This window comes from Pseudomonas sp. SJZ103 (assembly GCF_007828335.1).
Classification (GTDB): domain Bacteria; phylum Pseudomonadota; class Gammaproteobacteria; order Pseudomonadales; family Pseudomonadaceae; genus Aquipseudomonas.
Genome location: NZ_VIUN01000005.1, coordinates 1 through 112,145, shown reverse-complemented (window position 1 = coordinate 112,145; position 112,145 = coordinate 1). Strand labels below are relative to the sequence as shown.

General features: G+C 58.7%; 118 protein-coding genes, 4 tRNA genes and 1 pseudogene (1 of these 123 running past the window's edge). 39 read left to right on the top strand and 84 right to left on the bottom strand.

Annotated features, from left to right (window positions below; all coding sequences use genetic code 11):
- The 3 genes in view from FBY10_RS13680 to FBY10_RS13670 are tightly spaced (at most 21 nt apart) and all read right to left on the bottom strand, a layout consistent with a single transcriptional unit that may run on beyond the window.
- Window positions 1-69, bottom strand: partial view of an LON peptidase substrate-binding domain-containing protein gene (locus FBY10_RS13680; RefSeq protein WP_145336742.1) — the start only. The gene continues 522 nt to the left of window position 1, outside the view; 69 of the gene's 591 nt are visible here — the first part of the coding sequence; it begins with the start codon at window positions 67-69; its stop codon lies off the left edge, out of view.
- Between the two features lie 21 nt (window positions 70-90).
- Window positions 91-807 carry an LrgB family protein gene (locus tag FBY10_RS13675; RefSeq protein WP_131700089.1) on the bottom strand — a complete coding sequence of 239 codons (717 nt, stop codon included), beginning with the start codon at window positions 805-807 and terminating at the stop codon, window positions 91-93.
- A complete protein-coding gene (locus tag FBY10_RS13670) occupies window positions 804-1,157 on the bottom strand; it encodes a CidA/LrgA family protein (RefSeq protein ID WP_131700088.1) in 354 nt (117 codons plus the stop codon). Before FBY10_RS13670 ends, FBY10_RS13675 begins: the two co-directional genes overlap by 4 nt.
- Window positions 1,158-1,321: 164 nt before the next feature.
- Between FBY10_RS13670 and FBY10_RS13665 the strand changes: the two genes are divergently transcribed.
- The 3 genes from FBY10_RS13665 (at window position 1,322) to FBY10_RS13655 (ending at window position 4,272) form a co-directional block, all read left to right on the top strand.
- Complete coding sequence (locus FBY10_RS13665; protein WP_145336743.1) at window positions 1,322-1,777, top strand: MaoC family dehydratase; 456 nt, start codon at window positions 1,322-1,324, stop codon at window positions 1,775-1,777.
- A gap of 105 nt (window positions 1,778-1,882) precedes the next feature.
- Window positions 1,883-3,601: a C13 family peptidase gene (locus FBY10_RS13660; protein WP_131700087.1), complete on the top strand. Its 1,719-nt coding sequence runs from the start codon at window positions 1,883-1,885 to the stop codon at window positions 3,599-3,601.
- A gap of 29 nt (window positions 3,602-3,630) precedes the next feature.
- Complete coding sequence (locus tag FBY10_RS13655; protein WP_145336745.1) at window positions 3,631-4,272, top strand: oxidoreductase; 642 nt, start codon at window positions 3,631-3,633, stop codon at window positions 4,270-4,272.
- A gap of 76 nt (window positions 4,273-4,348) precedes the next feature.
- Here the strand turns inward: FBY10_RS13655 and FBY10_RS13650 are convergent, their stop codons facing one another.
- The 4 genes from FBY10_RS13650 to FBY10_RS13635 form a co-directional block, all read right to left on the bottom strand.
- Complete coding sequence (locus tag FBY10_RS13650; RefSeq protein WP_027605223.1) at window positions 4,349-4,633, bottom strand: YceK/YidQ family lipoprotein; 285 nt, start codon at window positions 4,631-4,633, stop codon at window positions 4,349-4,351.
- Window positions 4,626-5,255 carry a flavin prenyltransferase UbiX gene (gene ubiX / locus FBY10_RS13645; protein WP_131700085.1) on the bottom strand — a complete coding sequence of 210 codons (630 nt, stop codon included), beginning with the start codon at window positions 5,253-5,255 and terminating at the stop codon, window positions 4,626-4,628. Before ubiX ends, FBY10_RS13650 begins: the two co-directional genes overlap by 8 nt.
- A complete protein-coding gene (gene mpl / locus FBY10_RS13640; RefSeq protein WP_131700084.1) occupies window positions 5,252-6,601 on the bottom strand; it encodes a UDP-N-acetylmuramate:L-alanyl-gamma-D-glutamyl-meso-diaminopimelate ligase in 1,350 nt (449 codons plus the stop codon). Before mpl ends, ubiX begins: the two co-directional genes overlap by 4 nt.
- Before the next feature lie 73 nt (window positions 6,602-6,674).
- The gene (locus FBY10_RS13635; protein WP_145336747.1) at window positions 6,675-8,570 is read right to left on the bottom strand and encodes a sigma-54-dependent Fis family transcriptional regulator; all 1,896 of its coding nucleotides are present in this window, start codon (window positions 8,568-8,570) and stop codon (window positions 6,675-6,677) included.
- Between the two features lie 272 nt (window positions 8,571-8,842).
- On the opposite strand from FBY10_RS13635, the gene FBY10_RS13630 reads away from it, so the two are divergent.
- The 9 genes from FBY10_RS13630 (at window position 8,843) to FBY10_RS13590 (ending at window position 18,179) form a co-directional block, all read left to right on the top strand.
- Complete coding sequence (locus FBY10_RS13630; RefSeq protein ID WP_131700082.1) at window positions 8,843-10,363, top strand: aldehyde dehydrogenase family protein; 1,521 nt, start codon at window positions 8,843-8,845, stop codon at window positions 10,361-10,363.
- Window positions 10,364-10,510: 147 nt separating this feature from the next.
- On the top strand, window positions 10,511-11,944 hold the full coding sequence (eat, locus tag FBY10_RS13625; RefSeq protein WP_053138146.1) for an ethanolamine permease: 1,434 nt from the start codon (window positions 10,511-10,513) through the stop codon (window positions 11,942-11,944).
- A gap of 57 nt (window positions 11,945-12,001) precedes the next feature.
- Window positions 12,002-13,396 carry an ethanolamine ammonia-lyase subunit EutB gene (locus FBY10_RS13620; protein ID WP_131700081.1) on the top strand — a complete coding sequence of 465 codons (1,395 nt, stop codon included), beginning with the start codon at window positions 12,002-12,004 and terminating at the stop codon, window positions 13,394-13,396.
- Entirely contained in the window at window positions 13,393-14,226 is an 834-nt protein-coding gene (eutC, locus tag FBY10_RS13615; protein ID WP_145336749.1) for an ethanolamine ammonia-lyase subunit EutC, read from the top strand. Before FBY10_RS13620 ends, eutC begins: the two co-directional genes overlap by 4 nt.
- 92 nt (window positions 14,227-14,318) lie before the next feature.
- The gene (locus FBY10_RS13610) at window positions 14,319-14,777 is read left to right on the top strand and encodes an N-acetyltransferase (RefSeq protein ID WP_131700080.1); all 459 of its coding nucleotides are present in this window, start codon (window positions 14,319-14,321) and stop codon (window positions 14,775-14,777) included.
- Between the two features lie 299 nt (window positions 14,778-15,076).
- Window positions 15,077-15,733 (top strand): DedA family protein, encoded by a 657-nt coding sequence (locus FBY10_RS13605; RefSeq protein ID WP_131700079.1) that lies wholly within the window; start codon window positions 15,077-15,079, stop codon window positions 15,731-15,733.
- Window positions 15,734-15,739: 6 nt separating this feature from the next.
- A complete protein-coding gene (locus tag FBY10_RS13600) occupies window positions 15,740-16,555 on the top strand; it encodes a zinc-dependent peptidase (RefSeq protein WP_145336751.1) in 816 nt (271 codons plus the stop codon).
- Window positions 16,556-16,663: 108 nt separating this feature from the next.
- On the top strand, window positions 16,664-17,191 hold the full coding sequence (ppa, locus tag FBY10_RS13595; RefSeq protein WP_003176323.1) for an inorganic diphosphatase: 528 nt from the start codon (window positions 16,664-16,666) through the stop codon (window positions 17,189-17,191).
- Window positions 17,192-17,405: 214 nt separating this feature from the next.
- A complete protein-coding gene (locus FBY10_RS13590; protein WP_145336753.1) occupies window positions 17,406-18,179 on the top strand; it encodes a helix-turn-helix transcriptional regulator in 774 nt (257 codons plus the stop codon).
- 300 nt (window positions 18,180-18,479) lie between these two features.
- Here FBY10_RS13590 and FBY10_RS13580 read toward each other — a convergent pair whose 3' ends face one another.
- Window positions 18,480-18,716: a hypothetical protein gene (locus tag FBY10_RS13580; protein ID WP_145336757.1), complete on the bottom strand. Its 237-nt coding sequence runs from the start codon at window positions 18,714-18,716 to the stop codon at window positions 18,480-18,482.
- A 497-nt stretch (window positions 18,717-19,213) separates the two neighbouring features.
- On the opposite strand from FBY10_RS13580, the gene FBY10_RS13575 reads away from it, so the two are divergent.
- From FBY10_RS13575 to FBY10_RS13565, 3 genes are read left to right on the top strand one after another with little or no spacing between them, the layout of a single operon-like run.
- Window positions 19,214-19,786 carry a DarT ssDNA thymidine ADP-ribosyltransferase family protein gene (locus tag FBY10_RS13575; protein ID WP_145336759.1) on the top strand — a complete coding sequence of 191 codons (573 nt, stop codon included), beginning with the start codon at window positions 19,214-19,216 and terminating at the stop codon, window positions 19,784-19,786.
- Complete coding sequence (locus tag FBY10_RS13570; protein WP_145336761.1) at window positions 19,783-20,427, top strand: DUF4433 domain-containing protein; 645 nt, start codon at window positions 19,783-19,785, stop codon at window positions 20,425-20,427. Before FBY10_RS13575 ends, FBY10_RS13570 begins: the two co-directional genes overlap by 4 nt.
- Window positions 20,424-21,512 (top strand): macro domain-containing protein, encoded by a 1,089-nt coding sequence (locus FBY10_RS13565; protein WP_145336763.1) that lies wholly within the window; start codon window positions 20,424-20,426, stop codon window positions 21,510-21,512. Before FBY10_RS13570 ends, FBY10_RS13565 begins: the two co-directional genes overlap by 4 nt.
- Before the next feature lie 90 nt (window positions 21,513-21,602).
- On the opposite strand, the gene FBY10_RS13560 is transcribed toward FBY10_RS13565, so the two are convergent.
- The 8 genes from FBY10_RS13560 to FBY10_RS13525 form a co-directional block, all read right to left on the bottom strand.
- Complete coding sequence (locus FBY10_RS13560; protein ID WP_145336765.1) at window positions 21,603-22,760, bottom strand: glutathionylspermidine synthase family protein; 1,158 nt, start codon at window positions 22,758-22,760, stop codon at window positions 21,603-21,605.
- Window positions 22,761-22,772: 12 nt separating this feature from the next.
- Window positions 22,773-23,483, bottom strand: a complete 711-nt coding sequence (locus tag FBY10_RS13555) for a DUF1190 domain-containing protein (RefSeq protein WP_131700302.1) — start codon at window positions 23,481-23,483, stop codon at window positions 22,773-22,775.
- A gap of 18 nt (window positions 23,484-23,501) precedes the next feature.
- Window positions 23,502-23,930 (bottom strand): DUF350 domain-containing protein, encoded by a 429-nt coding sequence (locus FBY10_RS13550; RefSeq protein WP_024077626.1) that lies wholly within the window; start codon window positions 23,928-23,930, stop codon window positions 23,502-23,504.
- A gap of 15 nt (window positions 23,931-23,945) precedes the next feature.
- Entirely contained in the window at window positions 23,946-24,620 is a 675-nt protein-coding gene (locus tag FBY10_RS13545) for a DUF2491 family protein (protein ID WP_131700303.1), read from the bottom strand.
- Window positions 24,607-25,641 carry an ion channel gene (locus FBY10_RS13540; protein WP_145336767.1) on the bottom strand — a complete coding sequence of 345 codons (1,035 nt, stop codon included), beginning with the start codon at window positions 25,639-25,641 and terminating at the stop codon, window positions 24,607-24,609. Before FBY10_RS13540 ends, FBY10_RS13545 begins: the two co-directional genes overlap by 14 nt.
- Before the next feature lie 72 nt (window positions 25,642-25,713).
- Window positions 25,714-26,274, bottom strand: a complete 561-nt coding sequence (locus tag FBY10_RS13535) for a rhomboid family intramembrane serine protease (RefSeq protein WP_145336769.1) — start codon at window positions 26,272-26,274, stop codon at window positions 25,714-25,716.
- Window positions 26,275-26,331: 57 nt separating this feature from the next.
- Window positions 26,332-27,030, bottom strand: a complete 699-nt coding sequence (locus FBY10_RS13530; protein WP_131700306.1) for a PspA/IM30 family protein — start codon at window positions 27,028-27,030, stop codon at window positions 26,332-26,334.
- Window positions 27,031-27,047: 17 nt separating this feature from the next.
- Window positions 27,048-27,629 carry a YjfI family protein gene (locus tag FBY10_RS13525; protein ID WP_131700307.1) on the bottom strand — a complete coding sequence of 194 codons (582 nt, stop codon included), beginning with the start codon at window positions 27,627-27,629 and terminating at the stop codon, window positions 27,048-27,050.
- 369 nt (window positions 27,630-27,998) lie between these two features.
- Between FBY10_RS13525 and ycaC the strand changes: the two genes are divergently transcribed.
- From ycaC to FBY10_RS13480, 9 genes and pseudogenes are all read left to right on the top strand, one after another.
- Window positions 27,999-28,631, top strand: coding sequence for an isochorismate family cysteine hydrolase YcaC (gene ycaC, locus FBY10_RS13520; protein ID WP_027605204.1), 633 nt, complete (start codon window positions 27,999-28,001; stop codon window positions 28,629-28,631).
- A gap of 251 nt (window positions 28,632-28,882) precedes the next feature.
- Window positions 28,883-33,493 (top strand): RHS repeat-associated core domain-containing protein, encoded by a 4,611-nt coding sequence (locus FBY10_RS13515; RefSeq protein WP_145336771.1) that lies wholly within the window; start codon window positions 28,883-28,885, stop codon window positions 33,491-33,493.
- A gap of 1 nt (window position 33,494) precedes the next feature.
- Window positions 33,495-33,809, top strand: coding sequence for a hypothetical protein (locus tag FBY10_RS13510; RefSeq protein ID WP_131700309.1), 315 nt, complete (start codon window positions 33,495-33,497; stop codon window positions 33,807-33,809).
- Window positions 33,810-34,057: 248 nt separating this feature from the next.
- On the top strand, window positions 34,058-34,333 hold the full coding sequence (locus FBY10_RS13505) for a hypothetical protein (RefSeq protein WP_256663474.1): 276 nt from the start codon (window positions 34,058-34,060) through the stop codon (window positions 34,331-34,333).
- A gap of 474 nt (window positions 34,334-34,807) precedes the next feature.
- Window positions 34,808-35,928, top strand: a pseudogene (locus FBY10_RS13500) (Fic family protein).
- A 74-nt stretch (window positions 35,929-36,002) separates the two neighbouring features.
- Window positions 36,003-36,245 (top strand): exodeoxyribonuclease VII small subunit, encoded by a 243-nt coding sequence (locus FBY10_RS13495; protein ID WP_003176346.1) that lies wholly within the window; start codon window positions 36,003-36,005, stop codon window positions 36,243-36,245.
- Window positions 36,242-37,129, top strand: coding sequence for a (2E,6E)-farnesyl diphosphate synthase (ispA, locus tag FBY10_RS13490; protein ID WP_131700311.1), 888 nt, complete (start codon window positions 36,242-36,244; stop codon window positions 37,127-37,129). Before FBY10_RS13495 ends, ispA begins: the two co-directional genes overlap by 4 nt.
- A gap of 110 nt (window positions 37,130-37,239) precedes the next feature.
- Window positions 37,240-39,138 carry a 1-deoxy-D-xylulose-5-phosphate synthase gene (dxs, locus tag FBY10_RS13485; protein ID WP_145336773.1) on the top strand — a complete coding sequence of 633 codons (1,899 nt, stop codon included), beginning with the start codon at window positions 37,240-37,242 and terminating at the stop codon, window positions 39,136-39,138.
- 88 nt (window positions 39,139-39,226) lie between these two features.
- Window positions 39,227-41,116 (top strand): TonB-dependent receptor domain-containing protein, encoded by a 1,890-nt coding sequence (locus FBY10_RS13480; RefSeq protein WP_145336775.1) that lies wholly within the window; start codon window positions 39,227-39,229, stop codon window positions 41,114-41,116.
- Between the two features lie 18 nt (window positions 41,117-41,134).
- On the opposite strand, the gene FBY10_RS13475 is transcribed toward FBY10_RS13480, so the two are convergent.
- The 10 genes from FBY10_RS13475 to nrdR all read right to left on the bottom strand — a co-directional run bounded on the left by FBY10_RS13475 (window position 41,135) and on the right by nrdR (window position 48,564).
- The gene (locus FBY10_RS13475; protein WP_145336777.1) at window positions 41,135-41,923 is read right to left on the bottom strand and encodes a cobalamin-binding protein; all 789 of its coding nucleotides are present in this window, start codon (window positions 41,921-41,923) and stop codon (window positions 41,135-41,137) included.
- Window positions 41,920-42,339 (bottom strand): nuclear fragile X mental retardation-interacting protein 1, encoded by a 420-nt coding sequence (locus FBY10_RS13470; RefSeq protein WP_131700315.1) that lies wholly within the window; start codon window positions 42,337-42,339, stop codon window positions 41,920-41,922. Before FBY10_RS13470 ends, FBY10_RS13475 begins: the two co-directional genes overlap by 4 nt.
- Window positions 42,336-42,953 carry a GTP cyclohydrolase II gene (ribA, locus tag FBY10_RS13465; protein ID WP_065924905.1) on the bottom strand — a complete coding sequence of 206 codons (618 nt, stop codon included), beginning with the start codon at window positions 42,951-42,953 and terminating at the stop codon, window positions 42,336-42,338. The genes FBY10_RS13470 and ribA overlap by 4 nt, the downstream gene beginning before the upstream one ends.
- 144 nt (window positions 42,954-43,097) lie before the next feature.
- Window positions 43,098-44,063: a thiamine-phosphate kinase gene (gene thiL, locus FBY10_RS13460; protein WP_145336779.1), complete on the bottom strand. Its 966-nt coding sequence runs from the start codon at window positions 44,061-44,063 to the stop codon at window positions 43,098-43,100.
- An 18-nt stretch (window positions 44,064-44,081) separates the two neighbouring features.
- Window positions 44,082-44,582 (bottom strand): transcription antitermination factor NusB, encoded by a 501-nt coding sequence (gene nusB / locus FBY10_RS13455; RefSeq protein WP_053138236.1) that lies wholly within the window; start codon window positions 44,580-44,582, stop codon window positions 44,082-44,084.
- Window positions 44,579-45,055 carry a 6,7-dimethyl-8-ribityllumazine synthase gene (ribE, locus tag FBY10_RS13450; protein WP_003176356.1) on the bottom strand — a complete coding sequence of 159 codons (477 nt, stop codon included), beginning with the start codon at window positions 45,053-45,055 and terminating at the stop codon, window positions 44,579-44,581. Before ribE ends, nusB begins: the two co-directional genes overlap by 4 nt.
- A gap of 88 nt (window positions 45,056-45,143) precedes the next feature.
- On the bottom strand, window positions 45,144-46,235 hold the full coding sequence (ribBA, locus tag FBY10_RS13445; RefSeq protein ID WP_131700317.1) for a bifunctional 3,4-dihydroxy-2-butanone-4-phosphate synthase/GTP cyclohydrolase II: 1,092 nt from the start codon (window positions 46,233-46,235) through the stop codon (window positions 45,144-45,146).
- A 15-nt stretch (window positions 46,236-46,250) separates the two neighbouring features.
- Entirely contained in the window at window positions 46,251-46,913 is a 663-nt protein-coding gene (locus tag FBY10_RS13440) for a riboflavin synthase (RefSeq protein ID WP_029299435.1), read from the bottom strand.
- 47 nt (window positions 46,914-46,960) lie between these two features.
- The gene (gene ribD / locus FBY10_RS13435; RefSeq protein WP_145336781.1) at window positions 46,961-48,097 is read right to left on the bottom strand and encodes a bifunctional diaminohydroxyphosphoribosylaminopyrimidine deaminase/5-amino-6-(5-phosphoribosylamino)uracil reductase RibD; all 1,137 of its coding nucleotides are present in this window, start codon (window positions 48,095-48,097) and stop codon (window positions 46,961-46,963) included.
- The gene (gene nrdR / locus FBY10_RS13430; protein WP_167656713.1) at window positions 48,094-48,564 is read right to left on the bottom strand and encodes a transcriptional regulator NrdR; all 471 of its coding nucleotides are present in this window, start codon (window positions 48,562-48,564) and stop codon (window positions 48,094-48,096) included. Before nrdR ends, ribD begins: the two co-directional genes overlap by 4 nt.
- A 140-nt stretch (window positions 48,565-48,704) precedes the next feature.
- Between nrdR and FBY10_RS13425 the strand changes: the two genes are divergently transcribed.
- Genes FBY10_RS13425 through trxA form a run of 3 tightly spaced genes read left to right on the top strand, consistent with a single transcriptional unit; the run spans window position 48,705 to window position 50,724 of the window.
- Window positions 48,705-49,160, top strand: a complete 456-nt coding sequence (locus tag FBY10_RS13425; RefSeq protein WP_027605189.1) for a YbaY family lipoprotein — start codon at window positions 48,705-48,707, stop codon at window positions 49,158-49,160.
- The gene (locus FBY10_RS13420; protein WP_145336783.1) at window positions 49,157-49,819 is read left to right on the top strand and encodes a methyltransferase; all 663 of its coding nucleotides are present in this window, start codon (window positions 49,157-49,159) and stop codon (window positions 49,817-49,819) included. Before FBY10_RS13425 ends, FBY10_RS13420 begins: the two co-directional genes overlap by 4 nt.
- 32 nt (window positions 49,820-49,851) lie before the next feature.
- Complete coding sequence (gene trxA / locus FBY10_RS13415) at window positions 49,852-50,724, top strand: thioredoxin (protein WP_131700320.1); 873 nt, start codon at window positions 49,852-49,854, stop codon at window positions 50,722-50,724.
- Here trxA and FBY10_RS13410 read toward each other — a convergent pair.
- Window positions 50,721-51,068: a hypothetical protein gene (locus FBY10_RS13410; RefSeq protein ID WP_145336785.1), complete on the bottom strand. Its 348-nt coding sequence runs from the start codon at window positions 51,066-51,068 to the stop codon at window positions 50,721-50,723. The two genes, trxA and FBY10_RS13410, sit on opposite strands and share 4 nt — an antisense overlap.
- Before the next feature lie 131 nt (window positions 51,069-51,199).
- Between FBY10_RS13410 and FBY10_RS13405 the strand changes: the two genes are divergently transcribed.
- The 5 genes from FBY10_RS13405 to FBY10_RS13385 all read left to right on the top strand — a co-directional run bounded on the left by FBY10_RS13405 (window position 51,200) and on the right by FBY10_RS13385 (window position 55,114).
- Window positions 51,200-51,802 (top strand): DUF2796 domain-containing protein, encoded by a 603-nt coding sequence (locus FBY10_RS13405; protein ID WP_145336787.1) that lies wholly within the window; start codon window positions 51,200-51,202, stop codon window positions 51,800-51,802.
- A 6-nt stretch (window positions 51,803-51,808) separates the two neighbouring features.
- Window positions 51,809-52,519, top strand: a complete 711-nt coding sequence (locus FBY10_RS13400) for an ABC transporter ATP-binding protein (protein WP_053138261.1) — start codon at window positions 51,809-51,811, stop codon at window positions 52,517-52,519.
- Between the two features lies 1 nt (window position 52,520).
- Window positions 52,521-53,786, top strand: a complete 1,266-nt coding sequence (locus FBY10_RS13395; protein ID WP_145336789.1) for an ABC transporter permease — start codon at window positions 52,521-52,523, stop codon at window positions 53,784-53,786.
- A gap of 11 nt (window positions 53,787-53,797) precedes the next feature.
- Window positions 53,798-54,319, top strand: a complete 522-nt coding sequence (locus FBY10_RS13390) for a DUF3299 domain-containing protein (protein WP_145336791.1) — start codon at window positions 53,798-53,800, stop codon at window positions 54,317-54,319.
- Between the two features lie 96 nt (window positions 54,320-54,415).
- Window positions 54,416-55,114, top strand: coding sequence for an OmpW family protein (locus FBY10_RS13385; protein WP_131700324.1), 699 nt, complete (start codon window positions 54,416-54,418; stop codon window positions 55,112-55,114).
- A gap of 123 nt (window positions 55,115-55,237) precedes the next feature.
- Here FBY10_RS13385 and FBY10_RS13380 read toward each other — a convergent pair whose 3' ends face one another.
- A complete protein-coding gene (locus FBY10_RS13380; protein WP_131700325.1) occupies window positions 55,238-56,122 on the bottom strand; it encodes a sugar nucleotide-binding protein in 885 nt (294 codons plus the stop codon).
- 166 nt (window positions 56,123-56,288) lie between these two features.
- On the opposite strand from FBY10_RS13380, the gene FBY10_RS13375 reads away from it, so the two are divergent.
- Complete coding sequence (locus FBY10_RS13375; protein WP_145336793.1) at window positions 56,289-60,536, top strand: DEAD/DEAH box helicase; 4,248 nt, start codon at window positions 56,289-56,291, stop codon at window positions 60,534-60,536.
- Between the two features lie 14 nt (window positions 60,537-60,550).
- On the opposite strand, the gene FBY10_RS13370 is transcribed toward FBY10_RS13375, so the two are convergent.
- Window positions 60,551-62,653, bottom strand: coding sequence for a mechanosensitive ion channel family protein (locus FBY10_RS13370; protein ID WP_145336795.1), 2,103 nt, complete (start codon window positions 62,651-62,653; stop codon window positions 60,551-60,553).
- Window positions 62,654-62,841: 188 nt separating this feature from the next.
- Here FBY10_RS13370 and FBY10_RS13365 point away from each other — a divergent pair, with 188 nt between their 5' ends.
- The 3 genes from FBY10_RS13365 to FBY10_RS13355 are packed head-to-tail and all read left to right on the top strand — an operon-like array spanning window position 62,842 to window position 65,826.
- Window positions 62,842-63,621, top strand: coding sequence for an endonuclease/exonuclease/phosphatase family protein (locus FBY10_RS13365; RefSeq protein ID WP_145336797.1), 780 nt, complete (start codon window positions 62,842-62,844; stop codon window positions 63,619-63,621).
- Window positions 63,618-64,880 carry a cardiolipin synthase ClsB gene (clsB, locus tag FBY10_RS13360; RefSeq protein WP_145336799.1) on the top strand — a complete coding sequence of 421 codons (1,263 nt, stop codon included), beginning with the start codon at window positions 63,618-63,620 and terminating at the stop codon, window positions 64,878-64,880. Before FBY10_RS13365 ends, clsB begins: the two co-directional genes overlap by 4 nt.
- Entirely contained in the window at window positions 64,870-65,826 is a 957-nt protein-coding gene (locus FBY10_RS13355) for a lysylphosphatidylglycerol synthase domain-containing protein (protein ID WP_131700333.1), read from the top strand. Before clsB ends, FBY10_RS13355 begins: the two co-directional genes overlap by 11 nt.
- Before the next feature lie 5 nt (window positions 65,827-65,831).
- Here FBY10_RS13355 and FBY10_RS13350 read toward each other — a convergent pair whose 3' ends face one another.
- The 3 genes from FBY10_RS13350 to FBY10_RS13340 all read right to left on the bottom strand — a co-directional run bounded on the left by FBY10_RS13350 (window position 65,832) and on the right by FBY10_RS13340 (window position 68,817).
- Window positions 65,832-66,587 (bottom strand): S9 family peptidase, encoded by a 756-nt coding sequence (locus FBY10_RS13350; RefSeq protein WP_131700334.1) that lies wholly within the window; start codon window positions 66,585-66,587, stop codon window positions 65,832-65,834.
- A complete protein-coding gene (locus FBY10_RS13345) occupies window positions 66,577-67,686 on the bottom strand; it encodes a DUF3182 family protein (RefSeq protein ID WP_145336800.1) in 1,110 nt (369 codons plus the stop codon). Before FBY10_RS13345 ends, FBY10_RS13350 begins: the two co-directional genes overlap by 11 nt.
- Window positions 67,687-67,857: 171 nt before the next feature.
- On the bottom strand, window positions 67,858-68,817 hold the full coding sequence (locus FBY10_RS13340; RefSeq protein ID WP_145336802.1) for a GlxA family transcriptional regulator: 960 nt from the start codon (window positions 68,815-68,817) through the stop codon (window positions 67,858-67,860).
- A gap of 96 nt (window positions 68,818-68,913) precedes the next feature.
- Here FBY10_RS13340 and FBY10_RS13335 point away from each other — a divergent pair, with 96 nt between their 5' ends.
- The gene (locus FBY10_RS13335) at window positions 68,914-69,477 is read left to right on the top strand and encodes a cysteine hydrolase family protein (RefSeq protein ID WP_131700337.1); all 564 of its coding nucleotides are present in this window, start codon (window positions 68,914-68,916) and stop codon (window positions 69,475-69,477) included.
- Between the two features lie 21 nt (window positions 69,478-69,498).
- Here the strand turns inward: FBY10_RS13335 and tam are convergent, their stop codons facing one another.
- A complete protein-coding gene (tam, locus tag FBY10_RS13330) occupies window positions 69,499-70,260 on the bottom strand; it encodes a trans-aconitate 2-methyltransferase (protein WP_145336804.1) in 762 nt (253 codons plus the stop codon).
- A gap of 343 nt (window positions 70,261-70,603) precedes the next feature.
- On the opposite strand from tam, the gene FBY10_RS13325 reads away from it, so the two are divergent.
- The gene (locus tag FBY10_RS13325) at window positions 70,604-71,428 is read left to right on the top strand and encodes an alpha/beta fold hydrolase (protein ID WP_145336806.1); all 825 of its coding nucleotides are present in this window, start codon (window positions 70,604-70,606) and stop codon (window positions 71,426-71,428) included.
- 82 nt (window positions 71,429-71,510) lie between these two features.
- Here the strand turns inward: FBY10_RS13325 and FBY10_RS13320 are convergent, their stop codons facing one another.
- The gene (locus tag FBY10_RS13320; RefSeq protein WP_003232445.1) at window positions 71,511-72,026 is read right to left on the bottom strand and encodes a single-stranded DNA-binding protein; all 516 of its coding nucleotides are present in this window, start codon (window positions 72,024-72,026) and stop codon (window positions 71,511-71,513) included.
- Window positions 72,027-72,035: 9 nt separating this feature from the next.
- A complete protein-coding gene (locus FBY10_RS13315) occupies window positions 72,036-73,430 on the bottom strand; it encodes an MFS transporter (RefSeq protein ID WP_145336807.1) in 1,395 nt (464 codons plus the stop codon).
- A gap of 178 nt (window positions 73,431-73,608) precedes the next feature.
- Here FBY10_RS13315 and uvrA point away from each other — a divergent pair, with 178 nt between their 5' ends.
- Window positions 73,609-76,443: an excinuclease ABC subunit UvrA gene (gene uvrA / locus FBY10_RS13310; RefSeq protein WP_065925355.1), complete on the top strand. Its 2,835-nt coding sequence runs from the start codon at window positions 73,609-73,611 to the stop codon at window positions 76,441-76,443.
- Between the two features lie 65 nt (window positions 76,444-76,508).
- Here the strand turns inward: uvrA and bfr are convergent, their stop codons facing one another.
- From bfr to birA, 49 genes are all read right to left on the bottom strand, one after another.
- Entirely contained in the window at window positions 76,509-76,973 is a 465-nt protein-coding gene (gene bfr, locus FBY10_RS13305; protein WP_032884537.1) for a bacterioferritin, read from the bottom strand.
- Window positions 76,974-77,128: 155 nt separating this feature from the next.
- Window positions 77,129-78,577, bottom strand: coding sequence for a catalase (locus tag FBY10_RS13300; RefSeq protein ID WP_145336808.1), 1,449 nt, complete (start codon window positions 78,575-78,577; stop codon window positions 77,129-77,131).
- A 243-nt stretch (window positions 78,578-78,820) separates the two neighbouring features.
- Window positions 78,821-79,207 (bottom strand): 50S ribosomal protein L17, encoded by a 387-nt coding sequence (gene rplQ, locus FBY10_RS13295; protein ID WP_003176402.1) that lies wholly within the window; start codon window positions 79,205-79,207, stop codon window positions 78,821-78,823.
- Window positions 79,208-79,248: 41 nt separating this feature from the next.
- Window positions 79,249-80,250, bottom strand: coding sequence for a DNA-directed RNA polymerase subunit alpha (rpoA, locus tag FBY10_RS13290; protein ID WP_003176403.1), 1,002 nt, complete (start codon window positions 80,248-80,250; stop codon window positions 79,249-79,251).
- 22 nt (window positions 80,251-80,272) lie between these two features.
- Window positions 80,273-80,893 (bottom strand): 30S ribosomal protein S4, encoded by a 621-nt coding sequence (rpsD, locus tag FBY10_RS13285; protein ID WP_003176404.1) that lies wholly within the window; start codon window positions 80,891-80,893, stop codon window positions 80,273-80,275.
- Between the two features lie 18 nt (window positions 80,894-80,911).
- Window positions 80,912-81,301, bottom strand: a complete 390-nt coding sequence (rpsK, locus tag FBY10_RS13280; RefSeq protein WP_002555466.1) for a 30S ribosomal protein S11 — start codon at window positions 81,299-81,301, stop codon at window positions 80,912-80,914.
- Between the two features lie 30 nt (window positions 81,302-81,331).
- Window positions 81,332-81,688, bottom strand: coding sequence for a 30S ribosomal protein S13 (gene rpsM / locus FBY10_RS13275; RefSeq protein WP_024077676.1), 357 nt, complete (start codon window positions 81,686-81,688; stop codon window positions 81,332-81,334).
- A 129-nt stretch (window positions 81,689-81,817) separates the two neighbouring features.
- Complete coding sequence (gene rpmJ / locus FBY10_RS13270) at window positions 81,818-81,934, bottom strand: 50S ribosomal protein L36 (RefSeq protein WP_002555468.1); 117 nt, start codon at window positions 81,932-81,934, stop codon at window positions 81,818-81,820.
- Window positions 81,935-81,961: 27 nt separating this feature from the next.
- On the bottom strand, window positions 81,962-83,290 hold the full coding sequence (gene secY, locus FBY10_RS13265) for a preprotein translocase subunit SecY (protein ID WP_003176406.1): 1,329 nt from the start codon (window positions 83,288-83,290) through the stop codon (window positions 81,962-81,964).
- Window positions 83,291-83,728, bottom strand: coding sequence for a 50S ribosomal protein L15 (rplO, locus tag FBY10_RS13260; RefSeq protein WP_003176407.1), 438 nt, complete (start codon window positions 83,726-83,728; stop codon window positions 83,291-83,293).
- A gap of 3 nt (window positions 83,729-83,731) precedes the next feature.
- Window positions 83,732-83,908: a 50S ribosomal protein L30 gene (rpmD, locus tag FBY10_RS13255; RefSeq protein WP_003176408.1), complete on the bottom strand. Its 177-nt coding sequence runs from the start codon at window positions 83,906-83,908 to the stop codon at window positions 83,732-83,734.
- A gap of 2 nt (window positions 83,909-83,910) precedes the next feature.
- The gene (gene rpsE / locus FBY10_RS13250; RefSeq protein WP_003186035.1) at window positions 83,911-84,411 is read right to left on the bottom strand and encodes a 30S ribosomal protein S5; all 501 of its coding nucleotides are present in this window, start codon (window positions 84,409-84,411) and stop codon (window positions 83,911-83,913) included.
- Between the two features lie 3 nt (window positions 84,412-84,414).
- On the bottom strand, window positions 84,415-84,765 hold the full coding sequence (gene rplR, locus FBY10_RS13245; RefSeq protein WP_003186037.1) for a 50S ribosomal protein L18: 351 nt from the start codon (window positions 84,763-84,765) through the stop codon (window positions 84,415-84,417).
- A gap of 10 nt (window positions 84,766-84,775) precedes the next feature.
- On the bottom strand, window positions 84,776-85,309 hold the full coding sequence (gene rplF / locus FBY10_RS13240) for a 50S ribosomal protein L6 (RefSeq protein ID WP_003176412.1): 534 nt from the start codon (window positions 85,307-85,309) through the stop codon (window positions 84,776-84,778).
- Window positions 85,310-85,321: 12 nt separating this feature from the next.
- Entirely contained in the window at window positions 85,322-85,714 is a 393-nt protein-coding gene (gene rpsH / locus FBY10_RS13235; protein WP_003176413.1) for a 30S ribosomal protein S8, read from the bottom strand.
- 206 nt (window positions 85,715-85,920) lie between these two features.
- The gene (rpsN, locus tag FBY10_RS13230; RefSeq protein ID WP_003176414.1) at window positions 85,921-86,226 is read right to left on the bottom strand and encodes a 30S ribosomal protein S14; all 306 of its coding nucleotides are present in this window, start codon (window positions 86,224-86,226) and stop codon (window positions 85,921-85,923) included.
- Between the two features lie 13 nt (window positions 86,227-86,239).
- Entirely contained in the window at window positions 86,240-86,779 is a 540-nt protein-coding gene (gene rplE, locus FBY10_RS13225) for a 50S ribosomal protein L5 (protein ID WP_003194642.1), read from the bottom strand.
- A gap of 22 nt (window positions 86,780-86,801) precedes the next feature.
- Window positions 86,802-87,116 carry a 50S ribosomal protein L24 gene (gene rplX, locus FBY10_RS13220; protein ID WP_007896770.1) on the bottom strand — a complete coding sequence of 105 codons (315 nt, stop codon included), beginning with the start codon at window positions 87,114-87,116 and terminating at the stop codon, window positions 86,802-86,804.
- 11 nt (window positions 87,117-87,127) lie between these two features.
- Window positions 87,128-87,496 carry a 50S ribosomal protein L14 gene (gene rplN / locus FBY10_RS13215; protein ID WP_002555479.1) on the bottom strand — a complete coding sequence of 123 codons (369 nt, stop codon included), beginning with the start codon at window positions 87,494-87,496 and terminating at the stop codon, window positions 87,128-87,130.
- 23 nt (window positions 87,497-87,519) lie between these two features.
- Entirely contained in the window at window positions 87,520-87,786 is a 267-nt protein-coding gene (rpsQ, locus tag FBY10_RS13210) for a 30S ribosomal protein S17 (RefSeq protein ID WP_003176419.1), read from the bottom strand.
- Between the two features lie 2 nt (window positions 87,787-87,788).
- Window positions 87,789-87,980 carry a 50S ribosomal protein L29 gene (gene rpmC / locus FBY10_RS13205; protein ID WP_002555481.1) on the bottom strand — a complete coding sequence of 64 codons (192 nt, stop codon included), beginning with the start codon at window positions 87,978-87,980 and terminating at the stop codon, window positions 87,789-87,791.
- Window positions 87,980-88,393, bottom strand: coding sequence for a 50S ribosomal protein L16 (gene rplP, locus FBY10_RS13200; RefSeq protein WP_003232424.1), 414 nt, complete (start codon window positions 88,391-88,393; stop codon window positions 87,980-87,982). The genes rpmC and rplP overlap by 1 nt, the downstream gene beginning before the upstream one ends.
- A 12-nt stretch (window positions 88,394-88,405) precedes the next feature.
- Window positions 88,406-89,092, bottom strand: a complete 687-nt coding sequence (gene rpsC, locus FBY10_RS13195) for a 30S ribosomal protein S3 (protein ID WP_003176422.1) — start codon at window positions 89,090-89,092, stop codon at window positions 88,406-88,408.
- Between the two features lie 13 nt (window positions 89,093-89,105).
- On the bottom strand, window positions 89,106-89,438 hold the full coding sequence (gene rplV / locus FBY10_RS13190; RefSeq protein ID WP_003103908.1) for a 50S ribosomal protein L22: 333 nt from the start codon (window positions 89,436-89,438) through the stop codon (window positions 89,106-89,108).
- 11 nt (window positions 89,439-89,449) lie between these two features.
- Entirely contained in the window at window positions 89,450-89,725 is a 276-nt protein-coding gene (gene rpsS, locus FBY10_RS13185) for a 30S ribosomal protein S19 (protein WP_003232420.1), read from the bottom strand.
- A 16-nt stretch (window positions 89,726-89,741) separates the two neighbouring features.
- The gene (gene rplB, locus FBY10_RS13180) at window positions 89,742-90,566 is read right to left on the bottom strand and encodes a 50S ribosomal protein L2 (RefSeq protein WP_003210080.1); all 825 of its coding nucleotides are present in this window, start codon (window positions 90,564-90,566) and stop codon (window positions 89,742-89,744) included.
- A 14-nt stretch (window positions 90,567-90,580) separates the two neighbouring features.
- Window positions 90,581-90,880, bottom strand: coding sequence for a 50S ribosomal protein L23 (gene rplW, locus FBY10_RS13175; RefSeq protein WP_002555488.1), 300 nt, complete (start codon window positions 90,878-90,880; stop codon window positions 90,581-90,583).
- On the bottom strand, window positions 90,877-91,479 hold the full coding sequence (gene rplD / locus FBY10_RS13170) for a 50S ribosomal protein L4 (protein ID WP_003176424.1): 603 nt from the start codon (window positions 91,477-91,479) through the stop codon (window positions 90,877-90,879). Before rplD ends, rplW begins: the two co-directional genes overlap by 4 nt.
- Window positions 91,480-91,491: 12 nt before the next feature.
- Window positions 91,492-92,127 (bottom strand): 50S ribosomal protein L3, encoded by a 636-nt coding sequence (gene rplC, locus FBY10_RS13165; RefSeq protein ID WP_007253310.1) that lies wholly within the window; start codon window positions 92,125-92,127, stop codon window positions 91,492-91,494.
- A gap of 81 nt (window positions 92,128-92,208) precedes the next feature.
- Entirely contained in the window at window positions 92,209-92,520 is a 312-nt protein-coding gene (gene rpsJ / locus FBY10_RS13160; protein WP_003186070.1) for a 30S ribosomal protein S10, read from the bottom strand.
- Window positions 92,521-92,677: 157 nt separating this feature from the next.
- Window positions 92,678-93,871 carry an elongation factor Tu gene (gene tuf / locus FBY10_RS13155; protein ID WP_027605166.1) on the bottom strand — a complete coding sequence of 398 codons (1,194 nt, stop codon included), beginning with the start codon at window positions 93,869-93,871 and terminating at the stop codon, window positions 92,678-92,680.
- Between the two features lie 30 nt (window positions 93,872-93,901).
- The gene (gene fusA, locus FBY10_RS13150; protein ID WP_145336809.1) at window positions 93,902-96,007 is read right to left on the bottom strand and encodes an elongation factor G; all 2,106 of its coding nucleotides are present in this window, start codon (window positions 96,005-96,007) and stop codon (window positions 93,902-93,904) included.
- Window positions 96,008-96,037: 30 nt separating this feature from the next.
- The gene (rpsG, locus tag FBY10_RS13145) at window positions 96,038-96,508 is read right to left on the bottom strand and encodes a 30S ribosomal protein S7 (protein ID WP_002555493.1); all 471 of its coding nucleotides are present in this window, start codon (window positions 96,506-96,508) and stop codon (window positions 96,038-96,040) included.
- Window positions 96,509-96,626: 118 nt separating this feature from the next.
- Window positions 96,627-96,998 carry a 30S ribosomal protein S12 gene (gene rpsL, locus FBY10_RS13140; RefSeq protein ID WP_002555494.1) on the bottom strand — a complete coding sequence of 124 codons (372 nt, stop codon included), beginning with the start codon at window positions 96,996-96,998 and terminating at the stop codon, window positions 96,627-96,629.
- A gap of 216 nt (window positions 96,999-97,214) precedes the next feature.
- Window positions 97,215-101,414 carry a DNA-directed RNA polymerase subunit beta' gene (gene rpoC / locus FBY10_RS13135; RefSeq protein WP_053138307.1) on the bottom strand — a complete coding sequence of 1,400 codons (4,200 nt, stop codon included), beginning with the start codon at window positions 101,412-101,414 and terminating at the stop codon, window positions 97,215-97,217.
- 64 nt (window positions 101,415-101,478) lie between these two features.
- Entirely contained in the window at window positions 101,479-105,552 is a 4,074-nt protein-coding gene (gene rpoB / locus FBY10_RS13130) for a DNA-directed RNA polymerase subunit beta (RefSeq protein ID WP_024077680.1), read from the bottom strand.
- A 219-nt stretch (window positions 105,553-105,771) separates the two neighbouring features.
- Window positions 105,772-106,137, bottom strand: coding sequence for a 50S ribosomal protein L7/L12 (gene rplL, locus FBY10_RS13125; protein WP_053138313.1), 366 nt, complete (start codon window positions 106,135-106,137; stop codon window positions 105,772-105,774).
- A 78-nt stretch (window positions 106,138-106,215) separates the two neighbouring features.
- On the bottom strand, window positions 106,216-106,716 hold the full coding sequence (gene rplJ, locus FBY10_RS13120; protein ID WP_003176433.1) for a 50S ribosomal protein L10: 501 nt from the start codon (window positions 106,714-106,716) through the stop codon (window positions 106,216-106,218).
- A gap of 199 nt (window positions 106,717-106,915) precedes the next feature.
- Window positions 106,916-107,611: a 50S ribosomal protein L1 gene (gene rplA, locus FBY10_RS13115; RefSeq protein ID WP_028618134.1), complete on the bottom strand. Its 696-nt coding sequence runs from the start codon at window positions 107,609-107,611 to the stop codon at window positions 106,916-106,918.
- The gene (rplK, locus tag FBY10_RS13110) at window positions 107,611-108,042 is read right to left on the bottom strand and encodes a 50S ribosomal protein L11 (protein WP_003176435.1); all 432 of its coding nucleotides are present in this window, start codon (window positions 108,040-108,042) and stop codon (window positions 107,611-107,613) included. Before rplK ends, rplA begins: the two co-directional genes overlap by 1 nt.
- 117 nt (window positions 108,043-108,159) lie before the next feature.
- Window positions 108,160-108,693 carry a transcription termination/antitermination protein NusG gene (gene nusG, locus FBY10_RS13105; protein ID WP_003176436.1) on the bottom strand — a complete coding sequence of 178 codons (534 nt, stop codon included), beginning with the start codon at window positions 108,691-108,693 and terminating at the stop codon, window positions 108,160-108,162.
- A gap of 9 nt (window positions 108,694-108,702) precedes the next feature.
- The gene (gene secE / locus FBY10_RS13100; RefSeq protein ID WP_145336810.1) at window positions 108,703-109,071 is read right to left on the bottom strand and encodes a preprotein translocase subunit SecE; all 369 of its coding nucleotides are present in this window, start codon (window positions 109,069-109,071) and stop codon (window positions 108,703-108,705) included.
- A gap of 45 nt (window positions 109,072-109,116) precedes the next feature.
- Window positions 109,117-109,192, bottom strand: a tRNA-Trp gene (locus FBY10_RS13095).
- 160 nt (window positions 109,193-109,352) lie between these two features.
- A tRNA-Thr gene (locus tag FBY10_RS13090) sits at window positions 109,353-109,428 on the bottom strand.
- 26 nt (window positions 109,429-109,454) lie between these two features.
- Window positions 109,455-109,528 (bottom strand) — tRNA-Gly (locus FBY10_RS13085).
- Between the two features lie 23 nt (window positions 109,529-109,551).
- A tRNA-Tyr gene (locus FBY10_RS13080) sits at window positions 109,552-109,636 on the bottom strand.
- A 142-nt stretch (window positions 109,637-109,778) separates the two neighbouring features.
- Entirely contained in the window at window positions 109,779-110,225 is a 447-nt protein-coding gene (locus tag FBY10_RS13075; protein ID WP_131700343.1) for a hypothetical protein, read from the bottom strand.
- Between the two features lie 7 nt (window positions 110,226-110,232).
- Window positions 110,233-110,982: a pantothenate kinase gene (locus FBY10_RS13070; RefSeq protein ID WP_145336811.1), complete on the bottom strand. Its 750-nt coding sequence runs from the start codon at window positions 110,980-110,982 to the stop codon at window positions 110,233-110,235.
- The gene (gene birA, locus FBY10_RS13065) at window positions 110,972-111,931 is read right to left on the bottom strand and encodes a bifunctional biotin--[acetyl-CoA-carboxylase] ligase/biotin operon repressor BirA (protein WP_145336812.1); all 960 of its coding nucleotides are present in this window, start codon (window positions 111,929-111,931) and stop codon (window positions 110,972-110,974) included. The genes FBY10_RS13070 and birA overlap by 11 nt, the downstream gene beginning before the upstream one ends.
- Window positions 111,932-112,145: the final 214 nt, after the last annotated feature.

Sequence of the window (112,145 nt, the reverse complement as noted above, 5' to 3'; positions counted from 1 at the left end):
GAACAGTTGCAGGTCGAGGGTGCAGCCAGGGAACAGCACGGTATTGAGGGGGAACAGCGCCAGACTCATAAAGGCTTCCTTAAACCCGGTTTAAACAATCACTGACACGGCCAGCGGCAGGAATACCGCTGTGGCTACGCCCATCAGACTCATGGCCAGCGCCGCAAAGGCGCCACACTCTTCGCTTTCCTGCAGGGCCACCGAGGTGCCGACGGCGTGGGCAGTCATGCCCAGCGCCATGCCGCGCGCCTCGGGACTGTACACCCCAAGACGCGAGAGTAACGCCGGGCCAACCATCGCGCCCACCACCCCGGTGATCAGCACAAACACTGCCGCCAAGGCTGCCACACCGCCGATCTGCTCGGCCACCAGCATGGCAATCGGCGATGTCACCGACTTCGGTGCCATGGTCATCAACATCCTGTGTTCGGCGCCGAACCCCCAACCCAGCAGTACGCACAGGCCGGTGGCCAGCACGCCGCCTATCACCAGCGTAGTAAAAATCGGCCAGAACAATTGACGAATCCGCCGCAGGTTCAGATAGAGCGGCACCGCCAGGGCCACCGTCGCCGGGCCCAGCAGGATCCCCATGATCTCCGTGCTCTTGCGGTACTCGGCGTAGCTCAGGCCGCACGTGAGCAACACGCCGATCACCAGCAGCATGGAGACCAGCACTGGTTGCAGGAAAATCCAGCGGGTTTTCTCAAAACCCGCCAGCACCAGCTGATAGGCGCCCAGGGTGATACCGATACCGAACAGCGGGTGATGAATCACAGCCGTCCACGCGCCGTGCCAGTCGAAGATCATTGATCCTTCTCCTTGCGCTTGACCATGCGTTCCATCAACAACCCGACAAAGCCCATGGCGATCACCAGCGACAACACCAGTGCACCGACGATGGCCCAGAAATCAGCGGCAATATCCTTGGCATACACCATCACCCCCACCGCCGGCGGTACCAGCAGCAACGGCAAGTAGCGCAACAAGCTACTGGCCGCCAGGCTCAGGGGCTCACCGACTTCGCCACGCCAGATCAGGAAACCGAGCATCAACAACAGGCCGATGATCGGCCCCGGCAGTACCGGCACCAGCAAATGATTGATCGCCGTGCCGATCAATTGAAACAGCACCAGCCATGTCAGACCGCGTAACAGCATCCGTTCTCTCCCCCTCAAGACCCACCCGCATTATAAGCATGCCCGCCCTATGCCCCGGCATTCGCCAAAAGCATGGTGGGTTGACCGGGCTGGATGCCCATGATGATCTACATTGGTTCTCTGTAACCCCAAAAAACAGAACCGATGAACCAAGGAGAGACGCAATGCCCTATGTACCCGTAGCGCAGCTCAAAGACTATGTCGGCAAGGAACTGGGACGTTCCGAATGGCTCACCATCGACCAGGCGCGCATCAACCTGTTCGCCGAAGCCACCGGCGATCATCAGTTCATCCACGTCGACCCGGTCAAGGCCGCGCAAACCCCGTTCGGCAGCACCATCGCCCACGGTTTCCTGTCGCTGTCGCTGATGCCCAAGCTGATGGAAGACATCCTGATCGTGCCCGATGGCCTGAAGATGGCGGTCAACTACGGCCTGGACAGCGTGCGTTTCATCCAGCCGGTGAAGGTCAACTCCAAGGTGCGCCTGAACGTGACCCTCACCGATGTCACCGAGAAAAAGCCCGGCCAGTGGTTGCTCAAGGCCACCGCTACCCTGGAAATCGATGGCCAGGAAAAACCCGCTTACGTTGCCGAGTCGTTGTCGCTCTACTTCGTGTAAGCCCATCCCTGTGGCGAGCCACTGAAACTCGCCACAGGGTATGTAAATTTATGTATGAAACTCGCAGCTGCGGCATACTCGGCGCTCAAATATCCGGATCCCGCTATGCGCCCACTCGCCCCCCTTGCCCTTGCCCTGTTGCTCACCGCTTGCGGAGACGGCGAATCGCTGTTGCCGCCCGATGCGCGCCTGCCCGATGGCGGCCGTTACCGGGGCGATGTGGTCAATGGCTTGCTGCAAGGCCAGGGGCGCGTGGATTACCCCAACGGCAGTTGGTACGCCGGGCAGTTCGACAAAGGCCAGTGGCACGGCCAGGGCGAATGGCATGGCAGCAACGGCGAAATCTATAAAGGCCAGTTCCAGCAAGGCCTGTTCGACGGCCAGGGCAGCCTGACCACAGCCGGCAGCCACTATGTGGGCGGGTTCAAGAACGGTCGGCGCAACGGCGAAGGCACCCTCAAAGAAGGGCAGATGACCTATCGCGGCGAATTCAAGGACGACCAGTATTCCGGCCTCGGCCGCCTGGAACTGGCCGACGGCAGCCAGTATCAGGGCCAGTTCGCCCACGGCAAGCCGAACGGCGAAGGCCAGCGCAATGACGACAGCGGCAACCAGTTCAGTGGCCACTTCGTCGACGGCCAGTTGGAGGGCAACGGTACCTTCAACAGCGCGGACGGCGACATCTATGTCGGCCAGTTCAAACAGAACCAACTCAACGGCAAGGGCCGTTATGAAAACGCCGATGGCGACGTGTGGATAGGCCAGTTCAAGGAAGGCGCACTCAGCGGCAAGGGCGAGTTGATCGGCGTCGACGGCAGCCATTACGTCGGCCAGTTCAGCGATTGGCGCTTTACCGGCGAAGGCCGCCTGAACCTGACCGACGGCAGCTTCTACATTGGTGGCTTCGACAGCGACAACTATCAAGGCCGCGGCACCCTGGTACTCACCGACGGCACCGTACAGGCCGGCACGTGGGTCAACGGCATGCGCGTGCGTGATGCCGACGGCAAGCTGTTGCCCGATCCGCTGGAAATCGGCGTACTGGCCCAGGGCCGTTTGCTCGACGCCGCCCTCGCCGCCGTGCCTGCATCCACCCCAGCAGTGGAGCTGTACACCCTGGCCGTGGCCGGCGACGGCAAACAGAGCGTGTTCCTGCGCGAAGCCGATTACGTCAGCAATATGCTCGCCACCCGCTTCGGCGCACGTGGGCAGATCCGCCTGGTCAACCACCGCGACCATATCGCCGACCGGCCACTGGCCACCCGCGAAAGCCTGCGCCGTGCCGTGCAAACCCTGGCCGAGCGCACCGGCCCGGAAGACCTGGTGTTTATCTACCTGACCAGCCACGGCACCCACGAACACGAGCTGGTGCTGGACCAACCACGCATGGAACTGGCCGATCTGCCCGCCGATGAGCTGGCCGCCGTGCTCGCGCCGCTGAAAAACCGCGACAAGATCGTCGTGATTTCAGCTTGCTACTCCGGCGGCTTCATCCCCGTGCTCAAAGACGAACGCACCCTGATCATGACCGCCTCGCGCGCCGACCGCGTGTCCTTCGGTTGTTCCGAAGAAGCCGACTTCACCTACTTCGGCGACGCCCTCTTCGCCCAAGCCTTCAACCAGACCGACGATTTGCAGCAAGCCTTCAAGCTGGCGCAGTTGCATGTGAGCGAACGCGAACAGGCAGACAACTTCGAAGCGTCCGAACCGCAGATCTGGGCCCCCAAAGGCGTGATCGCCCATTGGCAATTATTACGCAAGCAGCAGGCACGAAAGGCGCTGGAAAGCGTCTCAATGAATAGCAAGGAAGCCAAAGGCAACTAAGCTGTAACGTGTAACAAGGGGGAAACACCATGTACCTGACACCTCAGCATATCCTGCTCGCCGGCGCCTCTGGCCTCACCGGCGAACACCTGCTCGATCGCCTGCTCAACGAACCCACCGTAACCCGTGTACTTGCACCCACCCGCAAACCGCTGGCCGAGCACCCGCACCTGGAAAACCCGGTGGGCGACCCGGCGGTGTTCCTGCCGCAACTGAGCGGCCAGGTGGATATTGCTTTCTGCTGCCTGGGCACCACCATCAAGAAAGCCGGTTCGGAAGAAGCTTTTCGTGCCGTCGACCTGGATATGGTCGTAGCCTTTGCCAAGCGCGCGCGGGAGATGGGCGCGCGGCACCTGATCGTGATCAGTGCGATTGGCGCCGACCCGAAATCCTCGGTGTTCTACAACCGGGTCAAAGGGGAAATGGAACAGGCGCTCAAGGCCCAGGACTGGCCGCAGTTGACCATCGTGCGGCCTTCGTTGCTGTTGGGGGAACGGCTGGAGCCGCGCTTGGCCGAGCAATTGGCCGGGCCGCTGTCACGGTTGATTCCCGGGAAATACCACGGCATTGAAGTCTGCGAACTGGCACGGGCCATGTGGCGCCTGGCGCTGGAAGAGCAGGACGGGGTGCGGGTGGTGGAGTCGGACGAACTGCGCAAGCTCGGTAAATAAGGCCGAACACAAAGCAAAAATGTGGGAGGGGGCAAGCCCCTCCCACACTGGTTTTGTGATGCGTTTAAAATCCGGGCTAGAGCCCGCCAGTCGCGTTAAACCCTACCCCCAGCACCGTCAACACTGACAGCGGCAATAACAGCGTGTCGAGCAACGCGCTGGCTGGCAGGTCGACGCCGGGATAGCTGGGCGCCTCGGCACCGAACCGGTCCTTGGCGCAGCAACCTCCGTTCATTGCATACAAATCCAACCGCGTGCCGGCATACACCACCGGCGCGCCGGGCTGCGCGGCGTCCAGGGTACGTGCGGTGGCGCAGCCGGCCAGCTGCAGCGCCAGTATCACCAACAGTGCCTTATTCATCGCTGCTCAAATGATGTTCGCCCCAACGCGGCAGCATGTCCTGGGGGATATTCAACAGGTTGAGAATGCGCGCCACCACGAAATCCACCAGGTCATCGATGGTCTGCGGCTGGTGATAGAAGCCGGGCGACGCTGGCAGGATAGTCACCCCCAGGTTCGACAGCTTGAGCATGTGTTCCAGATGAATGCTCGAGTACGGCGCCTCACGCGGCACCAGGATCAACTGGCGGCGCTCCTTCAGCGTCACGTCGGCGGCCCGTTCAATCAGGTTGTTGCAAGCGCCCGTGGCAATCGCCGACAACGTCCCCGTGGAGCACGGCACCACGACCATTGCCGCCGGCGCGCCAGAACCCGATGCCACCGGCGACATCCAGTCTTCCTTGCCATAGACCTTGATCTGCCCCGCCGCCGCACCGGTGTACTCGGTGAGAAAGGCTTGCATCATCTGCACCTTGGGTGGCAGCGCGACATCAGTCTCGGTGGCCATCACCAACTGCGCGGCCTTGGAGATCAGGAAGTGCACCTCACGATCCTCACGCACCAGGCAATCCAGCAGGCGCAAGCCATACGGCGCGCCGGATGCGCCGGTCATCGCCAGGGTGACGCGTTCCGGGCCACTCATTTCAGCGCCTCGGCCAGTTTGCCGTGCAAGCCGCCGAAGCCGCCGTTGCTCATGACCACCACATGGGCGCCAGGCTTGGCCTCGTGCTTGACGAACTCAATGATGCCCTCGATGGAATCACAGACTTTCGACGGCACCGTGCACTGCGCCGCAATCGCCGGCAGGTCCCAGCCAAGATTGGCCGGTGCGTACCACACCGCCTGGTCGGCATCGTTAACGCTTTCCGGCAGGCCGTCGCGGTGGGCGCCGAGCTTCATGGAGTTGGAGCGCGGCTCGACGATCGCGATTACCTGGGCATCACCGACACGCTTGCGCAGGCCGTCCAGCGTGGTAGCAATCGCAGTCGGGTGGTGGGCAAAGTCGTCGTAGATGGTAATCCCATTCACCTCGGCGACTTTCTCCATGCGCCGCTTCACACTCTTGAATGCACTCAGCGCCGCGATGCCCATGGACGGCACCACGCCCACATGGCGCGCGGCGGCCAGGGTGACCAGGGCGTTGGCAACGTTGTGCTGGCCGGTCATGTCCCAATCGACAATGCCTTGGGCTAGACCCTCGAACAGCACTTCAAACCTGGAACCGTCTTCACTGAGCAACTTGACCTGCCATTGCCCACCCGCCCCGGTGGTTTGCACCGGGGTCCAGCAACCCATCTCGATCACACGCTGCAAAGCTGGCTCGGTGGTCGGGTGGATGACCAGGCCTTCGCTGGGAATGGTGCGCACCAAATGGTGGAACTGTCGCTCGATGGCCGCCAAATCTGGAAAGATATCGGCGTGATCGAACTCGAGGTTGTTGAGGATCGCCGTGCGCGGACGGTAGTGGACGAACTTGGAGCGCTTGTCGAAAAAGGCGCTGTCGTATTCGTCGGCTTCAATCACGAAGAAAGGCGTATCGCCCAGACGCGCGGAGACCGAGAAGTTCTGTGGCACGCCGCCGATCAGGAAGCCCGGGCTCATGCCCGCGTGCTCCAGCACCCAGGCCAGCATGCTGCTGGTGGTGGTCTTGCCATGGGTGCCGGCAACGGCCAAGACCCAGCGACCTTGCAGCACATGGTCGGCCAGCCATTGCGGGCCGGACACGTAAGGCAAACCTTTGTTGAGTACGTATTCGACAGCAGGATTGCCACGGGACATGGCATTGCCGATCACCACCAGGTCCGGCACCGGGTCGAATTGCGCCGGGTCGTAACCCTGGGTCAACTCAATACCCTGAGCCTCCAGTTGCGTGCTCATGGGCGGGTAAACATTGGCATCGGAGCCCGTTACATGATGGCCCAGCTCTTTGGCCAGAACCGCCATCGAACCCATGAAAGTGCCGCAGATACCAAGAATATGAATGTGCATAGTCGACCTCGTAAACATCGAGGCAGGTTAGCGCAGGGGGGCGAAAATCGCACTCTTTAGCTGTAGGACCGATCTATGGAGCAGCCCGTGCAATGCCGTGCCGGCGCAGCTTTCTATACAGCGTGTTACGGCTGACACCCAACTGCTCCGCCGTGTGGGTCATGTGCCAGCGTTGTTGCTCCAGGGCCGTGAGCAGGGCGAGTCGTTCGGCGTCCCCCAGGGGCGACTCTGCAAGCCTGGCCTCGGCGACCGGCTGTGGCCGAGCCTGGCGGATCAACGCTGGCAAATCCTCAAGACCGACCCGCCCGTCGTCACACAGCGCTGCCAGCGTACGCAACACCGTGCGCAGTTGCCGGACGTTGCCCGGCCAGGGGTAGGTCAGCAGCGCCGAGCGCGCTGCCGGGTCGAGTTGTACGCTCTGCCCACCCGCCTCCTGCGCCAGCAGGAAATCCAGCAACTGAGGCTTATCGCTGCGCTCACGCAACGCTGGCAAACCGACTTCCAGGCCGTTGAGCCGGTAGTACAAGTCTTCCCGAAAACTTCCGTCCTGCACGCGCTCCAGCAAATTCCGGTGAGTCGCGCTGATAATTCTGACATCAACCGCCTGGGGCTCACCGCCGATGGGCACCACCATGCGGTCCTCCAGCACCCTTAACAGGCGCGTCTGCAGCGCCAACGGCATATCGCCGATTTCATCGAGGAACAGCGTGCCGCCGTCGGCCTGTTGCAACTTGCCCTGCATGCCGTCCTTGCGCGCGCCGGTAAAGCTGCCGCCGCGATAGCCGAACAGTTCGCTTTCGATCAGACTTTCCGGGATGGCGGCACAGTTGAGGGCAACGAAAGCCTTGTCGGCGCGCTGGCTGGCGTGATGCACCGCCTTGGCGAAGGCCTCTTTGCCGGAGCCGGTTTCGCCGTTGATCAGCAAGGGCACATCACGCTCGAATACCCGCAGCGCCTTCCGGAAGTCACTCTGCAGTGTCGGGTCGCCCAGGCAGATACCGGCCAGGCGCACGGGCTCAGGCTTGACGATGGGCGCAGGCACACTGCGCGATTGACCGCGCAAAGCCGCGAACAAGTGCCGGCCATCCCGCGTGCGCAATGGCCAACTGGCGGTGGCATTGGCACTGGCGCGACCGAGCAGTTGGTCCAGGGAACACTCGAAAAACGCCTCCACCGGTTGCCCCATCAAGCCACCCCGAACCTGCCCCAGCAGGTTGAGTGCGCTCTGGTTGACGGCACAAATCCGGCCCTCGCCGTCAAACGCCAGCAGCCCTTCACTGAACAGGCCCACCGACTCGGCCTGCAGATGAAAGCGCAGCAGCCAATGGTTTTCGAAGTGACGCAGGAAGTAGCAACTCTCGATCATCTTCGCCGACAGGTTGACCAGCGCCATGGTGTGGAATTGGCTCTGGCGCGACACCTCCTCACGGGCCGACGACACGTCCAGCACCGCCAGCAGGTCGCCATGGGGGTCGAATACCGGGCTCGCCGAACAGGTCAGTCCAGTGTGGCGCCCACGAAAATGTTCGTCGCGATGAATGGTCAACGACTGGCGTTCCACCAGGCAGGTGCCGATGCCGTTGGTGCCCTCGCACGCTTCGCTCCAATCCGCACCGAGCCACAACCCGGCGCGTTCGAAAATCTTGCGCTCGGACGGCGCCGTGACACAGTTGAGGATCACCCCACGCGCATCGGTCAGCAGCACCGCATGGCCAGCGCCCGACAGCTGCTGGTGCAGGCTGTTCATCTCGCTGCCAGCGATATGCAGCACCTGTTGCAGGCGCTCACGGCTTTCCAGCAGGCGGCCATGCTCAAGCACAGTGGGGGCAATGGTTTGCGCAGGGTCGAGGTGGTAGTCCTCCAGGCAGCGCAGCCAGGAACGGGCGATGGACGGGTCGCTGGACGGATCGCGCCCGCGCGCCACGGTGAGGACTTGCTGGGCATGGCGACTGAAATGATCGTTATGCATGTTCTTATTATTCTCCCTGCGTGAGAGCAACCAGCATCCCCCAGGCACCCAGCCAATGCAATCCCGGACCGACCCGCCGGTCACAGCGTGTACCGTTTATGGCACAAACTGTCACAGCGCCTGTACCACCCGTGTCACAGCAACGCTTTGCAACAAACCCCAACCCCTTGATTTCCCTGGCCTGCGAAGCAGTGGCCCAACCTTTGCTCTACGCTTTATCAAGCGCTTGCGCGCTGCACTCCAATAAACATAAAAGCCAGGAGATACCCACCATGCGTTACGCACACCCCGGTACTGAAGGCGCGATCGTTTCGTTCAAGGCCAAGTACGGCAACTACATTGGTGGCGAATTCGTTGCCCCGGTCGATGGCAACTATTTCACCAACACCTCGCCGGTCAACGGCAAGCCTATCGCCGAATTCCCGCGCTCCACTGCCAAAGACATCGACAAGGCGCTGGACGCCGCCCACGCTGCCGCTGACGCATGGGGCAAGACCTCGGCCCAGGACCGCTCGCTGGTGCTGCTGAAAATCGCCGACCGCATCGAACAGAACCTCGAACTGCTGGCCATCACCGAAACCTGGGACAACGGCAAGGCCGTGCGTGAAACCCTCAACGCCGACATCCCGCTGGCGGCGGACCACTTCCGCTACTTCGCAGGCTGCATCCGCGCCCAGGAAGGCACCAGCGCCGAGATCAACGAACACACCGCGTCCTACCACTTCCACGAGCCGCTGGGCGTGGTCGGCCAGATCATCCCGTGGAACTTCCCGCTGCTGATGGCCGCCTGGAAACTCGCTCCGGCCCTGGCCGCCGGCAACTGCGTGGTACTCAAGCCCGCCGAGCAAACGCCGCTGGGCATCAACGTGCTAATGGAAGTGATCGGCGACCTGCTGCCACCGGGCGTGCTGAACGTGGTGCACGGTTTCGGCCGCGAAGCCGGCGAAGCCCTGGCCACCAGCAAGCGTATCGCCAAGATCGCCTTCACGGGCTCCACGCCGGTGGGCTCGCACATCATGCACGCGGCGGCCGAGAACATTATCCCGTCCACTGTTGAGCTGGGCGGCAAGTCGCCGAACATCTTCTTCGCCGACATCATGAAAGCCGAACCGTCGTTTATCGAGAAAGCCGCTGAAGGCTTGGTGCTGGCGTTCTTTAACCAGGGCGAAGTGTGCACCTGCCCATCCCGTGCGCTGGTGGAAGAGTCGATCTACGACGAGTTCATGAAAGTAGTGATGAAGAAAGTCGAGCAGATCAAACGCGGCGACCCGCTGGACACCGACACCATGGTCGGCGCCCAGGCGTCCGAGCAGCAGTTCGACAAGATCCTGTCCTACCTGGAAATTGCCAAGGGCGAAGGCGCGCAACTGCTGACCGGCGGCAAGGTCGAGCAGCTCACTGGCGACATGGCCGGCGGCTATTACATCCAGCCGACCCTGCTCAAGGGCACCAATGAAATGCGCGTGTTCCAGGAGGAAATCTTCGGCCCGGTGGTGAGCATCACCACCTTCAAGGACGAAGCCGAAGCCCTGGCGATTGCCAACGACACCGAGTTCGGCCTGGGCGCCGGCGTGTGGACCCGCGACATCAACCGCGCCTACCGCATGGGCCGTGCGATTAAAGCTGGCCGCGTGTGGACCAACTGCTACCACCTGTACCCGGCGCACGCCGCGTTTGGCGGTTACAAGAAGTCCGGCGTGGGCCGTGAGACGCACAAGATGATGTTGGATCACTACCAGCAGACCAAGAACTTGCTGGTGAGCTACGACATTAATCCGCTGGGCTTCTTCTAACTAACCCCTCCCCTCCCACAGTTGAAATGCACTCAAATGTGGGAGGGGTTTGCCCTCTCCCACACTTTGCTCTCCACAAGTACTTGCGAATTGCATTCGGCACACAGAGGCCGAGTTAAAAACAATAACAATGAAAGGTACTTCTTCATGCCTAGCGAACCGACTGGATCTTCTGTCGACTTCGAAAAAGTCGACTCCCAATACTTCCAACAACGCGAACTTAAAAAAGGTGCCGCCGGCTGGGTGCTGCTGGTCGGCCTTGGCGTTGCCTACGTCATCTCCGGCGACTACGCCGGCTGGAACTTCGGCCTGGCCCAGGGTGGCTGGGGCGGTATGTTCCTCGCCACATTGCTGATGGCCACCATGTACCTGTGCATGTGCTTTTCCCTGGCCGAACTGTCTTCCATGATCCCCACCGCCGGCGGTGGCTACGGCTTTGCCCGCAGTGCCTTCGGGCCTTGGGGCGGGTTCCTGACGGGCACCGCCATCCTGATCGAATACGCCATCGCCCCCGCCGCCATCGCGGTGTTTATCGGTGCCTATTGCGAGTCGCTGTTCGGTATCGGCGGCTGGATGATCTACCTGGCGTTCTACATCATCTTTATCGGCATCCATATCTTCGGCGTCGGTGAAGCCTTGAAGCTGATGTTCGTGATCACCGCCATCGCCGCGATTGCACTGGGCGTGTTCCTGGTGTCGATGGTGCCGCACTTCAATGTCGCCAACTTGCTGGATATCCCGGTAAGCGAAGCCAAGGGCGCCAGCACCTTCCTGCCATTCGGCTATGTCGGCGTGTGGGCGGCGATCCCCTATGCGATCTGGTTTTTCCTTGCCGTAGAAGGCGTGCCGCTCGCCGCCGAAGAAACCAAGAACCCCAAGCGCGACCTGCCCCGGGGCTTGATCGGCGCCATTGTGGTGCTGACCAGTTTTGCCCTGTTGATCCTGGTGATCGCACCGGGCGGCGCGGGCACCTACGCGCTGATCAAATCCGGTAACCCGCTGGTGGAAGCGCTGGCGCTGTCCTATGGCGGTTCGACCTGGATGGGCAGCTTCGTCAACCTGGTCGGTCTGGCCGGCTTGATCGCGAGCTTTTTCTCGATTATCTACGCCTATTCACGGCAGATCTTTGCCTTGTCCCGTGCCGGCTACCTGCCGCGCAAACTGTCCCAGACCAACAAGAGCAAGGCACCGGTACTGGCTCTGGTGATCCCCGGCATTATCGGTTTCGGCCTGTCGCTGACCGGCCAGGGGGATTTGCTGATTCTGGTGGCGGTGTTTGGCGCGACCATTTCCTACGTGCTGATGATGGCCGCGCACATCACCCTACGCATCCGTCGCCCCAAAATGGACCGTCCTTATCGCACGCCGGGCGGCATCTTCACGTCCGGTGTAGCCCTGGTACTGGCCTGCGTGGCCGTCGTTGCGGGCTTTTTGGTGGATCCACGGGTGGTGATTGGCGCCGCAATCATCTATGGAGTATTAATTGCTTACTTTGCTTTCTACAGCCGGCATCACTTGGTAGCAGGCACGCCCGAAGAAGAATTCGCCGCGATCCAGGCCGCAGAGGCCGCCTTGCACTAACTGCCGTAAACCTCGACGCGGGTTCCTCTCCTGCCCGCGTCGTCAAGGAGACACTGTATGGCAAGCTTTTCCCACGCGGTGGGTGCACAGACCTACCGCTTCGACAGCCTCAAGGACGTGATGGCCAAGGCCAGCCCCGCGCGTTCCGGGGACTTTCTCGCCGGCGTCGCCGCGCAGAACGATGGTGAGCGGGTGGCGGCGCAAATGGCGCTGGCCAATATCCCGCTGAAACACTTCCTCGAAGAAGCGCTGATCCCCTATGAAAGCGATGAAGTCACCCGGCTGATCATCGACACCCACGACAAGCAGGCTTTCGCCGTGGTCAGCCACCTGACCGTCGGCGGCCTGCGCGACTGGCTGCTGAGCGACGCCGCCGATGAACAATCCCTACGCGCATTGGCGCCGGGGCTGACACCGGAAATGGCAGCGGCTGTGTCGAAGATCATGCGCGTGCAGGACCTGGTGCTGGTAGCGCAGAAGATTCGGGTGGTCACTCAGTTTCGCGGCACCATGGGCCTGCGCGGGCGCCTGTCGACCCGCCTGCAACCCAACCACCCGACCGACGAGCCGGCGGGCATCGCCGCGAGCATCCTCGACGGCCTGCTCTACGGTAACGGCGACGCCATGATTGGCATCAATCCGGCCACCGACAGCATCGCCTCGATCTGCGCCATGCTGGAGATGCTCGACGCCATCATCCAACGCTACGAAATCCCCACCCAGGCCTGCGTGCTGACCCACGTCACCACCTCCATCGAAGCCATCAACCGCGGCGTGCCGCTGGACCTGGTGTTCCAGTCGATTGCCGGCACCGAAGCGGCCAATGCCAGTTTCGGCATCAGCCTGAGCGTGCTGCAGGAAGGTTACGAGGCGGGCTTGAGCCTGAACCGGGGCACCTTGGGCCAGAACCTGATGTATTTCGAAACCGGCCAGGGCAGCGCCTTGTCGGCCAACGCGCATTTTGGCGTCGACCAGCAAACGTGCGAAACCCGCGCCTATGCGGTGGCCCGGCATTTCAAGCCGTTCCTGGTGAATACCGTGGTCGGTTTTATCGGCCCCGAGTACCTGTACAACGGCAAGCAGATCATTCGCGCGGGCCTTGAAGACCACTTCTGCGGCAAGCTGCTCGGCGTGCCCATGGGGTGCGACATCTGCTACACCAACCATGCCGAAGCCGACCAGGACGACATGGACACCCTGCTGACCCTGCTGGGCGTCGCCGGGATTAACTTCATCATGGGTATCCCCGGCTCCGACGACATCATGCTCAACTACCAGACCACCTCGTTCCACGACGCCCTGTACGCTCGCCAAACATTGGGTTTAAAGCCGGCGCCGGAGTTTGAACAGTGGCTGGCCAAAATGGGCATCTTTACGCAAGCCGACGGCAAGGTGCGCTTCGGCAACAGCCTGCCACCGGCGTTTCGCCACGCCTTGGCGCAATTGGGATGAAGGAGCCGCCTGTGCAACTCGACCTGCCTGAAAACCCGTGGCTGGAACTGCGCCGCCTGACCCCGGCGCGGATTGCGCTGGGCCGCACCGGCACCAGCATTCCCACCAACGCACAGCTTGATTTTCAGTTCGCCCACGCCCAGGCGCGGGACGCGGTGCACCTGCCCTTTGACCATGCCGGCCTGAGCAGTCAGTTAGCCGAACGTGGGCGTGACAGTCTGTTACTGCACAGTGCCGCAACCGACCGGCATAGCTACCTGCAACGTCCGGATTTGGGGCGGCGCTTGAGTGATGAATCGGCCCAGAGCCTGCGGGATTACGCGGCTGCGCATCCGGGCGGCATGGACCTGGCGGTCGTGGTGGCTGATGGTTTGTCGGCGCTGGCGGTGCATAAACATACGTTGCCGTTTCTTACGCGCATGGAAGAACAGACCCACGCCGAAGGGTGGTCCTTGTCGCCGGTGATCCTGGTGGAACAGGGCCGCGTGGCGGTGGCCGACGAAATCGGGCAACTGCTCGGCGCCAAGATGGTGGTGATCCTCATCGGTGAACGGCCGGGGCTCAGTTCGCCGGACAGTTTGGGGCTGTATTTCACCTACAACCCCAAGGTCGGCCTCACCGACGCCTATCGCAACTGCATCTCCAATGTACGCCTGGAAGGCTTGAGCTATGGCATGGCGGCCCATCGCCTGCTGTACTTGATGCGAGAGGCGTGTCGCCGGCAGCTGTCGGGGGTCAACCTGAAGGACGAGGCCCAGGTTCAGACGATCGAATCCGACGACCCGGACCTGATGAAGGGCAATTTCCTGCTCAGCCCACCCACCGACTGATCCCGGCACGATTGCGCTTTTTCGCGTCTTTAGGCAGCATCAAGTCACGGCCGCTCGTGTGGTCATACCCCATTTGGAAGTTGAGGCCTGGCATGCGGATTACTCAAGCGACCCTGGAACACTTGGACCTGTTGACCCCGTTGTTCGTCAAGTACCGCGAGTTCTATGGGGCCCTGCCCTTTCCGGATTCGTCACGGGCCTTCCTGGAAAAGCGCCTGCGCCGCAAGGAGTCGGTGATCTACCTGGCCCTGGCCGATGACGATGACAAACGCGTGCTCGGGTTTTGCCAGCTTTACCCGAGCTTTTCCTCGCTGTCGCTTAAACGTGTGTGGATCCTCAACGACATCTATGTGGCCGAAGACGCGCGCCGACAACTGGTGGCGGACAATTTGATACGCACAGCAAAGAAGATGGCCAAGGAGACCCATGCGGTCCGGCTGCGGGTGTCGACCAGCAGTAATAACCAAGTGGCGCAAAAGACGTACGAGTCAATCGGGTTTCGGGAAGACACCGAGTTCAAGAACTACACGTTGCCGATCAGCGAAGACTGATTCCCTTACACGTAGACACCCTGTGGGAGGGGTCTGCCCCCGATAGCGGCTTTTCAGTCAGACTATTTATAACTGACACGGCCTCATCGGTAGCAAGCCCCTCGCACAGCGGGTTATGTGGCGCCCAGCGCACCGTGTACTGCGACATCCCCCGCTACAAAACCAACACGCTTTTCACCTCTCAATCCGTATAATGCGGACCTTTCAGGGTTGTAAGAAACACTACATACACGTGTAGCCTTATTACCCGAGCTTCCGCACAGGCCTGCCGAGTCGGGCCGTTCACACAGGTGCCATCCATGGATTTCAACCCGCTCGACCTTATCCTGCATCTCGACGTGTACCTCGACATGCTGGTAACCAATTATGGTCCGTGGATATACGCCATTCTGTTCCTGGTCATCTTTTGCGAAACGGGCCTGGTGGTCATGCCGTTCCTGCCAGGTGATTCGCTGCTGTTTATCGCCGGAGCCGTCGCTGCGGGCGGCGGCATGGACCCGGTCTTGTTGGGCGGGCTGTTGATGTTGGCGGCGATTCTCGGCGACAGTACCAATTATGTGATCGGGCGAACGGCGGGAGAACGCCTGTTCAGCAACCCGAACTCGAAAATCTTCCGCCGCGACTACCTGCAAAAGACCCACGATTTCTACGACAAGCACGGCGGCAAAACCGTGACCCTGGCGCGCTTCCTGCCGATCCTGCGGACCTTTGCGCCGTTCGTTGCCGGTATCGCAAAAATGCCTTACCCACGCTTCTTCGGCTTCAGTGTGCTGGGCACCATCCTCTGGGTCGGCGGCCTGGTGACCCTGGGCTACTTCTTCGGCAACGTGCCATTTATCAAGAAAAACCTCTCGCTGCTGGTGGTGTTCATCATCCTGCTGTCGCTGGTGCCGATGATCATCGGCGTGTTCCGCAGCCGCTTTGGCCGCACGTCTTCAGAAGCCAAGTCGCAGTAACCCGGCATGTGGTCCCTCAGCGCCTGGCGTCGCCGGCGCCTGCTGGCCAAGCACCCGATTGCCGATGACACCTGGCAGCGGGTGCGCCACCACCTGACTTTCCTCGACGGCATCAGCGCCGAGCAGGACCAGTGGCTGCGCGAAGCCTGCGTGGTGTTCCTCGCCGAAAAATACCTCACCGCCCTGCCCGGCGTCGAGCTGCACCAGGAACAACGCCTGCTGCTCGCCGCCCAGGCGCAATTGCCGCTGATGAACCTGGGCGACCTCGACTGGTACCAGGGTTTCCATGAAATCGTGCTGTACCCCGACGACTTCCTCAGCCCCCAGCGCCATCGCGACAGCAGCGGCATCGAACACGAGTGGAACGGCGAACACAGCGGCGAAGCCTGGCAGCAAGGCCCGGTGATCCTCGCCTGGCCGGGCGTACTGGCCAGCGGTCAGTGGGAAGGCTACAACCTGGTGATCCACGAACTGGCCCACAAGCTCGACATGCTCAACGGCGACGCCAACGGCCTGCCGCCGCTGCACCACGACATGCGCGTGCAGGAATGGGCCAGCGTGATGCAGAGCGCTTATGACGATCTCAATCGCCAGTTGGACGCCAACCCCGACGCCGAGACGGAGATAGACCCCTACGCGGCGGAAAACCCGGCGGAGTTCTTTGCGGTCACCAGCGAATATTTTTTCAGTGCCCCGGATTTACTCGTCAACAGTTATCCACAGGTGTACATCCAACTCAGCCGCTTTTACCGCCAGGATCCCTTGGCCCGCCTGATCCAACTGCAAGCGCACGACCCGCGTTATCAGCCACAAGGCGAATGACCGTACGACGTCTGGCGCATGGCATCGCCGTCAGAATATGCCTATAATCGCCGCCACTTTTAGGCCAATCCGGCCATGTCATATGGCCAACTACGGGGGCAACGCCCAATGAGCTACAGCAAGATTCCGGCTGGCAAAGACCTGCCGAACGACATCTACGTCGCCATCGAGATTCCGGCCAACCACGCGCCGATCAAATACGAAATCGACAAAGACAGCGACTGCCTGTTCGTTGACCGTTTCATGGCCACCCCGATGTTCTACCCGGCCAACTACGGTTTTATCCCTAACACCCTGGCCGACGACGGTGACCCCCTCGACGTGCTGGTCGTAACCCCTTACCCGGTTACCCCAGGCTCGGTCATCCGCGCTCGCCCAGTCGGCATCCTGAACATGACCGACGACGGCGGCGGCGATGCCAAAGTGATCGCAGTGCCACACGACAAGCTGTCCCAGCTGTACGTGGACGTGAAGGAATACACCGACCTGCCGCCACTGCTGCTGGAACAGATCAAGCACTTCTTCGAGAACTACAAAGACCTCGAAAAAGGCAAATGGGTGAAGATCGACGGTTGGGGCAACGCAGACGCCGCCCGCGCCGAGATCATGAAGTCGGTCGCAGCCTACAAAGGCTGATACCCGCTACTCATTGCCTCGGCAATTGAAAAAGCCCCGATTATTCGGGGCTTTTTTTGTGGGAAAAATTAAACGACAAGTTCAATGCTTTATAAGCTTAGTTTAACCACCGCTCAAATCCGAAGTAACAAGCTACAACTAAGCAAAAACCTACAGGCCTAACTCAACGCATGGTTTATTTGATGTGTTTTCTCGGCCAGTAAACTCTGCGTTTATGAATACATCAGGTGATCGCTTAAAAGCGCTATTAAGGGAAGTTCATCTTTCCGCCTCCGACTTCGCCAAAAACCGTGGTGTCACGCCTCAACACGTGAACAACTGGTTCAAACGCGGTGTACCCATGGGCCGACTCAACGAGATCGCAGAACTGCTGTGTATCTCCAGCCGTTGGCTACGCACCGGCGAAGGCCCCAAACACCCACCGGCCAACTTTCTGCTGGAAGGCCCGAGCATCAGGAAAGGACTCCCCACCCGCGAAGAAAGTGGCAAATACCTCACAGGCCCCGCCTGCAGCCCGGAAAAAATCGACGTGGAGATCCCCCTCCACCCCACCTTCACCTCAACCGAACGCATCCGCGTCTCCCTGCACACCCTCGAAACCCTCAACGTCAACCCCGACCGCGCGCTGGGCGCTTACATGGTCGACAACAGCATGATCGACATCATCCAACAAGGCGCCACCCTCGCCATCGACAAAGGCCGCACCCAAATCATCGACGGCGAAATCTACGCCGTCGAACACGATGGAATGCTACGCATCAAATACCTCTACAACCGCCCAGGGGGTGGTTTGCGCATGCGCAGCCACAACGCCGGCGAACACCCGGATGAATACCTGACGCACGAGCAACGGCTCGAACAGAACTTCCAGATCGTGGGGTGGGTGTTCTGGTGGTCCACCCTCAACAACCGCCGCCCACCCGTGCCGCTGGATGAGCATCTTTTGGGCTGGGAAGGCTCTAAATCGGAACCGGAGGTGGGCAACTGAGGTGAATGTGGGTATCATGCGCCGCACATTTGGCAGGGGGTTGCGTTGCGCTATCCACCCTGCTCGGCGATGCGGAGGATTTCCCGCGGATGCCCCTACTATTCAGCCCGACGCAATGTGGGCTGAGCGATTTGAAGGCTGCTGAGGTTTGTCAAAAACAAGCTGAGGCGGTCACAGAGAAGCCGGCCACAAGCCGGCTTTTTAATGCCTGATAAGTATCGCTACTCAATTGTCCAACAGCTATTGGACAATTGAGTAATCAAAAGCGGGTTGCTATACCCTGCCCTTCTCTCAGTCGCCTTACGCGGGCTGCATACACTCCACAGCCCGTTCCGCTACCATCTTTGCCATCTCCACCAAATGCATCACCGCTCTCTGCGGCGCACCCAATGCCTCACCGAGCACTTGCGATGTAGCCACCGCACACTGCAGCAACTCAGCCACACGCACCCAGGCATCCTCAAAGCTCAATTCTTCATTGACAACAAAAGGGTAGGTCGCACCCGATGACGGCGAATCCGCAACAACGTTATCCATAGCAAACCTCCAATCGATAATTTGGAGCTGCCACTAACCGCGACTAAACGAAAGGTGGCAGCTGTACGCAGGTTAGTCGACCGGTCGATTGGAAACCCGGCGCACCCGGAGGTGCCCTGCGCACAGCCACCATAAGATGCAGGCGAAGGGGCCTGACTCATGAGTTGCTTATGCGCCAATCGAATCCGGGCGACTAAACCCGATCGCTGAATGTGCAGCGACGATTCGCAGCCTAGTCGTGCATTTTCGCTAGCGCAAGCGGCTGGGATTTTCTAGGAAATGTCCCGCAAATGAAAGGGATCTAACCTGCTGGCACAACGAATTCGAGAACGCTGCGGGACTGCTGACTCCTATGATTTTTCAGCAGTCCTCCATGATACGTACGGCCATTACATGTCAAAGTGATGCCACAATAGAATCACTTATCTCATCCTGCCAACTGATGAGCGAGCAGGAATGAAACGACTTCAGCTCACACACAGGTCAAGGAGACCGATATGCCGGATATCAAGGAACAAAAACTCCTCTATCACCTCACTTCACTGGAAAACCTGAGCAGTATTTTTCAGAGCGGACTTAAACCGCGAGCGCAGCTCAAGGCGTTCGAAGATGTGGCTGATGCCGAGATTCTGAAAAAACGACAAGGTCTCGCACTAGAGCAGTACGTACCTTTCCACTGGTTTGCCGCAAACCCGTTCGATGGAAGCGTTCAACGCAGAAGGCCTGACGCTCAATTTGTCGTGATTACGGTTCATCGAAACCTGGCAATTAGAAAGCAATGGAAAGTCATTCCCCACCATCCATTGGCTAACGATGCCATTCAGTTGCTCGATTATGCTGAGGGCTTCGAGGCGATCAATTGGGAGCTCATGAATGCCAGGGACTACCATGACCCACAATGCAAGAGCATCTGCATGGCTGAATGCCTATCGCCCGATGTAGTTTCCCCTAACGATTTCTTCAAGGTTTTTGTTTCTAATGCAGAAGTAGAAGCCCTCTGCGAGTCTAAAATGCGCGAGGCAGGCGTTAATGTACAAATCGGAGTGAATCGAGGCATGTTTCTTAGATGATTTATAGCAACCTGAATCCAGAAAAGGCTCTGATCTGGCGGATCGTTCATCGCGACAATCTGCCCTGGATTCTGGACAACGGCCTGCACTGCGCCAGCTCCGAGGTGCAGGCACCGCAGTACGTGAACATCGGCAATGCTGACTTAATCGACAAACGCCGCACTCGCTGCGTTCCTATCGCACCTGCAGGCGTGTTGGCCGACTACGTGCCCTTCTACTTCACGCCTTTCTCTGTAATGATAAAAAACATTCAGTCGGGATGGAGCGTTCAGCAGCGCAGCAATGACGAGATTGTGATTCTGGTCTCCAGCCTGCCACGCGTCGCCGAGCTTGGCCTGCCGTTCGTCTTCACAAACGCACATGCGTACCCGGATTGGACAGACTATTACAGCGATCTGACGAATCTCCACGAGATCGATTGGTCTATCCTTCAACGGCGTGACTTCAAACGTGACCCCGATGACCCTCGCAAAATGGAGCGTTATCAGGCTGAAGCGCTGATTTACCACCACCTACCGATTACAGGACTCCTTGGCATCATGTGTTACACCGATGCGATGAAAGAACGCATAGAGCAGGACGTTGCCGTCAGAGGCCTGACGTTGTCTGTACATGCGCGTCCGGGATGGTATTTCCAATGATCAGATTCACCCAAGGCAACCTTCTGGAAGCCAACACCGAAGCCCTCGTCAACACGGTGAATACTGTGGGCGTGATGGGCAAGGGCATCGCGCTGATGTTCAAAGAGCGCTTTGCAGAAAACTATCGCTTGTACTCGGCAGCCTGTAAGGCTGGCGAGGTAGAGACCGGAAAAGTTCACGTGACTGCGGTCAACGAATTGGACGGTCCTCGCTGGATCGTTAACTTCCCGACCAAACGTCACTGGCGATCACCATCACAGATGGCATGGATAACAGAGGGTCTACATGATCTACGTCGTTTTTTGATCGAAAACCATGTGAAGTCTGTGGCGGTCCCCCCCTTAGGTGCAGGTAACGGCGGCCTGAAATGGCCAGACGTTCGCGAACAGATCGTTGATGTCTTGAGTGATCTGGATGTTGATGTACTTGTGTTTGAGCCTTCCAATCAGTACCTGAATGTCGCCAAACGGAGCGGCGTGGAGAAGCTCACACCAGCCCGCGCACTTATTGCGGAACTGGTTCGGCGATACTGGGTGTTAGGAATGGAATGCAGCCTGCTTGAGATTCAAAAGCTGGCCTGGTTCCTGGGGCGTGCTATTGAGAAGCGGCCAGACCTCAAGAACCCGCTGGACCTTAAGTTCGTTGCTCATAAGTACGGGCCGTACGCCAATCGGTTGGAACATCTGCTTAACAACCTGGACGGTAGTTATCTGCACTGCGATAAGCGCATCGGTGATGCGGAAAACAGTGATGTGATCTGGTTCGACCAAGACCGCAAAGCCTTTCTACAAACCTATCTTAAAACAGAAGCCAAGGAATATTCCGAAGCCCTGGAGTGCACTGCCGAATTGATTGACGGCTTTGAGTCACCGTTTGGTATGGAGTTGCTGGCGACAGTCGATTGGTTGCTGAGCCAGAAAAATATCTCCCCTAGCGTCCCTGCTATGCGCGAGGCATTGAAGCAATGGGAGGGCGGAGCCGGTGCTGGGGCTCGCAAGAACAAACTGTTCGACGACCAAGCGCTTGAGATCGCACTCAAACGACTTACGCATAACCACTCAAATGCTCAGATGGCTACCTGCTGAGAATCAGAAATTTGCCCGCTGACGCGGGCATTTAGCCAATCGGTTGAGCCGTGTCGTGCCAGTACTGACTGAGAAGCCCAGCAGGCTGTTTCAATCCAATATCAAATGCGGCAAAAACCGGCTCGAATCCTTGGTAATCAAACTATTATCCTCCCGCACTCCAATCCCCGCCGCCTGGTCCCCAATCACCCAAGACCCAATCAACGTATAGCTGTCCCCAAACCGCGGCAACGGCGCAAACTCCTGAAGAATAAACGGCGCATCCGTGTAGGGACCGTCCTCCTTCACTATCAGCCCATCAGCCGTTTGCAGCTCGATGTTCGCCCCTTCCCGCGAGAAAAACGGCTTGCGCACCCAGCCCTTCGGCACAGCTTTACCCGGTTCGGTATCCAGGTGGGCCGCGAGCAAATTCGGGTGGCCTTTGTTGAATTCCCACAGCAACGGCAGGATGCCTTTATTGGAAATGATGGATTTCCACGCAGGCTCGAAAAACTGTGTGTCGCTCTCAGCAATCGCGGCGCCGAAGGGTTCGTGGAAGATAAATTCCCAGGCGTGCAGTTTGAACAGGTGGGGAATCCAGCGGTCCTGGAGGTCGACGAAGCGGCCTTCGCCGGTCAGGCCGATGTCTTCGATGTCGATGTGGCGTGATTCGATGCCGACTTTTTCTGCGACGAGGCGCAGGTAGTCGGTGGTGCCTTTGTCTTCGACCGAGTCTTTCATCGAGGCGAAGTAGAACGGCTGGTTGACCTGCAGTTGAGCGAAAGCCTGGTGCAGTTTGGTGTCGATGCTGTTGAACTGGTCGGCATGCTTGGGCAGCAAGCCGCGTTCGATGCATTGCTCCAGCCAGCCCCACTGAAACGCCGCCGCCTCGTAGAGGCTGGTCGGTGTGTCGTAGTTGAGTTCCAGCAGTTTGGCGGGGCCGGTGCCGTTGTAGGAGAAGTCCATGCGCCCGTACAGGTGCGGGTGGCCTTCGAGCCAAGAGGTCTTGATCATGTCGAAGAAGGGCGCGGGAATGCTCAGGCGTTCGAGCAGCTCTTCGCTCTGGACCACGCGGGCGACGAGGTCCATGCACATGTCGTGGATCTCGGTGGTCGGGTCTTCGAGGTCGTGCTCGATTTGCTTGAGCGTGAACTGGTAATACGCGCTCTCGTCCCAGTAGGGTTCGTTGTCGATGGTATGGAACAGAAAGCCAAGGTTTTCAGCCGTCTGTTTCCAGTCATCACGCTCTGCGCAATGGATTTTCTTCATGGCCCGGTTTCCTTAACTGCTCGACCCGCCGCCGCCCCAGCCGCTGCGTGCGCTGGCCTTGCTGCCGAAGCCGCCACGGGAGGTGGCCGACGCCACGGAGCTCGACTGGCTGGAGGAGCGCAGCGTGTTGGTGTAATTGCTGCTGCCGTAACGGGCCTGATTCGAGCGGCCAAACGTCGCGCCATTGGAGACACGCTGATTGAGCGTCGAGTTGCCGTAGTTGCCGCGATCATCGCGGTAGCGGTATACGGGCTCAGAGCGGTAGCTGTTGCGATTGCTGCTCAGCATGTTGCCGATCAGCAGACCGGTCAGCAGGCTGCTGGTGGAAAAACCTGAGCCGCCGCTTGCCTGAGCGTTACCCGCCTGAGCGTTGGCAGCGTCTACCTGGGATTGTGTCACCTGGCCTTCGGCGGTCAGTTCAAAACCGCCCAGCTTGGGAATGAACTGGCCATTGGAGTCCAGCTGGCACCAGCCGGCGACAAAGTCGGCATCGCAATCGGCCTGGCTGGCGTATACCGGGGCGATGCGGCGATGCTCGGCCATGGCGGTCATGTAGGCGTCCGAACAGACGTCCACCGGAAGCTTTTCATCGGCACATTGCTGCACCGACTGGAAGTTGTACTTCTTCTGCAAATCGTAGGTTTTTTCCGTCGGCCCACAGCCGGATATCGCCATGGCGACCGACGCTGCCAGCGAAAGCTGGACGTACTTGCTTCGTTTCATCGGGAGCTCCGTGCGCAATCAGTTCTGGGTAGGCGTCATGCAGGCGGCATTCAACATGCCGACGCTGATGGCCACGGCGGCCACGTAAATGCCCGCTGCGAGCTCGCCTCTCTTGATGCGCTCGGAAGTGCCTTTGAGCACGAGGCTGGTCAGCAGGAACGCCAGCAGTTGGACGACGGCTGCGATCACCGCCCAGACGACGAAGTCGAGGATGCTGATCGAGTAGGCAATCACGTTGCTGGCCGGAATGGCGAAACCGACGATGGCGCCGCCCAGGGCGACTGCCGCGGAAACGTTGCCCGCCCGGATCAGTTCGAACTCCTTGTGCGGGGTGACGCGGGTGTAGATGAACTGGAACAGCGCGAACAGCACCGCCGCCCCCAGAATGTAGGTGACAAACCCGACTACGGCGGCTTTGTTCAGGGAGATAGAGAGAGCTTCTAGCATGGACTTCTTCCTTTTTTAGAGCGCATTCAAGTCGGTTGTGTACAGCGAAATGCCCAGCGACGTGCTCAGGCTGACGGTGCCTTCAGCGTCTTCTTCTACAGAGAACAGCAGAAACTCGCGTCGATCGGTCAGGCCTGTGTCACGGGCATATAGCATCGAACGGTGCTCGACGTTGTAGGAATCCTCGGGGTTTATCACGTGCTCGCTCATGGCCACCAATTCTGTCTGGCCTTCCTCGCTGCCCCACACGCGCGCGTATTCAACGCCATTGTGGGTATAAGTCGGCAACCCGATCGGACTCTGCGGCCCCGCCAGCCGACGCAGTTCAGCTTCGCTGCTGAGGGTGACGTAACTGAGGTAGTTGAACAGGATCACAGACTCGACCTGCCCGGCGATGTCGCCCGTGGTGTGCACCTGCAACCAGTAATCTTCGTCGTTCATGTAATAGCGCGACAGCCAGGTCGACTGCCCGAGGTCAACGGTGCCGTTACTCCAGACTTCCTGGGAGCCGGGGATAACCACCGTGGTTTTCCCGTCGAGCAACAACTTCAGGGTCGCGTCGAATATCACGCCTTTGCCCGGTGCCAGGCCCAGCGGCCCGGTGGTCGGCAGGGGTTCGGCGGCGGCGCCTTTCGAGTGTGTATTCGCTTGCGGGGCCTCAAGCCCCATCAACTGTTTAAACCATCCCATTGGAGATTTCCTTGAGGCGGGTGGAGGCGATGTAGAAGAGTTCGCCGCCTTCAACGCGCGTGGCGCTGGGCGGGTTGATCGACGGTTGCGACGCACCCTTGGCGCGATAGCCGATGAGGGTGGCGTTGTGGCGCTCTTTCATTTGGGTGTACAGATCGCCGAACGTGGCCTCAAAGGCCTCGGGCAATTTCATCAGGTATTGGGTGGCACCCTGCCCCACGCACAGCAGCTCATTAATGACCACCGACGAGCCCGGATCCTGAGAGGCGCGCACCAACATCTCGATGGCCATGCTTGACGTGCACTCCAGGCTGGGCGCGTAGGAGCTGGCCAGTGCGGCAATTTCACTTTCATTGAAGTGGGCGACGACATGCCCAACCGGACTCAATTGATTCACCGCCAGCACGGTGGCCAGCGTCAGATCGTCGGAGGGGGTTCGCACCAGTACACGCTCGGCGCCGGGCACACCGGCACGCAGCAATAACGCTGTGGAAGACAGGCTTTCACCACGGATGAACGCCGCTTTGCCCGGCATCGGGTTTTCTTCGAGGGTGCAATCGCAGATGACGATCAGGTTGTCGTTCGAGGTTTCGTCTTGAAGCAACAACTCGATGACCCGCTCACTGGACGCGCCCTCCCAGCCAATGAGCACGGTATGACCGACCTTGCCGGTGAAATCGCCTTTGCCCTTCATGCCTTTTCTCCATGCATCGATGACAGTGCTGGTGGTTTTGCCGATGGCTGCCGTGAGCAGCGCAATGCCCCCGAGCATGACCCAGGTTGCCACGAACACGCGCCCCGCCGAGGTCTGTGGCGCAAGGTCGCCATAGCCGACGGTCAGCGTAGTGGTGAGATAGAAGTAAACGAACGTGGCGGGCGCGGTGAGGTGTTGTTCGCCCAGAACCACCAGGCCCAGATAAGCCGTGCTCAGGTGTACACCCAAGGCAACGACCAGGCCTGCCCAGCCGAAACGGTGAAAGAGGGAGGAGGCGTACATGCGCAGCAAAAGAAAAATCGACATTCCGTCCCTGACTCCCTGGGTACTTGATTCCCGATGACGCCATCGCCTCGACATGTGGATGCTCAAGTGCGTTCAGCCGGCATTAAACCTGCTGCGTGGCTTGGAGAGAAGTACCTTGGCTGCAATAAATCCGGCGAATGCACCAAACAGATGCCCCTCGAAGGAAACACCCTGACGAGGCAGGAAGCCAAGGATCAGGCCGCCATACAGTACCGCTACGACAGCGGCCGTTATCAGGTTGCTCCAGCTCCTGTGGAACCAGGCGCGAGACAACAAATAGGCCCATAACCCGAATACCCAGCCGCTGGCCCCCACGTGTATGCCCGCAAAACCGAACAGCCAGACCAGCGAACCGCCCAGCAGGATAATGATCGCACTGACGGTAACGAAGCGATTGAGCCCTTCGATAATCACCAGGGTGCCCAGGATCAAAAAGGCAACCAGGTTCGCGCTCAGGTGGGCGAACGAGCCGTGCAAAAACGGTGAGGTGAGGATGCCCGGCAGCCCCTGCAGCGTTCTCGGGATCAGGCCGAACGCCATGAGGCTGTAACCGGTCGCCACATTGAGCAGTTGCAGCACGACCATGAAGAAGGCCAAGCCTGCGATTGTCTTGAAACCCTTCAGGGCATCCATCCTGACCTCGACGTAAAAAAAGAAGGGCAGACACTGCCCTTCCTGCGGCGACGTTGCTTACTCCGCCGACTTTTGCTTCAGACGCTCCAGAATCGCATTGGCGCTGCCTTCGTTCGGCGTGATGCCGGCGTCACGCAGCTTGCGCTCCAGGTCGGTCCCCGTGGACGCCTCAACCAGCTCATCCTGGGCTTGCAGTTCAGCAGCGCGTTGCTGCTGCTTGGCCTGCAAACGATTCAGCGTACCGACGGCGGTTTCCAGCTTGCCGTTGGCACCGCCGCTGGCGATGGAGGCGCTGACCTGGGCCTTCTGTACGCTGTCGCGCGCCTTGGCCATATCCACTTGCTGGCGCAGGCTTTTGATCCGGCTTTCGGCCTTGGTGATGTCCTTGCGCATGCTTTCCGCATAGCCACCGAACTCGGTGGCTTGCTTATGCTCGACATCCCGCTCGTTGGTCAGGCTCGAAATGGCTTCGGCCACTTCCAGGGCGAGGTCTTCACGATTGGCCTGCAGGGCAGCCACTGCCTTGGACTCCAGGTCCTTGATCTTGGCGTCGTACTCGTTGACGCGATCAGTCGCCAATTTGTGCTTGGCCATGATGCTGACCAGTTCACGCTTGGCGTTGGCCAGCGCGGTGTCGGCATCGCGAATTTCCTGATCGAGGATGCGCAGGGCTTGTTGGTCGACGATCGATTCGCCGACTTCGTTGGCACCGCCACGCAGCGCGGTGAACAATTTGCTCCAGATGGACTGAGTCATTGGATACTCCCGAATACTTAATTGAAGAAACGTTCGAAGGCTTCGCTGGCGCGCTGCACGTTGTCGACCAGGGTTTTCACCTCGGTGACGATATTGGTCAGGCTGGAGTCGGAGCTCAACGCACCGAACATGTTGTAGACAACTTGCCCGTTAGGCATGGACTCGATACCGATGGAGGACAGCGGGAACATTTCCCGGCTGCGCAACACCGCGTCATTGAATTTAGCGACATCGTTGATGGACTCGACATCGACCAGGACGGTGTCAACGATGATCTGCTCGCCCACCACCGCGATGTAAATCGGCAAGCCACCGAAGTCGTTCATTTCCAGCTTGATGCTGGACTCGGAGCCTTGAACGAGAGAAAGCGTAATGTCCTGGGACACCACGTCGTCCAGGGCCTGAAGAGCGGTGAAGAGGCGATCGATATTCCAGTTGGTACCTGCGCTCATGAAATTCTCCGACATGAATGAGCCAGCCAGAATCGGCTGGCGAAGCTGTTTCTCCATCTGCTTGAGCAGGCTTCGGTTTTCGGGAAGCACCCAAGTCTCGTGTTTCACGTAGCCGGCGGCCGCCAGGCCTGCACGCATCTGCTTCATGTAAAAGCTCGATGGCTTTTTGGCGGACGGCTTCAAGCGCTCTCCCTTGAGGCTTGCTGAATCGGTATCGGGCCCTTTAAGCGGACTCGATGGAGAGCTGCTTTCCATGGTACTGACCTCGCTGTGAAAAACTCACGCGTGAGAAAATCTACAGGCATTTTTTGCCACACTCAATAGCTCACGCGTGAGATTTTTTGACTTACTTTCCCGACCGCTAAAAAGATCAGTCCTACTGACAATTCATGAATTGTCGCCTTTGAGTTGACGGTATTACCCATCCCAGCCGATTTATCCCCCAGCACCCACCCATTAATCTGTGCCCATGTTGAACGCAACGCCCAACCAACCTAAACAAAAAAGGATTCAACCATGAGCACTCCAACCTACAACCGCTTGAACAAAGACGACGCCGTAGTTCTGCTGGTCGACCACCAGACCGGCCTCATCTCCCTGGTCCAGGACTTCTCGCCCAACGAGTTCAAGAACAACGTGCTGGCCCTGGCCGACTTGGCGAAGTTCTTCAACCTGCCGACCATCCTCACCACCAGCTTCGAACAAGGCCCCAACGGCCCGCTGGTACCTGAGTTGAAAGAGATGTTCCCGGACGCGCCCTACATCGCCCGCCCAGGCCAGATCAATGCCTGGGACAACGAAGACTTCGTCAAGGCGATCAAGGCTACCGGCCGCAAGCAGATCATCATTGCCGGCGTGGTCACGGATGTGTGCGTAGCGTTCCCGACCCTGTCGGCGCTGGCGGAAGGGTTTGAGGTGTTTGTGGTGACCGATGCGTCCGGCACGTTCAACACCACCGTGCAGCAGGCGGCGTGGAGCCGGATGACCCAGGCCGGTGCGCAGTTGATGAACTGGTTCTCGGTGGCGTGTGAGCTGCACCGCGACTGGCGCAACGATATCGAAGGACTGGGCAATCTGTTGTCCCAGCGCATTCCTAACTATCGCAACTTGATGAATGGGTATGCGGCGCTGACGGCTCACCAGAAGTAAGTCAGCCGAGATTCGCGATAAGCCTGCTTTGAAAAGCAGGCTTTCGTTATTCAACCGAGCTTCCAACTTAAAGAACCACAGCGCACTGCTCTTCGATCAGCATGATCGCCATTTAAAGTAGCCCCCAACTGTGATTTGGGGCTGACTATTACGCGACCTTCGTAAGCCCTTTCTGATTTTCCCCGCCGTTCATCCAGCCGCTTTTTACTGCGGCAGACTCCGACGCCTTGCCCTCTGCCGAGACGTCACGGATGACCAACGCTTCCCACATTGCCTCTATCGAACATGAGCTGGATGGCTTTCATCAGAGCCTGGTGATTTATCGCCAGCAGATGGACGCCTGGTATTCGCGGGCGTTGGATTCGGTGAGCCATACGGCGGATATGCCGTCGTTGCTGGGGATGGATCGGGTGTTGCGCGTCGGTGACTCGCAGACAACCGTGAGCATGAGCGACCCGAACTTTATCGGCAGTGTCGCCGTGTGCCAGTTGGGCGGCGAGCTGAAGATAGAGAGCAAATTCGACTCGGTGTATGACGTGCCGATCGGCGGCATTCCGGTCGAGGTGATCGGGCTGGATGACGGCAGTTCCACGCGGGTCATGCTGGATGAACACGGCAAGGGCTCACACCACTGCGCCGCTGGCGGGCGCTATCAGGTGCGGGTACAGGGCGGTGTTTCCCAGGAGCAGGTTGACGCATTGTTCACCTCCTATGCCGGGCTGATGGCGGACCTGGAGTGGTGGCTTCGCGAACAGTGGCAAGGCTTCAAACCGCATTGGCAGCAGTCCACGGCCAGTGCGATTGGCAGCGGCGTGCTGGCGGGCAGTTGGGCCGCGATCCGGGACGTGTGGGACAGCATCAAGCTGGTGCAGGCGATTCTTGAAAACCCGTTGAAGTACGTCGAACAGCTGGGAGCCGAAGCGGCCAAGCTGGCACAAATCGCCACCGATGCGCCCAAGGTCATGGAACAGGCGATGTTGCTCGCCAGTGATGAAGCGGCGCTGTTCCTGCTGGTGCGCACGGCGATGATCTGGTTGGACGCATTGCCGCCCAGTGAGATTGCGCAAGTGGCCGCTGGGTTGGTGGTGTCGCTGCTGATTGACCTGGTGATTGGCGCGGTGCTGACCATCGCACTGCCGGCGGCGGCTGTGGCGTATTTGAGCCTGCGGCTGGCCAGGTATGGCGCGCAGATTGTTAAGGCGGCTGTTGGTTTTGTTCAGAGCGTGCTGGCGATTCTGACGAAGTTCATGCAGGCGGTGGATCGCTATAAGGCGGTGGCGGTTCGCGGTGTGGTCGGCGGGGTGAAGCAAGGCACGCTTCAGATGCGCTGGCGGGCGCGGCAGAACACGGTGCTGAAGCAAAAAGAGCCTGTGGATGATGTGCCTGTTGTATCGACGAATCCGAAGGGCGATGCGGCGGCCTCTTCGGATAAGACGGTCACCAACGGCTGCCCCGTGTCGATGGTTACCGGGGAGGAACTGCTGACCCTGACCGATGGCACGTTGGACGGGATTTTGCCGTTTGAGTGGACGCGGTTGTATCGCACCAGTGCGGTGGAAGTGGATTGCGGGTTGGGGTTTGGCTGGAGTCATTCGCTGGCGCATCGGCTTGTGGTGTCGGGCGATTCGGTGGTGTGGACGGACCATGAGAACCGCAGTACTTCGTTTCCGATGCCGACCGTTGCTCGACCGGCCATCACCAATAGTTTGGCCGAAGCCGCGATCTATTTGGGCGCTTCGCCGGATGAGTTGGTGTTGTCCCAGGCGTCGCAGTTTTATCACTTTCGCGACGGAGTGTTGGTCTCCATCAGCGATGCGTACGACAACCGGCTGCGGATTTCTCGGGATTATTTGGGGCGGATTGAGCGGCTGGATCACGGCGTCGGACGTTCGCTGTTCCTGCGCTATGCGTCGAGCCACATCGTGGCGGTGGACTATCAGGTTCAGCGCGCCAACGGGTATGAACCCTTCGAGTGGGTGACCGAGCAGAACCTTGTTTCCTACGCATACGACGACGCTGGCCGATTGGTTTCGGCGACCAATGCGGTAGGTGAAAGCGAGGTTTATCGCTACGACGATCAGCACGTGATTCTTGAGCGCGGACTGGCCGGTGGGGCGAGTTTCTTCTGGGAATGGGAACGGGCTGGCAAGGCTGCGCGCTGTGTCCGGCATTGGGCCAGTTTTTCGCAGATGGATACGCGGTATGCCTGGGGGGATGACGGCCGTGTCACGGTGCATAACGCCGATGGCAGCCAGGAAGTGTACGTCCATGACGACCGGGCGCGGCTGGTGCAGCGGATTGATCCGGACGGTGCTTCGCATTTCAAATCCTACGATGACAAGGGTCGCCTGACGGTTGAGCAGGATCCGCTGGGGGCGGTGACGGCGTATCAGTACGACGACGCCGGACGCTTGGTGGCGTTGTTTCCTGGGGATGATGAGCCGACAACCTACGAGCATGACAATGGCTTCGTACGGGTTGTAAGGCGGGGTCTGGCGGTCTGGAAGTACGAGCGTAACGACCAGGGCGATGTCATTCGTAAGATCGATCCCGATGGTCATGTTACGGATTACAGCTACGACAAATATGGGCAACTGGTTGGGGTTTGGTACCCGGATCACAGCTGCCATCGGCTGGTGTGGAATGAGCGGGGGCAACTGGTTGAGGAGCAGCTACCCAATGGCGGGATCAAGCGTTATCGCTATGACGACTTGGGGCGACAGATTGCCCGCGAGGATGAGCATGGCGCGCTGACCCAGTATCAGTGGGACAGCGTGGGTCGGTTGGTTCGCGTGGTGCTGCCGGGTGGAGCGTGTCGGGAATACAGCTACAACCCCTACGGAAAAATCACCGCAGAACGCGATGAACTCGGCCACGTCACCCGCTACGAATACGCCGACGGCCTGCACCTGATCAGCCGCCGCCTCAACGCCGATGGCACTCAGGTCAACTACCGCTACGACAACGTGCGGTTACTGCTGACCGAGATCGAAAACGAGGTCGGCGAGACCTACCGACTTGCCTACCACCCCAATGGCCTGATCCAGCAGGAAATAGGTTTTGACGGGCAGCGTACGGCTTATGCCTACGACCTCAACGGCAATCTGCTGGAAAAAACCGAACACGGCGACGATGGCAGTCAGTTAGTCACTCGTTACGAACGCGATCACGCCGGTCGACTCGTCAGAAAAACCCTGCCCGATGGCAGCCTTGTTGAATATGCCTACGACCGCCAGGGCAACCTCCTCAGCGTCGACGACGGCCATTGGGCGCTGGCCTACGAATACGATAGCCAAAACCGCCTCACCGCCGAACATCAGGGCTGGGGCACCTTGCGCTATGGCTACGACACCTGCGGCCAGCTTCAACACCTGCGCCTGCCCGATAACAACCGGCTGGTCTTTAATCATGCGAAAGGCGGCCACCTCGCCACCGTCGAATTAAACGGCGCGCTGCTGACCTCTCACCTGTTCAAGGCGGGTCAGGAACACCAACGCCAACAAGGCCAACTCCTCAGCCACTACCACTACGACGACCAACACCGCCTGCACGCCCACGCAATCACTCAGCAACAAGACCACCTCTACCAACGCCAATACGACTATGACAAAACCGGCAACCTCACCCGCCTGCTCGACACCCGCAAAGGCGAACACCACTACCATTACGACCCACTAGGCCGCCTCACCCGCGCCGACCACTCCCAAGACCTGCAGGAACGCTTCGGCCACACCCCGGCCGGCAACCTGCTCATGCAAGACCGCCCCGACATCGTCGCCGGCAACCGCCTGATGATCCAAGGCGACCGCCACTACGACTATGACGCCTTCGGCAACCTCATCCGTGAACGCCGTGGCAAAGGCCATCAACTCGTCACCGAGTACCGCTACGACTGCCAGCACCGGCTGATTGGAATCACCCAACCCAATGGCCAAACCGCGAGCTATCGCTACGATCCCTTTGGGCGGCGCATCAGCAAAACCGTGGACGGCCTAACGACGGAGTTTTTCTGGCAAGGCGACAAGCTGATTGCTGAGCACCATGCGGATCGCCATCGCAGCTATCTCTACGAACCGAACAGTTTCAGGCCGCTGGTCCTGTTGGAAGGCTTCGGCCCAAAAGACACCAAGCCCTACCACTACCAACTCGACCACCTCGGCACGCCGCAGGAACTGACCCACCCCGACGGCGAAATCGTCTGGTCCGCGCACTACCGCGCCTACGGCCAGATCAGCCGTCTCGACAAAGGCAAAATCGACAACCCGCTGCGTTTTCAGGGCCAGTACTTTGATCAGGAAAGCGGACTGCACTACAACCGTCATCGCTACTACAATCCGGATGTCGGTCGCTACCTGACGCCTGATCCGGTGAAGCTGGCGGGTGGGATTAACGCCTACCAATACGTGCCCAATCCTACGAGATGGGTGGATCCGCTGGGACTGAGTACATGCCCTGGGAATAACGAATGTAAACCATCGTTGAGTGTTGACGAGCCTGTACCACAACACAATGATGGACAGCCAACCCTACCCACTGCCCACTCTCATTTTCCAAGCGACCCTAATGATTTAACAGACGTGCTAGGAGTAGCGCCAAAAGTCTCTACGACAAGGCATGACACTCAGCGAATGGAGTGGAGACCTAACAGTAATACCCGGATAAGATTTGAGAGCCATCCGGGAGATGAGGGTATATTCGTACAGAGACATCACGGCGAGCACTATCACATAGAGCTAAAGCCCAACGGTTCCAGTTGGAGGCAGGCTGAAAGAAACAATCTAGTAATGAAAGTCATACCACGTAATTACGAAGAAGGGCATGGAACCGGATTTCTACCGGGTGAAAAACATCCAGGAAGCTGATATGAAAAAATTCCCTGTGGCAGATGGAACAATTGAAAAACTGATTTGCAACCGCAATACATTAATAATGGAGTTTACAGACTGGCAGGAAAGACGATGGGAGATAACCTTCAACGATCTAGTTGCCTTTCAAGGCTTAGGTGCTGTCGGCACCGAAATATGTGATATGTACGAAGAGGAAAACACATGGCTTTCTCAAGAAGCAACTAGACTGGAGCCTGATGAAACGGGAATAACTTACTGCTTTACATCGAGTAATGGCGGAGAAACAATTCTTCTTGTAGTTGCTGGTAGCTATAGCGCACAAGAGTTATGACATTGACTGACGCGAGCGGCCGGCGGAATATCAATGAGATGCTAAAATTAAATCAGTATCCTTCGGTCGCTGGCCAAGCAGTCAAACCAATATCATTTGGGAAGAATCTAAAACCACCACTCCCAAGTTTTCTAGAAAAAACTACGCATTGAGAATATCAAAAAGTATGTATACGATCACATCCATATATAGCCAACCTTCTAAAACCAAAGCGCTTTAACTAACAAAAACTTACCAACCAGAATAAAATGAAGATCATTTGTGTCCCTCTTACGCTGAACGCCATGAGATTATTAGATACAAATGATCGCCCAGACTCTCTGCTTGAAATCATTCACCTCGCCGACGAAGAGTATAAAAAATTTCTGATCTCTGGCGCAGTGGAAACTATAAATAAAACCCTGGGAAAAATGATTAACGACTACGAAGACGAGATTATCAACACCAATGAGGACCTCAGCAAGGCGCTAGCAATATTTAAAGACCACCTGACGCCTAAAAACTCTTCAGTAATGAAAAACTGATCCACCTGAACACAATCGCAAGCAAGAGCCAAACAGGGCTATCTTCCTTCTTTTAGCTTAATACATGCACTTGGCAAATGGTCATTTACCATCATTCTCAATAGCGCAACTAAAACATTGAGCTTGACAAGCTAATTACTCACGACTCCAGCTTTGTTGAAGTGAGATCAACTGACTTTTTTCTTTACGCAACAAATATCTGAGCAGAACGTCAGCAACGGACTTGGTATAAAGGCACACTTATTCGACTTTGACGTCGGGACGCATCAGGGAGGCTGGTTCCTGAAAAAATCGGGGGCACAGCATCAATCATTAAATTTCGGCTTGGAAGGTTGGTTTTATGGCGCACTTACGAAAACACCCACCACCACACTAGACCCTGAGCCGAAGCCACAGCACAATCGGCTCACCAAATGAGCCGAATAACCTCTTTATTCGGCTCACGCACCCCAGGCATTCCACCATCCGCACTGGATCTGGCAACACGCCGACTGGCCGCACTTCCATTGGCAACCCGGTCGCCTCGCGGCGTTGCTGCGCGAGTGCGGGTACGCCCAGGGCAAGCTGTTGGGCATGCTCGGCTCCGTCAGCCAGGCAGTCAGCGCACAGAATGAACTGGATGCGCTGCTGCAAAATATCCTGACGTCCTCGGCGATTGAGGGCGAGCAGTTGAATGTCGGCTCGGTGCGCTCGTCGCTGGCAAGGCGGATGGGCCTGGAAGCGATGACAGACGGTCAGGTAAGCCGCCGCAGCGAAGGCCTCGCCGAGTTGATGATGGATGCAACTCAACAATTCACACGGCCGTTTACCCTCGCCGCTTATTGAACTGGCATCACTTATTGTTCCCGGCCCCGGAAGCAGGCTATGCCGCCAGCGCGCTCAATATCGGGTCATTGAGGGGGGATGAGCCGATGCAGGTGGTGTCGGGCCAGCTTGATCGGCCGACCGTGCATTTCGAGGCCCCGCCACGTCTGGGACTGGAGCAGGCACTGGCGGATTTTCTGGAGTGGTTCGAAACCAGCCGCGATCAGCCGGAATTGGACCCGCTGGTACGCGCCGGCGTCGCGCACTTCTGGTTTGTCACACTGCATCCCTTCGATGACGGCAATGGTCGCCTGACACGCGCTATCACCGATTTGGCACTGGCCCAGGGTGAACACCAGGCCATCCGTTTCTATGCCATGTCAGCCAGCATCCTCGAAGATCGCACCGGCTACTACAACGCACTGGAATCCAGCCAGAAGGCCTCACTGGATATCACTGACTGGCTGGAGTGGTTCCTTAAAACCCTGTTACGCAGCGTGCAGCAGGCCATGGCGCGGATTGACCGAGTGCTGGGAAAAAGTCGGTTCTGGCAGCAACACCGCGACCTCCCTTTGTCTGCTGAACAGATCAAGGTCCTCAATCGCCTGCTCGACGGTGGTGAGAAGGGCTTCGAACACGGCATCAGCGCAGCGCAGTACCAAGCGGAGGCAAAGGTATCCAAGGCGACAGCGACGCGACACCTGGCTGACCTGCTGAAAAAAAACTGCTTGGTTCGTCTCCCCGGAGGCGGCCGCAGCACGCGTTATCAGGTCAATACAGCAGGCGAGTAATGCCCCACTCATTTGCCCCCATCCCCCATGTCTGCTAGTGTCGCGCCGGTTTACCGTCTACCGGAATAGCCGCCATGGCCCGCAAAAAAGTTGCACTCGATTTCGAACAATCCCTCGCCGACCTGCAAACATTGGTCGAGCGTCTGGAGAACGGCGAGTTGTCGCTGGAGGACTCGCTGACGGCGTTTGAGCAAGGCATCGGCCTGACCCGTGACTGCCAGAGCGCGCTGGCGCAGGCGGAGCAGAAGGTGCAGGTGTTGCTGGAGCGTGACGGGGAGTTGGCCGAAGAACCTTTCGATGCGGAACAGCCGGAATGATCGACGCGTATCAGGCCAGTAGCCAAGCCCGGGTAAATACGGCGCTGGAGCCCTTGTTTGTTGCGCCAAGCCCGGAAATGAAGCGCCTCTATGAAGCCATGCGCTACAGCGTGATGAATGGCGGCAAGCGTGTGCGCCCGCTGCTGGCATATGCGGCCTGTGAAGCACTGGGCGCGCCGGCCGAGCAGGCCAACGGTGCAGCCTGTGCAGTCGAGCTGATTCACGCGTATTCCCTGGTACACGACGATTTGCCGGCGATGGACGACGACGATCTGCGTCGCGGCCAGCCCACCACCCATAAAGCCTTTGATGAAGCCTATGCGATCCTCGCCGGTGATGGCTTGCAGAGCCTGGCGTTCAGCGCGTTGCTGGACCCACGCTTGAGCAGCGTCAACGCCGAGATCCGCTTGCGCATGGTCACGGCCCTGGCCCTGGCTGCCGGCCCTGCGGGCATGGTTGGCGGGCAGGCAATCGACATGGGTTCGGTCAGCGTCAAGCTGGATCAAAAAGCCCTTGAGCACATGCACCGCCACAAGACCGGCGCGCTGATCGAAGCCGCCGTTCACTTGGGCGCCCTGGCCAGCGGACATGCCGAAGCCGCGCAATTGGCGGCGCTGCAGACCTATTCCCGGGCCATTGGCCTGGCGTTCCAGGTGCAGGACGACATTCTCGACGTGGAAAGCGATACCGCCACCCTAGGCAAACGCCAAGGCGCCGATATCGCACGAGACAAACCGACTTATCCTGCGCTGCTCGGGCTGCAAACCGCCAAGGCCTACGCCCTGGAACTACGCGACCAGGCGCTGGACGCCCTGCGACCTTTCGACGCGGCGGCCGAGCCGCTGCGTGACCTGGCGCGGTATATCGTCGAACGCCGCCACTGATTACGGCGGCCATTGCAGCCGCATATCGGCCAAGTTCGGCGCTCTGCGTGGGCAGTTTGCGATGCTTGAGGTAAACTGCCGCCTCTTCTATACCTATAACGATTCGCCTGATGCCCACGACGTTTCAAGAGATTCCCCGCAAGCGCCCGTCCACGCCCCTGCTCGACCGTGCTGTCACGCCGGACGGCCTGCGTCGTCTGGGTGAAGCCGAGCTGGAAACCCTGGCCGATGAGTTGCGCCTGGAATTGCTCTACACGGTCGGCCAGACCGGTGGGCATTTCGGTGCCGGCCTGGGCGTCATCGAGCTGACCATCGCGTTGCACTACGTGTTCGACACCCCGGATGACCGGCTGGTGTGGGACGTGGGCCATCAGGCGTATCCGCACAAGATCCTCACGGGCCGCCGCGAGCGCATGGCGACTCTGCGCCAGAAGGACGGTGTTGCCGCCTTCCCGCGCCGCTCCGAAAGCGAGTACGACACCTTTGGCGTCGGCCACTCCAGCACCTCGATCAGCGCAGCGCTGGGCATGGCAATTGCCGCCCGCCTGCAAGGCAGCGACCGTAAGGCGATTGCCGTGATCGGTGATGGCGCGCTGACCGCCGGCATGGCCTTCGAAGCACTGAACCATGCCCCGGAAGTGGACGCCAACATGTTGGTGATCCTCAACGACAACGACATGTCGATCTCGCGCAATGTCGGTGGCCTGTCCAATTACCTGGCCAAGATTCTCTCCAGCCGCACCTATGCCAGCATGCGCGAAGGCAGCAAGAAAGTGCTCTCGCGTCTGCCCGGCGCGTGGGAAATTGCCCGGCGTACCGAAGAATATGCCAAGGGCATGCTGGTCCCCGGCACCCTGTTCGAAGAGCTGGGCTGGAACTACATCGGCCCCATCGACGGCCATGACCTGCCGACCCTGATTGCCACGCTGCGTAACATGCGCGACCTCAAGGGCCCGCAGTTCCTGCATATCGTCACCAAGAAAGGCAAAGGCTTCGCGCCGGCGGAAGTCGACCCGATCGGCTACCACGCAATCACCAAGCTCGAACCGGTGGACGCTCCCGCCGCAGCGCCGAAAAAAGCCAGCGGGCCGAAGTACTCCGGCGTGTTCGGCGAATGGCTGTGCGACATGGCCACCGCCGACCCGCGCCTGGTGGGCATTACCCCGGCGATGAAGGAAGGCTCCGACCTGGTGGCGTTCAGCGAGCGTTTCCCGCTGCGCTATTTCGACGTGGCCATTGCCGAGCAGCACGCGGTGACCTTCGCCGCTGGCATGGCCTGCGAAGGCGCCAAGCCGGTCGTGGCGATCTACTCCACGTTCCTGCAGCGCGGTTATGACCAGTTGGTGCATGACGTCGCGGTGCAGAACCTCGACGTGCTGTTTGCCATCGACCGCGCCGGTTTAGTCGGCGAAGACGGCCCGACTCACGCGGGCAGCTTCGACTTGTCCTACTTGCGTTGCATCCCCGGCATGCTGGTGATGACGCCGAGCGACGAAAACGAACTGCGCAAAATGCTCAGCACCGGTCACCTGTATAACGGCCCGGCCGCCGTGCGTTATCCACGGGGCAACGGCCCGAATGCGCTGATCGAGAAGGACCTGGAGCCTATCGAAATCGGCAAGGGCATTGTGCGTCGCCAGGGCAGCAAGGCTGCATTCCTGGTGTTTGGCGTGCAATTGGCCGAAGCGCTCAAGGTGGCCGAGAAGATCGACGCCACCGTGGTCGACATGCGCTTCGTCAAGCCGCTGGATGAAGCACTGGTCCGCGAAATCGCCGCCAGTCATGAGCTGCTGGTGACCGTCGAAGAAAACGCCATCATGGGCGGTGCCGGTGCGGCAGTCAGTGAGTTCCTGGCGCGGGAGAATATCCTCAAGTCGGTGCTGCACCTGGGCTTGCCGGATGCGTACGTCGAACACGCCAAGCCGGCGCAGATGCTGGCTGAGTGCGGGCTGGATGAAGCAGGGATCGAGGCTTCGGTGCGCGAGCGCCTAGCGCTGCTGGGCCTGTAGAAAGCGGGACCAACAGGTGGGAGGGGCGGTGCGAGTTGCCCCCCTCCCACATTTGATTTGCGCCATCCTCAAGCGCTATGGACAGCCCATGAAACACCTGTACCTTGCCCTGCTGCTTCTGCCCTCGCCTGAATTGCTCGCCGACACCCGCGACAACGCCCTGAAACTCCCCGACGTGGTCATCAGCGCCAACCGCCAGGTCCAGGCACGCAACGACAGCAGCGCCGCCAACACCGTGTTCACCCGCGACGACATCGACCGCCTGCAACCCACCAGCCTCACCGACCTGCTCAGCCGTGTGCCCGGTGTACAAGTCGCCCCCTCCGGTGGCCGTGGCAGTTTGCCGGGCATCTACCTGCGGGGCACCAAGTCCGCCCAAAGCCTGGTGCTGGTAGACGGCCAGCGCATCGCCAATACGACGTCCGGCGACAGCGGCCTGCAATACCTCAACGTCGACCAGATTGAGCGAGTGGAAGTACTGCGCGGCTCGCGCTCGGTGATCTACGGCAGTGACGCGATCGGCGGGGTGATCCAGGTATTCACCCGGCGCAATGCCGAGCAGGGCGTGCAACCGCGGGTGAAACTGGGCTTCGGCAGCCATAACACCTGGCAGCGCAGCCTCGGCCTTTCGGGTGGTGACGAACAGACACGCTTCAACCTGGGCGCGAGCCTGGATGAAACCGCCGGCATCAACTCAACCCACCAGTCGTTCCCCAGCGACGGCGACCATGATGCTTATCGCAACCAGTCCGTGAGCCTGAACCTCAGCCATTCCCTCAGCGATGAGCTGGAGGTGGGCTTCAATCTGTTGGATAACCGCGGCAAGTCGGAGTATGACAACAGCTTCGGCCGCTACGACCCCGTCACCAGGCAAACCGTCGGCCAGAAGCCCTACACCGACTACGCCGTGAGTAGCGCCAGCGGCTATGTCGACGCCACGCTCAGTGAGCACTGGCAATCGCGTCTGGAGCTGGGCCACAGCGAGAATCGCGATACCAAGCGCGACACCCTCAGCGATGATTTCAGCGTATTCAACACCTACCGTGACTCGGTCAACTGGCAGAACGACCTGACCCTGGATGACCAGAACAGCCTGATCCTGGGCGGCGACTGGTACGAAGACCGCTTCCACGGTTCCACCACGTTTACCGAAAACAGCCGCTGGAACCGCGCCGCCTTTGTGCAGCATCGCTTTCACAGCGAGTGGTTTTCCACCGAACTGGGCCTGCGTCACGACCAGAATCAGCAGTTCGGCAGCCAGAACAGCTGGAGCGGCACCCTGACCTTGCCGGTCAACCCCGACAATGACCTGCTGCTGAGTTACAGCGAAGGCTTCCGCGCGCCGACCTTCAACGACCTCTATTACCCGGACACGAAGTACAGCAACCCCAACCTGCAGCCCGAAACCTCAAAGAGCTACGAACTGCAGTGGCGCAGCCAGTTGAGTGACAGCACGCGCCTGGAGGCCTCGCTGTACCGCACCGATTTGAGCGATGCGATCATTCTCGACCAAACCGGCAAGCCACAGAATGTGGCGTCGGCACGCATCAACGGTTTTGAGGCGGCGCTCAAGCAGGAGCTGTTCGGCTGGCAAGGAAACCTCGGGCTGTCGCTCATCGACCCGCGCGACCGCGACAGTGGTCACACCCTGGCCCGCCGGGCGCGGCGCACGTTGAGCCTGGACCTGGACCGGCAATTCGATCAGGTGGGCGTGGGCGCCAGTTGGCAGGCGATCAGCCACAGCTATGACGATGAAGACAACACCCACCGCCTGGGCGGCTATGGGTTGCTCGGGCTGCGTGGCAGTTGGGCGGTGACGCGGGAAGTAGCGTTGTCGCTGAAGGTCGATAACCTGCTGGACAAGTCCTATGCGCGGGCGCGCTACAGCTACGACGATCCTGCATTCGTCAACAATCACGATTACCGTGAAGAAGGCCGCGTGTGGATGTTTCGCGTGACGTGGACACCTGAAATCTGATTGTGGCCTGGACTGGCCTCAGCGGCCCGGAGCAATCACCTGACACAGCCGCGCCAGCGCTTCCAGCATCTGCCCGCTGGGCCGTTCCAGGCCTTTGTCCGGAACCAGCCGTACCCGCTCCGCCATGCTTGGCCAGGCCTTCCAGGCTTCCTTCTGCGCCTGATCGCCTACCAGAATCATCTCGGGATTACGTTGCAATACCGACTCGATGCTGACCTGTGGCGCGGGTAGCTTCAGGTCGTCAAACACGTTGCGCGCACCGCACACGCTCAGCGCATCGCTGATGATCTGGCCACCGCCCACGGTGTACAGCGGCTGATTCCACACCTGATAGAACACCCGCAACGGTTCAGCACGTTGATAACGCTGACGCAACTGCGCCAGGCGCTGGCGCAGTTGCGCAGCCAATTGCCGGCCGGCGTCGGCACGGCCCAGTTGCTCGGCGATGGCCTGGACCTGGGTGGTGAGTTGTTCGAGGCTATGGGGTTCGGCGACGTACACCGGGATATTCAGGCGCTGCAGCTGCTCGCGCTGGGCGGGGCCGACGCTGCCGGGCCAGAGCAGGATCAGGTCGGGCCTGAGGCTGAGCAGGCGCTCCATGTCCAGTTGCCCATAACGCCCAACCGACGGCACGCTCGCCAGCGCCGCTGGCCGCTCACCGCCATCGAGCACGCCCACCAGCAGGTCGGCAGCACCCAGTTCAGCCACGATTTCAGAAAGTGAAGGCGCCAGACTGACGACACGTTCGACCGCCAGGCCCTGGGCACTGAATGCCAGCAGCAGAATCGCCAGCCAGCGGCGCATCATCCCAACTGACGCGGGATGCGGTAGAGGTAAAACAACACCATCGTCGACAGTGCCAGCAGGAAAAGCGGCACCGCTTCCAGGCCAACGAACACCGCCAGTGCGCCCACCCACGCCGGTACGGCAGCCACCATCAAGGCCGTACGCCGACGAGCCGCCAGGGTGATCCAGGCAGCCGGTTCTTCCGCAGTATCAAGGGCTTTGGAGGTGGCGATCAGGGCGTGTTTATAGCCATGGAAGTAGCGCAGGCTGAGGAACATCGACGCCACGCCGGCGATAAAGAACGGCATGGCCAGCACCGGCAGCATGGGCTCGGCCTGGCCAAATACCAGGTTGATCACGAACAGCGGGAGCAGCGCCAGGGCCAGGTACTGCCACCAACTGAAGGACAGTCGCCGCTTCACCTGGCCCCGGGTCACGCGCGGTCGACCTCGCCCTGATGCTCGTTGCCCATCATGTGGTCGAGCTTGCTGGCCTTGGTCGCCAGGTAGAGTTTGTTGTGCGGGTTATGCCCGGTGTGCAGCGGCACACGCTCGGCCACGGTGATGCCCATCTCGGTCAAGGCTTTGACCTTGCGCGGGTTATTGGTCATCAGACGCAGGGATTTCACACCCAGGTGCTCCAGCATCGGCAGGCAGATCGCGTAGTCACGCTGGTCGGCAGCGAAACCCAGGCGCTCATTGGCCTCGACGGTATCGGCACCGCCATCTTGCAGCTCGTAGGCACGGATCTTGTTCAGCAGGCCAATACCACGGCCTTCCTGACGCAAATACAGCAGCACGCCACGGCCTTCACGGGCGATGGCGCGCATCGCGGCTTCCAGTTGCGAGCCGCAGTCACAGCGCTGGCTGAACAGCGCGTCTCCGGTCAGGCACTCGGAATGCACACGACCGAGAACCGGTGCGCCATCGGCGATGTCGCCCAGGCTGAGCACAACGTGTTCGCGCCCGGTGGCTTCTTCGAGAAAGCCGCTCATAGTGAACGTGGCAAAAGGGGTAGGCAGCTTGGAAGCAGCGACGAAAACGACGGGCACCGTGTGCTCCTGATTTCAGTTTTTACAAAGGCGGCCATTGTAACAGCACGTTCCTGCAGACGCTTAAGCTGAATTATCGCTGATAAAGATCAATCGGTTTGATTGGCCTTTGTGTTGATTCTATGGAGGAGCGCGGCAGCCTATTCAGGGCGTCTCGCGAAAGTGCTGATAGCCACGTACGACCGGGGTGATGTCGTGCCCGTTGGCGTCGAGCAACGTGACACCCTGCCCCGCCTCGACTCGGCCGATCACGTGGATCGGCCAGCCGCCGGCCAGCAATGGCGCAAGTTCCAGGGGCGGCAGGGTGAACGCCAATACGTAGTCGTCGCCACCGCTGAGTGCGGCCACCCGCGCCTCGTCATCCCCGACAAACGCCAGCAAGGCCTTGGACAACGGCAGCGCCTGGCGCTCGATCAACAGGCTGACAGCCGAGGCCTTGGCGATATGCCCGCAATCTGCCAGAAGCCCGTCGGAGATATCCATCGCAGACGTCGCCCTGCCCCGCAGCGCCAGCCCCAAGGCCAACTGGGGCTGGGGCGACCAGTAATGGGCCAGCAGTGGTTCGGCAATCGTTGCGTCGGCGCTGCGCTGCCCCAATACCAGCGGCAAGGCACCGGCGGCGTTGCCCAACTCGCCGCCCACACACAGCAGGTCACCCGGCTGCGCACCGCTGCGCGTCAGCGCCTGGCCTGCCGGTACCCGCCCGAACACGGTCAGGGTCAGGCTCAGCGGGCCGCGTGTGGTATCGCCGCCCACCAGGCCCACACCGCAACTTTGCGCCATGGCGTTCAAACCCTGGGCATAGCGTTGCAGCCAATCGGCATCAACGGTCGGCGTGGTGAGTGCGAGGGTAAACGCGAGGGGGTGGGCGCCCATGGCGGCCAGGTCGCTGACCGCCACGGCCAGCGAGCGCTGGCCGAGCAGGAACGGGTCACAGGGGTCGGCAAAGTGCACGCCGGCCACCAAGGTATCGGTGGAAATTGCCAGCTGCTCCCCGGCGGGGAGCGCCAGCAAGGCGCAGTCGTCGCCGATCCCCAAGGCAATGCCCTCGCCGCCCTGCGCACACGGCGCGGCGGCGAAATACTTGTGGATCAGCTCGAACTCGCCCATTCAGGACTCAAGCGCAGGTTAGCGCTTGTACGCCTTCACTTCGGCTTCACGCAGGCGCGGGGCCAGCTTGTCGAGCACGCCGTTGACGAACTTGTGACCGTCGGTCGAACCGTAGACTTTCGCCAGTTCGATGCCTTCGTTGATCACCACGCGGTACGGCACGTCGACGCGCTTGAGCAGCTCCCAGGTGGACAGGCGCAGTACGGCCAGTTCAACCGGGTCCAGCTCTTCGAGGGTCAGGTCCAGGCACGGCGACAACGCAGCATCGATCTCGTCCAGGTTGGCCGGCACACCGTGCAGGATGTCGTGGAAGTAGCTCTGGTCGGCAAACGTGAAGTCGTTATCGACGCGAAATTGCGCTTCGATCTCGTTCAGCGAAGTGCCGGCCATATGACGCTGGTACAGCGCCTGGGTCGCGAGCTGACGGGCAGCACGGCGCTTTTCGCTTTTCGACGGTTTGCCGGCGTCCGCTGGACGCTCGTCACGTGGGTTGAAACGATCGCTCTCGTCGGAAATCACTTGGCCTCCAACTGCGACAGCAGGCTGACCATTTCCAGCGCGGACAGGGCAGCTTCAGCGCCTTTGTTGCCGGCCTTGGTGCCGGAACGCTCGATGGCTTGTTCGATGGAATCAACAGTCAGTACGCCGAAAGCGACTGGCACGCCGAACTCCATGGACACCTGGGCCAGGCCCTTGGTGCATTCGCCGGCCACGTATTCGAAGTGCGGCGTACCGCCACGAATGACCGCGCCCAGGGCGATGATCGCCGCGTATTCACCCTGTTGAGCAACTTTTTGCGCAACCAGTGGAATTTCGAAGGCGCCAGGGGCGCGGATGATAGTGATGTCGCTCTCGCTCACACCGTGGCGAACCAGGGCATCCACGGCACCGCTTACCAGGCTTTCAACCACGAAGCTGTTGAAGCGGCCAACCACCAGGGCATAGCGGCCTTTGGGGGCGATGAAGGTACCTTCGATGGTCTTCAGGGTCATTCGACAAATCTCTTAAAGAGCCGGGACGCGAAAAGTGCGTCCCTCAGTGATGATTTAACCGCAAACAAGGGGCAAAAAGCGCCGGCCTTTATTCGGAGGGCACGTATTCTACAACTTCCAGATCGAATCCGGATATCGCATTAAATTTCATCGGTGCGCTCATCAAGCGCATTTTGCGCACACCGAGGTCACGCAGGATCTGCGAACCAGCACCGACGATGCTGTAGGTGGTCGGCGTTTTCACCTGGGTTTGCTCGGCGGTTTCGCGAATATGCGCGAGTAACACGTCGCCATCCACCGGGTTACCCAGCAGCAGCACCACACCGCTGCCCGCCTCGGACACCGCGGCCATGGCGGCGCGCAGGCTCCAGCGGCCCGGTTGCTTGACCATCAGCAGGTCGCGCAGCGGGTCCATGTTGTGTACGCGCACCAGGGTCGGCTCGTCGGCGCAGATGCTGCCCAGGGTCAAGGCCATGTGCACGTCACCTTCCACCGAATCACGGTAGGTCACCAAATTGAATTGGCCCAGTTCGCTGTCCAGTGGCTGCTCGGCAATCCGCTGAACGGTACGTTCGTGGATCATCCGGTAGTGAATCAGGTCGGCAATGGTGCCGACCTTGATGTTGTGTTCGGCAGCAAAGGCTTCGAGTTCGGCGCGACGGGCCATGGTGCCGTCGTCGTTCATCACTTCGCAGATCACGCCGCTCGGCTCGAAACCGGCCATGCGCGCCAGGTCGCAGGCGGCTTCGGTGTGGCCGGCGCGAGCGAGGGTGCCGCCCGGTTGAGCCATCAACGGGAAGATGTGGCCGGGGCTGACGATGTCTTCGGCCTTGGCGTCCTTGGCGGCAGCGGCTTGCACGGTGCGGGCACGGTCGGCGGCGGAAATGCCGGTGGTGACACCGGTGGTCGCTTCAATCGATACGGTGAACTTGGTGCCGAAACCCGAACCATTGCGCGGCGCCATCAACGGCAGCTTGAGCAACTCGCAGCGCTCTCGGCTCATGGGCATGCAGATCAGCCCACGGGCGTGCTTGGCCATGAAGTTGATGTGCTCAGGCTTGCAGGCCTCGGCGGCCATGATGATGTCGCCTTCGTTTTCACGGTCTTCGTCATCCATCAGGATGACCATCTTGCCTTGGCGGATGTCTTCAACCAGTTCTTCGATGCTATTGAGCGCCACAGGGCACCCCCTTGGTCAGGATTTCAGGTAGCCGTTAGCGGCCAAAAAACTTTCGGTGATGTTACCGGCGGCAGGCTCTGCGGCCTTATCGCCCAGCAGCAGGCGCTCCAGATAACGGGCAAGCAAGTCGACTTCCAGGTTCACCCGGCGACCTGGCTGGTAGGACGCCATGATGGTTTCGCTCAGGGTGTGGGGAATAATGGTCAGTTCAAATTCGGCGCCGTTCACGGCGTTCACGGTCAGGCTGGTGCCATCGACGGTGATCGAGCCTTTGTGGGCGATGTACTTGGCCAGCTCTTTAGGCGCGCGGATGCGGAACTCCACGGCACGCGCATTTTCGCTGCGGGCAACCACTTCGCCGACACCGTCGACGTGGCCGCTGACCAGGTGGCCGCCCAGGCGGGTGGTCGGGGTGAGGGCTTTTTCCAGGTTGACCGGGCTGCCGGCCTTGAGGTCGTTCATCGCTGTGCAGTCCAGGGTTTCCCGGCTGACGTCGGCGGCAAAGCCGTTGCCCGGCAGTTCGATGACGGTCAGGCACACGCCGCTGACGGCGATGCTGTCGCCCAGCTTGACGTCGCCGAGGTCGAGCTTGCCGGTTTCAACCAGCAGGCGCACGTCGCCACCCTTGGGGGTCATGGCGCGGATGCTGCCGATGGATTCGATAATGCCGGTGAACATGGCCTTCTCCTGGAAAACGGGGCGGGCACTTGAGCGCCCGGTCAGAATTATACGCTCGCTGCTGGCACAGGGATGGCAGTGACTCGCCAGTCGTCGCCTACAGCGCGCATTTCAGTGATCTTGAGTTGGGGGGCGTCTGCCAGTTTCTCAAGCGGCCAATCGAGTAAAGGCCGGGCGGCGGAGCCGAGGAACTTGCCGGCGACGAAAATCACGTATTCGTCCACCAGGCCTTGCTGGGCAAATGCGCCCGCCAGGCTTGGGCCTGCTTCCACCAAGACGTCGTTGACGCCCCGGGCGGCCAGGGCCACCAGCGCCGAGCGCAGGTCGACCTGGCCGTCCACGCCCGGTACCACCAGGCATTCAGGGCCACGGGGGAACTGGTTTTCCGCGGTGACGCAGGTGATGACCAGCGCCGGGCCAGCCTTGAAGAACGGTGCGTTGAGCGGCACGCGCAAACGGCCGTCGATCAGCACGCGCAGCGGCGGACGCGACATGGCCAGGGCGGTGGTGGCTTCGTCCAGGCCAAGTTCGGCGGCGCGAACGGTCAGGCGTGCGCCGTCGGCCAATACGGTGTCGGCGCCGGTCAGCACTACGCTGGCCTCGGCGCGCAGGCGCTGCACGGCGGCGCGGGCGGCGGGGCCGGTGATCCATTGGCTTTCGCCGCTGGCCATGGCGGTGCGGCCGTCCAGGCTCATCGCCAGCTTGACCCGCACAAACGGCAGGCCATGCTCCATACGCTTGAGGAAGCCCTTATTCAGGGCCCGCGCTTCACCTTCGAGCACGCCGCTGTGCACCTCGATCCCAACCTGGGCCAAGCGCTGCATGCCGCGCCCGGCGACTTCCGGGTTGGGGTCCTGCATCGCCGCGACCACCCGCGCCAGCCCGGCACTCACCAGCGCATCGGCGCACGGTGGGGTGTGGCCGTAATGGCTGCAGGGCTCGAGGGTTACGTACGCCGTGGCACCTCGGGCCTTGTCACCGGCAGCCCGCAAGGCATGCACTTCGGCATGGGGTTCGCCGGTGCGCACGTGCCAGCCTTCGCCGACAACCTGACCATCGCGGACAATCACGCAGCCCACGCGCGGGTTGGGGTGGGTGGTGTACAGGCCGTTGCGCGCCAGTTCGAGGGCGCGGGCCATGTAATGGGCGTCGAGGACAGTCTGTTCAGCAGAAGGCGGGGTCATTCTTTGGCAGGCTCACGGGCCAGGCGGTCGATCTCTTCGCGGAACTCGTTGAGGTCCTGGAAGCGTCGATACACCGAAGCGAAACGGATATAGGCGACTTCGTCGAGCTTTTGCAGCTCGCCCATCACCAGCTCTCCAACCACCAGGCTCTTGACCTCGCGCTCGCCGGTGGCGCGCAGCTTATGCTTGATATGCGCCAGCGCCGCCTCCAGCCGCTCGACACTCACCGGGCGTTTTTCCAGGGCGCGCTGCATACCGGCGCGCAGTTTTTCTTCGTCGAAAGGCTGGCGGCTGCCGTCGGACTTGATCAGACGCGGCAATACCAGTTCGGCGGTTTCGAAGGTGGTGAAACGTTCACCGCAGCCAGAGGCCAGGCATTCGCGCCGGCGACGCACTTGATCGCCCTCGGCGACCAGACGCGAGTCAATGACCTTGGTGTCGTTGGCACCGCAGAAGGGACAGTGCATGGTGGCAGGCAACAAAAAAAGGGAGGGCCATGGTAGCGCATCCCTGTGGCAAGACAAGCCATAGCCTTTACGGTATATAGGCAGGCCTATATGTTTCTTATATTTCAAGCCACGGATTTTGTCCTTTTCTGGAGCCGTACATGCAGTTACGACCACTTGTTTTGCTCACCGTGTTCAGTGTCCTGGTCGCCTGCAGCAGCGAAGCCCCCAAGCCGGCCGCACCTCAACCGACGCCCGCACAAGAGAAAAAAGTCCCCGGCATTGAAGACCTCGGCCCCCTGCCCGCCTATCAACGCGAAATCAGCGGCAGCCTCACCAACGTGCCGGCCGGTGCCGAAGTCGAGATGGCGCTGCTGGTGATCGATGACCGTTCGCGCCCGCAACAACTGCTGGCGAGCAGCGTACTGACCGGCAACGGCAAGCCCCTGGCCTTCCGCCTGCGCTACAACCCCGAGGCGTTCCCAGCCGGTGCGCGGGTTGAATTGCGTGGCCGTGCCAGCCAATCCGGCCAGTTGATCCTGCACCTGCCCGCCGTACGCATCACCCAGGCCATCACCCAGACCACCGGCCCCCTGGAACTCGTCAAGGCACCATGACGCCACCGTTGGACTTGCAGCGCGCCCTGAGCGCGCTGATCGGCGACGCCCAACTGGTGCCCTGCCCGCTGCCGGGCACCGAGCTTTCATTGTGGCTGCTGGATGCGGACAACATGGACCGCGCCTTCAGTCCCGAGGAAACCCGACGCATCCTGCATGAACCGCCCTACTGGAGTTTTTGCTGGGCCAGTGGTTTGGCGCTGGCGCGGTATCTGGCGGCGAACCCGCAATGGGTGAAAGGCAAGCGCGTGCTGGATTTCGGCGCTGGCTCCGGTGTGGCCGGAATTGCGGCGGTTAAAGCCGGCGCGTTGGAAGTGGTTGCCTGCGACCTCGACCCGCTGGCGTTAGCGTCCTGCCGGGCGAATGCCGAACTCAACGGCGTGGCGCTGAGCTATTCAGCGGACTTTTTCGCCGAAGCCGACCGCTTCGACCTGATCCTGGTCGCCGATGTGCTCTACGACCGGGCCAACCTGCCGTTGCTCGACCACTTCCTCAGCCGAGGCCGCGAAGCGCTGGTGGCGGACTCGCGCGTGCGGGACTTCCAGCACCCGGCTTATCGGCGGCTGGAGATACTCGATGCGCTGACATTGCCGGACTTGGCCGAGCCTTGGGAGTTTCGCAAGGTGAGCCTGTACCATTCGCGGCGCCAGCCCTTATAGTTGCCCCATTCCCGCTTTATTCGAGACGCCCCATGAGTGAGCCCACGCCGTACATCTTCGACGTCACCAGCGCCAATTTCGACCAGGCCGTGATCCAAAACTCCTTCGAAAAACCCGTACTCGTGGATTTCTGGGCCGAGTGGTGCGCGCCGTGCAAGGCGTTGATGCCCATGCTGGCGCAGATTGCCCAGAGTTATCAGGGCGAGCTACTGCTGGCCAAGGTCGATTGCGAGGCCGAGCAGGACATCGTCGCGCGCTTTGGCATTCAAAGCCTGCCGACGGTGGTGCTGTTCAAGGATGGCCAGCCGGTGGATGGATTTGCCGGGGCGCAGCCGGAGTCGGCGGTGCGGGCGATGCTGGAGCCGCATGTGCAGATGCCACCACCGGCTGCAGCTGACCCGCTGGAGCAGGCCAAGGCGCTGTTTGCCGATGGCCGCATCAGCGACGCCGAGGCCGTGCTGGTAGCGCTGCTGGGTGAAGACAACACCAACGCCGCCGCGTTGATTCTGTACGCGCGTTGCCTGGCCGAACGCGGTGAGTTGGGTGAAGCCCAAACCGTGCTCGATGCGGTGAAGAGCGATGACCACAAAGCCGCCCTCGCCGGCGCCAAGGCGCAAATCACCTTCCTGCGCCAGGCCGCCGACCTGCCGGACGCCGCCGAGTTGAAAAGCCGCCTGGCACAAAACCCGCAGGACGACGAAGCCGCCTATCAACTGGCCATCCAGCAACTGGCGCGCCAGCAGTACGACGCCGCGCTGGAAGGCCTGCTCAAGTTGTTTATCCGCAACCGCGGCTACAGCGAAGGCCTGCCGCACAAGACCTTGCTGCAGGTGTTCGAACTGCTGGGCAATGATCACCCGCTGGTGACCGTGTACCGCCGCAAGTTGTTCGCCGCGCTGTACTAATCGCCGATCCAACTGTACAGCGGCGTATCCCCGCCGCTGGCCACTTTCACCTTGGCGCTATGGCGCAGGCGCACCAACAGGCGCTTGCCCGCCGCGGCATCCCCCGCCAAACCTTCCAGTCGATCAAGCAATTCCAGGCCGCTGAGCTGCCCGGCGTTGCGCAGCAGGTCCTGGGCGTTCTGCCACAGATCATCGTTCTGCTTGACCGGCGCCGCCGGCGCGGCGGCCGCGTTTGCCGTTGGCGTTACCTGCAACTGTGCGCCGAGTCGCGCCCAATCGCCGTCATCCAGTTCCAGGGTCAAGTCCACCGGCAGGTCGCCAACGGTTCCACGAATTCGCAACATCGTCCTTACTCCTGCATTTTTCTGACAAGCATGCTCCCATGTGGCTTGCGCAACGCCAAGCAGGCGGTCAAACTCTCAGCACTATTGTTATAAGATCACATAACATAAATTTCATTTTCTGGAGCCTTCTCATGCGCCGTCTGCTGCTTGCTTTGCCGTTTGCCCTGTTGCCACTCGCCATCGCTCACGCCGCCGACGAGCATGACCACGATCACGAACACGGTAGCCTCGGCGCACACGAACACGGCGTCGGTCGCCTCAACGCGGTGCTCGACGGCCAGGCCCTGGAGCTTGAACTGGACAGCCCGGCGATGAACCTGGTGGGCTTCGAACACGTCGCCACCAGCGCTGCCGACAAAGCCAAGGTCGCCGCCGCACGCAAACAGCTGGAGAACCCGCTGGCCCTGTTCAACCTGCCCAAGGCCGCCGGTTGCGTGATCAGCACCCAGGAACTCAACAGCCCGCTGTTCGGCGACAAACCGGAAGCCGACCACGACGACGATGATCATGATGACGACGCCAAAGACGGCGCCCACGAGCATCATCACGATCACAGTGAGATCCACGCCCACTACCAATTCACCTGCGCCACGCCGGCCGCCCTGGGCAACCTGGACCTGACCCAGGTGTTCAAGACCTTCCCCGCCACCCAGAAAATTCAGGTACAACTGATCGGCCCGAGCGGCCAGCAAGGCGTTGAAGCGACGGCCACAGCAGCCACCCTGAAGTTCTGAGCCCCCATGACCCACGCATTGATCGAACTGTCTGACCTGGGCTTTAACTGGCCAGGTCACCCACAGTTACTGGACATCCCCGCGTTCCGCCTGGAAGCGGGGGAAACCCTGTTTCTCAAGGGGCCGAGCGGCAGTGGCAAAACCACCTTGCTCGGCCTGCTCGGCGGCGTACAGAAGCCCAGCCGCGGCAGCATCCGCCTGCTCGGCCAGGAGCTGACCGAACTCTCGGCCGGTGCGCGGGACCGCTTTCGCGTTGACCACACCGGCTATATCTTCCAGCAGTTCAACCTGCTGCCGTTCCTGTCGGTGCGCGAGAACGTCGAGCTGCCCTGTCACTTTTCCAAGCTGCGCGCGCAACGGGCAATCCAACGCCACGGCAGCGTCGACCAGGCCGCCGCGACCTTGCTGGCACACTTGGGCTTGAAGGACAAAGACCTGCTGGAGCGCCGTGCCGATTCGTTGTCCATCGGCCAACAGCAACGGGTGGCCGCCGCCCGTGCGCTGATCGGCCAACCGGAGTTGGTGATCGCCGACGAGCCCACCTCGGCCCTGGACTACGACGCCCGCGAAGCCTTCATTCAACTGCTGTTCGCCGAATGCCGCGAAGCCGGCGCCAGCCTGTTGTTTGTCAGCCATGACCAAAGCCTGGCGCCGCTGTTCGACCGCAACCTGTCGCTGGCCGAACTCAATCGCGCCGCCACGCCCGCAGAGGTTTGAGATGTATCTGTTTCGTCTAGCCATGGCCAGCCTGGCTAACCGCCGCTTTACCGCGATCCTCACCGCCTTCGCCATCGCCTTGTCGGTGTGCCTCCTGCTGGCGGTGGAGCGCGTGCGCGTTGAGGCGCGCAACAGTTTCGCCAGCACCATCAGCGGCACCGACCTGATCGTCGGCGCGCGCTCAGGGTCGGTCAACCTGCTGCTGTACTCGGTGTTTCGCATCGGCAACGCCACCAACAACATTCGTTGGGACAGCTACGAGCACTTCGCCGCCAGCCCCCAGGTGAAATGGGCGATCCCGATTTCCCTCGGCGACTCCCATCGCGGCTACCGCGTAATGGGCACCAACGAATCGTACTTCGAGCACTACCAGTACGGCCGCAAACAGAACCTGGAACTGGCCAGCGGCCGCGCCTTCGCCACCGACCCGTTCGAAGTGGTACTCGGCGCCGAAGTCGCCGATGCCCTGCACTACAAGCTCGGCGACAAGCTGGTACTGGCCCACGGCGTGGCGGTGGTCAGCCTGGTCAAGCACGATGACAAACCATTCACCGTGGTCGGCATCCTCAAGCGCACCGGCACGCCGGTGGACCGCACGCTGCATATCAGCCTCGGCGGCATGGAGGCGATTCATATCGACTGGCACAACGGCGTACCGGCCCAGGGCAAAGGCCGCATCAGTGCCGACCAGGCGCGCAACATGGACCTCACCCCGCAAGCCATCACGGCCTTTATGCTCGGCCTGAACAACAAGATCTCCACCTTCGCCCTGCAGCGGGAGATCAACGAGTTCCGTGGCGAGCCGATGCTGGCGATCCTGCCCGGTGTGGCGCTGCAAGAGCTATGGAGCATGATGGGCACCGCCGAAAAGGCCCTGTTCGTGATCTCGCTGTTCGTGGTGCTGACCGGCTTGATCGGCATGCTCACCGCAATCCTCACCAGCCTCAACGAACGCCGCCGCGAAATGGCGATCCTGCGTTCGGTGGGTGCGCGGCCGTGGCATATCGCGACGCTGCTGATCCTCGAAGCCTTCGCCCTGGCCCTGTCTGGCGTGATCGCAGGCGTGGGTTTGCTGTACGTGTGCATCGCTGCATCACGCGGGTATTTGCAGGCCAATTACGGTCTGGACCTGCCGATGTCGTGGCCCAGCGAATATGAATGGTCCTTGCTCGCCGGTATTCTGGCGGCAGCGCTGTTGATGGGCAGCGTGCCCGCCTGGCGCGCCTACCGACAATCCCTGGCCGATGGCCTGTCCATACGTTTATGAGGAAGGCTTAGATGCGTCGCGCTCTGTTTGCGTTATTGCTGCTGGTGACCGTGCCTGCCTGGGCGGAGGACCAGCCCAAGGACCTGTCCTGGCAGGAGATGATCCCGCCGGACGCGCCGCCGGAAATCCCCAACATGAAACCGCTGCACAACCTGTCGAACATGGCCGATGCCTTGTCCGTCGAAGCGGCGCCGGCGGCCAAGCAGGAACTGCCCAACGCGCCGGTGGTGCAGAGCCTCGACGGCCAGCATATTCGCCTGCCGGGGTACATCGTGCCACTGGAAGTCAGCGAAGAAGGCCGCACCACCGAGTTTTTGCTGGTGCCGTATTTCGGCGCGTGCATCCATGTGCCGCCGCCGCCGTCGAACCAGATCGTGCATGTAAAGAGCGAGGTCGGCGTGAAGCTCGATGAGCTGTATCAGCCGTACTGGATCGAAGGCACGATGCAGGTCAAACCGTCATCCAGTGAGCTTGCAGATGCCGGTTATCAAATGGATGCGCAGAAGATTTACGTATATGAGCTGCAGGAGTAGCGGGTTATTACCGTTTCATTGAGCTGAGTCAACGGCCCAACCGGAACGATCTTTACCATTGGATGTATCTCTTTTAATACACCCTCTGGAGCTCCTATGAACAAGTCTCTGCTCGGCGCGTCCCTCTTCGCGCTCGCCCTCGCCGCCCCTGCCGTCCACGCTCACGAAGCGGGTGACATTCTGATTCGTGCCGGTGCAATCACCGTGAACCCGAAGGCAGACAGCAGCACCGTCAAAGTTGACCAAGGCCCATTGGCCGGTGCCAACCTGGGCGGCAAGGCGACCATGAGCAGCGACACCCAACTGGGTCTGAACTTCGCCTACATGCTGACCAATCACGTCGGTATCGAACTGCTGGCTGCCACACCGTTCGAGCATGACGTGAAGATCAAGGGCACCGCCCTCGGCGCCGCCAACGGCAAGCTCGGTACGCTGAAACACCTGCCGCCAACCCTGAGCGTCGTGTACTACCCACTGGACAACAAATCCCCGTTCCAACCGTACGTAGGCGCCGGTATCAACTACACCTGGATCTACGACGAACACGTCGGCAGCCGCGCCTCCGAAGCCGGTTTCAGCAACTTCAAGGCCGAGAACTCCTGGGGCTGGGCTGCGCAGATCGGCGCGGACTACATGATCAACGACAAGTGGATGATCAACGCCCAGGCGCGCTACATCGACATCAGCACCAAGGCTACCGTGGAAAACAATGCCGTGGCGCCGGGCACCCGTGCCAAGGTCAATGTGGACGTGGACCCGATGGTTTACATGGTGGGTATCGGCTACAAGTTCTAAGCAACACTGCATAACCAATGTGGGAGGGGGCTTGCTCCCGATAGCGGTGGATCAGTCATGAACCTGTTGACTGACACGCTGCTATCGGGAGCAAGCCCCCTCCCACATTTACTTTGTGTTGTGTCAGCCGTGGCGATAGAACCGGTCAAGCAATGCCGGTAGCCCTGCGCGCCACGCCCGAGGCTTGATGCCGAAGGTGTGGAGGATTTTCTTGCAGGCCAGCACCGCATGCTGCGGTTCGTCTGCCGCATCCGGCCGTGCCGCGTGGGCCTGGGCGGTAGGGGCTTCAATGGCCAGCGGGTGAAAGGTGCGCGCCTCGGTGAGGATCGCCTGGCCCAGCGCCAGCGGCGTGGTCGCCTCATGCCCGGCATAGTGGTAAGTGCCCCACAGCGGCGCCGCGCAATCAAGTTGCTTGAGCACCGAGATAATCACCCGCGCAGCATCGTCAACCGGCGTCGGGTTGCCGCGACGATCGTCCGCCATCAACAATTCATCCGGTTTTTCCGCCCGGGCCAGGAAGCGCCCGAGGGTGCCGTCGACGCTGTCATCCAGAAGCCAGCCAAAACGTAGCAGCACATGCTGCGGGCAAGTGGCGCGCACGCTTTGCTCGATACGCCACAACGCCTGGCCACGCAGGCCCAGGGGCACCGGCTCGTCCTTTTCGCTGTAGGCGGTGGCGCGGGAGCCATCGAATACGCGGTAGCTGGACGGTTGCAGCAAGGTAATGTTGTGGTGCTGACACAGTTCGGCCAGGCGTTCGATGGCGAATTCCTGGGCGGCCAGGCGGGTCTCGCTGACGGCTTCGGCCTGGAACCAGTCGAAGTAGTAGGCGAGGTTGATCAACGCATCGGGACGGGTGTCGTCGAGCAATTGGGTGAGGCTCGCGGCATCCCAGCCGTCTTTGGGCGGTTTGGGGGCGAGGAAACCGATGTCTTCCTCTGCACCGAGGCGAATCAGCGCCTGCCCGAGGGCATTCCCGCCGCCCAGTAACATAAGGCGCATTCGCATAGATTGAGCAGGCCCGGTCTGTTTGGAACGATGGTTATTGTCGGCAGGCGGGTGAGGCATGCCGTAGGGTTATTCCAGAATCGTTGCATTTTGCGGGTTTGTAGCGCAACCGTCACGGATAAAGTGCGGGGTTGCAACTTGTTGGAGTGGGCTGCATAACTTAGGCATGAACCTTCCTGAATCAACCGACACGGTATTGAACGGCTTTCACCCCGCCGTCAGCACCTGGTTCCGCCACACCTTCCCCTCGGTAACCAGCGCCCAGGCCCAGGCGTGGCCGCTGATCCGCGCGCGCCGTTCAACGCTGATCGCGGCGCCGACCGGTTCCGGCAAGACGTTGACGGCGTTCCTCGCGGTGCTGGATGACCTGGTTCACCAGGGCTTGGCCAATGGCGGGCAACTGCCGGACGAGACGCTGGTGGTGTATGTGTCGCCGCTCAAGGCGCTGTCCAACGACATCCAGATCAACCTGCAGACCCCGCTGGCCGGGATCACCGAGCATTTGCAGCGCCTGGGCCTGCCGCCGCTGGTGATTCGCACCGCCGTACGCACCGGCGACACCCCGCAGAAAGACCGCGCACAGATGCGCAAGCGCCCGCCGCACATCCTGGTGACCACGCCGGAATCGCTCTACGTGCTGCTGGGCTCGGACTCCGGCCGGCAGATGCTGGCCAGCACGCGCACGGTCATCGTCGATGAAATCCACGCCATCGCCGCCAGCAAACGCGGCAGCCACCTGGCCCTGAGCCTGGAACGCCTGCAAGGCTTGTGTACCGAGCCGTTGACCCGCATCGGTTTGTCGGCCACGCAAAAACCTGTCGAGGCGGTGTCGCGCTTTCTGGTGGGTACCGACCGGGCGTGCGACATCGTCGACATCGGCCATGCCCGTGCCCGCGACCTGGATATCGAAGTGCCGCCGGTGCCGCTGTCGGCGGTGATGGCCAACGATGTCTGGGAGTTGGTCTACGACCGTCTCGCCGCCCTGGCCCGTGAGCATCGCACCACGCTGATCTTCGTCAACACCCGGCGCCTGGCCGAACGCCTGGCCCGGCATTTGAGCGAGCGCCTGGGCAAGAGCGCCGTCGCTGCCCACCACGGCAGCCTGGCCAAGGAGATGCGCCTGGACGCCGAGCAACGGCTCAAGGCCGGCGAGCTGCAAGTGCTGATCGCCACCGCGTCCCTGGAACTGGGGATTGATATCGGCGATGTCGACCTGGTGTGCCAGATCGCGTCGCCAGGCTCCATCAACGGTTTTCTGCAGCGGGTGGGCCGCTCCGGGCACCAGGTCGGCGGCACGCCCAAGGGACGCCTGTTTGCCACGACCCGCGACGACCTGATCGAATGCGCCGCCCTGCTCGATTGTGTACGCCGGGGCGAGTTGGACACCTTGCAGGTCCCGGTGGCGCCGCTGGACGTGCTGGCCCAGCAGATCATCGCCGAGGTCAGTGCCCAGGAGTGGCCGGAACAGGCCTTGCTCGACCTGATCCACCGCGCCGCGCCCTATGCCACCCTGGATGAACGCCACTACCAGGCGCTGCTGCAGATGCTCGCCGACGGTTACAACGGCCGCCAGGGCATCCGCAGCGCGTACCTGCACCGCGACGCACTGACCCGCACCCTGCGCGGTCGCCGTGGCACCAAGCTGACCGCCGTGACCAGCGGCGGCACCATCCCCGACAACGCCGACTACAGCGTGTTGCTGGAGCCCCAGGGCCTGAATATCGGCAGCGTCAACGAAGATTTCGCAGTGGAAAGTATCGCCGGGGATATCTTCCAGCTCGGTAATACGTCCTACAGGATTTTGCGGGTCGAAGCCGGCAAAGTGCGGGTCGAAGACGCTCACGGCCAACCGCCGACCATTCCGTTCTGGCTCGGTGAAGCGCCGGGGCGCAGCAATGAGTTATCCGCTGCGGTCGCACGTTTGCAGGGGCAACTCGACGGCCTGCTCAGCGCCAGCCCCGGCGACCTGCAACCGGCGCATGACTGGCTTACCGGCACCCTCGGCCTGAACCGCGCCAGCGCCGAACAGCTCCTCGATTACCTGGCCCACGCGCGCCTGGCACTCGGCGCGTTGCCGTCCCAGGACACCTTGATCATGGAGCGGTTTTTCGACGAGTCCGGCGGTACCCAACTGATCATCCACACGCCGTTCGGCAGCCGCGTCAACCGGGCCTGGGGCCTGGCCTTGCGCAAGCGTTTTTGCCGCACCTTCAACTTTGAACTGCAAGCGGCAGCCAGTGAAAATGCGATCGTGCTGTCGCTGTCCACCAGCCACAGTTTCGAGCTCAATGAGGTATGGCGTTACCTCAACAGCAACAGTGCCGAACACCTGCTGATCCAGGCCGTACTGGATGCACCGCTGTTCGGTGTGCGCTGGCGCTGGAACGCCGGCGTGGCCCTGGCGCTGCCGCGCTTTACCGCCGGGCGCAAAGTGGCGCCGCAGATCCAGCGCATGAAGAGCGAAGACCTGATCGCCAGCGTGTTCCCCGACCAGATCGCCTGCCTGGAAAACCTCGCCGGCGAACGCGAAGTGCCCGAGCACCCGCTGGTGGAGCAAACCCTCGACGACTGCCTGCACGAAGCCATGGACAGCGACGCCTGGCTTGCCTTGCTGCGGCGCATGGAGCGCGGCGAAGTGCGGTTGATCAGCCGCGACCTGCCGGCGCCCTCGCCCATGGCTGCCGAAATCCTCAGCGCGCGCCCCTACACTTTTCTCGACGATGCACCGCTGGAAGAACGCCGCACCCAGGCCGTGCTCAACCGCCGTTGGAGCGACCCGCAGAGCACCGACGACCTCGGAGCACTGGACGCGGACGCCATCGCCGGCGTGTGCGAAGAGGCCTGGCCGGCGCCCCATGGCGTGGATGAAATGCATGAGGCATTGATGAGCCTGGCGTGCATCGCCAGCAACGAGGTCACCCCGCAATGGGCCGAGTGGTTGCAGGCCCTGGCTAAAGGTGGCCGCGCCTATCAATTGCCCAACGGCCTGTGGGTCGCAGGGGAACGCCTGGGGTGTTTGCAGGCGATCTATCCTCACAATTTGCCACTGCTCCCCGGCTTCGATGAGCCCTGGAGCTTTGACGACGCGCTGGTGGAACTGCTGCGCGCGCGCCTCGGTGGCTTCGGCCCGCAGCGCCTGATCGAGATCGCTGCGCCACTGGCCTTGCCGCTGGGCGATATCACCCAGGCGCTGGCCCGCCTGGAGCAGGAAGGCTACGTGCTGCGCGGTCGCTTCAGCCCCGGCGCACTCGAGGAACAATGGTGCGAACGGCATCTGCTCGCGCGCATTCATCGCTACACGGTCAAGCGCCTGCGCCGGGAAATCGAGCCGGTGGCACTGCAGGATTTCATGCGTTTCCTGTTCGATTGGCAGCACCTGTCCGAGAGCACGCGCGGCCAGGGCAGCGGCGTGTTGCCGCAGATTGTCGGCCAGTTCGAAGGGTACGCCGCCGCCACGTCGGCCTGGGACAGTGACCTGCTCAGTGCACGGATCAAGGATTACTCATCGACCTGGCTCGACGACCTGTGCCGCAGCGGCAAGCTGGTATGGACGCGCTTGAGCAACAAAGCCGGCGCCATCGCCCTGCGCAGCACGCCGGTGGTGCTGTTGCCGCGCAGCCAGGTGGCATTGTGGAGCGGGCTGACCGAACCCACCGACAGCACGACCCTGTCGCTCAAGGCGCAAAAGGTCCACCTGGCCCTGCGTGAACACGGCGCGCTGTTTTTCGATGAGCTCGTGCACGAAGCCCATCTGCTGCGCAGCGAGCTGGAAACCGCCTTGCAGGAACTGGTCGGCGCCGGCCTGGTAAATGCCGACAGCTTTGCCGGGTTGCGTGCCCTGACCACCCCGGCCAGCAAGCGCCAGGCGCGCAGCAGTCGGCGCGGGCGTGGGGCGTTTATCGGCGGCATGGACGATGCCGGGCGCTGGGCGCTGATTCGCCGCCCATCAACCGCCGCCGGCCCGCACTCGGCCGAAACCCTGGAACATGTGGCGATGACCTTGCTGCGCCGTTATGGCGTGGTGTTCTGGCGCTTGCTGGAGCGCGAGGCGGATTGGTTGCCGAGTTGGCGCGAATTGCTGCGTACGTTCCATCGGCTGGAGGCGCGGGGTGAGATTCGTGGCGGGCGGTTTGTCAGCGGGTTGGCGGGTGAGCAGTTTGCCTTGCCGGAGGCAATCCCGTTGCTGCGCGAAGTGCGGCGCAGGCCCCATGACGGGAGTTTGATTGCGGTGTGCGGGGCTGACCCGCTGAACCTGGTGGGCACACTGTTGCCGGGCAGCAAGGTGCCGGCGGTGAGCGGGAATCGAATTGTGTATCGGGATGGGTTGCCGGCGGCGGTGATGGTCGCCGGCAAGCAGCAGATACTGCTGGATGTGGATCAGCAGGCGGTGCAGGAGAAGTTGATCAGGCACTGAATTTGAAGGCCTCATTAAGGCCTGGGCTGCTCCGTCAACACCACCGACGCCGGCATCTCTTCCTCCGGCTCATCCACCTGGGTTGGGCGCTTTGGCAGCAAAACCTGCTGTGGATAAGTCTGCGCGAAGTGCACTTCATCACAGTTATCCACAAGCTTTTTCAAACGCTGGTTAAACGCACGGCTCACCGCATATTGCCCGCCGGACACGGTACGGAACTGCGCCGTGAGCACCACGCCATTCAGGTCCATCTTGTCGACGCCAAACACCTCCAGCGGCCCTTGCAGGTTGTACTTGAGGAACACATCGTCGCGAATCGACTGCCCGGCCTCGCGGATCAGCTCCACGGCCTTGTCCACATCGGTGTCGTAGGTGAACTGCACCGAGAAGAACGCATAGGCAAATTGCCGCGACTGGTTGGTGACCGCCTTGATCTGCCCGAACGGCACCGAATGCACAAAGCCTTTGCCGTCACGCAGGCGCAGGGTGCGGATGGTCAGGCCTTCGACGGTGCCGGCGTGGCCGGAGTCGAGCACCACCCAGTCGCCGATGGACAGCGTGTCTTCGATGATGATGAACAGGCCGGTGATCACGTCCTGCACCAGTTGCTGGGAACCGAAACCAATCGCCAGGCCGACCACACCGGCACCCGCCAGCAGCGGCGCGACGTTGATGCCGAGGTTGGCCATGGTAGTGATTGCGCAGATCACCACCAGGATGATTTTCACCGCATTGCGCAGCAGCGGCAGGATAGTTTTCACCCGGGTGCTGGGCTGGCGGCTGGAGCGTTTGTTCACCGGCGGTTTCAGCGCTTCCTGGATCGCCGTGTCGAGCACCACCCAGAACAACCAGGTCATCAGCAGGATCAGGCCGATGCTGCTGAGGGAGTCGCTGATCGCACGGCCCACCGAGTTGCGCTGGGCAAATTCGAACAGCGACACGCCCCAGATCCGCCCGAGGATTTCGATAAAGGCGATGGCCATGACGATGCGCAAGATCGCGTGCAACAGGCTGAGAAAGCGCTCCTTGTAAGCACTGCTGCGTTGGATCGCCACCTGACTGCGGGACTTGAACAAGTGTTGCAGCACCGTGCTGAGAAACACCGTGCCGATCAACAGGATCGTGGTGAACAGCGCGCAGCGCAGGGCTTTCTGGTTGTCGTCGCCGGCGCCGATCAGGTTGATCGCCGAGACCAGCACCATCAATAAGATCGGCCAGTACCACAGCCCGGAAAATATTCGCAGCGACTGCTGCAAGGCCGGGTGTTTCAGGCGCTGGGCCAGCGGTCGATTGCGGATCAGGTGAGCCACCGGACGGCGCAGGCGCACCACCAGCACGCCAAAGATCACCGCGGCGAACAGGCCGGTAAACACCGCGATACTGCTGGTGATATTACCGCCGAGCTGACGCGCAATCTGCGGGCTGGTCAGGGCGTCGCTGAGGGCCGCGAGGAAGCCGATCAGGAACAGCGGCTTGGGGCAGTAGTCGCGAATGATCTGCACCGCCGGCCGCTTGTGGCCGACATTGAACATGACGATGACGCACAGCAGCATGGAGGTGGAAAAGATGCCGCTGCTGGTGGCGTAGGCAAAACACAGCGCCAGCGCACGGCCTATCGAGGCGGGTAAAAAGTGGCTGACGTAAAGCGTCAACGGCAGGCAGATCAGCGCCGGGATCGTGTAGGGCACCACATAACCCAGCACGCCTTGCAGGCGCCCCCGTCGTTCGATGAAAGGACGGCGACTCAGGCGCAGCACGATAAACCGCCCCAGCAGCGTCAACCCCACGAAGGCACCGACCCACACCCCGGACAGCAGCAGGAAGTCGCCGGCCACGCTCCACGGCGAACGCTCCGACGTCTGGTCAACCAACCGGCCGACCTCATCTGCCGCGCGGTCCGCGCGCAGGCGCCAGGCATCAACGAGGTTCTGATTGAGGTCGAGCTTGTTCTGCACATCATCGATGCTGGAACTGATGGCACCGAGCAGTCCGCCCTCCACCAGCAACTCGGGTTTGGCCGGCGCTTCGGCTTCCGGCGCGGTGGCCGCGGCTTGCAGTGCGTCGCTGCCGCAGAAAAGCAGCGCGCCGAGCAGTAATGCAGTCTTGAAATTCAGCAAAACACCGGGCTCCTTCAGAAGGGTCTGTAAGGAACTGACGGGTTTGAGCCTTGATCGTTCCCCTGCTTGATTGCCGGGTACTGATCCAAATGGGTTTATGCCGCCTGTAGGACGATGGAAACTTTCGGCCAAAAATCGCAGTCAGCCATAAACGGGGGTAAAGCCCCCACCCTTTCACAGGAGCAATCATGGCTGCGATCCCCGACTGGGTGCCCATTACCCCTAGCGTCGCCATCACTCGCTTCACGGTGCTGACGGTCAATATCCACAAGGGCTTCACCGCCTTGAACCGGCGTTTCATCCTGCCCGAGCTGCGCGAAGCGGTGCGCAGTGTGGGCGCTGATATGGTGTTTCTGCAGGAAATCCACGGCACCCACGAGCGCCATCCCCAGCGTTACAGTGACTGGCCGAACATGCCGCAGTACGAGTTCCTCGCCGACAGCATCTGGCCGCAGTTCGCCTACGGGCGCAACGCGGTCTACCCCCATGGCGACCACGGCAATGCGTTGCTGTCGAAATTCCAGATCGTGAGTTACGACAACCTCGACATTTCCCAAAGCGGCCATGAAAACCGCGGCCTGCTGCATTGTGTGCTGCGCCTGCCCGGTACCGGGCAGGAGGTGCATGCGATCTGTATTCATCTGGGCTTGCGCGAGGTGCATCGCCAGCAGCAATTACGTTTGCTGGAGCAGCGCATCAGCGAAATTCCTGCCGATGCGCCGTTGGTGGTTGCCGGGGATTTCAATGACTGGCGCCAGCGCGCCGACTTGAGCCAAAGCGGCCTCACGGAAGTGTTCATGCACGCCTTGGGCAAACCCGCGCGCACCTTCCCGGCGCGCCTGCCGCTGCTGCCGCTGGACCGCATCTACGTACGCAATCTAAAGATTCATAACCCCAAGGTGCTGACCACCCGTCCCTGGTCCCATTTGTCCGACCACGTACCCCTGTCGGTGGAGATCGAGCTATGAACGTTGCGGTCGAGCATATTTCCACCGACCAGCCGCCGGATGATGCCAAGGCTCGTGACCTCGATTACGGCTGGCAGAGCGGCAACCAGATCGAATTGCTGGAGAACGGCGAAGCCTATTTCCCCCAAGTGTTCGACGCCATGCGCCAGGCCCAGCGCGAGATCCTGTTGGAGACCTTTATCCTTTTCGAGGACAAGGTCGGCCATGAGCTGCAAGGCATCCTGATCGAGGCTGCGCAACGTGGCGTGAAGGTAGTGGTCAGCCTCGACGGTTTTGGTTGCGGCGAGCTGAGCCCGTTGTTCCTGAGCGAACTGGCTGACGCCGGCGTCATGGTGCAAATGTTTGATCCCGCGTCAAAGACCCTGGGGATTCGTACCAACTGGTTTCGGCGCCTGCACCGCAAGATCGTGGTGGTGGACGCCAAGGTGGCGTTTATCGGCGGGATCAATTTTTCTGCCGACCACTTGGGGGATTTTGGCCCAGAAGCCAAACAGGATTACGCGGTGCAGGTGATAGGCCCGGCGGTGGCCGACCTGCATCATTTTGCCCTCGCCCAAAGCGGGCGCCAGGTGCGCACGCGGCGCGGGTGGCGACGGCGCCAGCAACGGCCATCGCCTTGGCCGACCGATACAGGCGACGGCCTGGTGCGCCTGATTTACCGCGACAATCTGCAACACCGCGACGACATTGAAGAGGCGTATATCCATGCCCTGAGCAAAGCCCAACAACGCGCGGTGATTGCCAATGCCTACTTTTTCCCCGGTTACCGCCTGCTGCGCGAGATTCGCAACGCGGCGCGCCGTGGCGTAAAGGTGCAATTGATCATGCAGGGCCAGCCCGATGTGCTGCTGGCCAAGCTGGCCGCGCGCATGCTCTACGACTACCTGCTCAAGGATGGCGTGGTGATTCATGAATATTGCCAGCGCCCGCTGCACGGCAAGGTCGCGCTGGTGGATGACGAGTGGAGCACCGTGGGTTCGAGCAACCTCGACCCGTTGAGCCTGTCGCTGAACCTGGAGGCCAACGTGCTGATTCGTGACCGGGCGTTCAATCAGCAGCTGTACGAACGTCTGGACGTACTCGCCAAGGAGCATTGCCAGACCATGCCGGAAAACCGCAAGCCGCGCCTGTGGCTATGGCGATTGACCGTCGGTTTCCTGGTGTTCCATGTGATGCGCCACTTCCCCGCGCTGACGGGCTGGTTGCCGGCGCACAAGCCACGGTTGAAACCCTTTGAGGCTCGAACCCATGACATCTGAAGCTAACGGTTCACGCTTCAAGCGCTGGAAGAAACCGCTGACCGTGGCGTTCTTCCTGCTGCTGATCGTGCTGTTCACCCTGCTTGCAAGGCGTATCGACTGGAGCGAAGTATTCCAGACCCTGGGCGATTTCAAGCTGCGCACCCTGCTGATCGCGGGCACGCTGACGTTGTGCAGCTTTATCGTCTACGCCTGCTTCGACTTGATCGGCCGCACCTACATTCGCCAACCGCTGCGCTGGAAGCAGATTCTGCCGGTCGGGATCATCAGCTATGCGTTCAATCTGAACCTGAGTGCCTGGGTCGGCGGGATCGCCATGCGCTATCGGCTGTATTCGCGGCTGGGGGTGAGCACCGGCAATATCGCCAAGATCCTCGGCCTGAGCCTGGCCACCAATTGGTTTGGCTATATGGCCTTGGCCGGGGTGGTGTTCAGCAGCGGGCTGGTGACCATGCCGCCAGGTTGGAAACTGAGCAGCGGCGCCTTGCAGGGAGTTGGCGTGTTGTTGGTCCTGGCCAGCCTGGGTTACCTGGCGGCGTGCCAGTTCTCGAAAAAGCGTGCGTGGTCGATTCGGGGGATCGAGATCAATCTGCCGTCACTGCGCATGGCGTGCCTGCAGTTGGCATTGGGCGCGTTGAACTGGTCGCTGATGGCTGCGGTGATTTTCACATTGTTGCCCGCCAAACTGGACTACCCGCTGGTGCTGGGCGTGCTGCTGATCAGCGCGATCGCCGGTGTTATCACCCATATCCCGGCCGGGCTCGGGGTACTGGAAGCGGTGTTTATCGCCCTGCTGCAACATGAGGCGTCGCGCGGCAGTTTGCTGGCCGGGCTGATCGCCTATAGGGCCATCTACTTTATCCTGCCGCTGCTGATCGCCCTGGTGATGTACCTCGGTGTCGAGGCCAAAGCCAAGGCATTACGGGTGAAGAAAACACCGGCATGATCGCGTTACTGAGATTGGATGATGCTCAACCGCTCGCCCACCACCATCTCGGTGATCCAGTCCACCAGGATCGAGGTGTAAGCCTGCTGGGACACGGGGTCGCTAAGGGAATGGTCGGCACCGTCGATGATGCGGTGAGTCAGGGAATGGGTCTGCTGGCAGGCCGCGCGGTAGCTCATGATGGTGGCGTGGGGCACATGGTCGTCGGTTTCCGATTCGACGATCAGCACATCGCCAGTGAACGCCGAGCAGGCGTGCAAGGCGCGATTGGTCTCGGCGCGCACCAGCGTGCTGCGATAGTCCATCAAGTCCATTTTGTCCAAGTCACGCTTGGGCTTGAGCCATTCATCGTCGCGGTACAGCGCCGGCACACGCAGTGCCAGCCAGCGCACAGGGCGCAACGATGTCAGGATCGCCGCCAGGTAACCCCCGTAGCTGGTGCCCACCACCGCCACCGCCGAGGTGTCGATGGCCGGGTGCGAGAGCAGTCGGTCGTAGGCCGCCAGCAGATCGCGCAGGTTGTCTTCACGGGTGACGCGGGACAGCGGGATACCCGTGCCGGCGTGGCCACGCAGATCGAACGTCAGGCACACACATCCCAGGCCGGCGATACCTTTGGCGCGTTCCAGGTCACGCTCCTGGCTACCGCCCCAGCCGTGCACAAACAACACACCCGGCACTTTGGATTTGGGACTCAGGAACGTGCCGCTCATCTGTTCGTCGTCGATATCGATCGCAATGCTTTCGCTTCTAGCCGTCATAAGATTCAACCGTCACATACTTGAGAAGAAAGTCGCTGTTTTCGGCCGGGCCTCGGTACACCTCGATGGCATCCGCGGGCAACGCCTGGTCCACGTAGGTTTCTACCGAGGACACATGAATCGCCTTCAGGCCCGGGTGGTTGATAAAACTCTGCAACGCCGCGACTTCCGCGCTGCTGGCGCCGCCCATGCGCCAGGATTGCTCGAGCACGCCGCTGCGGCGCTGGCCGTCGCTGTCCAGGCCCTGGGCGATGTCGTAGTTGCGCCGAGACGCGTAGAAACCCGGGTAGGCCTCATCGGCGGCCGCGTCGAAGACCTGGGCTTGCTCGATGGCTTGGCGCACGTCGCCGGGCAGCTCGAGCTTGAGCAAATCGTCATAACCGCCAGGCACCACCAGCAGGTTGGAGCCACCGTAGACCTCCTCGCCCTGTCCGTCCTGGGTCAGGTATTGCTCGCCGCAGTAGCTGATGACGTGATCGCCGATAAAACTCTGGCCCACACTATGGGTGACCACATCGTGCAGGTCTTGTTCCAGCACGACCCCTTCGCTGAACATTCGGACCGCTTCGGGGCGCGCCAGCACAGCCTCGAACTCATCCAGGCTGTGGATAACTTCCTGGCCGCGCCCGGCGCAGGCATGCACCGGTTTCAGGCGGATCGGCCCGTTGTACAGCAGGCGTTCGGCGGCAGGTCGTGCATCCTCCAAGGCAAATACGCTGAGACCCGCCAGCACAACATCGCGTACACGCTCGCAGAATAACGGCGACCAGCCTTCGGGGGCTTTCGCTTCGGGGCATAGCAGCCCATGGCTGATGGCCTTGGTGCAGATAAAGTCGTGATCGACATAACCGCCCCACAGGTCCGCCGGACCGCTGACGTGAAGTTCCCGGGCCTGGGCAGGACCTACCAGAGTCTGCGTGGGCAGCAGGTAAAGTTCACAACCGGCATGCTTTTGTGGGTCATAACTGCCGCCGAATTTGAGCCCCAGTATCTGCGCCAGCCATCGGGCCAACGCGCGGTTGGTTTCGACTTCATGCTGGGGCGCGCCCGCTCGCGTGGAGTGAGCGACGATCCATTTTTTGCGTTGAATCGGGGTCATGCGTCCCCCTTGGCCATCCTGCCATGTGTGTGGGGGGAAGGCTGCAGGTATCACGCCAAGGTTGTTTCAAAGAAGATGCTTTTAAAATCAAGCCGTTGTCGAAAAAGCGATGGCAGTTGGCCTGCCTGATTCTGCACGACGACACCTTGAACGTACGGTGTTCTGCACGATTCACACGCCAAAACGGCTGCGGTAGTCACTGGGGGCCAATCCGGTAATTTTTTTGAAAATGGCGCGAAAAGCGCTGGGGTCCTGGTAGCCCACGGTCCAGGCAATATGGTCGATGGTGCCGTTGGTAAACTCCAGCATCTGCCGCGCCTTGCCCACGCGCAGGTGCTGGCAGTATTCGGTGGGTTTCAAGCCGGTAGCATTGCGGAAGCGTCGCAGGAAGGTGCGCTCCTCCAGCCCCGCCTCTTGCGCCATGCTGGCGACGGACACGTCCACCGCACCACTGGCTTGCAACCCATGCTGAACCTTGAGGATGGCCGCGTCGCCATGGCTGAGGATCGGCGCGAAGTTACTGCCGCATTGGCTGGCGCTGTCGCTGTGTTCGATCACCAGGAAACGCGCGGTATCGGCGGCGACGCTCGGGCCCATCAGGCGGTCGACCAGGCGCAGGCCCAGCTCGGACCAGGCCATTAGCCCGGCCGTCGTGATCAGATCGCCGTCATCGACGATGGGTTTATCCGCTTCCAGGCGCACGGCCGGGTAACGCGCGGCAAAGGACTTTGCGGAAGACCAATGGGTGGTGGCGCTGCGCCCATCCAGCAGCCCACTGCGCGCCAGCAGGATCGAGCCAATGCACACGCCCCCGAGTACGGTGCCCGCCGCGTGTTGCTGGCGAATCCACTCCAGCAACGCAGGGGGCGCCTGTTCTTCGGTGAATTCACCAATCGACGGTGGCACCAGCACGGCCATCATCGGTTGGTCAGGGCCCGGGTGGCTGGCGAATCCCCTTGACGGTTTGCCACTGGCGTCCACCTGCCAATGGCTGACCCGCAACAACGGCAACTGCGCAGACTGATGCTCAGCGGCGATCCGGTTGGCGACGCCGAACAGGTCGGTCAAACCATGCACAGCAGCCAGTTGCGCCCCCTGATAAATCAACACGCCCAGTTCAACCACGGCCATTGTCAGTTTTCCCCCTGTTATTGTCGGTGCTGCCAATGCCCGGCGTCGGCGCCAGCTAAGATAATGGGCCCCATCACCCATCACGAGGCAATACCCATGGCCAAGCAAGCGCTCATCCTAATCGATATCCAGAACGACTACTTCCCTCAAGGCAAGTGGCCGCTCGATGGCGTGGAAGCCGCAGCGGACAAGGCTGCGCAGGTGCTCCAGGCGTTTCGCCAGAACGGGGATGCGGTGATTCATGTGCGCCATGAGTTCACCTCCGAGGATGCACCGTTTTTCACGCCGAACTCTGAGGGCGCCTATTTGCACCCCAAGGTGCTGAACGAGGGCAGCGAGCCGGTGGTGCTTAAACATTTCGTGAATGCGTTCCGCGAAACCCATCTACGCGCCCTGCTGGAGCAGCGCAGCATCACCGAACTGGTGATAGTCGGCAGCATGAGCCATATGTGCGTCGATGCGGTGGTGCGGGCGGCAGCGGACCTTGGCTACAAGGTCACGGTGATTCATGACGCGTGTGCCACCCGCGACCTGGAATTCAATGGTCAGGTGATTCCGGCGACGCAGGTGCATGGCGCGTATATGGCGTCGTTGGCGTTTGGCTACGCGGGCGTAGTGTCGGCGGATGAGTATTTGAAGGCGCAAGCAGCAGCGGCGTAAGCGCTGCTTGCTTCTGTGCCGTCAGCGGGTCGCGATGATAAACAGGCGCGGGAAGGGCAGTAATACGGTGCCATCCTCTAGAGCTGGATAAGCCTGTGTAATCCGCGCCTGGTATTCCTGTAGGAAGGCGGCTTTTTCGCTATCGTTCAGTGGCGCGAGGAAGGGTCGCAAGCCCGAGCCCTTGAACCACTCCACCACCGCCGCGTGATCCGCCAACGGGTGCTGGTAAGTAGTGCGCCATACGTCCACGGTGCTGCAGTGTTTGCTCAGCAACTCGTAGTAGTAGCTCGCCGAGTGGCGCTCATTGTGTTGGAACGCGCCGTTCTTTGCCGCCCACGGGCCATCTGCTGCCACTTCGCGCGCCAGCCGGTGGGCGGGTTCATTAAGGTTGTCTGGGGTTTGTACGGCGAGCGTGCCACCAGGCGACAACTGGTCGACCAGATGCGGATAGAGCGTGGCGTGGTTTGGCAGCCATTGCAGCGAGGCGTTGGCGAGGATCACGTCGAATGTCTGCGACGGGCTCCAGGCACCGATGTCCGCCAGCTCAAAGTTCAGCGCGGGCAGGCGTTTGCGGGCGTCGTCCAACATGTCGTCGGAACTGTCCATGCCGGTGACCTGCGCCAATGGGAAACGCTCGGCCAATACTTGCGTGGAATTGCCGGGGCCACACCCCAGATCGACCGCAGTGCGCACAACCATATTGGGAATGGCCGCGACCAGGTCACGGACAGGGCGCGTGCGCTGTTGTTCGAACATCGTGTACTGCTTGGCGGACCAGGTCATCACGAACTTCCTTCTTTTGAGAGGTTGGCCACAGCCTAAATCTTGGTAGTCATGAGAACAAATTCCGGGATTGCTGGCCTTCCCTGCCTGGAAAGCGTGGGGCATGAGAAACCTGCCATGGCGTCGACCACTATGCCCCTCAGTGGCGTTTAACTGTTGCAGGGCGACCATCCGAAGACGGTTTTTTCCCGCAGTGTCGCTCGAAAAACCGAGCTAAACTCATTTTTGCCCCGTGCAGACTCGGCATCAAGGGGGCGTTAGTGAAAATGCCAGCGTAGTGTCCATGGACGATTTTTCTGGCCCTTACCAGCCAAATTCATCCACATATCCATGGAGCTATGCCATGTCTTATCTGAAAACTCGCGAAGGCAATGATCTTTATTACAAGGACTGGGGCAGCGGTCAGCCCGTTGTGTTCTGTCACGGGTGGCCACTGAGCAGCGACAGCTGGGAGTCGCAGATGCTGCATTTCGCCAATAACGGTTTTCGCGCCATTGCGCATGATCGCCGTGGGCATGGCCGTTCAAGCCAGCCCTGGGATGGCAATGACATGGACCATTACGCAGATGATTTGGCGGAGCTGATCGAACACTTGGATCTGACAGATGTGATCCTTTTCGGGTTTTCTACCGGAGGCGGCGAAGTCGCGCGGTATATCGCTCGCCATGGCACTGCGCGCGTGGCCAAGGCGGGTTTGATTTGCGCCGTTACGCCACTGATGCTCAAAACCGTCAGCAACCCCCAAGGGACACCCATTGAAGTTTTCGACGCCATGCGAGCCGACTCCATAGCCAACCGCTCGCAGCTCTACCTTGATCTGGCCAGCGGCCCATTTTTCGGATTCAACCGGGAGGGCGTCGAATCCTCTCAGGGCTTGATCAATTCATTCTGGATGCAGGGTGTCATGGGCGGGCATAAAAATACTTTTGATAGCATCAAAGCGTTTTCGGAAACCGACTTCCGAGAGGACTTGAAGCACTTCAATATGCCCACGCTCATCATCCACGGCAGCGACGATCAAATCGTGCCGATACAGGCTTCTGCGTTGCAGACTAACTTCTTGATCCCGCACTCCGAACTGCTGATCTACTCGCGCGCGCCTCATGGTTTGACGGACACTCACAAGCAGCGGGTCAACGCAGATATGCTGGCCTTCGCCCTGCGTTAGGCGCCGTCAATACAAAAAAACCGCGCGGCCTTGTCGGCAGCGCGGTTTTTTTCAGCTTGCAGCGAATAGCTTTGGTACGACTCTAAAATGGGATATCGTCATCAAAGCTGTCGAAATCTGGAGCTGGCTGCGGCGCGGCCTGTTGTGGCGCTGGGCGCGACTCACGCTGTGGCTGCTGGCTTGGCTGTGGACGCGACTGCTGTGGGCGCGGTGCCGAGTTGGACATGCCACCCTGGCCTTGTTGGTCGCCCTGTGGACGGCCGCCCAGCAGTTGCATGGTGCCTTGCATGTCGACCACAATTTCAGTGGTGTAACGTTTGATGCCGTCTTTTTCCCACTCGCGGGTTTGCAGCTTGCCTTCGATGTAGACCTGCGAACCTTTGCGCAGGTACTCACCGGCGATCTCTGCCACCTTGCCGAACATCGACACACGGTGCCACTCGGTTTTCTCGACCTTCTGGCCGGTTTGCTTGTCGGTCCACTGTTCGCTGGTCGCCAGACTCAGGTTGGTCACGGCGTTACCGTTAGGCAAGTAGCGAACTTCGGGATCCTGGCCGCATGTACCGACCAATATGACTTTGTTAACCCCACGGGCCATAACGTTCTCCTATGCTGGGCGCGCTGTCGGCACTGGGTTGACCAGTTGCTCGAGCGTCGCGCGATCCAATAATTCGGTGTCCAATTTGATGTAAATGGCCGCCTCTTCCGCGACCACGACGGCATCCGTTACCCCTACGACGGCCTTCAGGCGCTCTACCAGACCGCTTTCACGGATCGCCTCAGGCGATAGCGGCAAACGCAGACTTGTGACGTAGGGAGGTTCGCGCATGGTAACAGCAAAGGCCAACCAAAGTGCAGCCAGCCCGGCGCATCCGAGGAACACAACCGACAGACCGCCATGCTGGAACATCCAGCCGCCCATGATGCCGCCCAACGCCGAGCCAAGGAACTGGCTGGTGGAATACACCCCCATCGCAGTGCCCTTGCCACCGGCCGGTGAAACCTTACTGATCAGCGAAGGCAATGAAGCCTCCAGCAGGTTGAACGCGGTGAAGAACACCACCGTGCCGATAACCAGCGCCCGTAGGCTGTCGCCGAACTGCCAGAAGAATAGTTCAGTGAGCATTAATGTCGTGACGGCGCCGAGCAAAACTCGTTTCATTTTGCGTTTCTTCTCGCCATAGATGATGAACGGGATCATGGCGAAGAACGAAATCAGCAGTGCGGTGAGGTAGACCCACCAGTGCTGTTCCTTGGGCAGCCCGGCTTTTTCCACCAGCGCCAGGGGCAAGGCGACGAAGCTGCACATCAGCATTGCGTGTAATACGAAGATACCTAAGTCCAGGCGCAACAGGTCCGGGTGCTTGAGCGTCGGCAATAGTGCCTTGCGTGCAACGCCCGACTCACGGTGCTGCAACGTGCCGGTGGAGCGCGGCACCATGAAGGCCACGATCACGATCCCGAACAATGCCATGCCGCCGGTGGCAAGGAACAAGCCGTGCAAGCCAAAGGCACGTGTCAGCAACGGGCCGACGACCATGGCCACGGCGAACGACAGGCCGATGGTCATGCCGATCATGGCCATGGCCTTGGTGCGGTGTTGCTCACGGGTCAGGTCGGACAGCAGCGCCATGACGGCAGCGGAAATCGCCCCTGCACCTTGCAGGATGCGTCCGGCAATTACGCCCCAGATCGAATCGGATTGTGCCGCGAGCACGCTGCCGAGGGCGAAGACGATCAGCCCGAGGTAAATCACCGGGCGCCGGCCAATGCGGTCGGAAATGATTCCGAACGGAATCTGAAAAATCGCCTGGGTCAGGCCATAGGCGCCAATGGCCAAGCCGATCAGCGCGGGAGTCGCGCCTGCCAGATCCATTCCATAGGTCGCCAGTACCGGCAACACCATGAACATGCCAAGCATACGGAACGCGAACACCAGGGCCAGACCGCTTGCTGCTCGGGTCTCGCCGCTACTCATGCGTTCGCTGTGGGGATCGTGCATGGAAAAACCTCGTGTGAACCGGCGGCGATTCTACCAGTCCCATCGATTGAGAGGGTATATGCGGCGCTTTGCCGCGCAGCTTTCATGTAAGGCTGCAAGCGGCCTTTTGACAGTGTATATTCATCCAGTCTTTAGCCGTATACTCCGGCATTATTTACGCCCGCCGTGCGAGGCCATCTTGGACAAGATCCTGATTCGTGGGGCTAGAACCCACAACCTGAAGAACATCGACCTGACCCTGCCCCGGGACAAACTGATCGTCATCACCGGCTTGTCCGGCTCCGGCAAATCGTCCCTGGCGTTCGATACGCTGTATGCCGAAGGTCAGCGTCGTTATGTGGAATCGCTGTCGGCCTATGCCCGTCAGTTCCTGTCGATGATGGAAAAGCCAGACGTCGACACCATTGAAGGCCTGTCGCCGGCGATTTCCATCGAACAGAAGTCGACCTCCCATAACCCGCGTTCTACCGTAGGCACCATCACCGAAATCTACGACTACCTGCGCCTGCTGTACGCGCGGGTGGGTATCCCCCGTTGCCCGGACCACGATATTCCGCTGGAGGCCCAGACCGTCAGCCAGATGGTCGACCTGGTGCTGGCCCAGCCGGAAGGCGCCAAGCTGATGCTGCTGGCGCCGGTGATTCGCGAGCGTAAGGGCGAACATCTCTCTGTATTCGAAGAGCTGCGTGCACAGGGCTTTGTACGTGCGCGCATCAACGGCAAGCTGTATGAGCTGGACGAAGCGCCGAAACTCGACAAGCAGAAGAAGCACTCGATTGATGTAGTGGTCGATCGCTTCAAGGTACGGGCCGACCTGCAGCAGCGTCTGGCGGAATCGTTCGAGACCGCGTTGAAGCTGGCAGACGGTATAGCCCTGGTGGCGCCGATGGATGACGAGCCGGGCGAGGAGATCATCTTCTCCGCACGCTTTGCCTGCCCGATCTGTGGCCACGCCATCAGCGAGCTGGAACCCAAGCTGTTCTCCTTCAACAACCCGGCCGGCGCCTGTCCGACCTGCGATGGCCTGGGCGTGAAGCAATTCTTCGACATCAAGCGCCTGGTCAACGGCGACCTGACGTTGGCGGAGGGAGCGATACGCGGCTGGGACAGGCGTAACGTCTACTATTTCCAGATGCTGGGATCGTTGGCGTCTCACTACAAGTTCAGCCTTGAAGTGCCATTCAACCAACTGCCGGCAGATCAGCAGAAGGTCATCCTCAATGGCAGTGGCTCGCAGAACGTCGACTTCAAGTACCTGAACGACCGTGGCGACATCGTCAAGCGCTCCCACCCGTTCGAAGGTATCGTGCCGAACTTGGAGCGGCGCTACCGTGAGACTGAATCGGCGAGCGTGCGCGAAGAGCTGGCGAAATTCCTCAGCACTCAACCTTGCCCGGATTGCCGGGGCACTCGCCTGCGTCGTGAAGCGCGGCATGTGTGGGTCGGCGAAAAAACCTTGCCCGCGGTGACCAACCTGCCGATCGGCGATGCCTGCGAATACTTTGGTGTACTGAAGCTGACAGGACGACGTGGGGAAATTGCCGACAAGATCCTCAAGGAAATTCGCGAGCGCTTGCAGTTCCTGGTTAACGTCGGCCTGGATTATCTATCCCTGGACCGCAGTGCCGACACCTTGTCCGGCGGTGAAGCGCAGCGGATTCGCCTGGCCAGCCAGATTGGTGCCGGCCTGGTGGGGGTGTTGTACATCCTCGATGAACCATCGATTGGTTTGCACCAGCGCGATAACGATCGCCTTCTGGGCACGTTGAAACACCTGCGGGACATCGGCAACACGGTGATCGTGGTCGAGCACGATGAAGACGCGATTCGCCTGGCGGACTACGTGGTCGACATTGGCCCAGGCGCCGGCGTGCATGGTGGGCATATTGTCGCCGAAGGCACGCCTGCCGAGGTAATGGCACACCCCGACTCGTTGACCGGCAAGTACCTGTCTGGCCGCGTGAAAATCGCAGTGCCAGCCAAGCGCACACCGCGCAACAAGAAGATGGCATTGCACCTCAAGGGCGCGCGCGGCAACAATTTGCGCAATGTAGACTTGGAAATTCCCCTGGGCCTGCTGACCTGCGTGACCGGTGTTTCCGGCTCAGGCAAGTCGACGCTGATCAACAACACATTGTTCCCCCTGAGTGCCACCGCCTTGAACGGCGCCACTACCCTGGAAGCAGCCGCGCACGACAGCATTAAGGGCCTGGAACACCTGGACAAGGTGGTCGATATTGACCAGAGCCCGATTGGCCGCACACCGCGCTCCAACCCGGCTACCTATACCGGGCTGTTCACGCCAATTAGGGAACTGTTCGCTGGCGTGCCGGAATCCCGTTCTCGGGGCTACGGTCCTGGCCGGTTCTCTTTCAACGTCAAGGGCGGGCGTTGCGAAGCGTGCCAGGGCGACGGCTTGATCAAGGTGGAGATGCACTTCCTCCCGGACATCTACGTACCGTGCGATGTGTGCAAGAGCAAGCGTTATAACCGCGAAACCCTGGAGATCAAGTACAAGGGCAAGAGTATCCATGAAACCCTTGAGATGACCATCGAGGAAGCTCGAGTGTTCTTCGACGCAGTCCCGGCGTTGGCGCGCAAGCTGCAGACATTGATGGATGTGGGTCTGTCGTATATCAAGCTGGGACAGTCGGCGACTACGTTGTCCGGTGGTGAGGCGCAGCGGGTGAAGCTGTCTCGCGAGCTGTCCAAACGCGATACGGGCAAGACCTTGTATATCCTGGATGAACCAACAACCGGCCTGCACTTCGCGGATATTCAGCAGCTGCTGGACGTGTTGCACCGCTTGCGAGACCACGGCAACACCGTGGTGGTGATCGAGCATAACCTCGATGTGATCAAGACCGCCGACTGGCTGGTTGATCTAGGGCCGGAAGGCGGATCCAAGGGTGGCCAGATCATTGCCGTAGGTACCCCGGAGCAGGTCTCCGAGATGCCGCAATCGCATACTGGTTATTACTTGAAACCATTGCTGGCGCGCGACCGGGCCTGATATCAAGGCTCAATAAAAAGCCCCTGTCACTGCTGAGGTGACAGGGGCTTTTTTGTAGCCGGAAATCAGAACTGCGATTGCAGGTAATTCTCCAGCCCCACCAACTTGATCAGGCCCAGCTGCTTTTCCAGCCAGTAGGTGTGATCTTCTTCGGTATCGTTCAACTGCACGCGCAGGATTTCCCGCGTGACGAAGTCGCTGTGCTGCTCGCAGAGTTCGATGCCCTTGCAGAGCGCGGCACGCACTTTGTATTCAAGGCGAAGATCGGCTGCGAGCATATCAGGTACGCTGGTGCCCACGTCCAGGTCGTCGGGACGCATACGTGGCGTGCCTTCGAGCATCAGGATACGGCGCATCAGTGCATCGGCGTGCTGTGCCTCTTCTTCCATTTCGTGGTTGATACGCTCGTAGAGTTCGGTAAAACCCCAGTCTTCGTACATACGCGAATGGATGAAATATTGGTCACGAGCGGCCAGTTCGCCCGTCAGCAACGTGTTGAGGTAATCGATTACGTCGGGGTGACCTTGCATCGCTCTACATCTCCCTGCTTGAAAGTCTGTAGTTTGAACCATGATGACTCGGAGGTCACTGGACTAACGGCAGAAAAGTGAAGATTTCCGGAGAAAAGTAGCTGAAATAACGCAAAAACCGCCCAAATGAGGGCGGTTCTGCTTATCGTTTAGAGTCAGTTAAGCGATACACCCAGCGCCTTTGCGATTGCTTCTCCATAAGCAGGATCTGCCTTATAGAAGTGCTGCAATTGACGCTGGACCACATCACTGGAAACTCCGCCCATTGCCCCCGCGATGTTGCTGGTGAGCAATGTCTTCTGCTCATCGCTCATCAGGCGGAACAGCGCACCGGCATGGCTGTAGTAGTCGGTGTCTTCACGGTGATCGTAACGATCAGCTGCACCGCTCAAAGCCAACGCTGGCTCGGCGTACTGAGGCGCTTGCTTTGGTGCTTCGGCGTAGCTGTTCGGTTCGTAGTTCGGAGTCGCACCACCATTGCTGCCAAATGCCATCGAGCCATCACGCTGGTAGCTGTTCACCGGGCTGCGTGCAGCGTTCACCGGCAGTTGCTGGTGGTTGGTACCCACTCGGTAGCGGTGAGCATCTGCGTAAGCGAATACGCGGCCTTGCAGCATGCGGTCTGGCGATAAGCCAACACCTGGAACCATGTTGCTTGGACCGAATGCTGCCTGCTCCACTTCAGCGAAGTAGTTCTGCGGGTTACGGTTAAGCTCCAACTCGCCCACTTCAATCAACGGAAACTCTTTCTGCGACCAGGTTTTGGTCACATCAAACGGATTCTCGTAATGAGCATTAGCTTGGGCTTCGGTCATGATCTGGATGCAAACCCGCCATTTCGGGAAGTCACCACGCTCGATCGCACCAAACAGATCACGCTGGGCATAATCAGGATCGGTACCGGCCAAGCGTGCAGCCTCAGCCGGCGCCAGGTTCTTGATACCTTGCTTGGTCTTGTAGTGCCACTTCACCCAGTGCCGCTCGCCGTTGGCGTTAATCAAGCTGTAGGTGTGGCTACCAAAGCCGTGCATATGACGGTAGCCATCGGGAATGCCGCGGTCCGAAAACAGAATGGTGACCTGATGCAGCGCTTCGGGAGAGTGCGACCAGAAGTCCCACATCATTTGCGCGCTTTTCAGGTTACTTTGCGGCAAGCGCTTCTGAGTATGGATGAAATCTGGGAATTTCAGCGGATCGCGTATGAAGAACACCGGCGTGTTGTTACCCACGATGTCCCAATTGCCTTCTTCGGTGTAGAACTTCAAGGCAAAACCACGGGGATCGCGCTCAGTGTCTGCCGAACCACGCTCACCACCCACAGTGGAGAAACGCAGGAACGTTGGAGTTTGCTTACCAACGGACTCGAACAATTTGGCGCTGGTGTACTGGGTAATGTCTCGGGTGACCGTGAAGGTACCGTAGGCACCCGACCCCTTGGCGTGCACGCGACGCTCAGGGATGTTTTCGCGGTTGAAATGGGCAAGCTTCTCGATCAGGTGAAAATCGTCAAGAAGCAGCGGGCCGCGCGGGCCGGCTGAACGGGAATTCTGGTTGTCCGCAACGGGAGCGCCGCTGGCGGTGGTAAGGATTTTATTCTGGCTCATGCTCAATTTTCCTCAGGTCGGACTTGGAACTGCCGGCTAATCGGCCTGGAGGAAGTATTGCCGATCAAGATGACACCATCAAATTTATTAAATCATGGTCTTTGATAGAGAATAACTAACCAACCACCAGTACAAAATTGGGAGCTTAGGAAAGTCGGCAGCGACCTGAAAAATATAGATCGCTTTTGCTACACCCACAAAAAACCGGGCACTGGGCCCGGTTCTTAGTTACAGCTTGTCGTCTTACTCGGCGCTTACAGCTTCGCCAGCAGTAGCACGATCAACCAACTCGACGTACGCCATAGGCGCGTTGTCGCCAGCGCGGAAACCGCACTTGAGGATGCGCAGGTAGCCACCCTCACGGGTAGCGTAACGCTTGCCCAGGTCGTTGAAGAGCTTACCAACGATAGCTTTCGAACGAGTACGGTCGAAAGCCAGACGGCGGTTAGCCAGGCTGTCTGTCTTGGCCAAAGTGATCAGCGGCTCAGCAACGCGACGCAGTTCTTTAGCTTTCGGCAGTGTAGTTTTGATCAGCTCGTGCTCGAACAGCGACACCGCCATGTTTTGAAACATGGCCTTGCGGTGCGAGCTGGTACGGCTCAGGTGACGACCACTTTTACGATGACGCATGGTTCATTCCTTACCAAACTCACGTTCGGTGATTACGACGATCAGGCAGTCGCCTTGTCGTCCTTCTTAAGACTTGCAGGCGGCCAGTTGTCGAGGCGCATGCCGAGGGACAGACCGCGGGAGGCCAGAACGTCCTTGATTTCAGTCAAGGATTTCTTGCCCAGGTTCGGAGTCTTCAACAGTTCTACTTCGGTACGCTGAATCAGGTCGCCGATGTAGTAAATGTTTTCCGCCTTAAGGCAGTTAGCCGAACGTACAGTCAGTTCCAGATCGTCAACCGGGCGAAGCAGGATCGGATCGATCTCGTCTTCCTGCTCGATTACCACTGGTTCGCTGTCACCTTTGAGGTCGACGAACGCAGCCAACTGCTGTTGCAGAATGGTTGCAGCGCGGCGGATAGCCTCTTCAGGATCCAGAGTACCGTTGGTTTCCAGATCAATAACCAGCTTGTCCAGGTTAGTACGCTGCTCGACACGGGCGTTTTCCACCACGTATGCGATACGGCGAACCGGGCTGAACGAAGAGTCAAGCTGCAAGCGACCAATGCTGCGGCTTTCGTCTTCATCGCTCTGACGCGAGTCGGCCGGTTCATAACCACGACCACGAGCTACGGTGAGCTTCATGTTCAGGGCGCCGTTAGACGCCAGGTTAGCGATTACGTGATCGGGGTTAACGATCTCGACATCATGATCCAGCTGAATATCGGCAGCGGTAACCACCCCCGAACCCTTCTTCGACAAGGTCAGCGTAACTTCGTCACGGCCGTGCAGCTTGATAGCCAGACCTTTAAGGTTCAACAGGATTTCAATTACGTCTTCCTGTACACCTTCGATGGCGCTGTACTCGTGGAGCACACCGTCAATCTCGGCCTCGACTACTGCACAGCCGGGCATTGAGGACAACAGGATGCGGCGCAGCGCGTTGCCCAGGGTGTGGCCAAAACCACGCTCGAGAGGCTCGAGAGTGATCTTGGCGCGGGTTGGACTGACAACCTGCACATCAATGTGGCGGGGTGTCAGGAACTCATTTACCGAAATCTGCATGGATGCACCTATTTTCTAGCCCTTACTTGGAGTAGAGCTCGACAATCAGGCTTTCGTTGATGTCGGCGGACAGATCACTGCGAGCAGGAACGTTCTTGAAAACGCCCGACTTCTTCTCAGTGTCTACTTCTACCCATTCTACGCGGCCACGTTGGGCACACAGATCGAGAGCTTGGACAATGCGAAGTTGGTTTTTTGCTTTCTCGCGAACTGCGACCACGTCACCAGCACGAACCTGGTAGGACGGAACGTTTACGGTCTGACCGTTAACGCTGATCGACTTGTGCGATACCAGCTGACGGGATTCGGCACGAGTCGAACCAAAGCCCATACGGTATACAACGTTGTCCAGACGGCATTCGAGCAGTTGCAGCAGGTTTTCACCGGTTGCACCTTTCTTGCCAGCAGCTTCTTTGTAGTAGCCGCTGAACTGACGCTCGAGAACGCCGTAGATACGACGGACCTTCTGCTTTTCACGCAGTTGGGTGCCGTAATCGGACTGGCGACCGCGGCGTTGGCCGTGGATACCAGGTGCTGCTTCAATGTTGCACTTCGATTCGATCGCGCGCACGCCGCTCTTCAGGAAGAGATCGGTGCCTTCGCGACGAGCGAGTTTGCATTTTGGACCAATGTAACGAGCCATTCTTTACAATCTCCTGGATTACACGCGGCGCTTCTTCGGCGGACGGCACCCGTTGTGCGGGATTGGCGTCACGTCGGTGATGCTGGCGATCTTATAGCCACAGCCGTTCAAAGCACGGACAGCAGACTCACGACCTGGACCTGGACCCTTGACGTTAACGTCGAGGTTTTTCAGGCCATATTCCAGCGCAGCTTGACCAGCACGTTCAGCAGCTACTTGAGCAGCAAACGGGGTGGACTTGCGGGAACCGCGGAAACCCGAACCACCGGAGGTAGCCCAAGAAAGCGCGTTACCTTGACGGTCGGTGATGGTCACGATGGTGTTGTTAAAAGATGCATGGATGTGGGCGATGCCATCAACCACTGTCTTTTTAACTTTTTTACGAGGACGAGCAGCAGGTTTTGCCATGATAATTTTCCTGTCGATTCGCTGGGGCGATTACTTGCGGATCGGCTTACGCGGACCTTTACGGGTACGCGCGTTAGTCTTGGTACGCTGACCGCGTACTGGAAGACCACGACGATGACGCAGACCGCGATAGCAACCGAGGTCCATCAAACGCTTGATTTTCATGTTGATTTCGCGACGCAGGTCACCTTCAGTGGTGAACTTCGCCACTTCGCCACGCAGCAATTCAATCTGCTCGTCGCTCAGATCCTTGATCTTAGCGGCTGGGTTTACCCCAGCAACCGCGCAAATCTTCTGCGCAGTAGTGCGACCAACACCATAGATGTAGGTCAGCGAGATAACAGTGTGCTTGTTATCTGGAATGTTAACGCCTGCAATACGGGCCATTCAGTGGGACTCCAATTGACAGCTACCTACGCCCCGGAAGCCAAGAAATAGGGCGCGAGATAATATCGCTGTAATAACAAATAATCAACCCGGCAGCGCACTAGCTGCCGGGCTTCAAGCGGATCACACTCAGCCTTGGCGCTGTTTGTGACGCGGTTCCGCGCTGCAAATTACTCGAACAACACCTTCGCGGCGAATAATCTTGCAGTTACGGCACAGCTTTTTCACCGATGCACGAACTTTCATCACCAACTCCTCGAACCTTATGGGTACTCAGCGCAACATGCCGCTGCCGTAACCCTTCAGGTTGGCTTTCTTCATCAGGGATTCGTACTGGTGCGAAACGAGGTGCGATTGTACTTGGGACATGAAGTCCATCACAACCACGACCACGATCAGCAACGAGGTCCCGCCAAGGTAGAACGGAACGTTTGCTGCAACCACCAGGAACTGGGGCAACAAGCACACGGCCGTCATATATAGAGCACCGAACAGGGTCAAACGAGTCAGAACGCCATCAATGTAGCGTGCAGACTGCTCACCTGGACGAATACCCGGAATAAAGGCACCGGACTTCTTCAGGTTTTCCGCTACGTCTTTCGGATTGAACATCAACGCCGTATAGAAGAAGCAGAAGAAAATAATCCCTGCACTAAACAGCAGAATATTCAACGGCTGACCAGGAGCGATCGACTGAGAGAGGTCCTGCAGCCAGCCCATATTTTCAGACTGACCAAACCAGGTACCCAACGAAGCCGGAAACAGCAAAATGCTGCTCGCGAAAATTGCCGGAATAACACCGGCCATATTCACTTTCAGCGGCAAGTGGCTGGTCTGCGCAGCAAAAACCTTACGGCCCTGCTGACGCTTGGCGTAGTGAACAGCAATACGACGCTGGCCACGCTCAATGAACACCACAAAACCGATAATCGCTACTGCCAGCAAACCGATGGCAACCAGGGCAAAGATATTGATATCACCCTGACGCGCAGACTCGAAAGACTGCCCGATTGCTCTCGGAAGACCGGCGACGATACCTGCGAAAATCAACATCGAGATACCGTTACCAACACCACGCTCAGTAATCTGCTCACCCAGCCACATCATGAACATCGCACCAGCCACAAAAGTGGATACCGCGACGAAATGGAAGCCAAAGTCACCAGTGAACGCAACACCCTGCCCCGCCAAGCCAACGGACATGCCGATAGCTTGAACCAGGGCGAGGATGACAGTGCCGTAGCGGGTGTACTGGCTAATCTTGCGACGGCCAGCTTCACCTTCCTTCTTCAACTGCTCCAGCTGCGGGCTGACGGCGGTCATCAGTTGCATGATGATCGATGCCGAGATGTACGGCATGATCCCCAGTGCAAAAATGCTCATCCGTTCCAGCGCGCCGCCAGAAAACATGTTGAACAAGCTAAGAATGGTCCCCTCATTCTGTCGAAACAGGTCTGCGAGTCGGTCCGGGTTGATACCTGGAACCGGGATGTGTGCGCCTATTCGGTAGACGATAATCGCCAGGAACAGAAAACGCAGACGAGCCCAAAGTTCAGACATACCGCCTTTGCCGAGCGCTGAGAGAGCACCTTGCTTAGCCATTTATTCCTCGAACTTGCCGCCAGCTGCTTCGATAGCCGAACGCGCACCTTTGGTGGCGCCGATTCCCTTGCCGATAGTGACAGCGCGAGTCACTTCACCGGACAGCATGATTTTCACACGCTGTACGTTGACGTTGATCACGTTGGCATCTTTCAGGGTCTGCACAGTAACGATGTCGCCTTCCACTTTAGCCAGCTCGGACAGACGCACTTCTGCGCGGTCCATGGCCTTCAGGGAAACGAAACCGAACTTAGGCAGGCGACGATGCAGCGGCTGTTGACCGCCTTCAAAGCCTGGAGCAATGGTGCCACCGGAGCGGGAGGTTTGACCTTTGTGGCCACGGCCACCAGTCTTACCCAAACCGCTACCGATACCACGGCCCGGACGATGCTTTTCGCGACGGGAACCCGGCGCTGGACTCAGATCATTGAGTTTCATCGATTAACCCTCGACACGCAGCATGTAGTAAGCCTTGTTGATCATCCCGCGATTCTCGGGAGTATCCTGGACTTCTACAGTGTGACCGATGCGACGCAGACCCAAACCCTTAACGCACAATTTGTGGTTAGGGATGCGGCCGGTCATGCTTTTGATCAGCGTTACTTTAACGGTAGCCATGATCAGAAGATCTCCTTGACGCTTTTGCCACGCTTGGCGGCAATGGATTCAGGAGATTGCATAGCTTTCAAACCTTTGAAAGTGGCGTGAACCACGTTTACCGGGTTAGTCGAGCCATAGCACTTGGCCAGAACGTTCTGAACACCAGCAACCTCGAGGACAGCACGCATAGCGCCGCCAGCGATGATACCGGTACCTTCAGAAGCAGGCTGCATGTACACCTTCGAAGCGCCGTGAGCGGACTTCATTGCGTACTGCAGCGTGGTGCCGTTCAGGTCAACTTGGATCATGTTGCGACGAGCAGCTTCCATTGCCTTCTGGATCGCAGCAGGCACTTCACGTGACTTGCCACGGCCGAAGCCAACGCGCCCTTTACCATCACCAACCACGGTCAACGCGGTGAAAGTGAAGATACGGCCGCCTTTAACGGTTTTGGCTACGCGGTTAACTTGAACCAGCTTCTCAATGTAGCCTTCGTCGCGCTTTTGGTCGTTATTTGACATAACTTAGAACTCCAGCCCAGCTTCACGAGCAGCATCAGCCAGCGCTTTAACGCGGCCGTGGTACTTGAAGCCAGAGCGGTCGAAAGCCACTTGCGAGACGCCGGCGGCCTTAGCACGCGTAGCGACCAGCTGGCCAACCTTTGTGGCCGCGTCGATGTTGCCAGTGGCACCATCACGCAGTTCTTTATCCAAAGTCGAGGCGCTGGCCAAGACTTTGTTGCCGTCGGCCGAGATGACCTGGGCGTAGATGTGCTGCGACGAGCGGAACACGCAGAGACGCACGACTTCGAGTTCGTGCATTTTCAGGCGTGCTTTGCGAGCGCGACGCAGTCGAGTAACTTTTTTGTCGGTCATTTGCTATGCCCTACTTCTTCTTGGCTTCTTTACGACGGACGACTTCGTCCGCGTAGCGCACACCTTTGCCTTTGTACGGCTCTGGTGGACGGAAGTCGCGGATCTCAGCAGCCACTTGACCTACCAGTTGCTTATCGATGCCCTTGATCAGGATATCGGTCTGGCTAGGAGTCTCAGCGGTGATGCCTTCCGGCAGTTCGTAATCCACTGGGTGCGAGAAGCCAAGGGCCAGGTTCAAAACCGTGCCTTTTGCTTGCGCTTTGTAACCAACACCGACCAGCTGGAGCTTACGCTCGAAGCCTTGGCTTACGCCTTGGACCATGTTGTTTACCAACGCACGCGTGGTACCAGCCATTGCGCGAGTTTGTTGATCGCCATTGCGAGCAGCGAAACGCAGCTCACCAGCTTCTTCAACGATCTCAACGGACGAATGGATATTCAGTTCAAGAGTGCCCTTGGCACCCTTCACCGAAAGCTGTTGGCCTGCGAATTTGACTTCGACACCGGCTGGCAGCTTAACGGGGTTCTTAGCGACGCGAGACATGCTTATCCCCCCTTAGAACACAGTGCAAAGAACTTCGCCGCCGACACCGGCAGCGCGCGCAGCACGATCCGTCATCACACCTTTGTTGGTGGAGACGATAGACACGCCCAGACCGCCACGAACTTTCGGCAGATCTTCAGCGGACTTGTACTGACGCAGGCCTGGACGGCTAACGCGCTTCACTTCCTCGATGACCGAGCGGCCTTCGAAGTACTTCAGCTCGATGGACAGCAGTGGTTTGATTTCGCTGCTGATCTGATAACCCGCAATGTAGCCTTCGTCTTTCAGGACTTTGGCAACAGCAACCTTCAACTTGGAAGACGGCATGCTTACGACGGACTTTTCAGCCATCTGGGCATTACGGATACGAGTTAGCATGTCCGCTAACGGGTCCTGCATACTCATGGGCTAGACGCTCCTAATACAAAAAAATTAGCCTTGCGGCTACATATGTCGCTGAGAATCTCCGGGTAAAAAACACGGGCTCAGGCGAGCCGCGTATTTTAGACACACTCCGGAAATGAAACAAGCCCCAAAAGGGGCTTGTTCCAGATTCAGGGTCACCGGCGGTCAGTATCTTTCGATTCAGACCACCTGGACGCTGAAAGTACTTACCAGCTGGCTTTAACCAAACCTGGTACGTCACCACGCATTGCCGCTTCACGCAATTTGTTACGGCCGAGGCCGAACTTGCGGTAAACGCCGTGTGGACGACCGGTCAGGCGGCAGCGGTTACGCATGCGCGAAGCGCTTGCGTCACGTGGCTGCTTCTGCAGGGCAACTGTAGCTTCCCAACGCGCTTCTGGACTTGCGTTCAGATCAACGATGATTGCTTTCAGTGCTGCACGCTTCTTGGCGTACTTGGCAACCGTGAGCTGACGCTTCAGCTCGCGGTTTTTCATGCTCATCTTGGCCATGGTCCTACTCCAATCAGTTGCGGAACGGGAATTTGAAAGCACGCAACAGGGCGCGACCTTCATCATCGTTCTTGGCAGTGGTGGTCAGGGTGATGTCCAGACCGCGGAGAGCATCGATCTTGTCGTAGTCGATTTCCGGGAAGATGATCTGCTCTTTCACGCCCATGCTGTAGTTACCACGACCATCGAAGGACTTGGCATTCAGGCCGCGGAAGTCGCGAACCCGAGGCAGGGAGATCGACAGCAGACGATCCAGGAATTCGTACATACGCTCACGGCGCAGAGTCACTTTGACGCCGATCGGCCAACCTTCACGGACTTTAAAGCCAGCGATGGATTTCCGAGCGTAAGTCACAACGACTTTTTGACCGGTGATCTTTTCCAGGTCAGCAACAGCGTGCTCGATGACTTTTTTGTCGCCGATCGCTTCGCCCAGACCCATGTTCAGGGTGATTTTGGTAACGCGCGGAACTTCCATCACGTTCCCGAGCTTAAGTTCTTCCTTAAGCTTGGGGGCGATTTCCTTCCGGTAAATCTCTTGTAGTCGTGCCATGGTCTTATCTACCTAGCAGTGTTCAAGCATCAACCGCTTTTTGGGTCGACTTGAAGACACGAATTTTCTTACCGTCTTCTACTTTGAAACCAACGCGGTCAGCCTTGTTGGTTTCGCCATTGAAGATGGCGACGTTAGAAGCGTGCAGTGGCGCTTCTTTCTCGACGATACCGCCTTGTACGCCCGACATCGGGTTAGGCTTGGTATGACGCTTGACCAGGTTCAGACCACCAACAACCAGACGGTCGTCAGCGAGAACCTTCAGCACCTTACCGCGCTTACCTTTGTCTTTGCCGGCGATCACGATGATCTCGTCGTCACGACGAATCTTTTGCATGTCGGATCTCCTTACAGCACTTCTGGGGCGAGCGAGACGATCTTCATGAACTTCTCAGTACGAAGTTCACGGGTCACTGGCCCAAAGATACGGGTGCCGATCGGCTCTTGCTTGTTGTTCAGAAGAACAGCAGCGTTGCCATCAAAGCGGATAATGGAGCCATCTGCACGGCGTACGCCGTGACGAGTGCGGACTACAACAGCAGTCATCACTTGGCCTTTTTTCACCTTACCGCGAGGAATTGCTTCCTTCACGGTAACTTTGATGATGTCACCGATACCAGCGTAACGACGATGGGAGCCACCCAGCACCTTGATGCACATAACACGGCGAGCGCCGCTGTTATCGGCCACATCGAGCATGGATTGAGTCTGAATCATATAATTTCTCCGACCCCTAGTCCTTAGACTTCCACAGCGCGTTCGAGAACATCAACCAATGCCCAAGACTTAGTCTTGGCCAGCGGACGAGTTTCACGAATAGTGACTTTGTCGCCGATGTGGCACTGGTTGGTTTCGTCGTGCGCGTGCAGCTTAGTCGAACGCTTAACATATTTACCGTAGATCGGGTGCTTAACGCGACGCTCGATCAAAACGGTGATGGTTTTGTCCATCTTGTCGCTGACAACACGGCCAGTCAGCGTACGGACAGTCTTTTCGGCTTCAGCCATGATCACTTACCTGCCTGCTGGTTGAGCACAGTCTTCACGCGAGCAATGTCACGCTTAACTTGCGAGAGCAGATGAGACTGCCCCAACTGGCCAGTTGCTTTCTGCATGCGCAGATTGAACTGGTCGCGCAGCAGGCCGAGCAGTTGCTCGTTCAGCTGCTGTGCGGATTTTTCACGAAGTTCATTCGCTTTCATCACATCACCGTCCGTTTAACAAAGGCGGTGGCGAGCGGCAGCTTTGCAGCAGCCAGGGCAAAAGCCTCACGCGCCAGCTCTTCAGTTACACCCTCGATTTCATACAGGACTTTGCCTGGCTGAATCTGGGCTACCCAGTATTCCACGTTACCCTTACCTTTACCCATCCGAACCTCGAGAGGCTTTTTGGAGATCGGCTTGTCCGGGAATACACGGATCCAGATCTTGCCGCCACGTTTTACGTGACGGGTCAGTGCACGACGCGCTGACTCGATCTGACGAGCGGTGAGACGACCACGAGCTACAGACTTCAGCGCGAACTCGCCGAAGCTGACTTTGCTACCGCGCTGAGCCAGACCACGGTTGTGGCCTGTCATCTGCTTGCGGAACTTCGTACGCTTTGGTTGCAACATTTGGCGTACCCCTTACTTAGCAGCTTTTTTACGAGGCGCTGGTGCTTGTGGTTTCAGTTCTTCTTGGCGACCACCAATTACTTCGCCTTTGAAGATCCAAACCTTTACACCGATCACACCGTAAGTGGTGTGAGCTTCGTAGTTGGCATAGTCGATGTCGGCACGCAGGGTGTGCAGTGGCACACGACCTTCGCGATACCATTCAGTACGTGCAATTTCAGCACCGCCGAGACGACCGCTCACTTGGATTTTGATGCCTTTGGCACCAATGCGCATGGCGTTCTGTACGGCGCGCTTCATAGCGCGACGGAACATTACGCGACGCTCCAGCTGCTGAGCTACGCTCTGCGCAACCAGCATACCGTCGAGCTCCGGCTTGCGGATCTCTTCGATATTGATGTGCACAGGCACACCCATTTGCTTGGTCAGGTCCTGACGCAGTTTCTCAACATCTTCACCTTTCTTCCCGATAACGATACCTGGACGAGCGGTATGGATGGTGATACGTGCAGTTTGCGCCGGACGATGGATATCGATACGGCTTACGGACGCGCTTTTTAGTTTGTCTTGGAGATACTCACGCACCTTCAGATCAGCGAACAAATAGTCCGCATAAGTCCGACCGTCTGCGTACCAGACGGAGGTGTGCTCCTTGACGATTCCCAGGCGAATGCCAATGGGATGTACTTTCTGACCCATCTCTTCGACTCCGTTACTTGTCAGCAACCTTGACAGTGATATGGCAAGACCGCTTGACGATGCGATCAGCACGGCCTTTGGCACGTGGCATGATGCGCTTCAGCGAACGCCCTTCGTTGACGAAAACGGTGCTGACCTTCAGGTCATCAACGTCTGCGCCTTCGTTATGCTCGGCGTTGGCTACGGCCGACTCCAGCACTTTCTTCATGATCTCGGCGGCTTTCTTACTGCTGAAAGCCAACAGGTTGAGCGCTTCGCCCACCTTCTTCCCGCGGATCTGGTCGGCGACCAAGCGGGCTTTCTGGGCGGAGATTCGAGCGCCCGACAACTTAGCGGCTACTTCCATTTCCTTACCCCTTAACGCTTGGCTTTCTTGTCTGCCACGTGCCCACGATAAGTGCGGGTACCGGCAAACTCGCCTAGTTTGTGGCCGACCATGTCTTCGTTAACGAGAACTGGGACGTGCAGACGACCGTTGTGTACAGCGATGGTCAGACCGACCATTTGTGGCAGGATCATCGAACGACGCGACCAGGTCTTAACTGGTTTGCGATCGTTCTTTTCCGCCGCCACTTCGATCTTCTTCAGTAGGTGAAGATCAATAAAAGGACCTTTTTTCAGAGAACGTGGCACTGTCGTATCCCTCTATTTACTTGCGACGACGGACGATCATTTTGTCGGTACGCTTATTACCACGAGTCTTCGCGCCCTTAGTCGGGAAGCCCCATGGCGATACCGGATGACGACCACCAGAGGTACGACCTTCACCACCACCGTGTGGGTGGTCAACCGGGTTCATGGCAACACCACGAACGGTTGGGCGAACGCCACGCCAGCGTTTGGCACCAGCTTTACCCAGCGAACGCAGGCTGTGCTCGGAGTTCGAGACTTCACCCAGGGTCGCGCGGCATTCAGCCAGCACTTTACGCATCTCACCAGAACGCAGACGCAGGGTCACGTAGACACCTTCACGAGCGATCAGCTGAGCCGAAGCACCAGCGGAACGAGCGATTTGCGCGCCTTTACCTGGCTTCAATTCGATGCCGTGTACGGTGCTACCAACTGGAATGTTACGCAGCTGCAGAGCGTTGCCCGGCTTGATCGGCGCCAAGGCACCTGCGATCAGCTGGTCGCCAGCACTCACACCTTTAGGCGCGATGATGTAGCGACGCTCGCCATCTGCGTACAGCAGCAGAGCGATGTGAGCAGTACGGTTTGGATCGTATTCGATGCGCTCGACAGTGGCAGCGATGCCATCTTTGTCGTTGCGACGGAAATCGACCAGACGATAATGCTGCTTATGGCCACCACCAATGTGACGGGTGGTAATACGACCATTGTTGTTACGACCACCAGTCTTCGATTTCTTCTCGAGCAGCGGTGCGTGAGGAGCGCCTTTATGCAGCTCCTGGTTGACCACCTTGACCACAAAACGGCGGCCAGGGGAAGTCGGTTTGCATTTAACGATTGCCATGATGCACCCCTTCCTTACTCAGCACTGCTGCTGAAATCGAGATCTTGGCCTGGCTGAAGGGAGATAACTGCCTTCTTCCAGTCATTACGCTTGCCCAGACCGCGAGCAGTGCGCTTGCTCTTACCCAGAACATTCAGGGTAGTAACACGCTCAACTTTCACGCTGAACAGGCTTTCGACGGCCTTCTTGATTTCCAGCTTGGTTGCGTCAGTTGCAACCTTGAAAACGAACTGGCCTTTCTTGTCAGCCAGAACCGTAGCCTTTTCGGAAACGTGCGGGCCAAGCAGAACTTTAAATACGCGTTCCTGGTTCATCCCAGCAGCTCCTCGAATTTCTTCACGGCCGACACGGTGATCAACACCTTGTCGTATGCGATCAGACTAACTGGATCGGAACCCTGCACGTCACGTACATCAACGTGTGGCAGGTTACGAGCAGCCAGGTACAGGTTCTGATCAACAGCTTCAGACACGATCAAAACGTCGGTCAGGCTCATGTTGTTCAGTTTGCCCAGCAGATCTTTGGTTTTTGGACTTTCAACAGCGAAGTCCTGAACCACGACCAGGCGATCAGTACGCACGAGTTCAGCAAGGATGGAGCGCAGTGCTGCGCGATACATCTTCTTGTTGAGCTTCTGAGAGTGATCCTGCGGACGAGCTGCAAAAGTGGTACCGCCGCCGCGCCAGATTGGGCTACGGATAGTACCGGCACGAGCACGGCCAGTACCTTTCTGACGCCACGGGCGCTTACCGCCACCACGAACGTCGGAACGGGTCTTTTGCTGCTTGCTACCTTGACGGCCGCCGGCCATGTAGGCCACGACTGCTTGGTGAACCAGCGTCTCGTTGAATTCGCCGCCAAATGTCAGTTCGGAAACTTCGATCGCTTGAGCGTCATTTACATTTAATTGCATGTCAGCTTCCCCTTAACCGCGAGCCTTGGCCGCTGGACGTACAACCAGGTTGCCGCCAGTAGCGCCAGGAACAGCACCCTTGACCAACAACAGATTGCGTTCAGCGTCGACGCGCACTACTTCGAGGGACTGCACGGTCACGCGCTCAGCGCCCATATGACCGGACATTTTTTTGCCCTTGAATACACGACCAGGAGTCTGGCACTGGCCAATAGAGCCCGGGACGCGGTGGGAGACGGAGTTACCGTGAGTGTTGTCTTGACCACGGAAATTCCAACGCTTGATCGTACCCTGGAAGCCTTTACCCTTGGACTGACCGGTTACATCAACCAGTTGACCAGCGGCGAAGATTTCAGCGTTGATCAGATCGCCAGCCTGGTAGTCGCCTTCTTCAAGACGGAACTCCATAACAGTACGACCAGCTGCAACGTTTGCTTTAGCGAAGTGGCCTGCTTGAGCAGCAGTCACACGCGAAGCACGACGCTCGCCGACAGTGACTTGCACTGCACGATAGCCATCGGTTTCTTCAGTTTTGAACTGGGTGACGCGATTCGGCTCGATCTCAATGACCGTAACCGGAATGGAGACACCTTCTTCGGTGAAAATACGGGTCATACCGCATTTACGACCGACTACACCAATAGTCATGTTGTAAACCTCATGAGTGTACGGGGCTTTCACCCGCTATGGCCGCCCATTTCAGAGCGTTACACGACTAAGACCCAAGTCTTAGCCGAGGCTGATCTGTACTTCCACACCGGCCGCCAGATCAAGCTTCATAAGTGCATCAACGGTTTTATCCGTTGGCTGGACGATGTCCAGTACGCGCTTATGAGTACGGATCTCGTACTGGTCACGCGCGTCTTTGTTGACGTGCGGGGAGACCAGAACGGTGAACCGCTCTTTACGGGTAGGCAGTGGAATTGGACCACGCACTTGAGCACCAGTACGTTTCGCGGTTTCCACGATTTCCTGGGTGGATTGGTCGATCAGGCGATGGTCAAAAGCCTTCAACCTGATACGGATTTGCTGATTTTGCATTGGATTTCAGACTCCGGCTGCTATTCCCAGCGAGCGCAATACGCCCGTTAAAAGGAGGCGCAATTCTATAGACGCCCTAGATAGGTGTCAACCCAATAAAAAAGCCCCCGCTGAGCGGGGGCTTTTCAAAGCATCGAAGCTATCTCAAAAGAGACGCTTACTCGATGATTTTAGCTACAACACCAGCACCAACGGTACGGCCGCCTTCACGGATAGCGAAGCGCAGACCGTCTTCCATTGCGATGGTCTTGATCAGGGTAACTTCCATTTGGATGTTATCGCCTGGCATTACCATTTCAACGCCTTCTGGCAGCTGGCAGTTACCAGTCACGTCAGTAGTACGGAAGTAGAACTGTGGACGGTAGCCTTTGAAGAACGGAGTGTGACGACCGCCTTCTTCCTTGCTCAGAACGTAAACTTCTGCGGTGAACTTGGTGTGCGGCTTAACCGAACCCGGCTTAACCAGAACCTGGCCACGCTCAACGTCGTCACGCTTGGTACCACGCAGCAGAACGCCGCAGTTCTCGCCAGCACGACCTTCGTCGAGCAGCTTGCGGAACATTTCAACACCAGTGCAGACGGTGTTGGTGGTGTCACGCAGACCAACGATTTCCAGTGCATCTTGAACGCGAACGATACCGCGCTCGATACGACCAGTAACAACAGTACCACGACCGGAGATCGAGAATACGTCTTCGATTGGCATCAGGAACGGCTTGTCGGTCAGACGAACTGGTTCTGGGATGTAGCTGTCCAGAGTTTCAACCAGTTTACGAACGGCAGTGGTGCCCATTTCGTTATCGTCTTTGCCTTCCAGCGCCATACGAGCAGAACCGATGATGATCGGAGTGTCGTCACCTGGGAAGTCGTAAGTGCTCAGCAGATCGCGCACTTCCATCTCAACCAGTTCCAGCAGCTCAGCGTCGTCTACCAGGTCAGCCTTGTTCAGGAAAACCACGATGTACGGAACGCCTACCTGACGGGACAGCAGGATGTGCTCACGGGTTTGTGGCATCGGACCATCAGCGGCCGAGCAAACCAGGATCGCGCCGTCCATCTGAGCAGCACCGGTGATCATGTTCTTCACATAGTCAGCGTGACCTGGGCAGTCAACGTGAGCGTAGTGACGGATCTTCGAGTTGTACTCGACGTGCGCGGTGTTGATGGTGATACCACGAGCTTTTTCTTCTGGAGCGCTGTCGATTTTATCGAAATCAACGACTGCAGAACCGAAAACCTCGGAGCAGACGCGAGTCAGAGCTGCGGTCAGAGTGGTTTTACCGTGGTCAACGTGACCGATAGTGCCAACGTTGACGTGCGGTAGGGAACGATCAAATTTTTCTTTAGCCACGACAATTAACTCCTTGCCTAAAGGACTGAATCAGCCTTGTTTTTTGGATACAGTTTCAGCGATGTGCGCCGGAGCTGTGTTGTATTTTTTGAATTCCATAGAGTAGCTTGCGCGACCCTGGGACATGGAGCGAACGTCGGTCGCATAACCGAACATCTCACCCAACGGAACCTCGGCGCGAATCACTTTGCCGGAAACCGTGTCTTCCATACCCAAGATCATGCCGCGACGACGGTTAAGGTCGCCCATGACATCACCCATATAGTCTTCAGGTGTAACAACTTCTACCGCCATGATTGGCTCAAGCAACTCACCACCGCCCTTCTGGGCCAGTTGCTTGGTTGCCATGGAAGCAGCCACCTTAAACGCCATCTCGTTGGAGTCGACGTCGTGGTAAGAACCGTCAAAAACGGTTGCTTTCAGGCCGATCAGCGGATAGCCGGCAACAACACCGTTCTTCATCTGCTCTTCGATACCCTTCTGGATAGCAGGGATGTATTCCTTAGGAACAACACCACCTACTACTTCGTTCACGAATTGCAGACCTTCCTGACCTTCGTCAGCAGGGGCAAAACGGATCCAGCAGTGACCGAACTGACCACGACCGCCGGACTGACGAACGAACTTGCCTTCGATTTCACAGTTCTTCGTGATGCGCTCACGATAGGAAACCTGAGGCTTACCGATGTTGGCTTCGACGTTGAACTCACGGCGCATCCGGTCAACCAGGATGTCCAGGTGCAACTCGCCCATGCCAGAGATGATCGTTTGACCAGTCTCTTCATCAGTTTTGACGCGGAAAGATGGATCTTCCTGAGCAAGCTTGCCCAGAGCGATACCCATTTTTTCCTGGTCATCCTTGGTCTTAGGCTCTACGGCAACCGAAATAACCGGCTCCGGGAAGTCCATGCGAACCAGGATGATGGGCTTGGCAGCGTCGCACAAAGTCTCACCAGTAGTGACGTCCTTCATGCCGATCAAGGCCGCGATGTCACCAGCGCGCACTTCCTTGATCTCTTCACGGGCGTTTGCGTGCATTTGCACCATACGACCCACACGCTCTTTCTTGCCTTTGACCGAGTTGATCACGCCGTCGCCGGAGGCCAACACGCCCGAGTAAACGCGGACGAAGGTCAGAGTACCCACGAATGGGTCGGTAGCGATCTTGAACGCCAGAGCCGAAAACGGCTCGCTGTCGTCGGCATGACGCTCCATCTCTTCTTCCTCGTTATCAGGGTTGGTACCCTTGATAGCAGGAATGTCGGTTGGAGCAGGCAAGTAGTCGATCACGGCGTCGAGAACCAGGGGAACACCCTTGTTCTTGAAGGAAGAACCGCAAACAGCCAAGACGATCTCACCAGCGATAGTACGCTGACGCAGAGCGGCCTTGATTTCCGCGTTGGTGAGTTCTTCACCTTCGAGGTACTTGTTCATCAGCTCTTCGCTGGCTTCGGCGGCAGCCTCAACCATGTTGTTGCGCCACTCGTCAGCCAGTTCCTGCAACTCTGCAGGGATAGGCTTGCGAACAGGAACCATACCTTTGTCAGCGTCATTCCAGTAGACCGCTTCCATGTTGACCAGATCGATCTGACCCTGGAAGTTGTCTTCGGAACCGATAGCCAATTGGATTGGCACCGGAGTATGACCCAGACGCTGCTTGATCTGACCGATCACGCGCAGGAAGTTGGCACCAGCACGGTCCATCTTGTTTACGTAAACAAGACGTGGAACGCCGTACTTGTTGGCTTGACGCCATACGGTTTCCGACTGAGGCTCGACGCCCGAGGTACCGCAGAACACAACGACAGCGCCGTCGAGTACGCGCAGGGAACGCTCAACTTCAATAGTGAAGTCTACGTGGCCTGGGGTATCGATAACGTTGAAGCGGTGCTCATCTTTGTACTGCTTCTCGGAACCTTTCCAGAAGGCGGTAATAGCAGCAGAAGTAATGGTAATACCACGCTCCTGCTCCTGAACCATCCAGTCTGTGGTCGCGGCGCCGTCATGCACCTCGCCCATTTTGTGACTTTTGCCGGTGTAAAACAGTACGCGCTCAGTGGTGGTGGTTTTACCAGCATCCACGTGAGCAACGATACCGATGTTACGGTAGCGGCTAATCGGAGTAGTACGAGCCATAAAGCCCTCGCAAAATTAGTGAAGCTAAGATTAGAAGCGGTAGTGCGAGAAAGCTTTGTTAGCTTCAGCCATACGGTGCACGTCTTCACGCTTCTTAACAGCAGCACCTTTACCTTCAGCAGCGTCCAACAGTTCGCCGGCCAAACGCAGAGCCATAGACTTCTCGCCGCGCTTACGGGCGAAGTCTACCAACCAGCGCATTGCCAGAGCGTTACGACGGGACGGACGAACTTCGACCGGAACCTGGTAAGTAGCACCGCCTACACGGCGCGACTTCACTTCGACCAGCGGAGCGATGGCGTCGAGAGCTTTCTCGAAGATTTCCAGGGGGTCGCTGTTCTTGCGTTCTTTAACCTTTTCCAGCGCGCCATAAACGATACGCTCGGCAACGGCTTTCTTGCCGCTTTCCATCACGTGGTTCATGAACTTGGCCAGAATTTGGCTTCCGTATTTTGGATCGTCAAGCACTTCGCGCTTGGCTGCTACGCGTCTTCTTGGCATGGATAAGCCCTCAAACGGTCTTCAGGTTCGCTCGGAATCGGTGCCCTTTCGGGACGCCTCCGACCTTACTCTTATCGACTCAGAAAATAAGATGATTCAGTTTTACAAAAAGCCGCTACTACTTAGGCTTCTTGGTACCGTACTTCGAACGACCCTGGTTACGACCTTTAACGCCGGAAGTATCCAAGGAGCCGCGTACGGTGTGATAACGAACACCTGGCAAGTCTTTTACACGACCGCCGCGGATCAGTACCACGCTGTGCTCTTGCAGGTTGTGGCCTTCACCGCCGATGTACGAGGAAACCTCGAAACCGTTGGTCAGGCGCACACGGCATACTTTACGCAGTGCCGAGTTAGGTTTTTTCGGCGTGGTGGTATACACACGAGTGCATACGCCACGACGTTGCGGGCAGTTCTGCAGCGCAGGCACGTCGGATTTCTCGACGATACGCTTACGCGGCTGACGTACCAGCTGGTTGATAGTTGCCATCTACTAGCTCCACTGTTGTCTTGCGACGCTATTGTCTTGCAAGAAAAGCAAAATGGCAGGAACGAATTCCCGCCAAATTTAGGGGTACAAGAGTCTAAAGAGGATCTTGCCCCCAGTCAAGGCAAGGCCCCGACCTCCCCTCTCGTCGAACCCGGGCAAAATTGCCTTGATCCGACGAATGGGGCTGCCAGGGCCCAGACTTATTTATCGCAGAACTCAGTTACCGCTTGAGTTCAGCGCTTCGGTCAGTGCAGCTTCCACTTCACTGGCGCTTACGCGCAACGGCTTGTCAGCATCACGGCGACGCTTACGCTCGCTGTGGTAAGCCAAACCGGTACCAGCCGGGATCAGACGACCCACGACCACGTTCTCTTTCAGGCCGCGCAGGTAATCGCGCTTGCCGGTTACCGCTGCTTCGGTCAGTACGCGAGTGGTCTCCTGGAAGGAGGCCGCCGAGATGAACGACTCAGTGGACAACGACGCCTTGGTAATACCCAGCAATACGCGAGTGAACTTGGAAACGAATTTCTCGTCGCCAGCCAGACGCTCGTTTTCCACCAGCACGTGAGTCAGTTCCATCTGGTCGCCCTTGATGAAACTGGAATCGCCGGATTCAGCGATCTCAACTTTACGCAGCATCTGACGCAGGATGGTCTCGATGTGCTTATCGTTGATCTTCACGCCTTGCAGGCGGTAAACGTCCTGGATCTCGTTAACGATGTACTTGGCCAGCGCACTCACACCCAGCAGACGCAGGATGTCGTGTGGATCGCTCGGGCCGTCGGAGATAACTTCGCCGCGGTTTACCTGTTCGCCTTCGAACACGTTCAGGTGACGCCACTTTGGAATCAGCTCTTCGTACGGATCGGTACCGTCGTTCGGGGTAATGACCAGGCGGCGCTTGCCCTTGGTTTCTTTACCGAACGCGATGGTGCCGCTGACTTCTGCCAGAATCGACGCTTCTTTCGGACGACGAGCTTCGAACAAGTCGGCAACACGCGGCAAACCACCGGTGATGTCACGGGTCTTCGAAGTTTCTTGCGGGATACGCGCGATAACATCACCGATCGCGATCTTCGCACCGTCCGCTACACCGACCAGGGCGTTGGCTGGCAGGAAGTACTGAGCGATTACGTCAGTGCCTGGCAGCAACAGATCCTTGCCGTTGTCATCGACCATCTTCACGGCAGGACGGATGTCTTTACCGGCAGCTGGACGATCTTTCGCGTCGAGCACTTCAATGTTGGTCATACCGGTCAATTCGTCAGTCTGACGCTTGATCGTGATGCCTTCTTCCATGCCCACGTAGGTCACGGTACCTTTCATTTCGGTAACGATTGGGTGAGTGTGCGGATCCCACTTGGCCACGATTGCGCCAGCGTCGACCTTGTCACCCTCTTTAACCGAAATCACAGCACCGTACGGCAGCTTGTAGCGCTCACGCTCACGACCGTAGTCATCAGCGATTGCCAGCTCACCGGAACGGGACACAGCCACCAGGTGACCATCCACTCGCTCAACGTGCTTCAGGTTGTGCAGGCGGACAGTACCGCCATTCTTCACCTGAACGCTGTCGGCTGCGGAGGTCCGGCTTGCCGCACCACCAATGTGGAACGTACGCATGGTCAGCTGGGTACCCGGCTCACCGATGGACTGGGCAGCAATAACGCCCACCGCTTCACCGATGTTCACCTGGTGACCACGAGCCAAGTCACGGCCGTAGCACTTGGCGCAAATGCCGTAGCGGGTTTCGCAGCTGATCGGCGAGCGAACGATCACTTCGTCGATGCTGTTGAGCTCGATGAACTCGACCCACTTCTCGTCAACCAGTGTGCCGGCAGGAACGATAATTTCCTCGGTACCTGGCTTGAATACGTCACGGGCAATAACACGACCCAATACGCGCTCACCCAGTGGCTCTACAACGTCACCGCCTTCAATGTGCGGAGTCATCAGCAAGCCGTGCTCGGTGCCGCAATCGATCTCGGTTACAACCAGATCTTGCGCAACGTCCACCAGACGACGAGTCAGGTAACCGGAGTTAGCGGTTTTCAACGCGGTATCCGCCAGACCTTTACGAGCACCGTGAGTGGAGATGAAGTACTGGAGTACGCTCAACCCTTCACGGAAGTTCGCAGTAATCGGCGTTTCAATGATGGAACCGTCCGGCTTGGCCATCAGGCCACGCATACCGGCGAGCTGACGAATCTGCGCAGCAGAACCCCGTGCGCCCGAGTCGGCCATCATGTACATCGAGTTGAAAGACTCCTGGTCGACTTCGACGCCATGACGGTCGATGACTTTCTCTTTCGAGAGGTTGGCCATCATCGCCTTGGATACTTCATCGTTGGCCTTGGACCAAAGGTCGATCACTTTGTTGTACTTCTCGCCCTGTGTTACCAGGCCCGAGGCGTACTGGCTTTCGATCTCTTTCACTTCATCAGTAGCAGCACTAATGATGCGGGCTTTTTCATCAGGGATAACGAAGTCGTTAACGCCAATGGAAACGCCGGAAATAGTCGAATAGGCAAAACCGGTGTACATCAACTGGTCAGCGAAGATCACGGTCTCTTTCAGACCAACCACGCGATAGCATTGGTTGATCAGCTTGGAGATCGCCTTTTTCTTCATCGGCAGGTTGACGACGTCGTACGACAGGCCTTTTGGCACAACCTGGTACAACAGCGCACGGCCAACGGTGGTGTCTACAATACGAGTGCCGCTCACGCTGCCGCCGTCACGGTCGTTGACCGTTTCGTTGATGCGCACCTTGACCTTGGCGTGCAGTGCGGCTTCGCCGGCACGGAACACACGGTCAACTTCCTGCAGATCAGCGAACACACGACCTTCGCCTTTGGCGTTGATCGCCTCACGGGTCATGTAGTACAGACCCAATACAACGTCCTGCGACGGAACGATGATTGGCTCACCGTTGGCTGGCGACAGAATGTTGTTGGTCGACATCATCAACGCACGCGCTTCCAACTGGGCTTCCAGTGTCAGCGGTACGTGCACGGCCATTTGGTCGCCGTCGAAGTCGGCGTTGTACGCAGCACAGACCAGAGGGTGCAGCTGGATAGCCTTACCTTCGATCAGTACCGGTTCAAACGCCTGGATACCCAGACGGTGAAGGGTCGGTGCACGGTTGAGGAGAACCGGGTGTTCGCGAATCACTTCAGCGAGAACGTCCCAAACCTCTGGCAGCTCGCGCTCGACCATTTTCTTGGCCGCTTTGATGGTGGTCGCGAGACCGCGCATTTCCAGCTTGCCGAAGATGAATGGCTTGAACAGCTCAAGCGCCATCTTCTTAGGCAGACCGCACTGGTGCAGACGCAGGGTCGGGCCTACGGTAATTACCGAACGACCAGAGTAGTCAACACGCTTACCGAGCAAGTTCTGACGGAAACGACCTTGCTTACCCTTGATCATGTCAGCCAAGGATTTCAGAGGACGCTTGTTGGAACCGGTGATAGCGCGGCCACGACGACCGTTGTCGAGCAAGGCATCGACAGCCTCCTGCAACATACGCTTTTCGTTGCGCACGATGATGTCCGGAGCGGACAGATCGAGCAGGCGCTTCAAGCGATTGTTACGGTTGATCACACGGCGGTACAGGTCGTTGAGGTCGGAAGTCGCGAAACGACCACCATCCAACGGTACCAGCGGACGCAGATCTGGCGGCAGAACCGGCAGAACGGTCAGCACCATCCACTCTGGCAGGTTGCCGGAACCCTGGAAGGCTTCCATCAACTTCAGACGCTTGGACAGCTTCTTGATCTTGGTTTCGGAGTTGGTTTGCGGAATTTCTTCGCGCAGACGGCCAATCTCGTGCTCCAGGTCGATAGCGTGCAGCAGTTCGCGGACAGCTTCGGCACCCATGCGGGCATCGAAATCATCACCGAACTCTTCCAACGCCTCGAAGTACTGCTCGTCGTTCAACAGCTGACCTTTTTCAAGGGTGGTCATGCCTGGGTCGATAACGACATAGCTCTCGAAGTAGAGAACGCGTTCGATATCACGCAGGGTCATGTCCATCAGCAAGCCAATACGGGACGGCAGCGATTTCAGGAACCAGATGTGGGCAACCGGCGAAGCCAGCTCGATGTGCGCCATGCGCTCACGACGAACCTTGGCGAGTGCAACTTCAACGCCACACTTTTCGCAGATAACACCACGGTGCTTCAAGCGCTTGTACTTACCGCACAGGCACTCGTAATCCTTTACCGGGCCAAAGATCTTGGCGCAGAACAGACCGTCACGCTCAGGTTTGAACGTACGGTAGTTGATGGTTTCCGGCTTTTTAACTTCACCGAACGACCACGAACGGATCATCTCAGGCGATGCCAATCCAATACGGATGGCGTCGAACTCTTCGACTTGACCCTGGTTTTTCAGCAAATTCAGTAGGTCTTTCAAGGCCTTTCCTCCTGGCGGAGCAGAGAGCGGGCTAAACAGCCCCGCTCTCGATTCGCGTCACGTGTTATTCGGTTTCCAGATCGATATCGATGCCGAGGGAACGAATTTCTTTGATCAACACGTTGAAGGACTCGGGCATGCCCGGCTCCATACGGTGATCGCCATCCACGATGTTTTTGTACATCTTGGTACGACCGTTCACATCGTCCGACTTCACTGTGAGCATTTCTTGCAGAGTGTAAGCAGCACCGTATGCTTCCAGTGCCCAGACCTCCATCTCCCCGAAACGCTGACCACCGAACTGAGCCTTACCACCCAGCGGCTGCTGGGTAACCAGGCTGTACGAACCGGTAGAACGAGCGTGCATCTTGTCGTCTACCAAGTGGTTCAGCTTCAGCATGTACATGTAGCCAACAGTAACCGGGCGCTCGAACTTGTTGCCGGTACGGCCGTCGAACAGCTGCATCTGGCCGCTTTCTGGCAGGTCTGCCAGTTTCAGCATGGCCTTGATTTCGCTTTCCTTGGCACCGTCGAACACCGGGGTAGCCATTGGAACGCCGCCGCGCAGGTTCTTCGCCAGATCCAGGATTTCCTGGTCGGAGAAGGTATCCAGCTCTTCCTTACGACCGCCGATCTCGTTGTAGATCTCGTGCAGGAACTTGCGCAGGTCAGCAACCTTGCGCTGCTCTTCGATCATACGATTGATCTTCTCGCCCAGACCTTTAGCCGCGAGGCCCAGGTGGGTTTCAAGGATCTGACCAACGTTCATACGCGAAGGTACGCCCAACGGGTTGAGGACGACGTCGACCGGGGTGCCATTGGCATCGTGCGGCATGTCTTCAACCGGCATGATCACGGAGACCACACCTTTGTTACCGTGACGACCGGCCATCTTGTCGCCCGGTTGGATGCGACGACGGATTGCCAGGTAAACCTTGACGATTTTCAGCACGCCTGGAGCCAGGTCATCGCCCTGCTGCAGTTTGCGCTTCTTGTCTTCGAACTTGTCGTCCAGCAGACGGCGGCGATCAACGATGTAGGCCTGGGCCTTCTCAAGTTGCTCGTTCAGAGCATCTTCAGCCATGCGCAGTTTGAACCACTGACCATGTTCAAGACCATCGAGGACTTCGTCGGTGATGTCCTGACCTTTCTTCAGACCTGCGCCGCCTTCAGCCTTGTGGCCTACCAGAGCGGAGCGCAGACGTTCGAAGGTCGCGCCTTCAACGATACGGAACTCTTCGTTCAGGTCCTTGCGGATCTCGTCGAGCTGGGTCTTCTCGATGGACAGTGCACGAGCATCACGCTCGACGCCGTCACGGGTGAAGACCTGTACGTCGATGACAGTACCCTTGGTACCGGTAGGTACACGCAGGGAAGTATCTTTAACGTCGCTGGCTTTTTCACCGAAGATGGCACGCAACAGCTTCTCTTCTGGAGTGAGTTGGGTCTCGCCTTTCGGAGTGACCTTACCAACCAGAATGTCGCCTGCACCAACTTCAGCACCTACATAAACGATACCGGCTTCGTCCAGCTTGTTCAGTGCAGCTTCACCCACGTTCGGGATGTCTGCAGTGATTTCCTCTGGCCCAAGCTTGGTGTCACGTGCCACACAGGTCAGTTCCTGAATGTGGATCGTGGTGAAGCGATCTTCTTGAACCACACGCTCGGACAGGCAGATGGAGTCTTCGAAGTTGAAGCCGTTCCATGCCATGAACGCGATGCGCATGTTCTGACCCAAAGCCAGTTCACCCATATCGGTGGACGGACCGTCAGCCATGATGTCGCTGCGCTGAACGCGATCACCCTTACGCACCAGCGGACGCTGGTTGATGCAAGTGTTCTGGTTCGAGCGGGTGTATTTGGTCAGGTTGTAGATGTCGACACCGGCTTCACCCGTTTCAACTTCATCATCAGCAACACGAACCACGATACGGCTGGCATCAACGGAGTCGATCACGCCGCCACGACGAGCCACGACGCAAACGCCGGAGTCACGGGCTACGTTACGCTCCATGCCGGTACCTACCAGCGGCTTGTCAGCACGCAGGGTCGGTACAGCTTGACGCTGCATGTTGGAACCCATCAACGCACGGTTGGCGTCATCGTGTTCCAGGAACGGGATCAGCGACGCAGCAACCGAAACTACCTGCTTCGGCGACACGTCCATCAAGGTAACGTCTTCCGGCGCCTTGACGGTGAACTCGTTCAGGTGACGAACAGCTACCAGCTCGTCGATCAGGACTTTCTTGTCGTTCATCGTGGCCGAAGCCTGAGCGATCACGTGATCAGCTTCTTCGATGGCGGACAGGAACACGATCTCATCGGTGACCAGAGCGTCTTTCACCACACGGTACGGGCTCTCGAGGAAGCCGTACTGGTTGGTGCGCGCATAAGCGGCCAGGGAGTTGATCAGACCGATGTTCGGGCCTTCCGGCGTTTCGATCGGGCAAACACGACCGTAGTGCGTCGGGTGTACGTCACGCACTTCAAAGCCTGCACGCTCACGGGTCAGACCGCCCGGGCCCAGTGCGGAAACACGGCGCTTGTGGGTGATCTCTGAGAGCGGGTTGTTCTGGTCCATGAACTGCGAGAGCTGGCTGGAACCGAAGAACTCTTTCACCGCTGCAGCCACTGGCTTGGCGTTGATCAGGTCCTGTGGCATCAGGCCTTCGCTTTCAGCCATCGACAGACGCTCTTTGACCGCACGCTCAACACGCACCAGGCCAACGCGGAACTGGTTCTCGGCCATTTCGCCTACGCAGCGAACACGACGGTTACCCAGGTGGTCGATGTCATCGACGATGCCTTTGCCGTTACGGATGTCGACCAGAGTCTTCAGGACCGCAACGATGTCTTCCTTGCACAGCACGCCCGAACCTTCGATCTCGGTGCGACCGATACGACGGTTGAACTTCATCCGACCGACCGCAGACAGGTCGTAGCGCTCAGGGCTGAAGAACAGGTTGTTGAACAGGGTTTCTGCAGCGTCTTTGGTTGGTGGCTCGCCAGGACGCATCATGCGATAGATTTCTACCAGCGCTTCCAATTGGTTGCTGGTGGAGTCGATCTTCAGGGTGTCGGAGACGAATGGACCACAGTCGATATCGTTGGTGTACAGGGTCTCGATACGAACAACTTGAGCCTTAGCGATTTTCGCCAGGATCTCGGTGTTCAGCTCGGTGTTGCACTCAGCAAGGATTTCGCCTGTAGCCGGGTGAACAATGACCTTGGCGGTCGTGCGACCCAGGACGTAGTCCAAAGGCACGTCCAGCGACTTGATACCTGCTTTTTCGATCTGGTTGATGTGGCGCGCAGTAATACGACGACCCGCCTCAACAATGACCTTGCCCTTTTCATCCTGGATGTCCAAGACGGCAATTTCACCACGCAGGCGAGATGCAATCAGTTCCAGGCTGAGGGTTTCATCCTTCAGGCTGAATACGTTGGTGGTGTAGAACGCATCCAGGACTTGCTCAGTGGTGTAGCCGAGCGCGCGCAGCAATACCGAGGCCGGCAGCTTACGACGACGGTCGATACGCACGAACACGCAGTCTTTCGGATCGAACTCGAAGTCCAACCACGAACCGCGGTACGGAATGATCCGCGCGGAGTACAGGAGCTTGCCGGAGCTGTGCGTCTTGCCGCGATCGTGGTCGAAGAACACGCCCGGGGAACGGTGCAGCTGGGAAACGATAACACGCTCGGTACCGTTGATAACGAAGGTACCGTTCTCAGTCATCAATGGGATTTCGCCCATGTAGACTTCTTGCTCTTTGATGTCCTTGATCGCTTTGTTCGACGACTCTTTGTCGAAAATGATCAGACGGACTTTTACCCGCAAAGGTACGGCGTACGTAACACCGCGCAACACGCATTCTTTGACATCAAATGCCGGTTCGCCCAGGCGATAACCGACGTACTCCAGCGCAGCATTGCCGGAGTAGCTGATGATCGGGAAAACGGATTTGAAGGCCGCATGCAGGCCCACGTCGCGGAACTGATCTTTGGTCGCTCCCGCCTGCAAGAATTCACGATACGAATCCAGCTGGATAGCCAGAAGGTACGGGACATCCATGACGTCCGGCAACTTGCTAAAGTCCTTGCGGATACGTTTTTTCTCAGTATATGAGTAAGCCATCAGCGTTCCCCAGCTTGGTCACCTGCTTGTTTGGCCCTCCCGACGGGAGCAGCCAGAAAATCTTGCAAACCCCATGGTTTGCACCACCGCATCGGGTGGCTACAGCGCGTTAATGGCGGCGACCGAGTCGACAGCCAAGAACGGAAAAAGGCCGGTGGCAAGAGCCACCAGCCATCAGCCTTCAGCTTAACGCTTGGGCTGGAGACGCAAGGTCGATGCTTACTTCAGCTCGACTTTAGCGCCTGCTTCTTCCAGAGTTGCTTTGGCTTTGTCGCCTGCATCTTTGGTCACTGCTTCCAGAACCATAGCAGGAGCGCCGTCAACTACAGCCTTGGCTTCTTTCAGGCCCAGACCGGTCAGTTCACGTACTGCCTTGATCACGTTAACTTTCTTCTCGCCAGCTTCCAGCAGCATGACGTTGAATTCGGTTTGCTCTTCAACAACGGCAGCAGCAGCAGCTGGGCCAGCGGAAGCAGCGGCAGCGGAAACGCCGAATTTTTCTTCGAAAGCTTTGATCAGCTCAACAACCTGCAGAACCGACATTTCAGCTACGGCGTTGAGGATATCGTCTTGGGAGATAGACATTGCTGTATTTCCTGAATTGGGGGACGGCCTACGCGGCCATCGAAATAAACAAAAATACGCGAGAGAAGTTGCTCAGCCTTAGGCTGCGGCAGCTTCTTTTTGCTCGCGAACTGCAGCCAGAGTACGAGCCAGCTTGCTGGTAGCGCCTTGAATCACGCTCATCAGCTGCGAAATGGCTTCGTTACGGGTCGGCAGTGTTGCCAGTACGTCGATTTGGTTAGCTGCGAGGAACTTGCCCTCGAACGCAGCTGCCTTGATCTCGAACTTATCCTGACTCTTAGCGAACTCTTTGAACAAACGGGCAGCAGCGCCTGGATGATCCTTGGAGAAAGCAATCAGAGTCGGGCCGGTGAACACGTCGTTGAGGACACTGTATTCAGTGTCAGCAACAGCGCGCTTGAGCAGGGTGTTACGTACAACACGTACGTACACGCCAGCTTCACGAGCCTCTTTACGGAGTCCGGTCATAGCGCCTACTGTCACACCACGGGCATCAGCCACGACAGCGGACAGAGCAGCTTTGGCAGCCTCGTTGACTTCAGCGACGATGGCCTTCTTGTCTTCGAGATTAATTGCCACGGGTTTAACTCCTGCTTGTTACCGTTTCATCTGGCCGAGGCCGGATGTCGTTTTGGTGTCTGATTCGGTAAGGAACCGGGAGCACCATCTGCGTAGGCTTGTGGTTTAAGACTTGCGCCGCCTACGGTCTTGGATAGCCCCCGCCAGGCAGGGACCCCAATTTTTCCAATTGGCGCAATTGCTTGCGCCAATCTGTGTCTTATACGTCCAGCGAGCCTTGGTCGATGACCAGACCTGGGCCCATAGTGGTGCTCAGGGTAACGCGCTTGACGTAGATACCTTTCGAGGAAGCTGGCTTGATACGCTTCAGATCAGCGATCAGGGCTTCAACGTTTTCCTTCAGCTTGACGGCGTCAAAGCCGACTTTGCCAACGGAGGTGTGAATGATGCCATTTTTGTCGGTGCGATAACGAACCTGACCAGCCTTGGCGTTTTTAACCGCGGTAGCTACGTCGGGTGTTACGGTGCCGACTTTAGGGTTAGGCATCAGGCCTCGCGGGCCCAGGATCTGACCCAATTGACCTACAACACGCATTGCATCCGGGGAAGCAATAACTACGTCGTAGTTCAGGTCGCCGCCTTTCATTTCGGCAGCCAGGTCGTCCATACCAACGCGGTCGGCGCCAGCGGCCAGAGCAGCTTCAGCTGCCGGGCCTTGAGTGAAGACAGCTACACGAACAGTCTTACCAGTACCGTGTGGCAGCACAGTAGCGCTACGAACGACCTGGTCAGATTTACGTGGGTCAACACCCAGGTTTACAGCAACGTCAACGGACTCGCTGAACTTGACAGTCGACAGCTCGGTCAGCAGAGCAGCAGCGTCTACAAAGCTGTAGGACTTGCCCGCTTCGATTTTGCCGGCGATAGCCTTTTGGCGCTTGGTCAGCTTAGCCATTACACACCCTCCACGTTAAGGCCCATGCTACGAGCAGAACCGGCGATGGTACGCACGGCTGCATCCATATCAGCTGCAGTCAGATCCGCGTTTTTGGTTTTCGCGATCTCTTCCAGCTGAGCACGAGTTACGGTGCCAACCTTAACGGTGTTAGGACGAGCGGAACCGCTAGTCAGACCAGCAGCTTTCTTCAGCAGAACCGAAGCCGGGGTCGACTTGGTTTCGAAAGTGAAGCTACGGTCGCTGTATACAGTGATGATCACTGGAGTCGGCAGACCTGGCTCAAGACCCTGAGTACGGGCGTTGAAGGCCTTGCAGAACTCCATAATGTTCACGCCGTGCTGACCCAGAGCTGGACCAACAGGTGGGCTTGGGTTGGCCTGAGCGGCCTTCACTTGCAGCTTGATGTAAGCGGTAATCTTCTTGGCCATGAGGCACTCCAATTACGGGTTCAAGCGCCTCGAAAGGCTCCCCGGTTACTTGCGCGTTTATCCCAGTGACGACAAAACCCCACAGCCTAAGGCTGCGGGGTTGGGATGCTTACTCAGCTAGACCTTCTCGACCTGGCTGAATTCCAACTCTACCGGAGTAGAGCGACCGAAAATGAGCACCGCGACCTGGATCCGGCTCTTCTCGTAGTTAACCTCTTCGACGGTACCGTTGAAATCAGCAAACGGACCATCAGTGACACGAACAACCTCACCCGGCTCGAACAACGTCTTCGGCTTAGGCTTGTCGCTACCGTCGGCGACACGACGCAGAATTGCTTCCGCCTCTTTGTCAGTGATCGGAGCAGGCTTATCAGCAGTACCACCGATGAAACCCATAACACGAGGAGTATCCTTGACCAAGTGCCAAGTACCTTCGTTCATGTCCATCTGCACCAGCACATAGCCAGGGAAGAACTTGCGTTCACTCTTGCGCTTCTGACCATTCCGCATTTCAACCACTTCTTCAGTGGGAACCAGAATTTCGCCGAAGCCATCTTCCATGCCTGCCAGCTTTACGCGCTCCAGCAAAGAGCGCATAACATGCTTCTCGTAACCCGAGTAAGCATGCACAACGTACCAACGCTTAGCCACGGGACACCCTTAGCCAACAATCAAGGAAACAAGCCAGCCGAGCAGGGAATCGAGCCCCCACAACAGCAACGCCATAACCAGAACAACAGCCACGACAATCAATGTGGTCTGCGTGGTTTCTTGGCGAGTCGGCCAAACGACTTTACGAATTTCGGTGCGAGCTTCCTTCACCAGGACCGCGAAAGACTTGCCTTTGGCAGTCTGCAGACCTACAAAGGTAGCTACAGCAGCAAGGGCCAGCAAAACGAGAACGCGGTACAGGATCGGCGAAGCAGAGTAGTACTGATTGCCAACAACGCCTACGACCACCAAAGCGACTACAGCGAGCCACTTGAACAGATCGAAACGAGAGCTTTGAGCTTCAGCCTTAGGAGTCATCTATGAAGATCCTGTGAAAAGAAAGCCAGATACACCACGTGAATCTGGCAGGTCAGGAGGGAATCGAACCCCCAACCTACGGTTTTGGAGACCGTCGCTCTGCCAATTGAGCTACTGACCTAAAACAAAATCAGGCCGACCATTATGCAGACCTGAAAAAGACTTTACAACAGCCAACCCCCAGAGACTTGAAATCACTCAACCACAAGCGATCTGAAACACCATCAAGCCGAGTCAACCGTTAAAACAAAGGCAGATATTTTCATATCTGCCTTGTTATATGGAGCTCTTGAGCGGATTTGAACCGCTGACCTCACCCTTACCAAGGGTGTGCTCTACCAACTGAGCTACAAGAGCGAAACACTATGCACAACCTGCAAACTTGGAGCGGGTAGCGGGAATCGAACCCGCATCATCAGCTTGGAAGGCTGAGGTTCTACCACTAAACTATACCCGCGGAGCTTGCAGCTCACGCTAAAATGGTGGAGGGGGAAGGATTCGAACCTTCGAAGTCGTAGACGTCAGATTTACAGTCTGATCCCTTTGGCCGCTCGGGAACCCCTCCTAAGCGAGCCGGCATTCTACATCATGCCAGCCTTCTGTCAAGCATTTTCTCATTAAAAATATGAGGTTAGCTGCATTGACCTTAGCTTCGCACCGTACACTTTAAAGGTCTTCACTGCGAAGCGGGCGCCATTCTATGCAAACTATTCGAGAGTTGCAATGCCTTCGCACAGCATTATTTTATGTTTTAACTCATTGAATTCCTTAGCAAGGTTTTCAAAGGGCAGATCATCAGCCAGACGTCGGCTTTCTGGGGCAACCCGGAGCCAGTAACCCTGCGCATCAGGAGTGCTCAGCAACTGAACCTTAACCTTTATATCCAGGCTAGTGAGACGCTGCTCAACGAATTGCGCCTGTCGCTGGTCGGCAAAGCCACCAATGTACAAGCAAGTACTTTGCGCATCAGATGCCTTAGCTCGATCCCTGCGGACCACAGCATCGGAGGACTCACTCAGCAGACGAATATCCTGCTGAGTATTCCGATAGAGACTCAAAGGGGTAACATCTTTAGCGCGCAACGGCGCTTCTTGCTGATGCCATATGTAGTAGAAGGCGTTGAGGATCAATAAAAGCAAAAACAGCCAACGCATAAACACCTCAAGATAAAGGGCACGCCATCGCCAGACCTACGAAAATCAAATCAGGCACGAGTCGAGCCTGAGGCACGGCATCCCTCACCAAATCAGCATCGCCACCTGTCAGGAATACAGTAAAGTTATCACCCCAATAACTTCGGGCCAGCTCAAGCTGCGTCAGTACAAACCCTCTGAGCATCAACGTACAGCCACGCTCTACAGCCTCTACGGTCGTACGCCCTGGTGACAGGCACCCCAAGGCTCTTTCGGCAGCAGCATCGTCGTAACGTATCTTACGTGTATGTGTACGCAACTGATTACGCATGAGAGGCATACCAGGACAGATGAAACCACCTAAATGCTCACCGTCTCCAGCAATAAAATCTGCAGTCGCAGCCGTACCAAAATCGAGCACCAGGCATGCCCCCGACGCCAACTTGAAACCGCCCAGCATTGCCAACCAGCGATCAAGGCCGAGACGCTCGAAATCTTCGTAGCCGTTGCGCACCCCAGCCATTTCTCGCGCAGAAACAGCGCAGGAAACAGCAACACCAAAAGCCGCCACCAGCGCCTCAACCAGATTGTTTGTTTCGTCCAGAGCACGAACACTCACCAACCGGCAACGCGTCAATGAGACACCAGACAGCACTGACAGACTTTCAATCAATGCAACATCCGAACTAGCGACACCCTCTGCAGATGCGATCGCCCGATCCGAATTAAGTACACGCCACTTGATAAAGCTATTCCCACAGTCGAGTTCAAGAATCATCACGCAACCTCAGGCTTAACTCACCACCACTGTATATTTTCTCAACACCACCGACACTTAAACGCAATGCACCCTGACCGTCGATACCCAGCACCACCCCATCAACACGGTTGGCCCCAGCGATGAGTGATACCGCCTTTCCCTGCCAGGCGTGACCTTTCTCCCACTCATCCTTAAGCGACGCAAAACCTAGTGCCCTGTGCCGCCCCAAGTAGCTTTGCAACTGCAAGCACAGGCACGCCACCAAAGAGTTGCGATCAACAGGAGACCCCGTCTCCAACTGCACTGATGTCCATTGCTGATCAACCTCATCAGCCTTCTGCATATTCACGTTAATACCGATGCCAAGGACAACGTGGCAGATATCCGCGGGATTCCCTACGAGTTCCAGCAAAATCCCGGCAATCTTCTTCTGCCCCACCAAGACGTCGTTTGGCCACTTCAAGGCCGCCCCCTGGACTCCAGACTCACGCAGCGCCTGCATGACCGCCAAGCCAACCACAAGGCTCAGGCCTTCCAGCTGTCGCGGACCATCCTCAATACGCAATAAGAGGCTGTAATACACATTCTGAGCGAATGGACTGACCCACTTTCGACCACGCCGCCCCCTTCCAGCCGTTTGCTGCTCCGCAAGCACCATGTACGGCGTCGTACACTCAACCTCAACAAGGCGCAGAGCCTCGGCATTTGTCGAGTCAATGGTGTCGTAGATATGGATAGGCCATGCCAGGGAAGACGCACGTAGTGCAATCTGCTCGGAACTCAAGAAAACCAGTGGCGAAGCTAATTGATACCCCCTCCCACGAACCTTATGGACAGGCAGATTCAATTCAGCCTCAAGATGCTGGAGTTGCTTCCAGACAGCACTGCGGCTAACGCCCAGGGCAGCGCCAAGTGCCTCTCCGGAATGGAATCGACCATCTTTTAGAAGTTTTAACAACGTCAGCATGCAAGTATCGCCTCACAATGAGGCACGCATGATAGCCATGCGCAGGGTCATTGCATAGAAAGGCGGGACTTTAGCACTGAAGGCCACCCCGAGGCGCCTCTTCGCACTTTTCGACCGCACAAAACAAAACCCCATCTGCTTTCGCAAATGGGGTTTCGGAATTTAATCTTGACGATGACCTACTCTCACATGGGGAAACCCCACACTACCATCG

Coding starts and splice junctions, on each gene's coding strand:
- nrdR (WP_167656713.1), bottom strand. CDS start 48,564: ATGCACTGTCCCTTCTGCGGTGCCAACGACACCAAGGTCATTGACTCG.
- rplE (WP_003194642.1), bottom strand. CDS start 86,779: ATGGCACGACTACAAGAGATTTACCGGAAGGAAATCGCCCCCAAGCTT.
- ribE (WP_003176356.1), bottom strand. CDS start 45,055: ATGACCCTGAAGACCATCGAAGGTACCTTCATCGCCCCCAAAGGCCGC.
- clsB (WP_145336799.1), top strand. CDS start 63,618: ATGAACGTTGCGGTCGAGCATATTTCCACCGACCAGCCGCCGGATGAT.
- rpsE (WP_003186035.1), bottom strand. CDS start 84,411: ATGTCAAATAACGACCAAAAGCGCGACGAAGGCTACATTGAGAAGCTG.
- rpsK (WP_002555466.1), bottom strand. CDS start 81,301: ATGGCAAAACCTGCTGCTCGTCCTCGTAAAAAAGTTAAAAAGACAGTG.
- FBY10_RS13495 (WP_003176346.1), top strand. CDS start 36,003: ATGGCCCGCAAAAAAGTTGCACTCGATTTCGAACAATCCCTCGCCGAC.
- rpmD (WP_003176408.1), bottom strand. CDS start 83,908: ATGGCTACCGTTAAAGTAACGCTGATCAAAAGCATGACCGGCCGCATC.
- FBY10_RS13620 (WP_131700081.1), top strand. CDS start 12,002: ATGGCAAGCTTTTCCCACGCGGTGGGTGCACAGACCTACCGCTTCGAC.
- FBY10_RS13660 (WP_131700087.1), top strand. CDS start 1,883: ATGCGCCCACTCGCCCCCCTTGCCCTTGCCCTGTTGCTCACCGCTTGC.
- FBY10_RS13300 (WP_145336808.1), bottom strand. CDS start 78,577: ATGAGCCAGAATAAAATCCTTACCACCGCCAGCGGCGCTCCCGTTGCG.
- rpmC (WP_002555481.1), bottom strand. CDS start 87,980: ATGAAAGCGAATGAACTTCGTGAAAAATCCGCACAGCAGCTGAACGAG.
- FBY10_RS13530 (WP_131700306.1), bottom strand. CDS start 27,030: ATGACTCAGTCCATCTGGAGCAAATTGTTCACCGCGCTGCGTGGCGGT.
- FBY10_RS13355 (WP_131700333.1), top strand. CDS start 64,870: ATGACATCTGAAGCTAACGGTTCACGCTTCAAGCGCTGGAAGAAACCG.
- FBY10_RS13395 (WP_145336789.1), top strand. CDS start 52,521: ATGTATCTGTTTCGTCTAGCCATGGCCAGCCTGGCTAACCGCCGCTTT.
- ribD (WP_145336781.1), bottom strand. CDS start 48,097: ATGACCCCGCCTTCTGCTGAACAGACTGTCCTCGACGCCCATTACATG.
- secE (WP_145336810.1), bottom strand. CDS start 109,071: ATGACTCCTAAGGCTGAAGCTCAAAGCTCTCGTTTCGATCTGTTCAAG.
- FBY10_RS13365 (WP_145336797.1), top strand. CDS start 62,842: ATGGCTGCGATCCCCGACTGGGTGCCCATTACCCCTAGCGTCGCCATC.
- FBY10_RS13635 (WP_145336747.1), bottom strand. CDS start 8,570: ATGCATAACGATCATTTCAGTCGCCATGCCCAGCAAGTCCTCACCGTG.
- rpmJ (WP_002555468.1), bottom strand. CDS start 81,934: ATGAAAGTTCGTGCATCGGTGAAAAAGCTGTGCCGTAACTGCAAGATT.
- FBY10_RS13335 (WP_131700337.1), top strand. CDS start 68,914: ATGGCCAAGCAAGCGCTCATCCTAATCGATATCCAGAACGACTACTTC.
- rpsG (WP_002555493.1), bottom strand. CDS start 96,508: ATGCCAAGAAGACGCGTAGCAGCCAAGCGCGAAGTGCTTGACGATCCA.
- rpsL (WP_002555494.1), bottom strand. CDS start 96,998: ATGGCAACTATCAACCAGCTGGTACGTCAGCCGCGTAAGCGTATCGTC.
- FBY10_RS13555 (WP_131700302.1), bottom strand. CDS start 23,483: ATGAAACGAAGCAAGTACGTCCAGCTTTCGCTGGCAGCGTCGGTCGCC.
- FBY10_RS13380 (WP_131700325.1), bottom strand. CDS start 56,122: ATGCGAATGCGCCTTATGTTACTGGGCGGCGGGAATGCCCTCGGGCAG.
- rpsN (WP_003176414.1), bottom strand. CDS start 86,226: ATGGCCAAGATGAGCATGAAAAACCGCGAGCTGAAGCGTCAGCTCACG.
- FBY10_RS13650 (WP_027605223.1), bottom strand. CDS start 4,633: ATGAATAAGGCACTGTTGGTGATACTGGCGCTGCAGCTGGCCGGCTGC.
- FBY10_RS13565 (WP_145336763.1), top strand. CDS start 20,424: ATGATCAGATTCACCCAAGGCAACCTTCTGGAAGCCAACACCGAAGCC.
- eutC (WP_145336749.1), top strand. CDS start 13,393: ATGAAGGAGCCGCCTGTGCAACTCGACCTGCCTGAAAACCCGTGGCTG.
- FBY10_RS13405 (WP_145336787.1), top strand. CDS start 51,200: ATGCGCCGTCTGCTGCTTGCTTTGCCGTTTGCCCTGTTGCCACTCGCC.
- rpsQ (WP_003176419.1), bottom strand. CDS start 87,786: ATGGCTGAAGCCGAAAAGACTGTCCGTACGCTGACTGGCCGTGTTGTC.
- ppa (WP_003176323.1), top strand. CDS start 16,664: ATGAGCTACAGCAAGATTCCGGCTGGCAAAGACCTGCCGAACGACATC.
- FBY10_RS13510 (WP_131700309.1), top strand. CDS start 33,495: ATGAAAAAATTCCCTGTGGCAGATGGAACAATTGAAAAACTGATTTGC.
- FBY10_RS13535 (WP_145336769.1), bottom strand. CDS start 26,274: ATGGATGCCCTGAAGGGTTTCAAGACAATCGCAGGCTTGGCCTTCTTC.
- FBY10_RS13630 (WP_131700082.1), top strand. CDS start 8,843: ATGCGTTACGCACACCCCGGTACTGAAGGCGCGATCGTTTCGTTCAAG.
- rplQ (WP_003176402.1), bottom strand. CDS start 79,207: ATGCGTCATCGTAAAAGTGGTCGTCACCTGAGCCGTACCAGCTCGCAC.
- birA (WP_145336812.1), bottom strand. CDS start 111,931: ATGCTGACGTTGTTAAAACTTCTAAAAGATGGTCGATTCCATTCCGGA.
- FBY10_RS13350 (WP_131700334.1), bottom strand. CDS start 66,587: ATGACGGCTAGAAGCGAAAGCATTGCGATCGATATCGACGACGAACAG.
- fusA (WP_145336809.1), bottom strand. CDS start 96,007: ATGGCTCGTACTACTCCGATTAGCCGCTACCGTAACATCGGTATCGTT.
- FBY10_RS13480 (WP_145336775.1), top strand. CDS start 39,227: ATGAAACACCTGTACCTTGCCCTGCTGCTTCTGCCCTCGCCTGAATTG.
- dxs (WP_145336773.1), top strand. CDS start 37,240: ATGCCCACGACGTTTCAAGAGATTCCCCGCAAGCGCCCGTCCACGCCC.
- FBY10_RS13670 (WP_131700088.1), bottom strand. CDS start 1,157: ATGCTGTTACGCGGTCTGACATGGCTGGTGCTGTTTCAATTGATCGGC.
- FBY10_RS13570 (WP_145336761.1), top strand. CDS start 19,783: ATGATTTATAGCAACCTGAATCCAGAAAAGGCTCTGATCTGGCGGATC.
- mpl (WP_131700084.1), bottom strand. CDS start 6,601: ATGCACATTCATATTCTTGGTATCTGCGGCACTTTCATGGGTTCGATG.
- rplO (WP_003176407.1), bottom strand. CDS start 83,728: ATGAAACTCAATGATCTGAGTCCAGCGCCGGGTTCCCGTCGCGAAAAG.
- bfr (WP_032884537.1), bottom strand. CDS start 76,973: ATGCAAGGTCACCCCGACGTAATCGATTACCTCAACACGTTGCTGACG.
- rpsM (WP_024077676.1), bottom strand. CDS start 81,688: ATGGCCCGTATTGCAGGCGTTAACATTCCAGATAACAAGCACACTGTT.
- rpoB (WP_024077680.1), bottom strand. CDS start 105,552: ATGGCTTACTCATATACTGAGAAAAAACGTATCCGCAAGGACTTTAGC.
- FBY10_RS13590 (WP_145336753.1), top strand. CDS start 17,406: ATGAATACATCAGGTGATCGCTTAAAAGCGCTATTAAGGGAAGTTCAT.
- FBY10_RS13420 (WP_145336783.1), top strand. CDS start 49,157: ATGACGCCACCGTTGGACTTGCAGCGCGCCCTGAGCGCGCTGATCGGC.
- FBY10_RS13325 (WP_145336806.1), top strand. CDS start 70,604: ATGTCTTATCTGAAAACTCGCGAAGGCAATGATCTTTATTACAAGGAC.
- trxA (WP_131700320.1), top strand. CDS start 49,852: ATGAGTGAGCCCACGCCGTACATCTTCGACGTCACCAGCGCCAATTTC.
- rplC (WP_007253310.1), bottom strand. CDS start 92,127: ATGACTATTGGTGTAGTCGGTCGTAAATGCGGTATGACCCGTATTTTC.
- FBY10_RS13400 (WP_053138261.1), top strand. CDS start 51,809: ATGACCCACGCATTGATCGAACTGTCTGACCTGGGCTTTAACTGGCCA.
- FBY10_RS13575 (WP_145336759.1), top strand. CDS start 19,214: ATGCCGGATATCAAGGAACAAAAACTCCTCTATCACCTCACTTCACTG.
- ubiX (WP_131700085.1), bottom strand. CDS start 5,255: ATGAGTGGCCCGGAACGCGTCACCCTGGCGATGACCGGCGCATCCGGC.
- FBY10_RS13345 (WP_145336800.1), bottom strand. CDS start 67,686: ATGACCCCGATTCAACGCAAAAAATGGATCGTCGCTCACTCCACGCGA.
- rpsC (WP_003176422.1), bottom strand. CDS start 89,092: ATGGGTCAGAAAGTACATCCCATTGGCATTCGCCTGGGAATCGTCAAG.
- secY (WP_003176406.1), bottom strand. CDS start 83,290: ATGGCTAAGCAAGGTGCTCTCTCAGCGCTCGGCAAAGGCGGTATGTCT.
- rpoA (WP_003176403.1), bottom strand. CDS start 80,250: ATGCAGATTTCGGTAAATGAGTTCCTGACACCCCGCCACATTGATGTG.
- FBY10_RS13320 (WP_003232445.1), bottom strand. CDS start 72,026: ATGGCCCGTGGGGTTAACAAAGTCATATTGGTCGGTACATGCGGCCAG.
- ycaC (WP_027605204.1), top strand. CDS start 27,999: ATGAGCACTCCAACCTACAACCGCTTGAACAAAGACGACGCCGTAGTT.
- rplR (WP_003186037.1), bottom strand. CDS start 84,765: ATGACCGACAAAAAAGTTACTCGACTGCGTCGCGCTCGCAAAGCACGC.
- FBY10_RS13665 (WP_145336743.1), top strand. CDS start 1,322: ATGCCCTATGTACCCGTAGCGCAGCTCAAAGACTATGTCGGCAAGGAA.
- FBY10_RS13655 (WP_145336745.1), top strand. CDS start 3,631: ATGTACCTGACACCTCAGCATATCCTGCTCGCCGGCGCCTCTGGCCTC.
- FBY10_RS13390 (WP_145336791.1), top strand. CDS start 53,798: ATGCGTCGCGCTCTGTTTGCGTTATTGCTGCTGGTGACCGTGCCTGCC.
- FBY10_RS13340 (WP_145336802.1), bottom strand. CDS start 68,817: ATGGCCGTGGTTGAACTGGGCGTGTTGATTTATCAGGGGGCGCAACTG.
- tam (WP_145336804.1), bottom strand. CDS start 70,260: ATGACCTGGTCCGCCAAGCAGTACACGATGTTCGAACAACAGCGCACG.
- FBY10_RS13425 (WP_027605189.1), top strand. CDS start 48,705: ATGCAGTTACGACCACTTGTTTTGCTCACCGTGTTCAGTGTCCTGGTC.
- rplN (WP_002555479.1), bottom strand. CDS start 87,496: ATGATTCAGACTCAATCCATGCTCGATGTGGCCGATAACAGCGGCGCT.
- rplK (WP_003176435.1), bottom strand. CDS start 108,042: ATGGCCAAGAAGATTACCGCTTACATCAAGCTGCAAGTGAAGGCCGCT.
- FBY10_RS13525 (WP_131700307.1), bottom strand. CDS start 27,629: ATGAAGCAGATGCGTGCAGGCCTGGCGGCCGCCGGCTACGTGAAACAC.
- rplD (WP_003176424.1), bottom strand. CDS start 91,479: ATGCAATTAAATGTAAATGACGCTCAAGCGATCGAAGTTTCCGAACTG.
- FBY10_RS13385 (WP_131700324.1), top strand. CDS start 54,416: ATGAACAAGTCTCTGCTCGGCGCGTCCCTCTTCGCGCTCGCCCTCGCC.
- rplF (WP_003176412.1), bottom strand. CDS start 85,309: ATGTCTCGCGTCGCTAAGAACCCCGTTAAGCTGCCAGCCGGTGTCGAA.
- rplA (WP_028618134.1), bottom strand. CDS start 107,611: ATGGCTAAGCTGACCAAGCGCCAAAAGGCTATCGCCGGCAAAATCGAA.
- FBY10_RS13605 (WP_131700079.1), top strand. CDS start 15,077: ATGGATTTCAACCCGCTCGACCTTATCCTGCATCTCGACGTGTACCTC.
- rplP (WP_003232424.1), bottom strand. CDS start 88,393: ATGTTGCAACCAAAGCGTACGAAGTTCCGCAAGCAGATGACAGGCCAC.
- rplB (WP_003210080.1), bottom strand. CDS start 90,566: ATGGCAATCGTTAAATGCAAACCGACTTCCCCTGGCCGCCGTTTTGTG.
- FBY10_RS13070 (WP_145336811.1), bottom strand. CDS start 110,982: ATGATTCTTGAACTCGACTGTGGGAATAGCTTTATCAAGTGGCGTGTA.
- rplX (WP_007896770.1), bottom strand. CDS start 87,116: ATGCAAAAGATTCGTCGTGACGACGAGATCATCGTGATCGCCGGCAAA.
- FBY10_RS13580 (WP_145336757.1), bottom strand. CDS start 18,716: ATGGATAACGTTGTTGCGGATTCGCCGTCATCGGGTGCGACCTACCCT.
- FBY10_RS13075 (WP_131700343.1), bottom strand. CDS start 110,225: ATGCGTTGGCTGTTTTTGCTTTTATTGATCCTCAACGCCTTCTACTAC.
- ispA (WP_131700311.1), top strand. CDS start 36,242: ATGATCGACGCGTATCAGGCCAGTAGCCAAGCCCGGGTAAATACGGCG.
- rplV (WP_003103908.1), bottom strand. CDS start 89,438: ATGGAAGTAGCCGCTAAGTTGTCGGGCGCTCGAATCTCCGCCCAGAAA.
- FBY10_RS13475 (WP_145336777.1), bottom strand. CDS start 41,923: ATGATGCGCCGCTGGCTGGCGATTCTGCTGCTGGCATTCAGTGCCCAG.
- FBY10_RS13600 (WP_145336751.1), top strand. CDS start 15,740: ATGTGGTCCCTCAGCGCCTGGCGTCGCCGGCGCCTGCTGGCCAAGCAC.
- FBY10_RS13560 (WP_145336765.1), bottom strand. CDS start 22,760: ATGAAGAAAATCCATTGCGCAGAGCGTGATGACTGGAAACAGACGGCT.
- thiL (WP_145336779.1), bottom strand. CDS start 44,063: ATGGGCGAGTTCGAGCTGATCCACAAGTATTTCGCCGCCGCGCCGTGT.
- FBY10_RS13675 (WP_131700089.1), bottom strand. CDS start 807: ATGATCTTCGACTGGCACGGCGCGTGGACGGCTGTGATTCATCACCCG.
- rplL (WP_053138313.1), bottom strand. CDS start 106,137: ATGTCTATCTCCCAAGACGATATCCTCAACGCCGTAGCTGAAATGTCG.
- FBY10_RS13505 (WP_256663474.1), top strand. CDS start 34,058: ATGAAGATCATTTGTGTCCCTCTTACGCTGAACGCCATGAGATTATTA.
- FBY10_RS13540 (WP_145336767.1), bottom strand. CDS start 25,641: ATGTCGATTTTTCTTTTGCTGCGCATGTACGCCTCCTCCCTCTTTCAC.
- rpsD (WP_003176404.1), bottom strand. CDS start 80,893: ATGGCTCGTTACATTGGTCCAAAATGCAAACTCGCTCGTCGCGAAGGC.
- FBY10_RS13410 (WP_145336785.1), bottom strand. CDS start 51,068: ATGTTGCGAATTCGTGGAACCGTTGGCGACCTGCCGGTGGACTTGACC.
- FBY10_RS13545 (WP_131700303.1), bottom strand. CDS start 24,620: ATGGGATGGTTTAAACAGTTGATGGGGCTTGAGGCCCCGCAAGCGAAT.
- rpsJ (WP_003186070.1), bottom strand. CDS start 92,520: ATGCAAAATCAGCAAATCCGTATCAGGTTGAAGGCTTTTGACCATCGC.
- FBY10_RS13550 (WP_024077626.1), bottom strand. CDS start 23,930: ATGCTAGAAGCTCTCTCTATCTCCCTGAACAAAGCCGCCGTAGTCGGG.
- FBY10_RS13610 (WP_131700080.1), top strand. CDS start 14,319: ATGCGGATTACTCAAGCGACCCTGGAACACTTGGACCTGTTGACCCCG.
- rpsH (WP_003176413.1), bottom strand. CDS start 85,714: ATGAGTATGCAGGACCCGTTAGCGGACATGCTAACTCGTATCCGTAAT.
- FBY10_RS13515 (WP_145336771.1), top strand. CDS start 28,883: ATGACCAACGCTTCCCACATTGCCTCTATCGAACATGAGCTGGATGGC.
- FBY10_RS13315 (WP_145336807.1), bottom strand. CDS start 73,430: ATGCACGATCCCCACAGCGAACGCATGAGTAGCGGCGAGACCCGAGCA.
- FBY10_RS13375 (WP_145336793.1), top strand. CDS start 56,289: ATGAACCTTCCTGAATCAACCGACACGGTATTGAACGGCTTTCACCCC.
- FBY10_RS13440 (WP_029299435.1), bottom strand. CDS start 46,913: ATGTTCACCGGCATTATCGAATCCATCGGCAGCATCCGCGCCATGACC.
- eat (WP_053138146.1), top strand. CDS start 10,511: ATGCCTAGCGAACCGACTGGATCTTCTGTCGACTTCGAAAAAGTCGAC.
- rplW (WP_002555488.1), bottom strand. CDS start 90,880: ATGAACCAGGAACGCGTATTTAAAGTTCTGCTTGGCCCGCACGTTTCC.